The 112,573-nt window shown below is 73.1% G+C and carries 98 protein-coding genes, 2 pseudogenes and 1 riboswitch (2 of these 101 only partly in view); of the genes and pseudogenes, 49 read left to right on the forward strand and 51 right to left on the reverse strand.

Annotation, left to right across the window (positions count from 1 at the left end; translation table 11 throughout):
* From AC4BDD_RS03690 to AC4BDD_RS03725, 8 genes are all read left to right on the forward strand, one after another.
* On the forward strand, positions 1–112 hold the end of the coding sequence (locus AC4BDD_RS03690; RefSeq protein WP_490689521.1) for a DUF305 domain-containing protein. The gene continues 599 nt to the left of window position 1, outside the view; the window shows 112 of its 711 coding nt (coding positions 600–711); the start codon falls outside the window, past its left edge; the stop codon is at positions 110–112.
* A gap of 136 nt (positions 113–248) precedes the next feature.
* A complete protein-coding gene (locus AC4BDD_RS03695) occupies positions 249–479 on the forward strand; it encodes a hypothetical protein (protein WP_490689522.1) in 231 nt (76 codons plus the stop codon).
* 200 nt (positions 480–679) lie between these two features.
* Positions 680–1,768, forward strand: coding sequence for a WD40/YVTN/BNR-like repeat-containing protein (locus tag AC4BDD_RS03700; protein ID WP_490689523.1), 1,089 nt, complete (start codon positions 680–682; stop codon positions 1,766–1,768).
* A gap of 210 nt (positions 1,769–1,978) precedes the next feature.
* A complete protein-coding gene (locus tag AC4BDD_RS03705) occupies positions 1,979–2,191 on the forward strand; it encodes a hypothetical protein (protein WP_490689524.1) in 213 nt (70 codons plus the stop codon).
* 95 nt (positions 2,192–2,286) lie between these two features.
* Positions 2,287–2,949: a uracil-DNA glycosylase gene (locus AC4BDD_RS03710; protein ID WP_490691642.1), complete on the forward strand. Its 663-nt coding sequence runs from the start codon at positions 2,287–2,289 to the stop codon at positions 2,947–2,949.
* Positions 2,950–2,984: 35 nt separating this feature from the next.
* Positions 2,985–3,794: an LURP-one-related family protein gene (locus tag AC4BDD_RS03715; RefSeq protein WP_490689525.1), complete on the forward strand. Its 810-nt coding sequence runs from the start codon at positions 2,985–2,987 to the stop codon at positions 3,792–3,794.
* Positions 3,795–3,799: 5 nt separating this feature from the next.
* Positions 3,800–4,795: an N-acetylglucosamine kinase gene (locus AC4BDD_RS03720; protein WP_490689526.1), complete on the forward strand. Its 996-nt coding sequence runs from the start codon at positions 3,800–3,802 to the stop codon at positions 4,793–4,795.
* 120 nt (positions 4,796–4,915) lie between these two features.
* Positions 4,916–5,923 carry a sirohydrochlorin chelatase gene (locus AC4BDD_RS03725; protein ID WP_490689527.1) on the forward strand — a complete coding sequence of 336 codons (1,008 nt, stop codon included), beginning with the start codon at positions 4,916–4,918 and terminating at the stop codon, positions 5,921–5,923.
* Between the two features lie 138 nt (positions 5,924–6,061).
* Here the strand turns inward: AC4BDD_RS03725 and AC4BDD_RS03730 are convergent, their stop codons facing one another.
* Entirely contained in the window at positions 6,062–7,570 is a 1,509-nt protein-coding gene (locus AC4BDD_RS03730) for an FUSC family protein (protein WP_490689528.1), read from the reverse strand.
* Positions 7,571–7,817: 247 nt separating this feature from the next.
* A complete protein-coding gene (locus AC4BDD_RS03735) occupies positions 7,818–8,324 on the reverse strand; it encodes a MarR family winged helix-turn-helix transcriptional regulator (RefSeq protein ID WP_490689529.1) in 507 nt (168 codons plus the stop codon).
* A 201-nt stretch (positions 8,325–8,525) separates the two neighbouring features.
* Here AC4BDD_RS03735 and AC4BDD_RS03740 point away from each other — a divergent pair, with 201 nt between their 5' ends.
* The 5 genes from AC4BDD_RS03740 to AC4BDD_RS03760 all read left to right on the forward strand — a co-directional run bounded on the left by AC4BDD_RS03740 (position 8,526) and on the right by AC4BDD_RS03760 (position 14,227).
* The gene (locus AC4BDD_RS03740) at positions 8,526–9,806 is read left to right on the forward strand and encodes a multidrug effflux MFS transporter (RefSeq protein WP_490689530.1); all 1,281 of its coding nucleotides are present in this window, start codon (positions 8,526–8,528) and stop codon (positions 9,804–9,806) included.
* 145 nt (positions 9,807–9,951) lie between these two features.
* Positions 9,952–10,455, forward strand: coding sequence for an Lrp/AsnC family transcriptional regulator (locus tag AC4BDD_RS03745; RefSeq protein WP_490689531.1), 504 nt, complete (start codon positions 9,952–9,954; stop codon positions 10,453–10,455).
* A gap of 172 nt (positions 10,456–10,627) precedes the next feature.
* Positions 10,628–11,563 carry a D-alanyl-D-alanine carboxypeptidase family protein gene (locus AC4BDD_RS03750; protein WP_490689532.1) on the forward strand — a complete coding sequence of 312 codons (936 nt, stop codon included), beginning with the start codon at positions 10,628–10,630 and terminating at the stop codon, positions 11,561–11,563.
* A 239-nt stretch (positions 11,564–11,802) separates the two neighbouring features.
* Positions 11,803–12,837 carry a trypsin-like serine peptidase gene (locus AC4BDD_RS03755; protein WP_490689533.1) on the forward strand — a complete coding sequence of 345 codons (1,035 nt, stop codon included), beginning with the start codon at positions 11,803–11,805 and terminating at the stop codon, positions 12,835–12,837.
* Positions 12,838–12,997: 160 nt separating this feature from the next.
* Positions 12,998–14,227, forward strand: coding sequence for an MFS transporter (locus tag AC4BDD_RS03760; protein ID WP_490689534.1), 1,230 nt, complete (start codon positions 12,998–13,000; stop codon positions 14,225–14,227).
* Here AC4BDD_RS03760 and AC4BDD_RS03765 read toward each other — a convergent pair.
* Positions 14,224–15,135, reverse strand: coding sequence for a cupin domain-containing protein (locus AC4BDD_RS03765; protein ID WP_490689535.1), 912 nt, complete (start codon positions 15,133–15,135; stop codon positions 14,224–14,226). The genes AC4BDD_RS03760 and AC4BDD_RS03765 overlap by 4 nt on opposite strands.
* 457 nt (positions 15,136–15,592) lie before the next feature.
* Between AC4BDD_RS03765 and AC4BDD_RS03770 the strand changes: the two genes are divergently transcribed.
* From AC4BDD_RS03770 to AC4BDD_RS03780, 3 genes and pseudogenes are all read left to right on the forward strand, one after another.
* A complete protein-coding gene (locus AC4BDD_RS03770) occupies positions 15,593–16,531 on the forward strand; it encodes an ATP-binding cassette domain-containing protein (protein ID WP_490689536.1) in 939 nt (312 codons plus the stop codon).
* A complete protein-coding gene (locus AC4BDD_RS03775; protein ID WP_490689537.1) occupies positions 16,528–17,352 on the forward strand; it encodes an ABC transporter permease in 825 nt (274 codons plus the stop codon). The genes AC4BDD_RS03770 and AC4BDD_RS03775 overlap by 4 nt, the downstream gene beginning before the upstream one ends.
* Before the next feature lie 269 nt (positions 17,353–17,621).
* Positions 17,622–17,828: pseudogene (locus tag AC4BDD_RS03780) on the forward strand (transposase); the annotation flags it as partial.
* Between the two features lie 91 nt (positions 17,829–17,919).
* On the opposite strand, the gene AC4BDD_RS03785 reads toward AC4BDD_RS03780, so the two are convergent.
* Positions 17,920–18,342, reverse strand: coding sequence for a YjbQ family protein (locus AC4BDD_RS03785; protein WP_490689538.1), 423 nt, complete (start codon positions 18,340–18,342; stop codon positions 17,920–17,922).
* Positions 18,343–18,426: 84 nt separating this feature from the next.
* On the opposite strand from AC4BDD_RS03785, the gene AC4BDD_RS03790 reads away from it, so the two are divergent.
* The 5 genes from AC4BDD_RS03790 (at position 18,427) to AC4BDD_RS03810 (ending at position 26,157) form a co-directional block, all read left to right on the forward strand.
* A complete protein-coding gene (locus tag AC4BDD_RS03790) occupies positions 18,427–19,551 on the forward strand; it encodes an NAD(P)-binding domain-containing protein (RefSeq protein WP_490689539.1) in 1,125 nt (374 codons plus the stop codon).
* A gap of 207 nt (positions 19,552–19,758) precedes the next feature.
* Positions 19,759–20,520 (forward strand): (Fe-S)-binding protein, encoded by a 762-nt coding sequence (locus AC4BDD_RS03795; RefSeq protein WP_490689540.1) that lies wholly within the window; start codon positions 19,759–19,761, stop codon positions 20,518–20,520.
* A 92-nt stretch (positions 20,521–20,612) separates the two neighbouring features.
* A complete protein-coding gene (locus AC4BDD_RS03800; protein WP_490691643.1) occupies positions 20,613–22,250 on the forward strand; it encodes a lactate utilization protein B in 1,638 nt (545 codons plus the stop codon).
* Positions 22,247–22,930, forward strand: a complete 684-nt coding sequence (locus AC4BDD_RS03805; protein WP_490689541.1) for a LutC/YkgG family protein — start codon at positions 22,247–22,249, stop codon at positions 22,928–22,930. The genes AC4BDD_RS03800 and AC4BDD_RS03805 overlap by 4 nt, the downstream gene beginning before the upstream one ends.
* 191 nt (positions 22,931–23,121) lie before the next feature.
* Positions 23,122–26,157, forward strand: coding sequence for a glycoside hydrolase family 2 TIM barrel-domain containing protein (locus tag AC4BDD_RS03810; protein ID WP_490689542.1), 3,036 nt, complete (start codon positions 23,122–23,124; stop codon positions 26,155–26,157).
* Between the two features lie 62 nt (positions 26,158–26,219).
* Here AC4BDD_RS03810 and AC4BDD_RS03815 read toward each other — a convergent pair whose 3' ends face one another.
* Positions 26,220–26,678 (reverse strand): peroxiredoxin, encoded by a 459-nt coding sequence (locus AC4BDD_RS03815; RefSeq protein ID WP_490689543.1) that lies wholly within the window; start codon positions 26,676–26,678, stop codon positions 26,220–26,222.
* Between the two features lie 259 nt (positions 26,679–26,937).
* The gene (locus tag AC4BDD_RS03820; RefSeq protein WP_490689544.1) at positions 26,938–27,351 is read right to left on the reverse strand and encodes an ankyrin repeat domain-containing protein; all 414 of its coding nucleotides are present in this window, start codon (positions 27,349–27,351) and stop codon (positions 26,938–26,940) included.
* Positions 27,352–27,550: 199 nt separating this feature from the next.
* On the opposite strand from AC4BDD_RS03820, the gene AC4BDD_RS03825 reads away from it, so the two are divergent.
* Positions 27,551–27,745, forward strand: a complete 195-nt coding sequence (locus AC4BDD_RS03825) for a hypothetical protein (RefSeq protein WP_490689545.1) — start codon at positions 27,551–27,553, stop codon at positions 27,743–27,745.
* 1 nt (position 27,746) lies between these two features.
* Positions 27,747–29,348, forward strand: coding sequence for a hypothetical protein (locus tag AC4BDD_RS03830; protein WP_490689546.1), 1,602 nt, complete (start codon positions 27,747–27,749; stop codon positions 29,346–29,348).
* Here AC4BDD_RS03830 and AC4BDD_RS03835 read toward each other — a convergent pair.
* The gene (locus AC4BDD_RS03835) at positions 29,336–30,853 is read right to left on the reverse strand and encodes an SCO1417 family PLP biosynthesis transcription factor (RefSeq protein ID WP_490689547.1); all 1,518 of its coding nucleotides are present in this window, start codon (positions 30,851–30,853) and stop codon (positions 29,336–29,338) included. The two genes, AC4BDD_RS03830 and AC4BDD_RS03835, sit on opposite strands and share 13 nt — an antisense overlap.
* Positions 30,854–31,140: 287 nt before the next feature.
* On the opposite strand from AC4BDD_RS03835, the gene yczE reads away from it, so the two are divergent.
* A complete protein-coding gene (yczE, locus tag AC4BDD_RS03840; RefSeq protein ID WP_490691644.1) occupies positions 31,141–31,770 on the forward strand; it encodes a membrane protein YczE in 630 nt (209 codons plus the stop codon).
* A gap of 304 nt (positions 31,771–32,074) precedes the next feature.
* Positions 32,075–32,449, forward strand: a complete 375-nt coding sequence (locus tag AC4BDD_RS03845; protein WP_197992350.1) for an RNA polymerase-binding protein RbpA — start codon at positions 32,075–32,077, stop codon at positions 32,447–32,449.
* 221 nt (positions 32,450–32,670) lie between these two features.
* Here the strand turns inward: AC4BDD_RS03845 and fxsA are convergent, their stop codons facing one another.
* The 5 genes from fxsA to AC4BDD_RS03870 all read right to left on the reverse strand — a co-directional run bounded on the left by fxsA (position 32,671) and on the right by AC4BDD_RS03870 (position 38,801).
* Positions 32,671–33,252: an FxsA family membrane protein gene (gene fxsA / locus AC4BDD_RS03850; RefSeq protein WP_490689548.1), complete on the reverse strand. Its 582-nt coding sequence runs from the start codon at positions 33,250–33,252 to the stop codon at positions 32,671–32,673.
* Positions 33,253–33,322: 70 nt separating this feature from the next.
* Complete coding sequence (locus AC4BDD_RS03855) at positions 33,323–34,066, reverse strand: polyprenol monophosphomannose synthase (protein ID WP_490691645.1); 744 nt, start codon at positions 34,064–34,066, stop codon at positions 33,323–33,325.
* A 113-nt stretch (positions 34,067–34,179) separates the two neighbouring features.
* A complete protein-coding gene (gene lnt, locus AC4BDD_RS03860) occupies positions 34,180–36,030 on the reverse strand; it encodes an apolipoprotein N-acyltransferase (RefSeq protein ID WP_490689549.1) in 1,851 nt (616 codons plus the stop codon).
* 643 nt (positions 36,031–36,673) lie between these two features.
* On the reverse strand, positions 36,674–38,338 hold the full coding sequence (locus AC4BDD_RS03865) for an amidohydrolase (protein WP_490689550.1): 1,665 nt from the start codon (positions 38,336–38,338) through the stop codon (positions 36,674–36,676).
* Positions 38,339–38,360: 22 nt separating this feature from the next.
* The gene (locus AC4BDD_RS03870; protein ID WP_490689551.1) at positions 38,361–38,801 is read right to left on the reverse strand and encodes an Lrp/AsnC family transcriptional regulator; all 441 of its coding nucleotides are present in this window, start codon (positions 38,799–38,801) and stop codon (positions 38,361–38,363) included.
* A gap of 273 nt (positions 38,802–39,074) precedes the next feature.
* Here AC4BDD_RS03870 and AC4BDD_RS03875 point away from each other — a divergent pair, with 273 nt between their 5' ends.
* Complete coding sequence (locus tag AC4BDD_RS03875; RefSeq protein ID WP_490689552.1) at positions 39,075–39,455, forward strand: hypothetical protein; 381 nt, start codon at positions 39,075–39,077, stop codon at positions 39,453–39,455.
* Between the two features lie 124 nt (positions 39,456–39,579).
* Here AC4BDD_RS03875 and AC4BDD_RS03880 read toward each other — a convergent pair whose 3' ends face one another.
* Positions 39,580–40,752, reverse strand: coding sequence for an acyl-CoA dehydrogenase family protein (locus tag AC4BDD_RS03880; RefSeq protein ID WP_490689553.1), 1,173 nt, complete (start codon positions 40,750–40,752; stop codon positions 39,580–39,582).
* Positions 40,753–41,111: 359 nt separating this feature from the next.
* Here AC4BDD_RS03880 and AC4BDD_RS03885 point away from each other — a divergent pair, with 359 nt between their 5' ends.
* Positions 41,112–42,341, forward strand: coding sequence for a glycoside hydrolase family 18 protein (locus tag AC4BDD_RS03885; protein WP_490689554.1), 1,230 nt, complete (start codon positions 41,112–41,114; stop codon positions 42,339–42,341).
* A gap of 157 nt (positions 42,342–42,498) precedes the next feature.
* On the forward strand, positions 42,499–43,785 hold the full coding sequence (locus tag AC4BDD_RS03890; protein ID WP_490689555.1) for a PP2C family protein-serine/threonine phosphatase: 1,287 nt from the start codon (positions 42,499–42,501) through the stop codon (positions 43,783–43,785).
* Here the strand turns inward: AC4BDD_RS03890 and AC4BDD_RS03895 are convergent.
* On the reverse strand, positions 43,775–44,512 hold the full coding sequence (locus AC4BDD_RS03895) for a PIG-L deacetylase family protein (protein WP_490689556.1): 738 nt from the start codon (positions 44,510–44,512) through the stop codon (positions 43,775–43,777). The two genes, AC4BDD_RS03890 and AC4BDD_RS03895, sit on opposite strands and share 11 nt — an antisense overlap.
* A gap of 164 nt (positions 44,513–44,676) precedes the next feature.
* Here AC4BDD_RS03895 and AC4BDD_RS03900 point away from each other — a divergent pair, with 164 nt between their 5' ends.
* From AC4BDD_RS03900 to AC4BDD_RS03910, 3 genes are read left to right on the forward strand one after another with little or no spacing between them, the layout of a single operon-like run.
* Complete coding sequence (locus AC4BDD_RS03900) at positions 44,677–45,729, forward strand: ABC transporter substrate-binding protein (protein WP_490689557.1); 1,053 nt, start codon at positions 44,677–44,679, stop codon at positions 45,727–45,729.
* A gap of 51 nt (positions 45,730–45,780) precedes the next feature.
* Positions 45,781–46,824: a FecCD family ABC transporter permease gene (locus AC4BDD_RS03905; protein ID WP_490691646.1), complete on the forward strand. Its 1,044-nt coding sequence runs from the start codon at positions 45,781–45,783 to the stop codon at positions 46,822–46,824.
* Positions 46,821–47,696 carry an ABC transporter ATP-binding protein gene (locus tag AC4BDD_RS03910; protein WP_490689558.1) on the forward strand — a complete coding sequence of 292 codons (876 nt, stop codon included), beginning with the start codon at positions 46,821–46,823 and terminating at the stop codon, positions 47,694–47,696. Before AC4BDD_RS03905 ends, AC4BDD_RS03910 begins: the two co-directional genes overlap by 4 nt.
* Here the strand turns inward: AC4BDD_RS03910 and AC4BDD_RS03915 are convergent.
* Both AC4BDD_RS03915 and AC4BDD_RS03920 read right to left on the reverse strand, forming a co-directional pair.
* Positions 47,693–48,673 (reverse strand): L-tyrosine/L-tryptophan isonitrile synthase family protein, encoded by a 981-nt coding sequence (locus AC4BDD_RS03915; protein WP_490689559.1) that lies wholly within the window; start codon positions 48,671–48,673, stop codon positions 47,693–47,695. The genes AC4BDD_RS03910 and AC4BDD_RS03915 overlap by 4 nt on opposite strands.
* Positions 48,666–49,913 carry a cytochrome P450 family protein gene (locus AC4BDD_RS03920; protein ID WP_490689560.1) on the reverse strand — a complete coding sequence of 416 codons (1,248 nt, stop codon included), beginning with the start codon at positions 49,911–49,913 and terminating at the stop codon, positions 48,666–48,668. Before AC4BDD_RS03920 ends, AC4BDD_RS03915 begins: the two co-directional genes overlap by 8 nt.
* A 439-nt stretch (positions 49,914–50,352) precedes the next feature.
* Here AC4BDD_RS03920 and AC4BDD_RS03925 point away from each other — a divergent pair, with 439 nt between their 5' ends.
* From AC4BDD_RS03925 to AC4BDD_RS03935, 3 genes are read left to right on the forward strand one after another with little or no spacing between them, the layout of a single operon-like run.
* Complete coding sequence (locus AC4BDD_RS03925; RefSeq protein WP_490689561.1) at positions 50,353–50,556, forward strand: hypothetical protein; 204 nt, start codon at positions 50,353–50,355, stop codon at positions 50,554–50,556.
* A gap of 53 nt (positions 50,557–50,609) precedes the next feature.
* Positions 50,610–53,057 carry a heavy metal translocating P-type ATPase gene (locus AC4BDD_RS03930; RefSeq protein ID WP_490691647.1) on the forward strand — a complete coding sequence of 816 codons (2,448 nt, stop codon included), beginning with the start codon at positions 50,610–50,612 and terminating at the stop codon, positions 53,055–53,057.
* On the forward strand, positions 53,057–53,533 hold the full coding sequence (locus tag AC4BDD_RS03935; RefSeq protein ID WP_490689562.1) for a copper chaperone PCu(A)C: 477 nt from the start codon (positions 53,057–53,059) through the stop codon (positions 53,531–53,533). The genes AC4BDD_RS03930 and AC4BDD_RS03935 overlap by 1 nt, the downstream gene beginning before the upstream one ends.
* 304 nt (positions 53,534–53,837) lie before the next feature.
* Here the strand turns inward: AC4BDD_RS03935 and AC4BDD_RS03940 are convergent.
* Positions 53,838–54,536, reverse strand: a pseudogene (locus AC4BDD_RS03940) (sigma-70 family RNA polymerase sigma factor); the annotation flags it as partial.
* On the opposite strand from AC4BDD_RS03940, the gene AC4BDD_RS03945 reads away from it, so the two are divergent.
* On the forward strand, positions 54,508–54,684 hold the full coding sequence (locus AC4BDD_RS03945; RefSeq protein ID WP_490689563.1) for a zf-HC2 domain-containing protein: 177 nt from the start codon (positions 54,508–54,510) through the stop codon (positions 54,682–54,684). The pseudogene AC4BDD_RS03940 and the gene AC4BDD_RS03945 sit on opposite strands and share 29 nt — an antisense overlap.
* Before the next feature lie 173 nt (positions 54,685–54,857).
* Here the strand turns inward: AC4BDD_RS03945 and AC4BDD_RS03950 are convergent, their stop codons facing one another.
* Positions 54,858–55,649 (reverse strand): hypothetical protein, encoded by a 792-nt coding sequence (locus AC4BDD_RS03950; RefSeq protein ID WP_490689564.1) that lies wholly within the window; start codon positions 55,647–55,649, stop codon positions 54,858–54,860.
* A gap of 368 nt (positions 55,650–56,017) precedes the next feature.
* Here AC4BDD_RS03950 and AC4BDD_RS03955 point away from each other — a divergent pair, with 368 nt between their 5' ends.
* Both AC4BDD_RS03955 and exaC read left to right on the forward strand, forming a co-directional pair.
* Positions 56,018–57,319, forward strand: a complete 1,302-nt coding sequence (locus tag AC4BDD_RS03955; RefSeq protein ID WP_490689565.1) for a GAF domain-containing protein — start codon at positions 56,018–56,020, stop codon at positions 57,317–57,319.
* A 111-nt stretch (positions 57,320–57,430) separates the two neighbouring features.
* Positions 57,431–58,954: an acetaldehyde dehydrogenase ExaC gene (exaC, locus tag AC4BDD_RS03960; RefSeq protein WP_490689566.1), complete on the forward strand. Its 1,524-nt coding sequence runs from the start codon at positions 57,431–57,433 to the stop codon at positions 58,952–58,954.
* Positions 58,955–59,048: 94 nt separating this feature from the next.
* On the opposite strand, the gene AC4BDD_RS03965 is transcribed toward exaC, so the two are convergent.
* The gene (locus tag AC4BDD_RS03965) at positions 59,049–60,572 is read right to left on the reverse strand and encodes a hypothetical protein (RefSeq protein WP_490689567.1); all 1,524 of its coding nucleotides are present in this window, start codon (positions 60,570–60,572) and stop codon (positions 59,049–59,051) included.
* Between the two features lie 240 nt (positions 60,573–60,812).
* On the opposite strand from AC4BDD_RS03965, the gene AC4BDD_RS03970 reads away from it, so the two are divergent.
* The gene (locus AC4BDD_RS03970) at positions 60,813–60,956 is read left to right on the forward strand and encodes a hypothetical protein (RefSeq protein WP_490689568.1); all 144 of its coding nucleotides are present in this window, start codon (positions 60,813–60,815) and stop codon (positions 60,954–60,956) included.
* 184 nt (positions 60,957–61,140) lie between these two features.
* Positions 61,141–61,287 (forward strand): hypothetical protein, encoded by a 147-nt coding sequence (locus AC4BDD_RS03975; protein ID WP_490689569.1) that lies wholly within the window; start codon positions 61,141–61,143, stop codon positions 61,285–61,287.
* A 133-nt stretch (positions 61,288–61,420) separates the two neighbouring features.
* On the opposite strand, the gene AC4BDD_RS03980 is transcribed toward AC4BDD_RS03975, so the two are convergent.
* Together AC4BDD_RS03980 and AC4BDD_RS03985 are read right to left on the reverse strand one after the other, a co-directional pair.
* On the reverse strand, positions 61,421–63,595 hold the full coding sequence (locus tag AC4BDD_RS03980; protein ID WP_490689570.1) for a putative bifunctional diguanylate cyclase/phosphodiesterase: 2,175 nt from the start codon (positions 63,593–63,595) through the stop codon (positions 61,421–61,423).
* A 457-nt stretch (positions 63,596–64,052) separates the two neighbouring features.
* Positions 64,053–65,423 carry a C39 family peptidase gene (locus AC4BDD_RS03985; protein WP_490691648.1) on the reverse strand — a complete coding sequence of 457 codons (1,371 nt, stop codon included), beginning with the start codon at positions 65,421–65,423 and terminating at the stop codon, positions 64,053–64,055.
* Positions 65,424–65,681: 258 nt separating this feature from the next.
* Between AC4BDD_RS03985 and AC4BDD_RS03990 the strand changes: the two genes are divergently transcribed.
* On the forward strand, positions 65,682–66,281 hold the full coding sequence (locus AC4BDD_RS03990) for a uridine kinase family protein (protein ID WP_490689571.1): 600 nt from the start codon (positions 65,682–65,684) through the stop codon (positions 66,279–66,281).
* Positions 66,282–66,758: 477 nt separating this feature from the next.
* Entirely contained in the window at positions 66,759–68,675 is a 1,917-nt protein-coding gene (locus AC4BDD_RS03995) for an AAA family ATPase (RefSeq protein WP_490689572.1), read from the forward strand.
* Positions 68,676–68,762: 87 nt separating this feature from the next.
* On the opposite strand, the gene AC4BDD_RS04000 is transcribed toward AC4BDD_RS03995, so the two are convergent.
* From AC4BDD_RS04000 to ribD, 9 genes are all read right to left on the reverse strand, one after another.
* A complete protein-coding gene (locus AC4BDD_RS04000) occupies positions 68,763–69,887 on the reverse strand; it encodes a hemolysin family protein (RefSeq protein ID WP_490689573.1) in 1,125 nt (374 codons plus the stop codon).
* The gene (locus tag AC4BDD_RS04005; protein ID WP_490691649.1) at positions 69,884–71,227 is read right to left on the reverse strand and encodes a hemolysin family protein; all 1,344 of its coding nucleotides are present in this window, start codon (positions 71,225–71,227) and stop codon (positions 69,884–69,886) included. The genes AC4BDD_RS04000 and AC4BDD_RS04005 overlap by 4 nt, the downstream gene beginning before the upstream one ends.
* A gap of 148 nt (positions 71,228–71,375) precedes the next feature.
* A complete protein-coding gene (locus AC4BDD_RS04010) occupies positions 71,376–71,828 on the reverse strand; it encodes a PH domain-containing protein (protein WP_490689574.1) in 453 nt (150 codons plus the stop codon).
* 50 nt (positions 71,829–71,878) lie between these two features.
* Positions 71,879–72,727 (reverse strand): ATP phosphoribosyltransferase, encoded by an 849-nt coding sequence (gene hisG / locus AC4BDD_RS04015; protein WP_490689575.1) that lies wholly within the window; start codon positions 72,725–72,727, stop codon positions 71,879–71,881.
* Between the two features lie 78 nt (positions 72,728–72,805).
* On the reverse strand, positions 72,806–73,078 hold the full coding sequence (locus AC4BDD_RS04020) for a phosphoribosyl-ATP diphosphatase (RefSeq protein ID WP_398462219.1): 273 nt from the start codon (positions 73,076–73,078) through the stop codon (positions 72,806–72,808).
* Between the two features lie 33 nt (positions 73,079–73,111).
* Positions 73,112–73,597, reverse strand: a complete 486-nt coding sequence (ribH, locus tag AC4BDD_RS04025) for a 6,7-dimethyl-8-ribityllumazine synthase (RefSeq protein ID WP_490689576.1) — start codon at positions 73,595–73,597, stop codon at positions 73,112–73,114.
* Positions 73,598–73,693: 96 nt separating this feature from the next.
* On the reverse strand, positions 73,694–74,980 hold the full coding sequence (locus tag AC4BDD_RS04030; RefSeq protein WP_490689577.1) for a bifunctional 3,4-dihydroxy-2-butanone-4-phosphate synthase/GTP cyclohydrolase II: 1,287 nt from the start codon (positions 74,978–74,980) through the stop codon (positions 73,694–73,696).
* On the reverse strand, positions 74,977–75,615 hold the full coding sequence (locus tag AC4BDD_RS04035; RefSeq protein WP_490689578.1) for a riboflavin synthase: 639 nt from the start codon (positions 75,613–75,615) through the stop codon (positions 74,977–74,979). Before AC4BDD_RS04035 ends, AC4BDD_RS04030 begins: the two co-directional genes overlap by 4 nt.
* A 1-nt stretch (position 75,616) precedes the next feature.
* Positions 75,617–76,762: a bifunctional diaminohydroxyphosphoribosylaminopyrimidine deaminase/5-amino-6-(5-phosphoribosylamino)uracil reductase RibD gene (gene ribD / locus AC4BDD_RS04040; RefSeq protein ID WP_490689579.1), complete on the reverse strand. Its 1,146-nt coding sequence runs from the start codon at positions 76,760–76,762 to the stop codon at positions 75,617–75,619.
* 156 nt (positions 76,763–76,918) lie between these two features.
* Positions 76,919–77,049, reverse strand: a riboswitch (FMN riboswitch).
* 278 nt (positions 77,050–77,327) lie between these two features.
* Between ribD and AC4BDD_RS04045 the strand changes: the two genes are divergently transcribed.
* The 4 genes from AC4BDD_RS04045 to AC4BDD_RS04060 all read left to right on the forward strand — a co-directional run bounded on the left by AC4BDD_RS04045 (position 77,328) and on the right by AC4BDD_RS04060 (position 81,859).
* Positions 77,328–78,764, forward strand: a complete 1,437-nt coding sequence (locus AC4BDD_RS04045; protein WP_490689580.1) for an MFS transporter — start codon at positions 77,328–77,330, stop codon at positions 78,762–78,764.
* A gap of 7 nt (positions 78,765–78,771) precedes the next feature.
* Positions 78,772–79,482: an ArsR/SmtB family transcription factor gene (locus AC4BDD_RS04050; protein ID WP_490689581.1), complete on the forward strand. Its 711-nt coding sequence runs from the start codon at positions 78,772–78,774 to the stop codon at positions 79,480–79,482.
* A 178-nt stretch (positions 79,483–79,660) separates the two neighbouring features.
* Positions 79,661–81,040, forward strand: coding sequence for a uracil-xanthine permease family protein (locus tag AC4BDD_RS04055; protein ID WP_490689582.1), 1,380 nt, complete (start codon positions 79,661–79,663; stop codon positions 81,038–81,040).
* Positions 81,041–81,184: 144 nt separating this feature from the next.
* A complete protein-coding gene (locus tag AC4BDD_RS04060; RefSeq protein WP_490691650.1) occupies positions 81,185–81,859 on the forward strand; it encodes a DUF5995 family protein in 675 nt (224 codons plus the stop codon).
* 171 nt (positions 81,860–82,030) lie between these two features.
* Here the strand turns inward: AC4BDD_RS04060 and AC4BDD_RS04065 are convergent, their stop codons facing one another.
* The 5 genes from AC4BDD_RS04065 to AC4BDD_RS04085 all read right to left on the reverse strand — a co-directional run bounded on the left by AC4BDD_RS04065 (position 82,031) and on the right by AC4BDD_RS04085 (position 87,121).
* The gene (locus tag AC4BDD_RS04065; protein ID WP_490689583.1) at positions 82,031–83,743 is read right to left on the reverse strand and encodes a flavin monoamine oxidase family protein; all 1,713 of its coding nucleotides are present in this window, start codon (positions 83,741–83,743) and stop codon (positions 82,031–82,033) included.
* Between the two features lie 59 nt (positions 83,744–83,802).
* On the reverse strand, positions 83,803–84,600 hold the full coding sequence (locus AC4BDD_RS04070) for a carbon-nitrogen hydrolase family protein (RefSeq protein ID WP_490689584.1): 798 nt from the start codon (positions 84,598–84,600) through the stop codon (positions 83,803–83,805).
* A 133-nt stretch (positions 84,601–84,733) separates the two neighbouring features.
* On the reverse strand, positions 84,734–85,681 hold the full coding sequence (locus AC4BDD_RS04075) for a LysR family transcriptional regulator (protein ID WP_490689585.1): 948 nt from the start codon (positions 85,679–85,681) through the stop codon (positions 84,734–84,736).
* 232 nt (positions 85,682–85,913) lie between these two features.
* Positions 85,914–86,567: a PRC-barrel domain-containing protein gene (locus tag AC4BDD_RS04080; RefSeq protein ID WP_490689586.1), complete on the reverse strand. Its 654-nt coding sequence runs from the start codon at positions 86,565–86,567 to the stop codon at positions 85,914–85,916.
* Positions 86,568–86,665: 98 nt separating this feature from the next.
* A complete protein-coding gene (locus AC4BDD_RS04085; RefSeq protein WP_490689587.1) occupies positions 86,666–87,121 on the reverse strand; it encodes an Lrp/AsnC family transcriptional regulator in 456 nt (151 codons plus the stop codon).
* Between the two features lie 179 nt (positions 87,122–87,300).
* Here AC4BDD_RS04085 and AC4BDD_RS04090 point away from each other — a divergent pair, with 179 nt between their 5' ends.
* Positions 87,301–87,963 carry an HNH endonuclease family protein gene (locus tag AC4BDD_RS04090; protein WP_490689588.1) on the forward strand — a complete coding sequence of 221 codons (663 nt, stop codon included), beginning with the start codon at positions 87,301–87,303 and terminating at the stop codon, positions 87,961–87,963.
* A 70-nt stretch (positions 87,964–88,033) separates the two neighbouring features.
* Here AC4BDD_RS04090 and AC4BDD_RS04095 read toward each other — a convergent pair whose 3' ends face one another.
* Entirely contained in the window at positions 88,034–89,518 is a 1,485-nt protein-coding gene (locus tag AC4BDD_RS04095) for an amino acid permease (protein ID WP_490689589.1), read from the reverse strand.
* Between the two features lie 419 nt (positions 89,519–89,937).
* On the opposite strand from AC4BDD_RS04095, the gene AC4BDD_RS04100 reads away from it, so the two are divergent.
* Positions 89,938–90,657 (forward strand): DUF2637 domain-containing protein, encoded by a 720-nt coding sequence (locus AC4BDD_RS04100; RefSeq protein ID WP_490689590.1) that lies wholly within the window; start codon positions 89,938–89,940, stop codon positions 90,655–90,657.
* A 115-nt stretch (positions 90,658–90,772) separates the two neighbouring features.
* On the opposite strand, the gene AC4BDD_RS04105 is transcribed toward AC4BDD_RS04100, so the two are convergent.
* The 3 genes from AC4BDD_RS04105 to rpe all read right to left on the reverse strand — a co-directional run bounded on the left by AC4BDD_RS04105 (position 90,773) and on the right by rpe (position 94,336).
* A complete protein-coding gene (locus tag AC4BDD_RS04105; RefSeq protein ID WP_490689591.1) occupies positions 90,773–92,212 on the reverse strand; it encodes a GuaB1 family IMP dehydrogenase-related protein in 1,440 nt (479 codons plus the stop codon).
* A gap of 301 nt (positions 92,213–92,513) precedes the next feature.
* Positions 92,514–93,521, reverse strand: coding sequence for a sugar-binding transcriptional regulator (locus tag AC4BDD_RS04110; protein ID WP_490689592.1), 1,008 nt, complete (start codon positions 93,519–93,521; stop codon positions 92,514–92,516).
* Positions 93,522–93,649: 128 nt separating this feature from the next.
* A complete protein-coding gene (gene rpe, locus AC4BDD_RS04115) occupies positions 93,650–94,336 on the reverse strand; it encodes a ribulose-phosphate 3-epimerase (RefSeq protein ID WP_490689593.1) in 687 nt (228 codons plus the stop codon).
* A 149-nt stretch (positions 94,337–94,485) separates the two neighbouring features.
* On the opposite strand from rpe, the gene AC4BDD_RS04120 reads away from it, so the two are divergent.
* A complete protein-coding gene (locus tag AC4BDD_RS04120; RefSeq protein ID WP_490689594.1) occupies positions 94,486–96,603 on the forward strand; it encodes an MMPL family transporter in 2,118 nt (705 codons plus the stop codon).
* Positions 96,604–96,618: 15 nt separating this feature from the next.
* Here the strand turns inward: AC4BDD_RS04120 and AC4BDD_RS04125 are convergent, their stop codons facing one another.
* Together AC4BDD_RS04125 and fmt are read right to left on the reverse strand one after the other, a co-directional pair.
* Complete coding sequence (locus AC4BDD_RS04125; RefSeq protein ID WP_490689595.1) at positions 96,619–98,049, reverse strand: RsmB/NOP family class I SAM-dependent RNA methyltransferase; 1,431 nt, start codon at positions 98,047–98,049, stop codon at positions 96,619–96,621.
* 101 nt (positions 98,050–98,150) lie between these two features.
* Entirely contained in the window at positions 98,151–99,083 is a 933-nt protein-coding gene (fmt, locus tag AC4BDD_RS04130) for a methionyl-tRNA formyltransferase (protein ID WP_490689596.1), read from the reverse strand.
* Positions 99,084–99,560: 477 nt separating this feature from the next.
* On the opposite strand from fmt, the gene AC4BDD_RS04135 reads away from it, so the two are divergent.
* Positions 99,561–100,124: a hypothetical protein gene (locus AC4BDD_RS04135; RefSeq protein WP_490689597.1), complete on the forward strand. Its 564-nt coding sequence runs from the start codon at positions 99,561–99,563 to the stop codon at positions 100,122–100,124.
* 163 nt (positions 100,125–100,287) lie between these two features.
* Here the strand turns inward: AC4BDD_RS04135 and AC4BDD_RS04140 are convergent, their stop codons facing one another.
* The 10 genes from AC4BDD_RS04140 to carA form a co-directional block, all read right to left on the reverse strand.
* Entirely contained in the window at positions 100,288–102,441 is a 2,154-nt protein-coding gene (locus AC4BDD_RS04140; protein WP_490689598.1) for a primosomal protein N', read from the reverse strand.
* Positions 102,442–102,627: 186 nt separating this feature from the next.
* On the reverse strand, positions 102,628–103,836 hold the full coding sequence (gene metK / locus AC4BDD_RS04145; RefSeq protein WP_490689599.1) for a methionine adenosyltransferase: 1,209 nt from the start codon (positions 103,834–103,836) through the stop codon (positions 102,628–102,630).
* 259 nt (positions 103,837–104,095) lie between these two features.
* Positions 104,096–105,319, reverse strand: coding sequence for a bifunctional phosphopantothenoylcysteine decarboxylase/phosphopantothenate--cysteine ligase CoaBC (gene coaBC, locus AC4BDD_RS04150; protein ID WP_490691651.1), 1,224 nt, complete (start codon positions 105,317–105,319; stop codon positions 104,096–104,098).
* A 236-nt stretch (positions 105,320–105,555) separates the two neighbouring features.
* Positions 105,556–105,831 (reverse strand): DNA-directed RNA polymerase subunit omega, encoded by a 276-nt coding sequence (rpoZ, locus tag AC4BDD_RS04155; RefSeq protein ID WP_490689600.1) that lies wholly within the window; start codon positions 105,829–105,831, stop codon positions 105,556–105,558.
* A gap of 66 nt (positions 105,832–105,897) precedes the next feature.
* Positions 105,898–106,491: a guanylate kinase gene (gene gmk / locus AC4BDD_RS04160; protein ID WP_490689601.1), complete on the reverse strand. Its 594-nt coding sequence runs from the start codon at positions 106,489–106,491 to the stop codon at positions 105,898–105,900.
* Positions 106,492–106,529: 38 nt separating this feature from the next.
* Entirely contained in the window at positions 106,530–106,853 is a 324-nt protein-coding gene (locus tag AC4BDD_RS04165; protein ID WP_490689602.1) for an integration host factor, read from the reverse strand.
* A 204-nt stretch (positions 106,854–107,057) separates the two neighbouring features.
* A complete protein-coding gene (gene pyrF, locus AC4BDD_RS04170) occupies positions 107,058–107,855 on the reverse strand; it encodes an orotidine-5'-phosphate decarboxylase (protein ID WP_490691652.1) in 798 nt (265 codons plus the stop codon).
* Positions 107,856–108,017: 162 nt separating this feature from the next.
* Positions 108,018–109,118, reverse strand: a complete 1,101-nt coding sequence (locus AC4BDD_RS04175; RefSeq protein ID WP_490691653.1) for a quinone-dependent dihydroorotate dehydrogenase — start codon at positions 109,116–109,118, stop codon at positions 108,018–108,020.
* An 81-nt stretch (positions 109,119–109,199) separates the two neighbouring features.
* Positions 109,200–112,511, reverse strand: a complete 3,312-nt coding sequence (gene carB, locus AC4BDD_RS04180; RefSeq protein ID WP_490689603.1) for a carbamoyl-phosphate synthase large subunit — start codon at positions 112,509–112,511, stop codon at positions 109,200–109,202.
* Positions 112,504–112,573: the 3' portion of a glutamine-hydrolyzing carbamoyl-phosphate synthase small subunit gene (gene carA, locus AC4BDD_RS04185; RefSeq protein WP_490691654.1), read on the reverse strand. 1,088 nt of this gene lie beyond the right edge of the window; 70 of the gene's 1,158 nt are visible here — the last part of the coding sequence; the start codon falls outside the window, past its right edge; its stop codon occupies positions 112,504–112,506. The genes carB and carA overlap by 8 nt, the downstream gene beginning before the upstream one ends.

A 112,573-nucleotide genomic window follows, 5' to 3' on the forward strand; every position in this document is an offset into this window, starting at 1 on the left:
GATGGCCACCGATGTCCTCCGACACGGCAACAACGTCAAGGTGGAGGAGATGGCCAACGAGGTCGTCGCCCAGCAGAGCAGCGAGATCCAGCGGATGCGGAAGCTCGGCTGAGGGGTGCCCGAGGGGCCGCCGGGGGGCCGTCGCACCCTCCGCGGCAGGCGACTCTTCCGGGTGAAACCGGGCATATCGCTCACATGATCAGGGGAAATGACTATCTGATTTATCCGTCGACCGTTTTGGAGACGTCATGCGTCGTCATCTCGCGGCCGGGCTGCTCACCGCCGCCATGGCCGGTGCCACCCTGATGCTCGCGGCCCCCGCCCAGGCCGCCCCCGAACCCCTCCCCGCGCACGACTCCTCGACCCCGGCATTCGGATTCGACAGCTGGAGAATGCGGCTGAACGACGCCTTCAACACCGAACGTCCCGTCATCGCCTCGGGCAACATCATCGGCAACACCCTGCCCAGCCCGAAGTAGCCGGTCTCCGGTCCGGCCCCGCGTCCGGAACTCCGCGGGGCCGGACCGGCCGCGGGCGGACCCCGCTCGGGGGCGGGCCGCCCGCGGCGCGTTGCCGCGTGGAGAGGCCGTTGTCAGTGCGGCGGGCCGAGGCCGTTGTCAGTGCGGGGGTGCAGACTTCAGGTGGGCTCGGACATCCGCGATCTCGGAGGTGATGTGCCATGGCGGAGGTGCTGCTCGCGGTGGGCACGCGCAAGGGCCTCTTCCTGGGGCGCCGTAGCCACGGCGCCGACTGGGGCTTCACCGGTCCGCACTTCCCCATGCAGGCGGTGTACTCCATCGGCATCGACACCCGCCGGCCGGTGCCCCGGCTGCTGGCCGGGGCGGACAGCTCGCACTGGGGACCGTCCGTCTTCCGCTCCGACGACCTGGGGATCTCCTGGCAGGAGCCGCCGAAGCCCGCGGTGAAGTTCCCCGCGGACACCGGCACCTCACTGGAGCGAGTCTGGCAGTTGCAGCCCGCCGGCCCCGCGGAGCCGGACGTCGTCTACGCCGGCACCCAGCCCGGCGCCCTCTTCCGCTCCGACGACGGCGGAGAGACCTTTCGCTTCGTGCGCGGCCTGTGGGAGCACCCGCAGCGCGCCCAGTGGGGTGAGGGATTCGGCGGCCAGGCCGTGCACACCGTGCTGCCCGACCCGGGTGACCCCGGTTCGGTGCTGGTGGCCGTGTCCGCCGGCGGGGTGTACCGGACCCGGGACGGCGGCGCGAGCTGGGAGCCGTCCAACGCGGGCCTGAAGGCGGAGTTCCTGCCCGATACCTATCCCGAGTTCGGCCAGTGCGTGCACAAGATCGCACCCGACCCGGCCACGCCCGACCGGCTCTACCTGCAGAACCACGGCGGGGTGTACCGCAGCGACGACGCCGGGGCGAGCTGGGCCGAGATCGGCGCCGGGCTCCCGGCGGACTTCGGATTCGCGGTCGCCACCCATCCGCGGCGCGGCGGCGTCGCCTACGTCTTCCCGGTCATCGACGGCAGCGACCGCTTCCCGCCCGACCACCGCTGCCGGATCTACCGCACCGAGGACGCCGGCGCCTCATGGTCGGCGCTGACCGTCGGCCTCCCCGCCGAGGACCACTACGGCGTGGTGCTTCGGGACGCACTGCGCACCGATGACGCCGACCCGGCGGGGGTGTATTTCGGCAACCGCAACGGAGAGGTGTTCGCCAGCGCCGACGAAGGCGACAGCTGGCGGATGATCGCGTCCCATCTCCCCGATGTGCTGTGCGTCCGGGCGGCGGTGATCGGCTGAACCATCCGAATTCACCGATCCGGCTCGATTCACCGATCCGGCTCGCCACTCGGGTTCACTTCCTCCGGTTCGCTGCTCCGGGCGCATCATCAGCTGCGCCACGCGCGTGAACCGAAGCTGCGCCATGCGTATTAATCGGGGAATATCCGGCCGCGGGGTGGGGCATTCCTGTGCTTGCTTTCCCCACCCGCACCTCACAAGGAGGACCGCATGCGCAAGGCCGTGGTTGTCACCCTCGGAATTCCCGCATTCATGTTCGCGCTCGCCGCCCCCGCGTCAGCGAATGACGCCAAGGGCAGCGACAGCGTAGGGAAATACGTCCTGACCAGCCTCTCCGACGGACTGGAGCAGGGCCTGGGCTTCCACGTGGATCCCCGGGAGGCCGATCACATCCGCGTCACCCAGACGTCCACCAGCTTCTGATATCCGCCCACTGGCCCCGGCCCGGGCCGTGGTGATCGGTGAGGGCCTCACGCGCTGAGCCGATAGAGTGACGCATCGTGGCTGCTGCACGAGCGTTGAACGAGATCGTAGAACCGGGCTGGGCCAAGGCGCTGGAGCCGGTCGCCGGACGCGTCGCCGCGATGGGCGACTTCCTGCGCGCCGAGATCGCCGCGGGCCGTACCTACCTCCCTTCGGGGGCGAATGTGCTGCGCGCCTTCCAGCAGCCCTTCGACGAGGTACGGGTACTGATCGTCGGACAGGACCCGTACCCCACCCCCGGCCACGCGGTCGGGCTGAGCTTCTCGGTCGCCCCGGAGGTGCGGCCGCTGCCCGGGAGCCTGGAGAACATCTTCCGCGAGCTGTACGACGACCTCGGGCATCCGCGCCCGTCGAACGGAGACCTGACCCCGTGGACCCGGCAGGGCGTGCTGCTGCTCAACCGCGCGCTCACCACCGCCCCGCGCCGGCCCGCCGCGCACCGCGGCAAGGGCTGGGAAGAGGTCACCGAGCAGGCCATCCGCGCTCTGGTGTCACGCGGCCGCCCGATGGTGTCCATCCTGTGGGGGCGCGACGCCCGGAATCTGCGCCCGCTGCTGGGCGGCCTGCCGTGTGTGGAGTCCGCGCACCCCTCCCCCATGTCCGCCGACCGCGGCTTCTTCGGGTCCCGCCCGTTCAGCCGCGCCAACGACCTGCTCGTCCAGCAGGGAGCCCAGCCGGTGGAGTGGCGTCTTCCCTGAGGGCGCCGCGGGCCGCGGGCGGTAGTCTGCCCGGCATGACCACGCATCCGAACACTCCTGCGGGCTGGTACGCCGACCCGCAGGGCACTCCCAATCTGCTGCGCTGGTGGGACGGCTCCCAGTGGACCACGCACACCCACCCGGGCCAGCCCGGCCAGGTTCCGCAGCAGCCCAGCACCGACCCGGCGAAGATCCAGCGCCAGGTGCAGCAGCAGGCGGGCCTCGCTCCGGCCGGGGTGGGCGGTGGCACGCTCTTCAGCGAGCCGGTCCTGGTGGTGAACCAGAAGGCCAAGCTGATCGAGCTCACCAACGAGTACAGCGTCTTCGACCAGCACGGCCGCACCATCGGCTCGGTGGTCCAGGTCGGCCAGAGCACGCTGAAGAAGGTCGCGCGCTTCGTCTCCAGCCTCGACCAGTTCATGACGCACCGGTTGGAGATCCGGGACGCCAGCGGCCAGCCGCACCTGGTCCTCACCCGCCCGGCGAAGTTCATGAAGTCCCGGGTGGTCGTGGAGCGCCCGGACGGTCAGCCGGTCGGCCAGATCGTCCAGCAGAACATGATCGGCAAGATCAATTTCTCCATCGAGGCCAACGGCCAGCAGATCGGCGCCATCAAGGCCGAGAACTGGCGTGCCTGGAACTTCGCCATCGTGGACCACACGGACACCGAGATCGCCCGGATCACCAAGACCTGGGAGGGCCTCGCGAAGACCATGTTCACCACCGCGGACAACTACGTCCTGCAGATCCACCGACAGCTGCCCGACCCGCTGCTGAGCCTGGTCGTGGCGACCGCGCTGACGGTCGACACGGCGCTCAAGCAGGACGCGCGCGGGTTCGGCTGAGCCCGATGGGCGCCCCCAGGGACACGGCGCGGGCCGCGGACTCCGGTCATGTCCTCGGCATCGACTCCGGCGGCTCCGGGGTGCGGGTCGCGGTCGCCCACGCCGGCGCCCCGGAGCAGCCCCTGGTGTGGACCTCGCCCGATCCGGCCGTGATCGGCGAGGCGGGCATCGACGCCCGGAGCCTGCTGGCCCGCACGCTCCCGGCCGCCCGGGCCCTGCTGCGACAGGCCGGGGCGCGACGGCCGGCGGCCGCGTGCGTCGGCGCCGCGGGCATGGCCACGCTCGGCGACGATCTGCGCGCCACCCTCCCGGCCGCGCTGGCCGACGCCTTCGGGATCCGGCGGCTCGCGCTGGCCGCCGACGGAGTGACCGCCTACACCGGGGCACTGGGCCAGCGTCCCGGAGCCGTGGTCGCCGCGGGCACCGGGCTGATCGCCCTGGGCACCGGGCTGCACGACGGCTGGCGCCGGGCCGACGGCTGGGGCCATCTGCTCGGCGACTGCGGCAGTGGGGCCTGGATCGGGCGTGCCGGGCTGGAGGCGGCGATGCGCGCCCACGACGGACGGGACGGCGGCTCCCCCGCGCTGCTGGCGCGCGCGGAGGCGGTCCTGGGTCCGGCGGGCGGGCTGCCCGGAATGATCTATCCCCGCGCCGACCGCCCCGCGGTGCTGGCCTCCTTCGCGCCCGAGGTGGGGCGCTGCGCGGACGACGATCCGGTGGCGGCCGCCATCCTGCGCGCCGCGGCCCGGCACATCGCCGAGGCCGCCGAGGCGGTCTGCCCGCGCGACCCCGGTTGCGCGGTGGCGCTCACCGGGGGCCTGTTCCGGATGGGCGAGCCGCTGCTCGGCCCGGTACGCGCCGAGCTGGCCGCCCGCATCCCGTACACCGAGCTCACCGAGCCCGCCGGCGACCCGCTGTCCGGGGCACTGCGCATCGCGGCCGCCCTCGCCACGGACACCCTTCGGCTGCCGCACGACCCGGCGCTGCTGCGCGTGCTGTGACGTAGCCGCCGCACCGGATCGTCGCAGGTGGGGCGGTGGATCCGACATAGCGGGACGTACGCCTCGAGCTGGTACCCCTCCTCGACGTCAAGGCGGGTCGAGCGACTAACATGCGGCGCCATGAGCTCCCCCACCGGGCCCGCCCCCGGCCTGCCCGTACGTAACCCGCGTCCCCGTCAGACCACCGGTCGGCACCGCCGACCGGAGCCCGCGGCCGCACCGGTCGGCGCGCCCCCGCTGGTGCTGGCCGTCCCGGGCGCACCCACCGCGGCCGCGCGCGGCCTGGCGGAGGAGCTGCTGAGCATCGCCCGGTCCGAGCTGCCGGGTCTGGACGCCCGCATCGGCTACCTGGAAGGGACCGGCGAGGAGTTCCCGCGGCTGGCGGACGTGCTGCGGCAGGCCGGTGCGGAGCGGGCGGACCGGGTCCGCCGCGCCGAGGAGGCCGCCCAGGCAGCCGCCGAGGAGCTGCGCGCCATCGCCGAGGCCGAGGGTGTCGACCCCTCGGAGATCCCGTTCGACGACTCCCGTATCCGGGCCGCCGCCGAGGGCCCGGACGCCGTCGCGGTGCCGCTGCTGCTCGGCCCGGACGCCGTGCTGCTCGGCGCCATACGCGAGGCGGCCGCGGTCGGCGACGGCACCGTCACGGTCACCGATGTGCTCGGCCCGCACCCGCTGCTCGCCGAGGCCCTGCACGTGCGTCTGTCGGAGGCTGGGCTGGCCCGCGCCGACCGGGCCCGGCTGTTCGCCGTGGCGACCGCCACGGACGGCATCGTCCTGGCCACGACCGGTGGGCCGGAGGCCGCGCAGGCCGCGGGTATCACCGGCATGCTGCTCTCCGCGCGCCTGGCGGTGCCGGTGATGGCCGCCGCGCTGGACGAGCCCGGTGCCGTGCAGCGCGTCGCCGACCAGCTGCGCGGCTCCGGCTCGGCCCGGCTGGCGCTGGCCCCGTACCTGGTCGGTCCGGAGGTCGCGGACGAGCTGCCCGCCGAGGCCGCGGAACAGGCCGGATGCGCCGCCGCGGAGCCGCTGGGCGCCTACCCGACGCTGGGCAAGCTGGTGCTGTCGCAGTACGCGGCGGCGCTCGGCATCACACTGCAGCCGGGCAGGCAGGGCACGCCCGTCGCCTAACGCCCGCCTCCACTGACATGACGATGGGGTCCCCCGTGATCTGGGGGACCCCATCGCCATGTCGCGCCGCCTCGCCCGCCCCGGCACGCCCGAGCCCGCCGGCCCGCCCGGTGGCCTGGACGAGTGGCCGGACGCCCCCTAGACGAGGACGTCGGTCCGGGCGTGGGGGGCGGTGCGGAGCGGGGCGGCGAGGTCGGCGAGGGCCGCTTCCAGCCCGTGCAGATGGGCCAGCGCGCGCTCGGCGCCGGCGTGGTGCTGCGGGGCGGCCGCGGCGAGTGCCGCCGGCCGGGTCTCGGGCTCGGTGTCCGGTGCGACCAGGCGCTGGACCGCGGCCTCGACGCGCCGGCATGCCGCGGTCAGGCGGGCGTCGTGCGAGGCGTCCGGGTCGGCGGCTGTCGCGGCGAGGCCGCGCACCTCCCGGGCACAGTCGTCGAGCAGCACCATCACCTGCCGGGCGCGGGCCTTGCGGGCGCGCCGCGGGTTCAGCGGGTGCAGCAGCGGTGCGAGGGAGAGCCGCACCCGGCCGAGCAGCAGTTCCAGTTCGGCGACCGCGGGCCCGGGGTCGGCGGTCTCGTCGCCGGCCAGCCGCCGGGCGGCCTCCGCGGTGCAGCGCCGCACGCAGTGCAGGGCCCGCTCGATCCAGGCGTCGGTGGCGGCATGGGTGGTGATGGGCAGGACCGCCGCGACGGCGAGCACGGCGCCGAGCGCCCCGACCGCGGTCTCGGCGAAGCGGAGCCCCAGGAGCCCGGGGTGCAGCACGCCGAGGAGTCCGTAGAGCAGGGACGCCATGACGGTCACGAAGAACATCATCCAGCTGTACGACGGCGCCGCGGTGTAGAAGATGCCGAAGACGCAGACCGCGACGAGCGCGGCGGTGGGGGCGGGGGCGCCGTGCAGCGGTACGGCGACGACGAGGCCGGCGGCGATACCGCAGACGGTGCCGACCACCCGGCGGAAGCCGCGTACCAGGGTCTCGCCCCGGGAGGCGGTGTTGACGAAGATCCACCAGGCCGCGCCGACGGCCCAGTACCAGCGCTCACCGGAGAGCACCGGGCCGATGGCCAGGGCGAAGGCGCAGGCCGCGGCCGCCTGGAACGCCTGCCTCGTCGCGGGATGAGCCAGCCCGCGGCCACCCGGCGGGGCGGGGACGGCGGGTGGCGGGGTACGGCGCTCGACACACCACAGCCCGAAGCGGACGGTGCTGGTGGCCGCCAGCGCGAGCACCACCGCCGCGCACAGCTCCGGCAGCTCGCCGGGGACGGCGTGCAGGAACTGCGTGGCGAAGAACATCATGAACGCGAAGATGCCCAGCGCGTTGCCGCGCGGCCCCCAGCGCCGCGCCGCGACCCCGCAGAAGACCACGGCGAGGAAGACGGCGTCGCGCAGCAGCGGCTGCCCGTGCAGCATGGTGGCGGCCGCGAGGACCGGGAAGCCGACGGCCGGGAGCAGCGCGGTGGTGACGGCCTGCCGGCCGACCGTGGGGTCGGTGACGGTGAAGAGAGCGAGCATCGCGGCGAGGCCGGCGGTGATCGAGGCGGGCAGCGGCAGGCCGCACAGTTCCGCGGCGGTGACCGCGAGGCTGACGCCGAGTACGGCGCGCAGCGAGACCCGCAGCCGCAGCAGTCCCGGGTCCGGACAAACGAACATCCTCTTCAACGCGGTGCGACGCCCCCTTCTCGGCTGCTCCGGACATGGCAAAGGCGCTGCGGGGCTCCCGCAACGCCATTGATGGGGCAAGGAAAACATCTGCCGGGACAGTGGCTCAACTGGAGTCCGTATGACTGAGCCATTGGCACAGTGAAAAGTGATCGGACTGCCCACGGGGGAGGCCATCGGACCATGGTCCGCGCCGCCGGGGCACGCCGGCACGGAAGGGCGCCCTCCGGTAAGCGGTTCAGCCGTTCCCGGGCGCGTCCCGCAGCGCTGCCGTGATCCGGCCCAGCGCATGGGTGAGCCGGGCGTAGTCCTGGGGCTCGACCGGCGTGACGAAGAACCGCTCGACGAGGCGCCCGTGCACCTCGGCGGCGCGGAGGAAGGCCGCCCGCCCGGCAGCGGTGGGCTCCACCAGGGTGCTTCTGCGGTCGGTCGGCGAGGGCTCGCGGCGGACCAGACCGAGCGATTCCATGCGGTCGATCAGACGCGTGGTGCCGCCACTGGTGAGGGTCAGATCCTCCCCCAGGGCGCGCTGCGGGATCCGCTCGCCGGGCTCCCGGCAGAGGCGGATGAGCAGCTCGAACATGGTGTGACTGATCCCGCACTCCTCGCGGAGCGCGCTGTCGATGCGCTGTTCCAGGCGGGAGGCGGCTCTGATCAGCAGCCCGAAGTCGCGCACCCGCGCGCCGGTCGCGACATCAGCCGCCCGGGCGGTGGCCTTCTCGTCCTCGTCCTGCGCGGCGGCCATGCCCTTCCCCTTCCACCGGCTGCTACCGGCCCTCGCCTGCCACGGGCTGCTTCCGGCCTTCGCCGGCTCACCGCCGATCCGCTCTTCCGGCGTGGATTCCCTGCGCCGGGGCGGATTCCCGACCCGCCCGGCGAGTCTACTGAGCCCGAAGTCACTGACTCCTCACTTGCTGACTGCTCAGCAAAATTTTACGGTGAACGGGTGACCCCCTCCGATGCCTCCGCCCCCGCAGCGGTCCGCGCCGACCGACCCACGACCGACGCCGACGCCACCCCGCCCCGCCACCTGCGCCTCATCGTGGTCCTCGGCGCGATATCGGCCTTCGGCCCCCTGTCGCTGGACATGTACCTCCCGGCCTTCCCCTCCCTCGCCGACGACTTCTCGGCGAGCGAGGCCGACGTCCAGACGACGCTGACCGCCTGCCTGATCGGCCTCGCCCTCGGACAGCTGTTCGCCGGATCCGTCAGCGACGCCCGTGGGCGCAGGAAGCCGCTGATCATCGGCCTGGCCGCGTACGCGGTGGCCTCGCTGCTGTGCGCTTTCGCGCCGTCGATCCCCGCCCTCGGCGCGCTCCGGCTGGTCCAGGGCCTGGCGGGCGGCGCGGGCATCGTGATCGCCCGCGCCGTCGTCCGCGACCTGTACAGCCCCGCGGCCGCGGCCCGCGTCTTCTCCTCGCTCATGCTGGTCAACGGGCTCGCTCCGATCCTGGCGCCGGTCCTCGGCGGCCAGCTGCTGCGGTGGACCGACTGGCGCGGGGTCTTCACCGCCCTCGCCGTCATCGGCACCGTGCTGCTCGCGGTCGGTGTGCTCGCGCTGCCCGAATCGCTGCCCCGGGAGCGCCGCCGGAGCAGCGGGTTCCGCGAGGCCGTGGGGTCCTTCCGCGTGCTGCTGACCGACCGGCTGTTCCTTGGCCACGCCCTCACCGGGGGCTGCGCCTTCGCCGCCCTGTTCGCGTACATCTCCGGCTCCTCCTTCGCCCTTCAGGAGGTGTACGGGCTGGACGCGCAAGCCTTCAGCCTGGTCTTCGGCGGCAACTCGGTGGGCATCATGGTGCTCGGCCAGTGCAACCTGAGACTGTTGCGGCGCCACCCTCCGCAGGTGCTCCTGCGCTGCGGCCTGGCGCTGTGCGCCACCGGCGGCGTGGGGCTGCTGGTCGCGGTCGCCTGCGGCGCGGGGCTGCCGGCGGTCCTGGTCGCCCTCTTCCTGCTGGTCGCCAGCATCGGCCTGATCCTGCCGAACACCACCGCGCTGTCCATGGCCGGCCACCCGGAGGCCGCCGGTACCGCCTCGGCCCTGCTCGGCCTGCTCCAGTACGCCCTCGGCGGCCTGGCCGCGCCCCTGGTGGGGCTGGGCCACTCCGGCTCCGCCATGCCCATGGCCCTCGCCGTCGCGAGCTGCGCGACCGCTTCGGTCGCGGTGTACGTGCTGTGCGTACCCCGCCGGGGCACCGACGCGAAGCTGACCGGGGCGCAGGCGGCCTGACGAGGGTGCGTCCGGTGGCCGCCGTGGACGCCACGGCGACCACCGGCACCCTCAAGCCCCCGGTAGCCATGGCCATCGGTGGCCATCGGGCGCCATCGGTACAGTGACGGGCGGATCACCAGGACCAGGGAAAGGCCGTTGGCTCATGGCGGTGGTGGACGTGCTGGACGCGCGGATCCTGCGGCTGCTGCTGGAGCAGCCGCGTACCAGCGTGCGTGAGTACGCGCGACTGCTGGGCATCGCCCGCGGCACGCTCCAGGCACGGCTGGACCGGCTGGAGCGCGAGGGGGTGATCACCGGGACCGGACCGCACCTGTCCCCCGCGGCGCTCGGCCACCCGGTGCTGGCCTTCGTCCACATCGAGGTCACCCAGGGACACCTGGAGGACGTCGGCGACGCGCTCGCCGCGGTCCCGGAGATCATCGAGGCGTTCTCCATCACCGGCGGCGGAGACCTGCTGACCCGGGTCGTGGCGCGGGACAACGAGCATCTGGAGGACGTGATCCAGCAGCTCATCCGGGTGCCCGGGGTGGTGCGCACCCGGACCGAGATGGCGCTGCGCGAGCGCGTGGGGTACCGGGTCCTGCCGCTGGTGGACGCGGTCGGCCGGGCCGCCGCGGCGTCCGAGACCGCCCGACGGCGTTCCTGAGCGCCCCAGTCGGCCGCCCGGAGGGGCAATCTCCCGCCAGTCGGTCGCTGTTCGGCGCCCGCACCGCCTGCGCCCGGATCACGCGGGTCCGTTGACGCCCCGACGATGTGCCTGATTTGACCGGATGAGAATATGCGCTCGCTCGAAACCGATCATCGAGGACGGAGCTCATATGGAACGATCACGTGGGGGCAGGGCGATGCGGCGCTGGGGAGCGGCGGCCATCGCCTCCACCGCGGCGCTCACGGTGGTGCTGCCGACCGCCACCGCGCAGGCGACCACCGGCCCGTCCGGCGTCCAGGCCAGGGGCGCCTACCTGCTGGACAGCGGGGCCAACCGGCAGCTGTGGGCCAGGGGCGCGGACACCAAGCGCCAGATGGCCAGCACCACCAAGATCATGACCGCGATGGTGGTGCTCGACACCCGGGGCGTGAACCTGGACCGGAAGGTCACGGTCAAGCAGATCTACCGTGACTACGTCACCCGTGAGGGTGCCAGCACGGCCGACCTGCGGACCGGCGACCGGCTCACCGTCCGTCAGCTGCTCTACGCGCTGATGCTGCCGTCCGGCTGCGACGCCGCGTACGCGCTCGCCGACACCTTCGGCAAGGGCGACACCCCGGCCAAGCGAACCAGGTCGTTCATCTCGCAGATGAACAAGAAGGCCGACGACCTGGGCATGGAGCGGACCCAGTACGACTCCTTCGACGGCATCTCGCCGAGCAGCGCCAACTACACAACCCCGCGCGACATGGCGAAGCTGGCCCGGCACGCCATCGGGGACAAGACCTTCGGCACCGTGGTGAAGACGACCTTCACCCGCCAGAAGGCCCCCGCGGCCAACGGCCGGTACCGGATCTACTCCTGGGAGAACACCAACAAGCTGCTCGGGTCGTACCACGGTGCCCTCGGCATCAAGACCGGCACCGGCACCGCGGCCGGCCGATGCCTGGTCTTCGCCGCCAAGCGCGGCGACCGCACGGTGGTCGGTGTCGTCCTCAACGACGCCAACCGCTACGTGGACGCGAAGAAGATGCTCGACTGGGCGTTCCGCACCAACACCACGGTGAAGTGGCGTCAGCTCTCCAAGGACGCACAGCACGACTAGCCGCGCGGTGCGGTGGCGCGGTGCGGCGGCGGCGCGGGTGTCCCGGGCGACGCGGGTATCCCGGAGAAGCGGGTGTCCCGGGCGACGCCCCGCCTCAGCCCCGGCCGGATCAGCCCGGCCGGGGCCCCGCCGCCAAGGATCGATCGGCTAGGGCCAAGATCACTTCGTGCGCGTCCCGCCCGGTACCGGCGCGGATGAGATCGTTTACCCGATGACATCATCGGCAAACAGGGGGTCTCATGGGTTTCGCCCGTCTACGGCGAGCCACAACGGCGCTGGTCGCCATCACCGCCACCGGGCTGCTGGTCGGCGGGACACCAGCCGCCTTCGCCGGCCCGCCACCCAGCCGGCCGCAGCCGCCCCTGGGATCGGCCCAGCGGCCGGCCGGACCGCTGACCTCGGCCGGCACCACCGGCTCGAAGACCGGGCGGACGCAGACCTGGACCAGCGAGGCCGCGGCGGAGTACTGGACCGCCGAGCGCATGGCCGCGGCGACGCCGGAAGGACCCAAGGGAGCGGTCCCGGCGCCCGGGAAGGCGACCCCGGCGCCGGAGGGCGGTGGCAGCCCGCGGACGGCGGCCGGGAAGACCGGGAAGTGGTTCGACGGTGTTCCGGCGGTGGGGGTCCTGTTCACCAAGGGCTCGGACGCGAAACTGCACTACTGCACGGCCAGCGTCGTCACCAGCCCCGGGCGCAATGTCATCCTCACCGCCGCGCACTGCACCTTCGGGCGGAACGCGATGTTCATCCCGCAATACCAGAAGGGCGTGCAGCCGGAGCGGCAGCCCTTCGGTGTTTTCGCGGTGCAGAAGTGGTTCCGTGACGCGCGTTATGTGAGGAACACCAAGGGCCCATACTCCGATCTGGATTTCGCCTTCGGCAGGGTCTCGCCGAACGCCAAGCGGAAGAACGTGCAGGACGCGACCGGAGCCGCCTACACGCCGGGGCGGATCAACGGCAATTACCGCAACACCGTCACCGTCATCGGATACCCCCATCAACGACACGTGGGTGCCAACAAGCCCGCGATCAGGTGCGATGACGTGAAGACCACCCGCCTGACCGGTTACCAGCAGATGCGGATGGAATGCGCCCGCTTCTACGGCGGCACCTCGGGCAGCCCCTGGGTGAAGAAGGGAACCAACACGGTCATCGGCAACCTCGGCGGATGGAACGGCGGCGGCCCGGAGAACAACAGCGACCGCATCTCGTTCAGCACGACCTTCGGCGACCGGGCCTTCGAACTCTACGAAGAAGCGAAGCGGAGCCACTGATCCAGGGAGCACAAAGCACCCCGCACGCCGCACGCCGCTCCACCGCCTGGGCTCGTGAGCGGGAGCCCTGTCGGTGCGCCGGCGCCCGCGCGAAGTGGCCCATGAACACAGCGTCTTATTGTCCTGTCGAGCCAAGCCACTGGCTGTGTAGCGTCGAGCCATGTCCCCCCTGCTGCCGCCGGCCGGCCCTCCACGCACGCTCGCGCTCGCCCAGTTGAGCAATTCCGTGGGTGACGGCGCGTACTACGTCACCTCGGCCCTCTACTTCGCTCACGTCGTCGGTCTCGCACCCGCCAGGATCGGCCTCGGTCTCACCGTGGCCTGGGCGGTCGGCTCGGTCGCCGGGGTACCGCTCGGCCGCGTCGCGGACCGGCGCGGCCCACGCGGCACGGCGGTGCTGCTCGCCCTCGCGACCAGCGCCGCCGTCGCGTCCTTCCTGGTCGTACGGGACTTCCTGCCGTTCCTCGCGGCCGCCTGCGTCTACGCCACCGCCCAGTCGGGCCTCGCTGCCGCCCGGCAGGCGCTGCTCGCGGGCCTGGTGTCCGCGGCAGAGCGCACCCGTACGCTCGCCCATCTGCAGTCGACGCTCAACGGCGGCCTCGCGGTGGGGGCCGCGCTCGGCGGGCTCGCACTGTCCGCGGGGACCAGGCCGGCCTATCTCGCGGTCTTCGCGATGGACGCGCTGACCTTTCTGTGCTGCGCGTTCCTGCTCTCGCGGCTGCCGGCCGTCCCGCCCGCTCCCCTGGTCCGGGGCGCGAAGCTCGAGGTCCTGCGGGACCGGCCGTACGCCGTCGTGACGCTCCTCAACACGGTGCTGCTGCTGCGGATGCCGCTGCTCAGCCTGGGCCTGCCGCTGTGGATCACCGAGCGCACCGACGCCCCCGAGTGGCTGGTCTCCGCGCTCTTCATCCTCAACACCGGTGGGGTGATGCTCTTCCAGGTCCGTGCCGCCCGCTCCGTCACCGGACTGCCCACGGCGGCCCGCGCCATCCGCCGATCCGGCACACTCGCGCTCCTGACCTGCGGGGTCTTCGCGCTCTCGGCCGTACGTTCGCCCTGGCTCGCGGTCACCGCCCTGGTCGGCGGCTCGGTGCTGCTGGTCGCCGCCGAGATACTCCAGTCGGCCGGTTCCTGGCAGATCGGTTTCGATCTGGCGCCGGCCGGGCGCATCGGTGAGTACCAGGGCTTCTTCGGCACCGGCACCACGATCGCCCGCACCCTCGGGCCGCTGCTGCTCACCGGGCTGCTCATGGGGCTGGGCGCGGCGGGCTGGCTGCTGCTCGGCGGGCTGCTCCTGGCGGCGTCGTACGCGGTGGGGCCGGTGGCGCGGTGGGCGGCGGGGACCCGCGGCGAGCAGGCCCTCGCACCCGCGACCACTCAGGTCGCCTAAACGAGCTCGGTGTTGTCCAGGACTCGGCGCAGGACGTTCCAGGAGAGGTCGGAGTAGGTCTCGAAGTAGTCCTCCTTCTTCGTGAGTTCGTGGATGTACTTGAACCTGTCGCGCGAAGGGGTGCCGTCGTCGGCGAGGGCGGTCTCCCACTCGTTGAGGTAGACGTGGAAGCTCGCGGCGAACTCACCGGTGTCACTCATGAAGGTGGGGCCTGTTCGGCCGTCCCCGCCGTCCATGGGGCAGTACACCTTGTGGACCGCGTAGGTGTCGCCGTCCAGCCAGGCGCACTGGCCGGGGGTGAGGGTGACCAGGCCGCGCCGGGGGGCACTCCACGCCAGGTCCTCGTAGGACATGACCTCCAGCTGTCCGGCGAGGCAGTAGATGATGCCCGTGGTGTTGCCGTGGGAGTGGATCGGCGAGTAGTGCTGGGCGGGCCAGATCTCCAGGACCACGGGAGAGCCGATGTCGCCCTCGATCTCGTCGTCCGCGTCCAGGTAGCCGTACTTGGTGGCCCAGTGGTCGAAGGTGCCCCGGCCGGTGCACGCCACCCGGATGTACGGCGGATGGGACTGGTCCTTCTCGGCCTTCCGCTCCATGATCCGGCGCAGCAGACCCGGCCCCTGGGCGTCGTCGGTGAGCCGCGGGGCGATGTGCCGGCGCAGCGCCTCGACCTCCCAGGCGGAGAGGCGGATATCGGCCGCCTTCCGGAACAGCTCCATGACCTGGGGCGGCACCATGAGCTGGCGCACGTACTCGTCGAACGAGGCCGGCTGCGAGATCAGCAGCGAGGGGGCGATGGTCGCCGCGGCCAGGCGCAGCCGGCGCTCCTCGTCCTTGTCGATATGGAAGGGGTGGTTCCCGTCGCCGGAGGCGGCAGTGGTGCGTGAGAGGACCTCGGTGGTGCTCATGGCGTGTCCGATCCGGGTGCTGGTGGCGAGCGGTGGCCAGTAGAACACCGGGTCCGCGCGGTTGCCGTGCAGACACTCCGACCTCGGACGGCCCGTGCACGATCAGCCCAGGAAGCTCAGCCGCACCTGGCGGCGCGGGTTGTCCTTGTTGGTCTCCGCCAATCCCCGCTAAGGCAACCCACACGATAGCCAACGCTCCGGCCGGATCGGCTCCGGCCAAGCGTCATGCCACCAGAGCGGAGCGGCCCGCTCGCGGGGAGGAGCACCGGCGCCCCATGTAGGTAGGTCAAGTGCCCTTCTTCAGGAAGCCTGTCTCGTCGACGATCAGCAGCCGGATCGCTGACATGCGCACCTCTCTCTCCACCAGTGGGCACTATACAAGTTTGACTAGCCAGCGCGAGGTGTCGTACCTTGCAAATCTCTAGTCAAGTTTGACCACCGCCTGAAGGAGTGTGTTTTGCCTGACTACGACCTGGCGATCGTCGTCGAAGGCCTGCGGAAGAGGTACGGGGACAAGCAGGCCCTCGACGGCCTCGATCTCACGGTCCGAGCCGGGACCGTCCAGGGGATTCTCGGCCCGAACGGCGCCGGCAAGACCACGGCCGTACGCATCATGTCCACGCTGCTGCGCCCCGAGGAGGGACGTGTCGAGGTGGCGGGAGTCGACGTGAGGACCCGGGCCGACGAGGTGCGCTCACGGATCGGGCTGCTCGGCCAGAACGCCGCCGTCGACGAAGAGCTCAGTGGCCGTCAGAATCTGGAGATGTTCGGCCGCCTCTACCATCTCGGCGCACGCCGCGCCGGCACGCGGGCCGATGAGCTCCTGGCCCGGTTCGGGCTCGCGGACACCGGCAACAAGGCCATCAAGCAGTACAGCGGCGGTATGCGGCGGCGGCTCGACCTGGCGGCATCTCTCATTTCGCGGCCGCAGGTGCTCTTCCTGGACGAGCCCACGACCGGGCTCGACCCCCGCGGCCGCACGGAGGTGTGGAACGCGGTGCGCTCACTGGTGGGCGGCGGCACGACCGTCCTGCTGACCACGCAGTATCTGGAGGAGGCCGACCAGTTGGCCGACCAGATCGCGGTGATCAACCACGGAAAGGTCATCGCCGAGGGCACGGCGGACGAGCTGAAGTCCAAGACCGGCGGTGACCGCATCGACGTGGTCCTGCACGACACGGCCCAGCTGGCCCGCGCGGCCTCTCTCCTCCCCGGTGACGTGGTGGTGGACGAGGACCGGCGGATGGTCAGTGCCTCGGTCACCGACCGGATGGCCGCGCTGACCGAGACCGTGCGGGCGCTGGAGGCGGCCGGCATCGAGGCGGAGGACATCGTGGTACGTCGGCCGACGCTCGACGAAGTCTTCATGCACCTGACGAAGGAGGACGCCGCATGAGCGCGACCCACGGTGTGAGCACGGCGCACGGCACGGGTTCGAAGCTGAGTTGGGCGGCCGCCGACTCCTGGACGATGACCAGGCGCGAGCTGGCCCACTGGGCGCGCCAACCCGTACAGGTGGTCGTCGGCCTGGTCTTCCCGGTGATGATGCTGCTGATGTTCAGCTACCTGATCGGCGGCGGACAGGGCATCGCCGGGGACTTCAAGGCATACCTGGTGCCCGGCATGCTCACCATGACCATGGCCTTCGGCCTTGAGGCGACGATGCTCTCGGTCACCCAGGACCTCGGCAAGGGCGTCATCGACCGGTTCCGCTCGATGCCCATGAACTCCGGCGCGGTCCTGGTCGGACGGAGCGTCGCCGACATGCTGCAGTCGACGGTCGGCCTGACCGTGATGATCGCGGTCGGATACGCGATCGGCTGGCGCTGGCACGAGGGATTCGCCTCCTTCCTGGGTGCGGTGGGACTGCTGTTGCTCCTGCGGTTCGCGATGCTGTGGATCGGTATCCACCTGGCGATGGTCGCGGGCAAGCCGGAACTGGTGCAGGCGGTGCAGATCCTGGTCTGGCCGGTCAGCTTCCTCTCCAACGCCATCGCGTCGCCCGAATCGATGCCGTCCTGGCTGGGCGCGATCGTGGAGTGGAACCCGATGTCGGCGACGGCCACCGCGGTACGCGGCCTGTTCGGCAACCCGGGAGCGGGTGGCGACTCCTGGGCCGCGACCCACGCGGAACTCCTCGCGGTGGCCTGGCCGGTGGCCCTGATCGCGGTGTTCTTCCCGCTGGCAGTGAAGCGGTTCCGGGACCTGAGCCGCTGACGAATCCCGCCCCCGGCCCCCGGTCGGGTTCGCCGGGTCGGAGGCCGGGGCCCTGGCGCGGTCCGCGGTGCAACCGAGGTGTCGGCTGCACCGCGGACCGCAATCGAGGCGGACGACGCCGACCGACCACGCGACAGCGGTTCCGCGAAACCAGTGACGGCCACGGATCCGCACAGCCGCTTCGGCGCCACCGACGCCCCGGCCGAACCCCTCACCGCCATCACCCGCCGCCAGCACGAGCACCGCGAACGCACCGCCCAGCGCCTCAACGGCCTTGGCGGGATCACCGCCAGGTGGTCAACGGGGTGTTGTGGCGGTTGCGGACCGGTGCACCGTGGCGGGACCTGCCCGAGCGCTATGGCCCCTGACAGACGGTCCATGAGCGCTTCGCCCGCTGGGAGGCGGACGGGACCTGGGCGAGGCTGTGGAGCCGTCCAGGTGGTGACGACTCGATCGGCGCGGTGGAGTGGACGGTGCCGCCTGCCGGCCCAGCCGATGATGTGTCCGCCGACGGGCAGCGACGGCCGACAGCATGTCCGGCTGGCCGCTCCGGGGATACGATCTTGCTCAGCCCAGGAAGCTCAGCCGCACCTGGCGATGGGGATTATCGACGTTCGTGTCGACCAGACACACCGACTGCCAGGTGCCGAGCGCGAGGCGGCCGGCGATCACCGGGAGCGTGGCGTGCGGCGGGACGAAGGCGGGCAGGACGTGGTCGCGGCCGTGGCCGGGGCTGCCGTGCCGGTGCCGCCAGCGGTCGTCGGCGGGGAGCAGGTCGCGGAGGGCGGCGAGCAGGTCGGTGTCGCTGCCGGAGCCGGTCTCGATGACGGCCAGGCCGGCGGTGGCGTGCGGGACGAAGAGGTTGAGGAGCCCGTCGCGGCCGCCAGCCGCTTCGCGCAGAAACGCCTCGCACTCGGCGGTGAGGTCGGTGACGGTCTCGGTGGAGCCGGTGGTGATCTCCAGAACATGGGTGCGGAAGGTGTCGCTCATGGCCCCCATCCTCGTACAGGTGGGTGAGGGCAGGGGGGCGAGCGCGGCGGGAAGAACCGCGCATCCCTCCGGGTTAGTAGAAACATGAACTACGACGGGGTGCGTGAGGTCGAGGTCGCGGTGGTCGGCGCGGGGCAGGGCGGGCTCTCCGCCGCCTTCCACCTGCGGCGGGTGGGCTACGAACCGGACCGCGACTTCGTCGTGCTGGACCACTCCCCGCGCCCCGGCGGCGCCTGGCAGTTCCGCTGGCCCACCCTCACCTACGGCAAGGTGCACGGCATGCACGCCCTGCCGGGTATGGAGCTCGGCGGCGCGGATCCCGACCGCCCCTCCGCCGAGGTGATCGGCGCGTACTTCGACGCGTACGAGCGCACCTTCGACCTGCGAGTGCACCGGCCGGTGGACGTGGCGGCGGTACGGGAGGGCCACGACCGCCGGCTGCTGGTGGAGACCTCGGAGGGGACGTACGCCGTCCGGGCGCTGATCAACGCCACCGGCACCTGGGACCGGCCGTTCTGGCCGCGCTTCCCCGGTCAGGAGACCTTCCGCGGCCGCCTGCTGCACACCGCGGACTACCCGGGCCCGGACGCCTTCGCCGGGGTGGGGACCGCCCCGGCCGGAGGCTGGGGGAGGGTGGTGGTGGTCGGCGGGGGCACCTCTGCCGTGCAGCACCTGATGGAGCTCTCGAAGGTCGCCGCGTCGACGACCTGGGTGACCCGGCGCCCGCCGGTGTTCCGGGACGGCTCCTTCGGCGAGGCGGAGGGCCGGGCCGCCGTGGCGCTGGTCGAGGCGCGGGTGCGCCAGGGCCTGCCCCCGCAGAGCGTGGTGTCGGTGACCGGTCTGCCGTGGACCGAGGAGATCCGGCGGGCCCGGGAGCGGGGCGTCCTGGACCGGCTCCCGCTCTTCGACCGGATCACCCCCGACGGCGTGGCGTGGGCGGACGGAGAAGGGGGGTGGCGAGAGGCGCCGGCCGACACGATCCTTTACGCGACCGGCTTCCGGGCCGCCATCGACCATCTGGCGCCGCTGCGGCTGCGCGAACCGGGCGGCGGCATCCGGCTGGAGGGCACCCGCACGCTGCGCGATCCCCGGGTGCACCTCATCGGGTACGGGCCGTCCGCGAGCACCATCGGCGCCAACCGGGCAGGGCGTGCCGCGGTGCGCGAGGTCCGCCGGCTCCTGAGCACCCCGGTGGCCGTGACCGCCTGAGCCCCTGCCGGGCGAGAGGAGGCTACGGCTGCTTCACAGCGATCTTCGCCTGCGGCAGGATGGCGACGGATGATCAGGCCGCGCCGGATGCTCGGGCCGTCGGGCCGCCGGATGCTCGGGCCGCCGGTCGCCCGGACCGCCGGTCGCGGGCGTTCCGGGGTCCGCGGGGGCGGCCGGAGCACGGTGCCGCCGGCAGGAGGAGGACTTGTGCGTGCAGCGCTCTTCGTCACCTGTGTCAACGACACCCTCTATCCCCGCACCGGGCAGGCAGTGGTGACCCTGCTGGAGCGGCTCGGGGTCGAGGTGGGGTTTCCGCAGGCGCAGAGCTGCTGCGGCCAGCCGCAGTTCAACACCGGCTACCGCCATGAGACCGAGCCGCTGGCCCGCCGGTACGCGGCCGCCTTCCGCGACTACGACTACGTGGTCACCCCGTCCGGTTCGTGTGCCGCCATGGTGCGCGACAACTATCCGCGGCTCGCGGCCCGGGCGGCCGCCGAGGGGCGGGGTCGCGCCGCCCGGGAGCTGGCCGAGGCCGCGGAGGTCGCCGTTCCGCGGACGTACGAGCTGACCGAGTTCCTCGTCGACGTGCTGCGGGTCACCGACGTGGGTGCGTACTTCCCGCACACCGTCACCTACCACCCCACCTGCCACGGACTGCGCATGCTGGGGCTGGGTGACCGGCCGCGCCGGCTGCTGGCCGCGGTCAGGGGGCTCGATCTGCGGGAGCTACCGGGGGCGGAGGAGTGCTGCGGTTTCGGCGGCACCTTCGCGGTGAAGAACGCGGCGGTGTCCGCGGCGATGGGCGCGGACAAGGTGCGCGGCATCACCGCGACCGGCGCGGAGACGGTCTGCACCGTCGACAACTCCTGCCTGCTGCACATCGGCGGCATGCTGACCCGGCAGGGCTCCGCCGTCCGGCCGGTCCACCTCGCCGAGATCCTGGCGAGCACGGAAGGAGACGTGTGGTGAGCGGCAGCAGGGAGAGGAGTGACGCCGGCGGCACCGGCAGCAGCACCGGAGGCATCGGCGGCACCGGCGGCACGCACGGCACCTACCTCGGCATGCCCGCCTTCCCGGACGCCGCCGCGGCGGCCGTCCAGGACACCCGGCTGCGCGCCAACCTCCGGCACGCCACCCACACCATCCGGGCCAAGCGCGCGGCGGCCGTCGCGGAGCTGGCCGACTGGGCCGAGCTGCGCTCCGCGGGCGCCGCCATCAAGGACCGGACGCTCCGTCACCTCGATCGCCATCTGGAGCGGTTGGAGGAGGCGGTGACCGCCGCGGGCGGCCGGGTGCACTGGGCAGCGGACGCGGCCGAGGCCAACCGCATCGTCACCGAACTGGTCCGGGCGACCGGCGAGCGGGAGGTGGTCAAGGTCAAGTCGATGGCCACCCAGGAGATCGGGCTCAACGCGGCGCTGGCCGAGGCCGGGATCACCGCGTACGAGACGGACCTCGCCGAGCTGATCGTCCAGCTCGGCGACGACCTGCCGTCCCACATCCTGGTCCCGGCGATCCACCGCAACCGGGGCGAGATCCGCGACATCTTCCGGCGGCGGATGGCCGACTGGGGACTCGCGGCACCCGACGGGCTCACCGACTCCCCCGCCCAGCTCGCCGAGGCCGCCCGGCTCCATCTGCGGGAGAAGTTCCTGCGGGCCAGGGTCGGCATCTCGGGGGCGAACTTCATGGTCGCCGAGACCGGCACCCTGGTGGTCGTCGAGTCCGAGGGCAACGGCCGGATGTGCCTGACGCTGCCGCAGACCCTGATCTCGGTCGTCGGCATCGAGAAGACCGTGCCCACCTGGCGCGACCTGGAGGTCTTCCTCCAGTTGCTGCCGCGCTCCTCGACCGCCGAGCGGATGAACCCGTACACCTCGATGTGGACCGGCACCACCGAGGAGGACGGGCCCCGGGAGTTCCACCTGGTGCTGCTGGACAACGGACGCACCGACATCCTGGCGGACACCGTCGGCCGGCAGGCGCTGCGCTGCATCCGCTGCTCGGCCTGTCTGAACGTCTGCCCGGTGTACGAGCGGGCCGGCGGGCACGCCTACGGCTCGGCCTATCCCGGGCCCATCGGCGCCATCCTCACCCCCCAGCTGCGGGGCACCGGCAGCGCCCTGGACGCCTCGCTGCCGTACGCGTCCTCGCTCTGCGGCGCCTGTTACGAGGTGTGCCCGGTCGCCATCGACATCCCGGAGGTCCTGGTGCACCTGCGGGAGCGCGTGGTGCAGGGCGGGCCGGCTTCGGTCCGTGGCACCCGAGCGGTCGTCAGGCCGGCCCGGGGGCACGCCGCCGAGCGGGCCGCGATGCGCGCCGCGCGCTGGGCCTTCGACCATCCGGGGGTACTCCGGGCCGGGCAGCGGCTCGCCTCCCGGACTGTTCGCTTCCACCCGCGCCGGCTGCCCGGTCCCGGCCGGGCCTGGACCGACACCCGTGCGTTGCCGACCGTGCCGGCCGAGTCATTCCGGGACTGGTGGGCACGGACCCGCGGCGGATCGGGAAGCACCGGCGGGAGCGGCGACACGGGCAGTCCCGGAGGCACCGGCGGCCCCAGAGGCACGGGCGGGGCCGGCGGCACAGCCCGCCCCGGAGGCACAGGCGCGGGCGGCGACGACACCGGCCGGCAGGCAGGCGGGGGCGGGACCGGCCAGGGTCGCGGCGCCGGCGGATCGAGTGGCAAGGAGCCGGCATGACCTCCCGCACGCTCATCCTGGCGCGGATCCGGCGCGCGCTCGCCGATGTGCCGCGTTCCGAGGACCCGGCCTCGCCCCCGGTGGACCGCGGCTATCTGCGCGTGCACGGCGATCGCACCGCGGACGCGACGGTGGACCTGCTGGCCCGGAACCTCGCCGACTACCGGGCCCTGGTGCACCGCTGCGACGCGGCGGGGCTGCCCGGGCTGATCGGCCGGCTGCTCGCCGAGCGCGGCGCGCGGACCGTACTCGTCCCGGCCGGTCTGCCCGCGCGGTGGCTGTCCGATCCCGCGGCGGCGCGGGTCACCCAGGTCGCGGACCGGGCCGGGCACACCGCTCGCGAACTGGACGCCTTCGACAGTGTGGTCACCGGCTGCGCGCTGGCCATCGCCGAGACCGGCACCCTGGTCCTGGACGCGGGGCCCGGCCAGGGGCGCCGCCGGATCACCCTCGTGCCCGACCACCACATCTGCGTGGTCCGGGTGCCGGACCAGGTCGTCGACTCGGTGCCGCAGGCGCTGGAACGGCTCGACCCGGCCCGCCCGCTGACCTGGATCTCCGGGCCCTCGGCGACCAGCGACATCGAACTCGACCGGGTCGAGGGGGTGCACGGTCCACGCCGGCTCGAGGTGGTCCTCGTGACGGGGGAACCGGCGGCGGACGGACCAGCCACGGGCTGACCGGCAGCGGACGGACCAGCTACGGGCGAACAGGCAGCCGGTCAACCGGCGACGGCGAACAGGCAGCGGGTCAACCGGCCGCACCGCGCTGTTGACGTCCGGCCCGGCGGGGAACGCTCGTCTCGGCGGCTCACGAGCGGCGCCGCGCCGCCGCACCGCCGGATGGATCCCTGGCTGATTCGAGGAGACCGATGACCAGCAGCTCCCACGACAGTCCGCTCCCCCACGACAAGTACGACGAGTGGCGCGGGCACGGCGAGTCCCACGGGCACGGCGAGTCCCACGAGTACTACGAGGACAGATCGCCCGGCGAGGGGGTGCTGCCGCCGCGTGCCTGGACCCCGGCGTCCGACGCCGCCCGGCTGGACCTGGGCGGACGCTGGGCGTTCCGGTTGTCGCCGACCGCCACCGCCCACGACGCGTCCTTCGCGCGCCCGGACTTCGACGCCTCCGGCTGGGACCTGATCCCGGTCCCCGCGCACTGGGTGCTGCACGGCCACGGCGCGCCCGCGTACACCAACACCGCCTACCCCTTCCCGATCGATCCGCCCCGGGTGCCGGTGGAGAATCCGACCGGCGACCACCGGCGCGTCTTCGACCTGCCCGACGGCTGGCCGCGGCCCGGCGCGGACGCCGGGGAGGCGGTGCTGCGCTTCGAGGGCGTCGAGTCCTGCGCGAGGGTGTGGCTCAACGGGCAGGAGCTGGGAAGCTTCAAGGGCAGCCGGCTGCCGCACGAGTTCGCGGTCGGCCATCTCCTGCGGCCGCGCGGCAACGTGCTGGCGGTCCGCGTCCACCAGTGGTCCTCGGGCAGCTATCTGGAGGACCAGGACCAGTGGTGGCTGCCGGGCATCTTCCGCGAGGTGGCCCTGCTGCACCGTCCGGCCGGCGCGGTGCGGGACGTCTTCGTACACGCCGGTTACGACCACACCGACGGCACCGGCACGCTGCGGGTCGACGCCGACCCCGCCGGCCGGGTCACCGTCCCCGAGCTGGGCCTGGAGCTGGCCACCGGGGAGAGCGCGACCGTTCCGGTGGAGCCGTGGACCGCCGAGACGCCCCGGCTGTACGCGGCCGAGCTGGTGACCGAGGGCGAGCGGGTGCCGCTGAACATCGGATTCCGCACGGTCACGGTGGCGGACGGGGTGCTCAGGGTCAACGGGCGGCGGGTGCTGTTCCGGGGCGTGAACCGCCATGAGTTCCATCCCGAGAGCGGCCGGGCCCTGGACCGGGAGACGATGCGGCGCGATGTGCTGCTGATGAAGCGGCACAACATCAACGCGGTGCGCACCAGCCACTATCCGCCGCACCCGGCTTTCCTGGAGCTCTGCGACGAGCTGGGGCTGTGGGTCATCGACGAATGCGACCTGGAGACCCACGGCTTCCACGCGGTGGGCTGGCGGGGCAATCCGGTGGACGACGAGCGCTGGTTGCCGGCGCTGCTGGACCGGGCCGCCCGGCTGGTCGAGCGGGACAAGAACCACCCTTCGGTCATCATGTGGTCGCTGGGCAACGAGTGCGGCACCGGCCGGGGGCTTGGCGCCATGGCCGACTGGATCCGGGACCGCGATCCCTCCCGCCCGCTGCACTACGAGGGTGACCTGTCGTGCGCCGACACCGATGTGTACTCCCGGATGTACGCGCCGCATGACGAGGTGGACCGGATCGGGCGGCGGGTGGAGGACCCTCCCCCAGCTACCGCTGGGGGTGCCCTCAGGGGCGATCCGGAGCTGGACGCCAGGCGCCGGGCGCTGCCGTTCCTGCTGTGCGAGTACGCGCACGCGATGGGGAACGGGCCGGGCGGACTCAGCGAGTACCAGCGGCTGTTCGAGGCCCACGAGCGCTGTCAGGGCGGCTTCGTCTGGGAGTGGATCGACCACGGCCTGGCCCGCCGGACGGCCGACGGCCGCCGCTTCTTCGCCTACGGCGGGGACTTCGGCGAGGAGCTGCACGACGGCAACTTCGTCTGCGACGGGCTGCTCTTCCCCGACCGTACGCCGTCCCCGGGGCTGGTGGAGTACGCGAAGGTCATCGAGCCGGTGCGGATCGAGGGGGACGGCGGAACGGGCGCGCTGCGCGTGACCAACACCCATGACTTCACCGACCTGTCGCATCTCGCCTTCTCCTGGAGCCATGCCGTCGACGGCACGGTGGTCGGTTCCGGCCCGCTGGCGGTGCCGCCGCTGGGCCCCGGCGAATCCGCCGACCTCAAGCTCCCGGAACCGCCGGGGACGGCATCCGGCGAGGCGCTGTGGACCGTGGAGGCGCGGCTGGCCGCCGACACCGCGTGGGCGGAGGCGGGGCACCGGGTCGCCTGGGCCCAGCTGGTCCACTCCGGTCGGCCCCGTCCGGTGCGTACCGGAGTGCCGGTCTCGCCGCGCCGGGCCGCCACACCGGAGGCGGGGACGGGCACGGTCGTGCTGGGCCCCGGCGTCTTCGACGCCCGCTCGGGCGTGCTGACGTCGCTGGCCGGCATCGCGCTGAGCGGCCCCCGGCTGGACGTCTGGCGGGCGCCGACCGACAACGACAACGGCGCCCCCTGGCAGCCCGACGAACAGTACGGCCTGATCTGGCGGAGCCTGGGGCTGCACCGGATGCGGCACCGCACCGACCGGGTCGCCGTGCAGGGGGAGGCCGTGACGGTGTCCGCCCGGGTCGCGCCGGCCGCCACCGACCTGGCGCTGCTGGTGGAGTACGGCTGGACCGCGGCCGAGGACCGGCTGCGGCTGGATGTCGCGGTCACCCCCGAGGGCGACTGGGGCTGCCCGCTGCCCCGGCTGGGGGTGCGGTTGGGGGTACCGGCCGCGTTCGGCGAAGCCCAGTGGTACGGCGGCGGGCCGGGCGAGGCGTATCCCGACACCCGCGCCGCGGCGCAGGTCGGCCGCTGGACGCTGCCGGTGGACGCGCTGCAGACGCCGTATGTGCGCCCGCAGGAGAACGGCGCGCGGGCGGACGTGCGCTGGGTCCGGCTGACCGCTCCGGACGGCAGCGGGCTGCGGATCGCGGGCAGTCCGCACTTCTGGTTCACCGCCCGCCGCTGGACGACCGAGCAGCTGGACGCGGCCGGGCACACCCACGAACTGGTGCCGTCGGCCGACACCGTCTGGGTCAACCTCGACCATCGCCAGCACGGCATCGGCAGTCAGTCCTGCGGCCCGGGGGTGCTGCCGCCGCACCGCCTGGCGGCCGAGCCCGCCGCCTTCTCCTTCACCTTCTCCGCCATGCGGTGAGCAGATCGGTCGTGGTGGCCGCCTGGGCTCAAGGCTGCCACCACGGCCGGTGGTTCTCGCGGTCAGGCCGACCGGATGGCGCGCAGCGCGGCGAGCGCCTTGTCGGCGTGGACGCTCATCCGGATCTCGCTCTTCACGATCTCCACCACCCGCCGGTCGGTGCCTATGACGAAGGTGACGCGCTTGGTGGGGAGCGCCGCGAGCTGCCGGGCGACGCCGAAGCGCCCGCGTACGGTCCCCTCGGGGTCGGAGAGCAGCGGATAGCCCAAGCCGTGCCGTCCGGCGAACTCCGCCTGCTTGGCCACCGGGTCCCCGCTGATCCCGACCGGCAGCGCGCCCAGCGCGCGGAACTCCCCGGCGATGTCCCGGAAGTGGCATGCCTCCTTGGTACAGCCGGGCGTCATGGCCGCGGGGTAGAAGAAGAGCACCACCGGGCCTTGCTCCAGAAACCCGCTGAGCGTGCGCTGGGTGCCCGTCTCATCCGGCAGGGAGAAGTCGTCGACCAGATCACCGATGTTCATGGCCGCCAACGTACCGGGCGTCAGCGTGGCACGGTCGCCGGGGCGGAGAGGGCGGCGGCGACGCCGGGCGCCAGGCCGGCAGCGCTCGTCGGCGCCAGGCCGGACCACGCACTGCGGGCCCAGCGGCAGCCCGTTCGGCGCCGCCCGGCCGCGGGCGCAGCCGCGCGCGGAATCCCGCGCGCTCGCGCAGGGCCCGCGCGCAGGCGGCGGGGTCGACGGCCTGGCCTTGCCGGATCGCCGTGGCGGTACGGGCCCCGGCTCACTTGCCGGCGAAGAGGTCCAGCAGGTCCTGGCGGCCGAACATGCCTGCCGTCTCGATCGCGGTCGGCGTGCCGGCGCTCGGGTCGGCGCCGTGCTCGACCAGCAGCCGGACCACCTCGTCCTCGGCCTTGAACACCGCGCCGGCGAGCGGCGTCTGGCCCCGGTCGTTGGCCCGGTCGGGATCGGCGCCGCGGTCCAGCAGCGCCGCCACGGTGGCGGCATGCCCGTGGTAGGCGGCGAGCATGATCAGTGAATCGCCCCTGTCGTTGGTGAGGTTCGCCGGCACGCCGGCGTCCACATAGGCGGCCAGGGTGTCGGTGTCGCCATGCCGGGCGAGATCGAAGACCTTCGCGGCCAGCTGGAGCACCTCGGGGTCGTGCGCGGGCTCGGTCTCGGCGTTCGCATCGTTCATGGCCCCACCCTACGTATCCGGGCGGCCGCGGGGAGGCCCTCGACCGCTATGTGACGACCCGGGCTCGGCACCCGGCGGCGCGGAAGCCGAATTCCGAACAAAGCCGACCATTTGCGACTTCGCCCAGATGGATACATGCTGTGATCGTGATACCACTGCTGGTAACTGGCAGCCATCTCGACCAGCCAGGAGAACCGACATGATCCTTTCCATCTCAGGAGTCGTCCTGCTCGGCGTGATCGTCTTCCTCTTCTTCCGCAAGGACGGGCTGAAACCGTCCCACCTGATCGTCTGCGCCCTGTTCGGCTTCTACCTGGCCAACACCGCCATCGCACCGAGCATCAAGGCCGGCGGCGCCAGCCTGGCCACCATGCTGGGCGGGATCAAGATCTGACGTGCTCCGCCGACCACTCCCGCGCACCCTGACCGACGGTGCCACCGATGTGCTGCATCCGCTGATGACCGTCTCCCGGGGTTTACGGCAGCTGGCGACGAGGGCGCGGCGCGGCTGGGCGCGCGCCCCGAAGGAGCACCGCGGCCGCCTGCTGTTCCTGGTCACGGCGGGCGTGTTCGCCCTCGCCGTCATCCCCTACGGGCCGCTGCTCGCGCTGATCGGCCTGATGGGCGCGGCCGGCTGGGCGGGGCGGGCCCGGCCGGCCACCGCCCCGGGTCCGGCTCCGGCCGAGGCGACGCGGCTGCAGGCGCTCTACGACGCGCTGGTGCCGTACTTCCGGGCGCCGGAAGACGCCGGCGCGCTCTACCGGTTCGGCGGCGAGTGGTCGGAGGTCTTCGACGGTTACGCCTTCGACGAGCAGGGCCGGCCGACCCTGCTGCGGCTGCGCTACCCGGCGTACTTCACCGACGGCGAGCCGGAGTCCCGGGCGCGTGTCGAGCAGTTGCTGTACGCGAAGTCGGGGCGCGGCCGGGAGTACCTCTTCGAGTGGGACGAGGAGGGGAACCGGCTGACGGTGAGCGTGCTGCCGCCGCTGCCCACCGACATCGGGGCGCAGCGCTTCGTCACCGCGCCGGGCGAGACGGTGCTCGGCTTCACCGACCCGGGCGAGGTGGACCGCACCCTGCCGGTCAGCGCGGCGGACGGCCAGGGCGGGATGGTGATCCGGGACGCGCCGCCGGTGGTCTGGCGCACCGGGCCGCGCTCCGGCGAGCCGCATCTGCTGGTACTCGGGCCGTCCGGCAGCGGGACGACGACCCTGCTGCGGTCCATCACCCTCCAGGCCCTGCACTCCGGCGAGGTGCTGCTGGTGGACGGCGGCGGGACGGGCGACTACGACTTCCTGGCCGGGCGCTGCGGGGTACTGGCGGTGGAGAGCGGTCCGGCCGGCACCCGGGCTGCCCTGGAGTGGGCCGCGCACGAGACCGAACGCCGGCTGATCGCGGCCCAGCGCGCCCGGCAGCTCGGTCAGACGCCGCCGGAGGAGGTGCACCGCCCGCTGTGGATCGTGGTGGACCGGCCCTCGGTGCTCAGCCAGCTCGCCGCGGCCGGCGCCGCAGGCCAGGGGGGAGAGCCCGTCGATCCACAGGAGTTGCTGGTGGTGCCGCTGCGGCACGGCCGGGCGGCGAACGTCTCGGTGGTGGTGGCCGACCAGTGCGACAGCGCCGAGGCGCTCGCCGATCAGGTGCTGTCCCACACCCGGGCCCGGGTGGTGCTCGGCGCCGCCGGACACGAGCTGGTCACCGCGGTGCTGGGCGCCCCGCCGCACACCACCCCGACGCACCAGGTGCCGCCGGGGCGCGGCTATGTCCGGCTGGGCAACGGTCCGGTGCACCGGCTCCAGGTCCCGGCGACCCCCGATCCGTACGACCCGGCGATCGAGGAGCCGCTCCGGCAGGCCGTGCTGGAGCTGCTCCCGGACCCGCTGGGTCCGGCGGCGCCGGTCACGGACCCGGCCGGGCCGGGCGTGGAGCGCCGCGCGCCCGGGCCACCCGGGGAGGCGACAGAGGGCCCGGGCCTGACCAAGCCCGTTCAGGCGACGTAGCTGCGTGGCAGGTCGACCTCGGCGGTGACGCCGGTCGCCACCAGGCGGGCGGCCTCCGCGAGGCGGCCGGCGGCCTCCTCGGCCAGGGTGCCGCCGACGGTGAACGGCAGCCGTACGAAACCCTCGAAGGCGCCGTCCACACCGAACCGCGGCCCGGAGGGCACGCGCACGCCCAGCCGCTCCCCCGCCTCCGCGATGCGCGAGCCGGAGAGCCCGCCGGTGCGCGCCCACAGGGTCAGTCCGCCGCGCGGGATGGTGAACTCCCACTCGGGCAGGTGTCGTTGGACGGCGCGGACGAGCGCGTCCCGGTTCTCCCGGGCCTGCCCGCGACGCAGTTCGACGGCGGCGTCCCAGCCGCCGGTGTTCAACAGCCAGGTGACGGCGAGCTGTTCGAGGACCGGAGTGCCCAGGTCCACGTAGGCGCGGGCGGCGACCAGGCTGCGGATGACCTCGGGGGCGGCGCGCACCCAGCCGATCCGCAGCCCCGCCCAGAAGGACTTGCTGGCCGATCCGACGGTGACCACGGTGCTGCCGGCCGGATCGAAGGAGCTGACCGGACGCGGCATCCCGGCACCGGCCCGCTCGTCGGCGTCCAGCCACAGCTCGGACATGGTCTCGTCGGCGACCAGGACGGTGCCGGCCGAGCGCGCCGCGTCCACCAGCTCGCGCCGCTGCTCGTCGTCGGCGAGCGCGCCGGTGGGGTTGTGGAAGTCGGCGATGACGTACGCCATGCGGGGCGCGGCGTCCCGCAGCACCTGCCGCCAGGCCGGCAGGTCCCAGCCCTTCAGGCGCGGGGCCATGGCGACGGGGACCAGTCGCACCCCGGCCTCGCGCATCAGCTGCAGGACGTTGGCGTAGGAGGGGGACTCGACGGCGACCCGCTCGCCGGGGCGCACGAACATCCGGCAGGTGGCGGCGACGGCTCCCATCCCGCCGGTGGTGACCATGATCTGCTCGGGCATGGTGGGGACGCCGCGCGCGGTGTACCGGTCGGCGATGGCCTGCCGGAGCGCGGGCAGCCCGGCCGGGTAGTCGCCGTGGGTGCGGGCGTAGGGGGGAAGTTCCTCCATGGCGCCGCCGACCGCGCGGCTCAGCCACGGCTCGGGGGCGGGCAGCGCCGCGCATCCCAGGTCGATGATGGAGCCGGCCGCCTCGGGCGGCAGCGGGTCCAGGCCGCGCGCCGGCAGCGGACGGCCGGCCGGCACCGAGGTCCAACTCCCCGCCCCGCGCCGGGACTCCAGGAATCCCTCGCCGCGCAGCGCCTCGTAGGCGGCGGCGACGGTGGTGCGGCTGACCTTCAGGGCCGCGGCCAGCTCGCGCTCCGCCGGGAGCCGGGCCGCGACGGGCACCCGGCCCTCCAGCACCAGGAGCCGCACACCGTCCGCGAGCGCGCGGTAGGCCGGGAGCCGACGGCCGCCGGCCGGGGCGGTGGCTTCGCGGGTGTGCTGCGACTGCAACAGGCGAGCGAGCTGGGGGGCGCCCACCGCAGAGGTCCACGGACTCATCAGTTGCGGTCCACCTTCCTGGAATTGGCCATGGAACTGGACTGGTCTTGTGGTCCAGAGTGACATGCTGCAGGCCACTGCCACCAGTCACCCCCCTCGGACACCGTGCCACCCGAGCACGTCGCGAGCATCAAAGGAGCGTTCTTTTGTCCGATTCCCCGGCGCCCCCGGCGTCTCCGGCGTCTCCAGCAAGCCCGGCGGCCCTGGCGTCCCCGGCGCCCGGCAGGCGGCATCTCACCCGGCGCGTCGTCCAGCTCTACGCGGGCCTCGTCCTCTACGGGGTAAGCATGGCGATGCAGCTGCGCGCCGCGCTGGGCCTGGACCCGTGGGACGTCTTCCACCAGGGGATCACCGAGCACACCTCGCTGTCGTTCGGTACCGTGACGATCGTGGTGGGCGCGGCGGTACTGCTGCTGTGGATCCCGATACGGCAGCGGCCCGGCCTGGGCACCGTGTCCAATGTGGTGGTGATCGGCCTGGTGGTGGACGGCACCCTGTGGCTGATGCCGGAGATCGAGGCGCTGGCCGTCCGGATTCCGCTGCTGGCCGCGGCCATCGTGCTCAACGGCGCGGCGACCGGGCTGTACATCTCGGCGCGTTTCGGCCCCGGACCACGGGACGGGCTGATGACCGGGCTGCACCGCCGCACCGGCAGGTCGATCCGGCTGGTGCGGACCGGCATCGAGATCACGGTCCTGGCGACCGGCTTCCTGCTCGGCGGCTCGGTCGGGGTGGGCACGGTGGTGTACGCCGCGACCATCGGACCGCTGGCACAGTTCTTCCTGCGGTTCTTCGAGATTCCCACCCCGCAGGGCACGCCGTCGCCGGTGGTGGCACGCGGCGAGACAGAGCCGGAGAGCGCCTCGCCCGCGGCCTCGGAGGCGGCCCCGGAGAGCTCCACGAAGGACAGGATTTAGAGCTTGCGCATGCGGGGCGGTAGTGTACGCCCTTGACCCGCCAGGCGGACCGTTACTGCGCGCTAAAGCGCCGGAAACGCTGGGTGACATCTGCTGCCAGATGTGACAAACCGGGCGCCTGTGGGTAGAACAACGGGGCGGCACGTAGGTAGGCACGGCGCGCAGCGCCTCCGACTAGGGCGGTGGTGGGCGACGGGTGGGCGCATGTCCCAGTACGGGAATCTTCACCGCCGACCGGACGTTGACCGGATGACGACGACAGCGACACCTGTCCTGTGGGCGACAAGCCCGGGAGGCACGAAGCATGAGTGAGCGAGCTCTTCGCGGCACGCGACTCGTGGTGACCAGCTACGAGACCGACCGCGGCATCGATCTGGCCCCGCGCCAGGCGGTGGAGTACGCATGCCCGAACGGCCATCGATTCGAGATGCCGTTCTCGGTAGAGGCGGAGATTCCGCCGGAGTGGGAGTGCAAGGCCTGCGGCGCCACGGCGCTCCTGGTGGACGGCGATGGCCCCGAGGAGAAGAAGGGCAAGCCCGCGCGTACGCACTGGGACATGCTCATGGAGCGGCGCACCCGCGAGGAGCTGGAGGAGGTGCTGGCCGAGAGGCTGGCCGTCCTGCGCTCCGGTGCCATGAACATCGCCGTGCACCCGCGAGACAACCGCAAGTCTGCCTGACCGGCAGACCGATTTCACGAGGGCCGGGGCCGCTGCACCGCAGCGGCCCCGGCCCTCGTCTGCCTTCTCTCCGCCCTGGTCGGACTCGGCCGCCGCCGGCTCGGCTGTCCGCTCCGGCGCGGCTGCCGCCCCTCGCCCGCGTGGCTCGCCGTCCCGGCTCGGCCGGGCCCGGCGCCAGCGCGCGCTTCGCCCGGGCACCGGCGTACCCGGGCGAAGGCGGATCAGCGCGGCAGCGGGGGGTCCTCCCGGCGCGGCCGGTCCTCGCCGCGCGGCTCGTCGTCCCGGATGACCTCGCCCTGGACGACCCTGCCGTCCGGCCGGTGCATCCGTGCCTGCTGGAACGCCTCGCCCACGCTGCCCGGCGCCGCGGACCGCATCCGGCGCTCCAGCGACCGCTCCGCCCACCGGTGCAGCAGCGCCCGGGTCGGCGGGAAGAGGCACAGCAGCGCCACCGCGTCGGAGACCAGCCCCGGCATCATCAGCAGCAGCCCGCCGAGCATCGGCAGGGTGTTCCCCCGGCCCGGCTCGTCCCGGCCGGGGCCCTCGGGGCGGGCCGCTCCGGCCTGCAGCGACCCGGTCAGCGACTGCCAGGCGCGCCGCCCGGCCCGCTTGATCACGACCGCGCCGAGCACCACGCCCGCGACCAGCAGCAGGAAGACCGTCAGCCCGCCGGCCGCGTCCGCCACCACGGTCAGCAGCCAGATCTCCAGCACCAGCCAGGCCGCGATGCCCAGGGGCACCAGGGTGCGGGCGCGGGAGCGCCGGGGACGGGGGTACCTCTGCTGTGATGCGCCGGTCGTCATGTCCCCAGTGTGCCTGGGCCGGTGACCGGGCCGCGCCCCAGGGCCGGTCACCCGTTCCGCGCCCAGGCCGCTAGCGCGGAGGCTCGGGCTTGCGGCCCATCACCTTGCCGACCCGGGAGCCCACGCCCCAGGAGGTGACCCGCCACAGCGCCTCGGCGACGATGTCCCGGCTCATCTTGCTGTCCCCGCGCTCCCGCTCCACGAAGGTGATGGGCACCTCCACGACGTGGAAGCCCGCCTTGATCGCGCGCCAGGCGAGGTCGACCTGGAAGCAGTAGCCCTGGGAGGCGACCTCGTCCATGCCGAGCCCTTCCAGGGTCTCCTTGCGGAACGCCCGGAAGCCGCCGGTGACGTCCCGGATCGGCACGTCCAGCATCAGCCGCGAATAGGTGCTGCCGCCGCGGGAGAGGAACTCCCGGGACTTGGGCCAGTTGACCACCCGGCCGCCGGGCACCCAGCGCGAGCCGAGCACCAGGTCGGCGTTCTTCAGGGCGGTGAGCAGCCGGGGCAGCTCCTCGGGCTGGTGCGAGCCGTCGGCGTCCATCTCGACCAGGACCCCGTAGCCGTTGTCGATGCCCCAGTGGAATCCGGCCAGGTAGGCGGCGCCGAGGCCCTCCTTGCCCTTGCGGTGGAGCACGTGGACCTGGTCGTCCCCCGCCGCGAGCTCGTCGGCGATCTTGCCGGTGCCGTCCGGGCTGTTGTCGTCGGCGACGAGGACGTGCGCCTCGGGCACGGCGGACCGCACCCGGGACACGATCGGCTCGATGTTCTCCGCCTCGTTGTAGGTCGGAATGATCACCAAGGTGGTGCCCAGCGGGCCGTACTTCCGCCCCTGGGTCTCCGCCTTCGGCTGGTCGCCGCCTCGCCCCTGTGGCGATTCGTCGCGGTTCGTGCTGCGGCGCGGCCCGTCGGCCTCGCGTGCGTCGCTCACGGATGCTGCCCCTTCTCGTCCGTTCGTCCTCGACGGCCGATCATGATCGCGGCCGCGCAGGACAGAACGCCCACCATAGCGAGCACCCACTCGGGTGTGGCGCCGACTCGGTCGGCCACGGTGCGGTCGTCGCGCAGCGGGATGCTCGCGGTGAGGACGTCCTGCGTGAATTCCTCGGTGCGCTGGAGCACGGTGCCGTCCGGCGCGACCACCGCGCTGATACCGCTGGGCGCCGCGGTGACCACGGCCCGCCCGTGCTCGATGGCCCGCAGCTTGGACATCACCAGCTGCTGCTCGGGCTGGCCGGTGCGGCCGTAGGTGGCGTTGTTGGTCTGGATGACCAGGGCACGGGCCCCGGCCTTGACGGTGTCCCGGACGATCCCGTCGTACGCGACCTCGAAGCAGATCACGTCGCCGAGCCGCGCCGGGCCGACCTGGAGCACGCCGGTGTGGTCGCCGGGGTAGAAGTCCCGGGGCACCCGATCGAGGCGGCTGATCACCTTGCTCAGCTGCGCGCGGAAGGGCACGTACTCGCCGAAGGGCACCGGGTGCTGCTTGGTGTACGAGGCGCCGGGGCCGGACTTCGGATCCCACACGATGCCCTGGTTCTCGACGTAGCCCTCCTTGGTGGGGTGATCGACGAGCGCGCCCACCAGGACCGGCACGCCGATCGCCCGGACCGCCTTGTCGATCCGGTCGTACGCCTCGCTGAACTTGTAGGGGTCCAGGTCGGAGGCGTTCTCCGGCCAGATGACCAGGTCGGGCTTGGGCTTGCGGCCCTCCTCGACGTCCTTCGCCAGCCGCAGGGTGGCCTCGACATGGTTGTTGAGGATCTTCAACGGGCGGCCGAGGAAGTCCATCCCGGGCTTTTGCACATTGCCCTGGATCACCGCGATGTCGACGGTGTCATCGGCGTCGGTGGGCACCGGCACGGCGTATCCCGCTGCCGTCACGGCGGCGGCCAGGGCGAGTGCCCCCACGGCCGGCAGCGCCACCGGGCGGCGCGGGCCGACCGGCTCGGCCCGCGGCTCCGAGCGGGCCCGGCGGACCCGCCACGCGGCGAGCGCGGCGGCGGCCAGCAGGGTGCCGGTCAGCGCGGCGGCGAAGGTGACCAGCGGAGCGCCCCCCAGCGCGGCCAGCGGGGTGTACGGCGACCCGGTGTTGGCGAAGGCCAGCCGGCCCCAGGGGAAGCCGCCGAACGGTGTCCGGTCGCGGGCGCACTCCTGCGCGACCCACAGGCAGGCACCCCACAGCGGCCAGCCGGGCAGCCGGGAGGTGAGCGCGAGGGCGGCGCCCATCGGCACCAGGAAGAGGGCCTGGATCAGCGAGAGGCCGATCACCGCGTCCCAGCCGACGACATGCAGCCACTTCAGCAGCACCACGAAGAACGGCACCCCGAACATGAAGCCCGTCCACGCGCCCTGCCGTCCGGTGCGGTCCCGGGTCAGCAGGCTCAGCGCCGCGACCGCGACCAGCGACAGCGGCCACAGTCCGTACGGCGGGAAGGCGAGGCCCAGCAAGACGCCGCTGAGTGCGGCCAGCGCGCTGCGCCGCCACTCCCGGCGCGCGAAGCCCGCGAGCCGCTCCCGCCGGGTCGGCCGTGCGGCGCCCTGGCCGGCCGCCAGCGGCGCGTCCGACGCCGCGGGCACGTCGGCTGCCTCCGGTGCCTCAGCGGCCTCCTGTGCCCCTGCCGCCTCTGTCCCGGCCGTGGACGCCGTCGACGCGGCCGGGGCGCCCGGGGCGTCGGCCGCCGGGCTGTCCGGCTCCGCGGCCCGGGACGGGTCGGCGGGCGGGTCGGCCGGGCCTCCGGGCGCTGCCTCGGCGGTGGTATCGGGTCCCGATGGCACGGTCGCGGCCTTCCTCAGGTCATGGGCTGGTGAGGTGACGGTACAACGCGGCGCGCCGGATGTGTCCCCGAGGTGGCCGAAGCGTGCCCGGAGGGGACGGGTTCTGTGACCGGGCGAGAACGGATCCCCCGGAACCGGCGAGAGCGGATACCCCGGGACCGACGACAGCGGATACCCCGGGACTGCGGATCGGGGCCCGGCGCTCTTCGGGCCGACCTGGGGCCCGCTGGCTGCGGGTCGACCGAAAGCCGTTGTCTACTGAGCGTCCGGGCCCGACCCGGGTCGCACCTGCCGGCCTGGCGAGCCCTCCCTCGCCCCCGTGCGCTGGACCTGGCTCCCAGCGGCGGCGCACCTGCGCGGCACGCCACCCCGTGGCCCAGCGGCGTTCGACGACTGCGTGGAGACTGCCCGGCCGGACGTCATTGGTGGTGGACCCGGCCGAACCTACCGGCCGTCGCCCGCTTGCTGTCAACACCCGCATGACCTGCGCCGTTTCCTCAAACGAGCAGGTCAGTACGGACGGTGTTCAGCTGCCACGCCGGGCGTCCAAGGCATCGTTCGGCGGTACCGCGAGCCACCCTCCTCACCCGTTCGGCTGAGGAGGGTGCCCGCCGGAGAGGGCCGGGTCACCGGAGATGCCTGGTCAGCCGAAGACGGTGCGGCCGGCCACCACCGTGCGCAGGCAGACCGGCAGCGGGGCGCCCGGGGTGAGATCGGGCAGCCCGGGGGTGCCCGAGCGCGGATCGGTGGACCAGTTGGCGACCCGGCTGTCCGGGACCTGGACCACCAGGTCGCCGGTCTGCCAGATCGCGTAGTCGGCGGGTGCGCCGGGCACCAGGACGCCCGCGTCGTCCCGGCCGATCGCGCGCCAGCCACCGCGGGTGTGGGCGGTGAAGGCGGCGCGCACCGAGATCCGGTGCTCGGGGGTCCGGTGGAAGGCGGCGGCGCGGACCGTGCCCCAGGGGTCGAGGGGGGTGACCGGGCTGTCGGAGCCGAGGGCCAGCGGGACGCCGGCGCGCAGCAGGGCCGCGTACGGGTTGAGGGTGCGGGCCCGCTCCCGGCCCAGCCGCTGCGCGTACATCCCCTCCTCGCCGCCCCACTCGGCGTCGAAGGCGGGCTGCACGGAGGCGGTGAGGCCGAGTTCGGCGAAGGCGGCGATGGCCTCGGGGCTGAGCATCTCCGCGTGCTCCACCCGGTGCCGGGCGGCCCGGACCCGGGCGAGGCCGAGCCGGTCGGCGGCGGCCCGGACGCCCTCGATCACCGCGCTGACGGCGGCGTCGCCGATGGCGTGGAAGCCGGCCTGGAGGCCGGCCTCGGTGCAGGCGGTGACATGGGCGCCGACGGCGGCCGCGTCCAGGTAGGCGGTGCCGGTGTGGGTGGCGTCGGCGTACGGCTCGTGCAGGCAGGCGGTGTGCGAGCCGAGCGCGCCGTCCACGAACAGATCGCCCGCGGCGCCCAGCGCGCCGAGGTCGCGCACCCGGTCGAGGTCGGCGGCGCAGGTGGCGGCCTCCGCCCAGTAGCCCACCACCCGGGGGCCGGGGGCGCTCGCGGCGAGCTCCAGCAGGCCGGTGAAGTCGTCCTCGCTGGAGATCTCCGGGCCGGCGCACTCGTGGAGGGAGCCGATGCCCAGCGAGGCGGCGCGGTCCAGCGCGGCACGCTGCGCGGCGGCGCGCTGGGCCGGGCTGATCCCGGCGAACGCCACGGCCCGCACCGCGTGATGCGCGGCGGTGGTCAGCGGGGCGTCGGGGTGGAAGCCGGGCCGGTCGAGGATGCCGGGCACCAGGTCGAGCAGCGCGGTGGTGGCGACGGCGGAGTGCACGTCGATGCGGGAGAGGTAGAGGGGGCGACCGCCGGTGGCCTGGTCCAGCTCCGCGCGGGAGGGGGGCCGCCGCTCGGGCCAGCGGGTGGCGTCCCAGCCGTGGCCGAGAAGCACCGGTTCGTCGGGCCGGGCGGCGGCGTGGGCGCGGACCAGTTCCAGTGCCTCGGGCAGGGTGCGGGCCCGGGTGAGGTCCAGACCGGTAAGGGCGAGGCCGGTGGAGGTGGCGTGCACATGGGCGTCGGTGAACGCCGGGGTGACCAGCGCACCGCCGAGGTCGAGAACCTCGTCGACGCCGTCGGCGAAGCTGTCCGCCGCGCCCTCGGATCCCACCCAGGCGACGGTGCCTCCTTCGACCACCATGGCGGTGGCGAAGGGGTCGGCGGGGCTGTGCACCTCGCCGCCGCGCAGCAGCACGGAGCGGGGGCTCTCCTCGCCCGGGGCCGGGGCGCCGGGGGCGCCGTGGGCAGGGGGGATGGTCCGATCGGTCATGGATCCAGTGTCGTCTGGGAGGTCACACCCGCGGGGGGCGGGCCTCGTACGGAGTGGACAGCACCACGGTGGTGCGGGTGGAGACCCCGGCCTGGGAGCGGATCCGGGTCAGCAGGTGCTCCAGCTCCAGCGGGGTGGCGACGCGCACCTTGAGGATGTAGTTCTCGTCGCCCGCCACGCTGTGGCACGCCTCGATCTCCGGGACGTCGGCGAGCCGGTCCGAGATGTCGTCGGGCGCGCTGGGGTCGAAGGGTTTGACCGAGATGAACGCGGTGAGGGGCAGGCCGACGGCCTCCGGGTCCACCACGGCGGCGTAACCGCGGATGACTCCTCGCTGTTCGAGACGGCGGACGCGCTGATGCACCGCCGAGGTGGACAGGCCGGTGGCCTTGCCCAGGTCGGTGTAGCTCATCCGCCCGTCCTTGACGAGCAGTTCCACGATCTGTCTGTCGAGCTCCTCCACAGCGGATCACCTTATGGGGTCGGGGCCGGTCCGGCACAGCCGGAAAAGCGTCGCCGGGGTGCGCCCCGGCGACGACCCGCACCGCCCGGCCCGCCGCGCGTGAGACGGCGCTGGGGCCGCTTCCCCCGCACCTGCACCAGGCATGTGACGAACGACACATTCCCCGTGACCAGTGTCCTGCGGAGCGCCGCGATTACCCACACGGCGCGGCGGGAAATGCTTGCTGTGGTCGAGGCGGCAGCGCCTCCCGGCCCACCCGAGGGGGAGAACGACATGCCCATTCCTGAGCGCCTCGAACTCGACGAAGGCGACAGCGATACCTACGAGACCTACGAGATGTTCCGGGTCACCTGCCCGGACTGCGCACGGCCGATCGCGCTGCTGGCGGACGAGGACGTCCTGCCGGAGCACGCGCTGTGCCCCTCCCCGTGGAACCCCTTCGGGCTCACGGTCTGCCCCGGCACGGGGCGGGCGGCGGCGGAGGCCGCGGCCGCGGACGACACCCCCGGCGCCCAGGAGCAGGACGCCGCGCTGCTGCTGACCCTGCCGGAGAGCCTGGACTGGCGGACCCAGCCCTTCTCGCACATCGGCGGCCCCGGCTCGCGGCCGATGCGCGTGCCGGCCATGCGCCGCGCCGGCCGCAGCGACTCCTAGACGGCGGCCGCCGCACCGAACCCGAACGTCCCCGGCGGCGTCTTCGGCAGCGGGTCCGGCGCCCGGGTTCGGCGACCGGATCCGGGCACGGTCACGGGGGCCGTGCCCGGCCGGGGGCCCTGAATCAGCGGCTTTCCGGTCCTGCGATCTGGCGGGCGATGACGACCCGCTGGATCTGGTTGGTGCCCTCGACGATCTGCAGCACCTTGGCCTCGCGCATCAGGCGCTCGGCCGGGAAGTCGGCGGTGTAGCCGTATCCGCCGAGCAGTTGCACGGCGTCGGTGGTGACGCGCATCGCGGCGTCGGTGCAGAACAGCTTGGCCATCGCGGCCTGCTTGGAGTAGGCCAGCCCCGCGTCGCGGCGGCGCGCGGCCTCCAGGTAGAGGGCGCGGCCCGCCTCGATCTGGGTGGCCATGTCGGCCAGCATGAAGCGCAGGCCCTGGAAGTCGGCGATCGGCCGGCCGAACTGGCGGCGCTCGGCGGTGTAGGCGAGCGCCTCGTCCAGGGCGGCCTGGGCGACGCCGATGGCACAGGCGGCGATGCCCAGCCGGCCGGCGTCGAGCGCGGAGAGGGCGACGGTGAAGCCCTGGCCCTCGTCGCCGAGGCGGCGGGCGTCGGGGATCCGCACGCCGTCGAAGTTGAGCTGCGCGGTGGGCGAGCCGTTCATCCCCATCTTGCGTTCAGGGGCCGCGGCGGAGAGACCGGGCGCGTCGCCGGGCACCAGGAAGGCGGTGATGCCGCGCGGGCCCTCGCCGCCGGTGCGGGCGATGACGGTGTAGAAGTCCGCGATGCCGCCGTGGGTGATCCACGACTTGGTGCCGTTCAGCACCCAGTCGTCGCCGTCCCGCACGGCGCGGGTGCGCAGGCTGGCGGCGTCGGAGCCGGAGGACGGCTCGGAGAGGCAGTAGGCGCCGAGCAGACCGCCGCCCAGCATGGCCGGCAGGTGTTCGGCCCGCTGCTCCTTGCTGCCGAAGTTGGCCAGTCCGTGGCAGGCCAGGGTGTGCACGCTCACGCCCAGCCCCACGGTGAGGCGGGCCGCGGCGAGCTCTTCGAGGACCTGGAGGTAGACCTCGTACGGCTGCTCGCCGCCGCCGAACTCCTCCGGGTAGACCAGGCCGAGCAGGCCGGATTCGGAGAGCAGCTTGAACAGGGGGCGCGGGAAATGCCCGGCGGCCTCTTCCTCGGCGGCCCTCGGCCTGATCTCCCGGTCGGCCACCTCGCGTACGAGTGCGATGAGGTCGCGGGCTTCCTCGGTGGGCAGCTGACGCTCCACCGGCTCTCGGCCGTGCTCGGACATAACGACGCTCTCCTCCCTGTCGGGCGCTGGACGGCGCGGTCCTGGGTGTGGCGGCGCCGCCGGTCGACTGCTGGCCCAGCCGATCATCTCCGGCCGGGTCTCGGTCGGCGACGTCTTGTGGCTGTGGCGGTTGGAGTATGCCCGATCAGCGGCGTCCCGTCACCGGCCTGATGATCTTGCTGTCGGCGGCCGGCCGGGACTGCGGGGGCGGCGCACTGCCGGATTGGTTCGAACCATTGACCGTACTGGTCTAGTCCTTCTACGGTTTCCCGCAACGCTCCTCGCGTTCATGTCAACTCCCGGCGCGGGCGGCGTCCCCCCACGTCTCTCCACTCTCCCACCCCCACGAGGAGACTGAAATGATCGGACCACGCCGGGTGCTCGCCGCCCTCGCGGCCCTGTGTACGGCGGTGCTGGCCGCCGTACTGCTCACCGGCCCCGCCTCGGCCGGCCAGTCGGCCGCGCCGGCGGGCGAAGACACCGCCGCGGCCGGGGAGAAGGTCGTCGGATACTTCACCAACTGGGGTGTCTACCAGCGGAATTACCACGTCAGGAACATCGAGACCTCCGGCTCGGCGGACCGGCTCACCCACATCAACTACGCCTTCGGAAACGTCCAGGGCGGCAAGTGCACCATCGGCGACTCCTACGCCGACCACGAGAAGGCGTACACCGCGGACCAGAGCGTCGACGGCGTGGCCGACAACTGGGACCAGCCGCTGCGCGGCAACTTCAACCAGCTGCGCAAGCTCAAGAAGCTGCACCCGGGCCTGAAGGTGATCTGGTCCTTCGGCGGCTGGACCTGGTCGTCCGGGTTCGGCGAGGCCGCGAAGAACCCGGCCGCCTTCGCCCAGTCCTGCCGCGACCTGGTGGAGGACCCGCGCTGGGCCGATGTCTTCGACGGCATCGACATCGACTGGGAGTACCCCAACGCCTGCGGCAGCACCTGCGACACCAGCGGCAAGGACGCCTACCGGAATCTGCTGGCGGCGCTGCGCGAGAAGTTCGGTTCCGATCTCGTCACCTCGGCCATCACGGCGGACGCCTCGGACGGCGGCAAGATCGACGCGGCCGACTACGCGGGCGCGGCTCGTTACGTCGACTGGTACAACCCGATGACGTACGACTTCTTCGGCGCCTGGGAGGCGAAGGGCCCCACCGCCCCGCACTCCCCGCTCACCTCCTACGACGGCATCCCGCGGCAGGGCTTCACCTCCGACGCCGCCATCAGCAAGCTCAAGTCCCTGGGCGTCCCCGCGGAGAAGCTGCTGCTGGGCATCGGCTTCTACGGCCGGGGCTGGAGCGGGGTGACGCAGGCGGCGCCGGGCGGAACCGCGACCGGCGCGGCGCCCGGCAGCTATGAGGCCGGCATCGAGGACTACAAGGTCCTCAAGACCCGCTGCCCTGCCACCGGGACGGTCGCGGGCACGGCCTACGCCCTCTGCGGCGACCAGTGGTGGAGCTACGACACCCCGCAGACCATCGCCGGGAAGATGAGCTACAGGGAGCGGCAGGGCCTGGGCGGCACCTTCTTCTGGGAGCTCAGCGGCGACACCGCGGACGGTGAACTGATCAAGGCGATCCGGTAGGGGTTTCCGCCCCGGACAGGGCCGCGGCGAGCCGGGGGGCCGGACTCCCCGCGGCGCCGTGTGGCGGTCCCGCGGTCGCCGGCAGCCCGGTCGCCGGGCGGCGGCGGGCGTGCGAGCCTGAAGGTGACCCGTCCCCGGACGCGGAGGTTCCACCGCGGTGCCGTCCAGGGTTCGCGCCCGCCCCTTCTCGAACAGCATCTTCGTGGCGCTGCTCGCGTACATCGCCCTGATCACCACCATCGACCGGCTCACCCCGCAGGCGTTCCGGCTCGACGTGTACGCCGCGGTCGCCCCGCTGGTGGCCGCGGCGCTGTGCAGCTACCGGCAGGCGATCGTGGTCGCCGCCATCGACTTCGCGGCCATGGCCGGGCTGGTCGCGGCGGCGCCGGACGACCCGCGCGCCCTGAACAAGGTCTCCGCCGTCCTCGGCAATCTCATGCTGACCGGGGTGAGCGTCATCGTCGCCCGGCTGCTGCGGGATCGGGACGCACTGCTGGAGCGGCTGCGGGTCACCGGCGAGGCGTCGCAACGCGCCCTGCTGCGCGGGCTGCCGCTGCGCAGCAGGGAGGTGACGGTGGACGGCTTCTACGTCTCCTCGCAGGAGGACGCGCTGGTCGGCGGGGACATCTACGAGGTCCTGGAGACCCCGTGGGGAACCCGGGTGCTGATCGGCGACGTGCAGGGCAAGGGGCTGCGCACGCTGGGCGCCGGGGCCGCCGTGCTCACCGCCTTCCGCGAGGCCGCGTACTACCGGCGCGACCTTCAGGACGGGGTGGCCGCGATGGAGCACGGGCTGCGCCGCTACGCCTCCTCGGCGGCCGCCGAGGACGGTCTGGCGGCGGAGGGCGACGGCGGGCCGGCCGAGGAGCGGTTCGTGACCGCGACGGTCTTCGCGGTGGACGACCGGGCGCCGCCGCCCGGCGGGCGGAGCGTGCCGCTGGCCTTCGTGGACTGCGGGCACCTCGCCCCGTATCTCATCGAGGCGGACGGGACCGTCACCGAGCTGGACCCGGCCGAACGCGGGCTGCCGCTGGGCCTGGGCGAGCTGGCGGAGCGGCCCCGCACCGTGCAGCGGGTCACGCTCCCGGCCGACGCACGGCTGTTCACCTGCACCGACGGGGTGACCGAGGCCCGGGCGCCGGACGGCTCCTTCTATCCGCTGGCGGACCGGCTCAGCGGCTGGTCCGCACTGCCGACCCCGGAGCTGCTGGCCCGGCTGCGGGCCGACCTGGACGCCCACACCGGGGGCCGGCTCCAGGACGACGCCGCCGCGCTGATCATGGAGCGCACCCGCCCGGACGCGGACAGGACCGGCGCCCAGGACAGCGAGCGGGACACCGCCCGGGCCGGCGAAGGAGGCGCCACCCGGGCCGGCGCCACCCGGGCCCGCGGAGGGACCACGGGCCCCGGCGCCGGGGTCGCCGGCCGTACGGTCAGCGGCTGAACACCTCGAAGGCCACCGCCGGACGCCCGCCGAACCGCTCCGCGGCGGCCCGCATGGTGCCGCTGAGGAAGGTGCGGCAGTACGCCTCCGGCTCCTCGTCGGTGAGCGCCTCGATGTAGGTGCGGTGGGCCAGCAGCGAGCGCACCGCACGCTCGGTGCCGGCGCTCGCGTCGACCGCGTGGGTGGGCCGCGGGGAGCCGGCGATCGCGACGTGCCGCACCCCGTTCCACGGCTGAAGCCCCTCCTCGGTGAGGAGTTCGGGGAAGATCCAGCGGTTGCCGGCGTCGCCGACCGCGTCCAGCACCGCCCGGCCCACCGCCCGGTGGTCCGGGGTGTTCCAGGCGACACCGCCCCAGGTGTCGTGGTGGTTGAGGGTGATCACCAGCTCCGGCCGGTGGCGGCGGATCGCGGCGGCGAAGTCACGGCGCAGCGCCGTGCCGTACTCGATCACTCCGTCGCGGTGCCCGAGGAACTCCACCGAGGTGACCCCGACCTCCGCAGCGCTGGCCAGCTGCTCTCGGGTGCGCAGGGGTCCGCACTCCTCCGGGGCGATGCCGTCGATCCCCGCCTCGCCGACCGTGGCCAGCAGGTAGGCGATCTCGCGGCCCTCGTCGGTCCAGCCGGCGATCGCCGCGGACGCGCCGTACTCCAGGTCGTCCGGGTGCGCGACGATCGCCAGGGCGCGCTGCCAGTCGGTGGGCATCGGGGCGAGTTGCTCGGTGCTCATCGGTCCTCCTCCATGATCATGATCCGCACGCGTGCAGCGTAAGCGGTCCGGCGCGGCATTCGGCGGGAAGTCGCGGGAACCGGACGGGGTCTTGGCCCGACTACCTGAGCCCGGGCCCGCGCAGGCCGGCCCGCGGGTTCGACGAGTTCCCCAGGAGAAGTCCCATGCGCTCATCCGTGTTGTGCGGTGTCCTCGCCGCCGTCGCCCTGTCCGCCACCGCCTGCGGCGGGGACAAAGACTCGTCCGACGACGCGTCGGGCAAGGCCGGTCACGGCTTCCCGGTCACGGTCAGCGACTGCGACGGGAAGGAGACGACCTTCCGCAAGGCCCCGGAGAAGATCGTCACCAGCAACGCCTCCAGCCTGGAGATGCTGATGTGGCTCGGCGCGGGCGACAAGGTGATCGGCACCGGCTTCCCGCCCGGCAAGGGCACCATGCCCGCCCAGTTCGCGGACCGTGCCGCCGAGGTCCCGGTGCTGGGGCGCACGATGATTCCCAAGGAGCGCCTGCTCGGCTCCGGTGCGGACGTGTACATCGACACCTTCGCCTCGATGAAGAACATGGGCGGCGCCGCCGAGGGCCCCCGCGCCGAGGAGTTCGAGGCGGCCGGGATCAACCACGTCTACCTGCGCTCCACCGCCTGCGCCGAGAAGACCAAGGGGCCGCGCGTGGACCTGTCCGGCGTGGAGGAGGACATCGAGCAGCTCGGCAAGCTCACCGGCACCTCCGAGCGCGCCCGCGAACTCGTCGCCGGAATGCGGAAGAAGACCGACGCGGTGCGGTCGGCGCTCGCGGACGTGCCCGCCTCGAAGCGGCCGACGTACTTCTTCTTCGACTACGACGCGGGCACCCGGCAGCCGATCGCGGTGTGCGGCAAGCAGGTCGCCAACGCGGTCGTCACCATGGCCGGGGCGCGCAATGTGTTCGCCGGCTGCGACGGCGACTTCAAGCCGGTGGGCTGGGAGGACGTGGTGGCGAAGAACCCGGACTGGATCCAGCTCGGGGTCCGGGACCGGGGCAGCGAGGCGGCGAACGCCAAGGCGTTCGACGAGGCCGCCGGGTTCCTGCGGGACAACCCCGCCACCAGGGGCCTGAAGGCGGTCAAGGAGGGCCACCTGCTGCGCGTCACCTCCCAGCGCACCACCATCGGCGGGGTGCGCAGCGCCGACACGGTGCGCGACATCGCCCACGCGCTCTACCCGGACCGGGTGAAGTAGGTGGCCGAGGTCGATCACCGGGAAGCGGCCGCCGGGGAGGGGCCGGCGGATGTGCCGCGGGAGGCCCGCGCCCGCGAGGCGCGGCCGGGGCTGGTCGCCGCGGTACTGGGTGTGGCGCTCGTCGCCGCCCTGGTGGCCGCGGTCTCCCTCGGCTCCACCGACGTCCCCCTGCGGGACGTGTGGTCGGCCGTCGCCCGCGGGGTCACCGGACGCGAACCGGCCCCCGGCACCATGGACCTGATCGTCTGGCAGCTGCGGCTGCCGCGCGCCCTGCTGGCCGCGGTGGTCGGCGCCGGGCTCGGTCTGGTCGGCACCGCCGTGCAGGCGCTGGTCCGCAACCCGCTGGCCGACCCGTATCTGCTCGGGGTCTCCTCGGGGGCCTCGCTGGGCGCGGTCGCGGCGATCGTGCTCGGCGCCGGAGCGGGCGGGGTGCTGGGGCTCGGGCTGTCGGCGGCCGCGTTCGCGGGCGCGCTGGCGTCCTTCGCCCTGGTGTGGGCGATCGCCCGGCGGGGCGGGGGGTTCTCCCCGCTGCGCCTGGTGCTCGCGGGGGTGGGCATCGGCCAGTTCCTCTCCGGCTTCACCCACTACCTGGTGCTCCAGGCCGGGGACGAGCAGCAGACCCACGGTGCGCTGTTCTGGCTGATGGGCAACCTGGGCGGCGCGCAGTGGGAGACCCTGGCGGTGCCCACCGCGGCGGTGGCGGCGGGCCTGCTCGCGCTCCAGGCCCGGGCCCGCGCGCTCAACGCCCTGCTGATGGGCGACGAGACCGCGGCGGGCCTGGGGGTGCGCGTCGCCCGGCTGCGCCGGGAGCTGTTCGTGGTGACCAGCGTGCTGACCGGAGTGCTGGTCTCGGTCTCCGGGTCGATCGGCTTCGTCGGACTGATGGTGCCGCACGCCTGCCGGCTGGTGGTCGGCGGCGACATGCGCCGCCTGCTGCCCGTCTCCGCGCTCGCCGGATCGGTGCTGCTGGTGGTGGTCGACCTGGTGGCCCGGACGGCGCTGGACGACCAGGAGTTGCCGGTGGGCGTGGTCACCTCGCTGATCGGCGCCCCCGCCCTGCTGTATCTGCTCGACCGGCGTCTGGAGCGGCCATGAGGATCGACATCGAGGACCTGGCCGTGGCGCTGTCCGGGCGGACCGTGGTCAGCGGGGTGCGGCTGATCGCCAGGGAGGGCGAGATCGCGGGGCTCGTCGGGCCCAACGGCAGCGGCAAGTCCAGCGTGCTGCGCACCGTCTACCGCCATCTCGCGCCGCACGCCGGCCGGGTGCTGGTGGGCGGCACGGACCTGCGGGAGCTGTCCGCGGTGGAATCCGCCCGGCGCGTCGCCGCGCTGCCTCAGGAGCGCGGCAGCGACTTCGAGCTGACGGTACGCGATGTGGTGACGATGGGCCGTACGCCCCACAAGCGGGCGTTCGCCGGCGACGACGAGGGCGACCGGGCGGTGATCGGCCGGGCGCTGGCCCAGGTCGGCATGGACGGCGACCGGCAGTGGCGGCGGTTCTCGGCGCTCTCCGGCGGGGAGCGGCAGCGGGTGCTGCTGGCCCGCGCGCTCGCCCAGGACCCCCAGGTGCTGGTGCTGGACGAACCCACCAACCACCTGGACGTGCTCCATCAGGTGGAGCTGCTGACGCTGCTGCGCCGGCAGCGCCGTACGACGCTGCTGGCGCTGCACGATCTCAACGCGGCCGCCTCGGTGTGCGACCGGCTGCATGTGCTGCACGGGGGCACGGTGGTGGCCTCCGGGACCCCCCGTGAGGTGCTCACTCCCCCGCTGATCGCCGAGGTCTTCGGGGTGCGGGCGGCCGTCGTGGAACACCCGCTGACCGGTGACCCGCTGATCGCCTTCGACCACCGGGCCACCGCCAGGGACCCGGAGCCGGAGCCGGGGCTGGGGCCGGGGCCAGTGCCCGAGCCAGGGCCGGTGGCCTCGGCCGCTCAGGCACCGGCGGGACGGGACCGGGCCTAGCGTTCCTCGAAGTGGCTCGGACGGCCGGCCCGGTGCACCAGCCGCCCGAGCCGCTCCGCGTCCGCGCGCCGCATCAGCCGGGTGGAGCCGTCGGCTCCGCGCAGCACCGCGGAGTGCCAGGGGGTGGCCCAGACGTCGGCCGAGTCCAGCAGCCGTATGCCGAACTTCGCCGAGCCGGGCCGCTGCGGGTGGATCGACAGCCGTACCGATCGTGGGCGGTGCGCGGCGATCAGCGCGCCCCAGGCACGGCTGCGCGCGATGACCTCGTAGGCGCGGGCCCGGCATTCACGCTGGAGCGCCGAACGGGTGCCGGTGAATCCGGCGGAGTCCTCGACCAGGAAGCGGGTGATGCCGCGGTACAGCCGCAGGGTGTCCTCGTCGGTACGGACCTGGGCGCGCAGGGCCTCGACGGAGGGGGCGTATCCGACGTCGACCAGGGCGCGCTTCTCGTCGTACCCCAGGTCGCCGAAGATGTCGCGCAGGTCGAGGGTGGTCAGGTGGTCGAAGCCCTCCTGTCGGATCATGGCGCGCAGCTCGTCGCCGTAGGCGTCGATATGCGCGTCGGGGACCCGGATGAGGTCGCCGAAGACATGGCCGTCGGAGCAGATGACCATGCGGGCGCCGGGCGCGTGGAACGTGCCGATCCGGGCGCACAGCTCGTCGAGGAAGGCCAGGGAGAGGCGTTCGCCCTCGTCCGGCAGATGGCCCAGCACCTTGGCGGGGTTGGGCGATTTGCAGGGGAAGCCGGGGAGGGTGAACACGATCGGCTCCCCGGCGCGCACGAAGCGGCCGATCTGGCGGAGCTGTTCGGGGTGGTCCGCGCGGAGGTCCGGGTGGTGGTCCAGATGGTGGCCGGGGCCGCCGGGGGTCGCCGAGCGGCGGTGCGGCAGCAGCAGCTCCAGGACGCGGGCGGTGACTTGCTCCGCGGCACCGCCGGTCGCAGGGGAGGTCGCGGTGGAGGTCATGGTGTCAGTCATCGGCACGGGCCGTCCGGTCGTAGTGGACGGGCAGCTGGTTGGTGCCCCGGCCCAGGACCGCGGGGATCCACTCGATCTCCTCGGCGGGCACGGCGAGCCGCAGCGCGGGAAGGCGCGCGATCAACGTCCCGATGGCGATCTGGAGTTCGATCCGGGCGAGCGCGGCGCCGGGGCAGAAGTGGATGCCGTGTCCGAAGGCGAGGTGGGAGCCCTCGGCGCGGTCGAAGTCGAGGGTGTCCGGCTCGGTGAAGCGCGCCGGGTCGCGGTTGGCCGCGCACAGCGAGACGATCACCGAGTCACCGGCCGGGACCCGGGTGCCGTGCAGTTCGTCGTCCTCGGCGAGGAAGCGCCAGGTGGTGAGCTCGAACGCGGAGTCGTACCGCAGCAGTTCCTCGACCGCCCGCGGCAGCACCTCCGGGTCGGTGCGCAGCCGGTCCAGCGCGCCTGGGTGGCGGAAGAGCGTCAGCAGCGCGGTGGTGATCTGGTTGGTGACCGGCTCCTGCCCGGCGACCAGCAGCTGGAAGACCATGGAATCCCGCTCCTGCGGGGTCAGCTCGCCCGCGTCGCAGCCGGCGACCAGCCTGCCGAGCAGGTCGTCCGCCGGCTCCTCGCGCTTGGCCGCGACCACCTCGGCGATGTAGCCCTGGAGTCCGCGCAGCAGCGCCTCGTACTCCGCGCGCCGCGGATCGTGCGGGCCGACCGGCTGGACGACCTTGCCCCACTCGCGGCGGAAGGCGGCTGCCAGCCGCGGCGGCACTCCGATGACCTCGGCGAGCACCTGGAAGGGGAAGCGGGCGGCGAAGCACCGCACCAGGTCGGTGCCGGCCGCCTCGCCGACGGCGGGCATGGAGTCCACCAGCGCGTCGGCGATCTCCTGGAAGCGGGGGCGCAGCGCTTCGACGCGGCGCGCGGCGAAGGCGTCGAGGACCAGGCGGCGCATCATGGTGTGCCGGGGCGGGTCCTGGTGCAGCAGATGGACCTGGAGCTGGGAGTGCTGGGGCTCGGGCATGATCGAGGCGTGTTCGCGCCAGCGATCGTTGCCCAGGTCGTGGTTCTTGCCCAGCCGGGGGTCGGCGAGGGTCTTCACGGCGGCCTGGTGGCCGGTGACCAGCCAGGCGTCGACACCGCTGGGGAAGCGCACCCGGTGGATGGGACCGGCGGCGCGCAGCCGCTCGTACAGCGGGTAGGGATCGCGTTTGTACGCGCGGCCGGACAACGGGATCGGGTCGGGCTGGGACACGGCGTGCAGTCTCCTCGGGGTCGTGGTCCGCACAAGGAGTCGGATGGCGGCGCGGCTGAGTTCCCGGGCGTCCGCACCGGTGTTCGTCACCGGCGCGCGCGGGATCCGGGCGTGGCCGGGCGATGGGCGCGCCGGGCCGTGGGCTTAGGCGATGGGCGCGCCGGGCCATGGGCCGGGGCGGTGTGCGCGGCGAGCCGTGGGCCGTGGCGGTGCGGCGCGCGAGCCGTGGGTCCGGGGCGGCATGCGCGGCGGCCCGGTGCGGCTGTGGCACACGGCCCGCGCATCGTAGGGAAGTCGGTTGCGCGGGCGGCCTGGTTCCCGGCCGTGAACAGGAGAATCCTCACGTGCGATGCCGGCCCCGAGCGCCGGTGACCAGGCGCCGGGGCGTGCCAGGATGAGCGTTCCTCCCCTTCCCCGCCGACTGCTTCGTGGAGCGGTGATGACCTCACGTCAGCACGGTCCGGCCCTGGTTCTGACCGGATTCCTTCTCCTTCTGGCCGCGATGTTCGGCCTCGCCTACGCGGTCGGCTCGGCCGTCGGACCGGTCGCCCCCGGCCTGCACCGGGAGGACGGCCCGGGCGGCGGCTCCGGCGGCGGCTCCGGGGACATGGGCGGTATGCACGGCATGGGCGGTGCCCGGTGAGCGCCCCGGCCGCCGAGGCCCCGCCCATCACCACCGAACTGCTGGTGGGCGGGATGACCTGCGCCGCCTGTGTGGGCCGGGTCGAGAAGCGGCTGGGCCGGATCGAGGGGGTCAGCGCCACCGTCAATCTGGCCACCGGCCGCGCCCGGGTGGACCACCCGGCTCAGGTCGCGGTGGACGAACTGATGGCCGTGGTGGAGGGGGCCGGCTTCACCGCCGCGCTGCCGCCGGCCGACACCCGGTCCGCGGACGACGGCGTGCCGACGGACGCGGCTCCGGCAGGGGCCGCCCGGCTGCTGATCACCGCGCTGCTCTCGGTGCCGGTGCTGGTGCTCTCCATGGCCCCGGCGCTGCAGTTCCGCAACTGGCAGTGGCTGTGCTTCATCCTCGCCACGCCGGTCGCCGTCTGGAGCGCCTGGCCCTTCCACTCCCGCGCCCTGCGCGGGGTGCGGCACGGCGGGGCGACCATGGACACCCTGGTCTCGCTGGGCGTGATCGCGTCCTTCGGCTGGTCGGCGTACGCGCTCTTCCTCGGCGGGGCGGGCGAGGTGGGCATGCGGATGCCGTTCTCGCTGCTGCCCTCGGCCTCCGGCGACACCGCGCACGTCTATCTGGAGGCCGCCGTCGGCGTCCCGCTGTTCGTGCTGACCGGACGGCTGCTGGAGGCCCGCGCCCGGCACGGCACCGGATCCGCGCTGCGCGCGCTGGCCTCGCTGGCCGCCAAGGACGTGGTGGTACGCGACGCCGACGGCACCGAACGCCGGGTGCCGGTCGAGCGGTTGCGCGTCGGGGACCGCTTCGTGGTGCGCCCCGGGGAGCGGGTGGCGACCGACGGGGTGGTCACCGACGGCAGCTCGGCCCTGGACCTGTCGCTGGTCACCGGTGAGAGCGCGCCGGTCGAGGTGGCCCCCGGCTCGCCGGTGGTCGGCGGTGCCGTCAACTCCGGCGGCCTGCTGGAGGTCCGGGCCGAGGCGGTCGGCGCCGACACCCAACTGGCCCGGATCACCCGGCTGGTGTCGGAGGCGCAGGCCGGGAAGGCGAAGGCCCAGCGGCTGGCCGACGCGGTGGCCGCGGTCTTCGTGCCCGCGGTGCTCTCCGTCGCGGTCACCGTGCTCGGCTTCTGGCTCGGCGCGGGCGCCGACCCGCAGGCGGCGGTGACCGCGGCGGTGGCCGTCCTCGTCGTCGCCTGCCCCTGCGCGCTCGGCCTGGCCACCCCCACCGCGCTGCTGGCCGCCACCGGCCGCGGAGCCCAGCTGGGCATCCTGGTCCGCGGCCCGCAGGCGCTGGAGGGGCTGCGCCGCGTGGACACCGTGGTGCTGGACAAGACGGGCACGCTGACGCACGGCGTGATGGACGTGCTGACCGTCACCACGCGCCCGGACGGGCTCGCTCCGGCGGCGGCGATCCGGCTGGCGGGCGCGGTCGAGCAGGGCTCCGAACATCCGGTGGGACGCGCGGTGACGGCGTACGCCCGCAAGGCCGCGGCGGAAGCGGAGCCGGACGCCGGGGCCGGAGCCGAGTCGGGAGCCGCGGCCGAGGCGGAGCCGGACCTGAAGACCGGGAAGGGGGTCGGAGCCGGGGCGGACGCGTCGGCCGAGGCGGAGCCGGACTCGCAAGCCGGGGACGGAGCCGGGGATGGCGCCGGGGCCGGGCTGCCACCGGTGCGGGACTTCATGGCGACCGCGGGCCTGGGGGTCAGCGGCCGGGTGGACGGACACCGGGTGGCCATGGGACGCCCGGACCTGCCGCAGCCGCCGACGGGCGAGGCCGAGGCGGACGGCCAGGGCTCGGCGCTGCCGGGCGAGCTGGCGGCCGCCGTCACGGCGGCAGAGGACGCCGGGCACACCGCCGTGGTGCTGTGGGTGGACGGCCGTGCCGAAGCGGTCTTCGCGCTCGGCGACACCATCCGCTCCGGGAGCTACCGCGCCGTGGACCACCTCAAGCGGCTCGGTCTGCGGCCGGTGCTGGCCACCGGGGACAGCGAGTCCGCCGCCCGTGCCGTGGCGACGCGCCTGGGCATCACCGAGGTACACGCCCGGCTGACCCCGGAGGGCAAGGCGGAGCTCGTCCGCGACTTGCGCGGGCGCGGCCACCGGGTCGCCGTCATCGGTGACGGCGTCAACGACGCCGCAGCCCTGGCCGGCGCCGACCTCGGCATCGCCATGGGCGGTGGCACCGACGCGGCCATCGGAGCCGCCGATGTGACCCTGGTGCGCGAGGACATGGCGGCGGTGGCCGACGCGGTGCGGCTGGCGCGCCGCACCCTGGGCACCGTACGGACCAATCTCGTCTGGGCCTTCGGCTACAACCTGGTGACCATCCCGCCGGCGGCCGTCGGCTGGCTCAATCCGATGGTGGCCGCAGCGGCGATGTCCGTCAGCTCGGTCGTGGTGGTCCTCAACAGCCTGCGGCTGCGCGGCTGGCAGCCGTCCCCGTCCCGTGGCCCGGCGGGCCGCGACCGTCGTCCGCGCGTACGCGCCGAAGCCGTCTGGGAGCGATGATGCCCGACCTGACCGCGGCCCGGGCCGCCCTCGTACCTGTCGCCGCCTGCGCGCTCACCCTGGCCGGGCTCGGCGTCTGGGCCGCCTCCGGGGCGGCCGGCACTCCCGCCGCGCCCGAGGTGACCTCCGCCCGGCTGCTGTTGCCCGCCAACCCTGAGATCACGGCCGCGTTCTTCGACGTACGCAACCGGGGCGGCGCGGACGACGTGCTCCTCCGCGTCACCTCACCCGCCACCGGACGCGCCATGCTCAGCCGCACGGTGGTCCGGAACGGGGCGGGCACCATGGCCATGGAGCCCTCGGTACGGCTGCCGGCCGGCGGGACGCTGCGGATGTCCACCTCCGGGGTGGACGTCATGGTCGACGACCCGCCGGCGGTGCGGGTGGGCGACCGGGTGCCGTTCGTCCTGCACTTCCGGGACAGCGGGCAGGTGCGGGTCAACGCGGTGGTGGTCCGCGCGGACAACCTCTTCTGACACCCTCTTCTGACCGCCTCTTCCTGACCGCTACGGCCCGAAGCGTGCGGGTGCCCGCGGCGCTGCCGCCCGTGGTGCTCTCGCACCGCGGGCGGCAGGGCCGTGACCTGCGGTATCAGGCCGGCGGGGTCAGCAGGGATCAGGCCAGCGCCGGAACCCGGTGGCCGGGGAGCGGCGGTGCGGCAGCCGGCACGGCGAGGCCGCGGTCCGGTCGCGATCCGCCCGGTGCGGCTCCCCCGCCCCGACGCTGGGCGGCCTCGCGGTGCGCCGCGTCGTATGCGGTGGCGTCGCCTCCGCTCGCGTCGCGCTCGGTGGCGTCGCGCTCGGCGGTGGCCAGCTGCCGGATCAGCGCCTCCCGGGCCCGGGCCACCCGGGACCGGACCGTGCCCACCGGGCAGCCGGCGACCACCGCGGCCTCCGCGTACGGCAGACCCAGCAGCTGGGTGAGCACGAACGCCTCACGCCGCTCGTACGGCAGCGCCGCCAGCAGCTCGGAGAGCGCCACCCCGTCGTCGAAGCCGATGTCCGGCCGGGCGCGGGCCTGGGTGCGTTCGGCCACGGTCTGCCAGTCGTCGGTGTCCGACAGCCGGGGCCGGGCCGCGTTGAAACGCAACCGGTCCACCACGGCGCGCCGGGCGATGGAGAGCAGCCAGGTGCGCGCCGAGGACCGGCCCTCGAAGCGCGGCAGCCCGCGCAGGGCCCGCAGATAGGTCTCCTGGACCAGGTCGTCGGCCGCCTGCGGGTCGGCGCTCAGCCGGGAGACATAGCGCCACACGTCGGTACGCGTGGCCCGGATGAAGCGGTCCACCGCCTCGGCGTCGCCGCTCCGGGCGGCCAGCGCCCAGGCGGTCAGCGTCTCGTCGTCGCGCTCAGACACCGGCACCTCCGCGCGGGTCGGCGAGGCGGGTCCGGGTGGCGCGGGCGGCGGGGTTCGCGGCCGGGTCGGCGATCGGTGGATCGGCGACGATGGAGACGTGGACTGCTCTGATTTTCGTATCGCCATCTCCGCGCGGGTCGACGGCGAGGAGCTGCCGCCGGACATCTCCGAAGGCGTCCTCGACGCGCATCTGCGGGAGTGCGCCGACTGCCGGGAGTGGGCCGAGCGGGCGCGGAGACTTCGGGAACTGACCCGTCGGATGAGCCAGGAGTGAACCCGGAGGAGGGCCGGGAGGAGAGCCGGGGAAAGAGTCGGGGAGTGGGCCGGGGGCCGGGCATCGTGCCGGCCGGAACCGGTTTCGGGCAGGGGTCATCGCCTGCGGTCCTTCGCTGGGCCGGACGCCGCGTGGCGGCGGTCCGGTGAGGTGATCGGTGGCTCAGAGCGCCGTCACAGGACGGCGGACCCCAGCGGCGGACCCCGGGTGGCGAGGACGTGGGTGAGCAGCAGCCGGCGCAGCCGCTGTCCGTCGCGGCGGCGGGCGCCGCGGACGCGCGGCGGTTGGGCGGCCGTCGGCCGGGCGCGGAAGAGGCGGATGAGCGGTGCGAACAGCCGGACGGCCAGGGTGCGGCCGAGCCGGTAGGCGGCCTGCTCGCCGCCGGACAGCCAGATTCCGCAGACCAGGGCGACCAGGACGTGCGCGGACCACATGGCGAGCGCGCCATGGCCGTGGTGCATGCCGGCCATGTCCATCCCGGGCATGGCCGCCCCGGGCAGGTCCGTCGCCGACGGATCCATCCCCGGCATCGTCATGTGGTGGCCCGGCATGGCGGCGTGCGCGGTGTGCTGGGCGTGGCCGCCCGGATGCCCGCCCGTGAGCCCGCCGGGCGAATCCGCCGCCGGGGAGGCGGAGAGCAGTGAGCCGCATCGGTGCCCCGTGCCGCCGTGCGTCGCGGGGTGGCCGCCGTGGGCGGCCACACCGGCGCCGGCCGCCGCGCGCTGGGCGAAGCTGAAGGCGGTGTGCAGCGCCGCCTGCGCGCCGACCGTGGCAGCGGTCACCAGCAGCGGACCGCGCTCGCGGCCCGCCAGGCACCAGGCCGCGCCGCCGGTGACGAGCAGCGCCGACGCGATCGTCCACCACGGGACGGCGGAGCCGGACATCATGGCGTGGCCCAGAGCCGCGAGCAGCACACAGACCGCTGCGAACACCGCGGCCCGCAGCGCCCGCAGTATGTGCCCCATATGCCGCGCCTCCATGACGCCCTCATGGTTGCACCCGCCCCGCGCGCCCCGACGCCGGGGGCCCGATGACGCGCGAATCCGCACAATCCGCGCGCGGATTCCTTGACAACCTGATCCGGCCGCCCACCAGACCCGGCGCCGCTCGGCCGGCGCCATGGTCCGGCTCGAGCGACGGCCCCGGGGTGCCGCGCACGACCGGCGCGGGGCGTCGCGAACGCGCCGGAATGGGCTTGTTCCCACCGTTGCGGGGCATCCGCCCGGCGGGGGAACGTGGACGGCACCGGCGTCCGGTGCCCCGCGGCACCGGACGGGCGGCCGGCCCGCCGGACCGTCAGGTCCGCCGATCCCGTCCCAGGAAGCGAGGCCGTGTGGTCGATCCATGGCTGGCGATGACGCCCGGCACGGACCCGGCGGAGCGCTGCCGTGCTGTCCGCCGTGCTCATGAGGCGTTTCTCACCGACGGGACGGTGGGGACCGCGGTACGTCCGGTCGTCGCGGAGTCCTGGCGGCGTTCGGCGAGCGCGCGGGTGCCCCTGGAGGCGCTGGCGCCGATCGACCTGATGGACGGGGAGCTGGAGGCGTACCGCAGCGGGCATCCGCTGGCACGCGTCTTGCCGGTCTTCCGCGAGCTGCTGGGCAGCATCGCCGAGGACGGCGCGCACCTGATGGCGGTCTGCGACGAGCAGGGCCGGCTGCTGTGGGTGGAGGGTCACCCCGGGATCCGGCGGCGGGCGGAGCGGATGAACTTCGTGGCCGGTGCCCGCTGGGACGAGCGGCATGCCGGCACCAACGCGCCGGGCACCTCGCTCGCCCTCGGCCAGGCGGTGCAGATCTTCGCCACCGAGCACTACAACCGCCGGGTGCAGCAGTGGAGCTGTGCCGCCGCGCCGGTGCGCGACCCGCACAGCGGGCGGCTGCTGGGCGCGATCGACATCACCGGCGGCGATCATCTGGCCACCCCGCACAGCCTGGCCCTGGTGCGGGCCACCGCCCGCGCCGCGGAGGCGCAGCTGGCCCTCATGTCGGCGCACACCACCGGTCCGCGGGTCACGCTGGCCGCGCTGGGCCGGGACGAGGCCCTGCTGATCACCGACGGGAAGCGGCTGCGGCTCGGCCGCCGGCACAGCGAGATCATGGTGCTGCTGGCCGGGCATCCGGACGGCCTGAGCGGCGCCGGACTGGCCCTGGAGCTGTACGGCGACCGGGCCGACCGGCAGGCCCCGGTCACGCTGCGGGCCGAACTCTCCCGGTTGCGCCGCATGGTGGGGCCGCTGGTGGCCTCCCGTCCGTACCGGCTCTGCGCGCCGGTGACCGCCGACGCGCAACTGGTCGCCGAGGAGTTGGCGGTCGGGAACGTGCCCGGCGCGGTGCGCGCCTACCGGGGGCCGCTGCTGCCGCTGTCGGAGTCGCCGGGTGTGGTCCGGATGCGGCGGACGCTGGAGGACCGGCTGCGCCGCGCGCTGCTGCTGTGCCGGGACGCCGAGCCGCTGCGCCGCTGGACGGAGTCCCCGTGGGGGGAGCACGACCTGGAGGTGCGGGAGGCGCTGCTGGCCGCGCTGCCCCGGGGCGCCCCCGGCCGGGCCTCGCTGATCGATCGCACCGAGCGGCTGCGCGCCGCGTACGCGGTGGGGCGCCGCGGCGCAACGTCCGCGCAACGTCGGGGTCATTAGCCTCGCGCCGATGCCGCCCGCGACGGCGCGGGCGGCGCGAAAAGGCACCGCGCCCGCGGGGCCGCGCGCCGATGCGCGGCGCCGCGCTTCGACGAGCACGGGAGGTCTTCCATGAGCCGTTACGCGAACCCGGGAACCGACGGGTCGATCGTCAGATTCCAGCCGCGTTACGACCATTGGATCGGCGGCGAGTACGTGCCGCCGAAGCAGGGCCGGTACTTCGAGAACCCGACGCCCGTCACCGGGCAGCCGTTCACCGAGGTCGCCCGCGGCACCGCCGAGGACGTCGAGCGCGCCCTGGACGCCGCGCACGCGGCGGCGCCCGCCTGGGGCCGGACCCCGGTCGCCGAGCGGGCGGACATCCTGTGCCGGATCGCGGACCGGATGGCCGAGCGTCTGGAGGAGCTCGCCGTCGCCGAGTCCTGGGAGAACGGCAAGCCGGTGCGGGAGACGCTGGCCGCCGACATCCCGCTCGCCATCGACCACTTCCGCTACTTCGCGGGGGCGATCCGGGCGCAGGAGGGCGGCCTCTCCGAGATCGACGAGGACACCGTCGCGTACCACTTCGCCGAGCCGCTGGGTGTCGTGGGGCAGATCATCCCGTGGAACTTCCCGATCCTGCTGGCCGCCTGGAAGCTGGCGCCGGCCCTGGCGGCCGGGAACACGGTCGTCCTCAAGCCCGCCGAGCAGACCCCGGCCTCCCTCCATGTCTGGCTGGAACTCGTCGCCGATCTGCTGCCGCCGGGCGTGGTCAACATCGTCAACGGCTTCGGGGTGGAGGCCGGAAAGCCGCTGGCTTCCAGCCCTCGGGTGGCGAAGATCTCGTTCACCGGGGAGACCAGCACCGGGCGCCTGATCATGCGGTACGCCGCCGAGACACTGACGCCGGTGACGTTGGAGCTCGGCGGCAAGAGCCCGAACATCTTCTTCGACGACGTCTCGGCCACCGACGACGACTTCCTCGACAAGGCGCTGGAGGGCTTCACCATGTTCGCCCTGAACCAGGGCGAGGTGTGCACCTGTCCGTCCCGCGCGCTGATCCAGCACGGGCACTACGCGGACTTCATGGACGCGGCGGTGGCCCGCACGGAGAAGATCGTGCAGGGGCATCCGCTGGACACCGACACCATGATCGGTGCCCAGGCCTCCGACGAGCAGCTGCTGAAGATCCTGTCGTACCTGGACATCGGCCGGCAGGAAGGCGCCAGGATCCGCACCGGCGGCACCCGCGCCGAACTCCCCGGGGAACTGGCGGGCGGTTACTACGTCCAGCCCACGATCTTCGAGGGGGACAACCGGATGCGGATCTTCCAGGAGGAGATCTTCGGCCCGGTGGTCGCCGTGACCGGCTTCCGCGACTTCGCCGAGGCGATCGGGATCGCCAACGACACGGTGTACGGCCTCGGCGCGGGCGTGTGGACCCGCGACGGCGCCACCGCCTACCGGGCGGGCCGCGCCATCCAGGCGGGCCGGATCTGGACGAACTGCTACCACGCCTACCCGGCGCACGCCGCCTTCGGCGGCTACAAGCAGTCCGGCATCGGCCGCGAGAACCACAAGATGGTGCTGGACCACTACCAGCAGACCAAGAGCCTGCTGGTCAACTACTCCCCCAAGAGGGTCGGCCTCTTCTAGCCGCGCATGTTCCAGCCGCGCGAGCAACGCGCATTTTCCCGCCGCGCAAGCGAAAGGTGCCTGGCCCGGGCCGATGCCCGGGCCAGGCACCTGATCAGCGACCGCGCTTGGCCGGCCCGGTGCGGACCGAGCCGCTGCCCTCCGCGAGCTTCCACTCCCGGTTCCAGGCACCCAGCGGAATCCGCTTCTCGAAGACCGGCGTACCGAAGATCTTCAGCTGGAACTGGAGGGCTCCGGAGAGGTCGACGCCGCCGGCGACCAGCCAGTGGCCCACGGCCGATGCGCTGCCGTCACTGGACCCGGTGGCGCTTGCCTCGCCCTCGCCGCGCAGATACGGGGCGACTTCGGCGGTCACGCCCACCGCGCCGTAGAGGCCGACGCTGGCCTCGGCGCCGAGCGTGGCCTTGACCTTGCCCGCCGCCGCCACCGTGGCCGTGACCGGGCTGGCCTTGATGTCGGACTCCCTGACGGTGTTCCAGCCCTTGGCCCGGCTGTAGCTGCCACCGACCCGGAAGTCGCCCTTGAGGTCCTCCTTCACCTCCACGCTGACCCGGCCGTCGGCGTCGATCTGGACGAAGCAGGTCAGGTCGAGGTTGACCACGACCGGGACCGGGCCGACCTGGATGACCGGGTCGGCGTGCAGCTTGGCGAACGGGATGCGCAGCGGCTTCCCGTCCGGGGTGTGGGCGGCCGCCTGGCCCTTCAACTGCCACTGCGAGGCCCAGTCGCCGGACAGGCCGAGGTAGGCGCCACCGGGTGAGCCCGCGCCGCCCGAGCCGGATCCGTCGTAGGAGAACTCGACTTCCGGGGCGAGCTGGACGAAGCCCGCGACCGACGCCGCGGCGGACGCCGGGGCGTCCTCGGCGGTGGCGATCTCAGCGCCGACGTCCAGGCGCAGGTTGCCCAGCGGCACCTTCGTGCCCTGCGGCCCGGAGTGCACGCCCCCGGCCTTGGACCAGGAGACCTTGACGCCCTTGACCAGCGGTTCGACCGTCACGGAGGCCGGGTCGACCGGCACCTGACCGTCGGCCTTGGCGGCGCCCAGCAGGGCGTTGAGGTTGGCCGGGGAGGTCTTGACCTCGGTGCCCCGCTCGGTGGTGCCGACCACCTCGGTGACCTCGGCGAGCAGGCCGTCGGGGGCGCCGGGCGCGGGCGCGCTGGCGACGACGTCGCCGACGGCCACGGTGGACTGGTCATCCGCTCCGCTGCCCGGCTCGGAGCTGTGGCCGGGACGTGCGGATGGCGTGTGGCTGGTCCCGGCGGTGGGCGTGTGGCCGGGCCGGGACTTGGGAGCGTCCTCGGCGGGGCGCCGGGACGCGGAGATGACGGCCCGTCCGCTGCTCCGGTCGAACGAGGCGATCTTCAGCGACGACTTCTCGGCCGGACGGCCCTCGCCCGAGGGGTGGGCGATGGCGGTCGGAGTGGCCGAGGCGGGGGGCGCCTTGGCGACGGCCAACTGCCCGTCGGCGGGGGCCGCGTGCACGGTGGACGTGGGCCGCGCACCGGCGGGCTTGCCGGCGCCCGGCGAGTCGGACGCTCCGGTGGCCGAGCATCCGACGGCGAGCAGTGCGAGGGCACTGAGCGCGGGCAGTAAGGCGGATCTGGATATCTTGCGCACGGTTGGACCTCGGGGGTGTGAGGTGGGGGCGAACCCCAAGGAGCCACGCAGAGGGCTGCCTTGGGGCTGCGTCACACACAGGGGATGAAGGATGACCGCTCGGGGCGGTTCGCCCGGGAACGGTCAGTTGCGTGATCATGCCATGTCCTCGGCAGTACCGAGAAACCCCGGCGGTGCGCTACCGCGGGCCGGGCACCTGCCAGCGAGTCGCCGAGAAGGTGAGGGCGACGGGTCGGTGGCGTGCCGGACCACCTCCGGCCCGCGCGGCGCGCCGGGGCGAACACCGGCACCACCCGCCTGGGCAGTGGCAGCGCGTCGATCCCGCCGGACGGCGCCCTGGCGATGCGAGCGGACGGGCGGCGGCTCGCCACCACCCACGGGTGAGCTTCGCCCCGCCGTGGCAGCGCGAGGGCGGGGACGGCACCGGGCGGACCGATGCCCACGCGCTCGCCCGCAGCCCCGGCGGCGAACGGCTGGCCGTCGGGGAGAACTCCGGACGGGTGACCGTCTACGACGCCGATGGGACGCGGCGTATGGCGGCGCTCGCCGGGATGGCCGGACCCTGCTCGTGGCCGGTGAGCACATTCCGTGGCGGACGTACGCCGTCGACGCCGACCGGGCCACCGCCACCGTCTGCGAACGTGCGGACGGCGGCCTGGCCCGGGCCGACTGGGAGACGTACATCCCGCAGGTGCCCTACCGCGACATCTGCTGAGGACACCTGGCCCGCACCGCGTAGCCGCCGGCCGTCAGCCGGCGCGGACGCACCCGCTCGCTTGCGGTACGCGCCGGGAGCGCACCCGGTACGCCCGCGTGCGGGTGCGGCTGAAAACGGCCGCGGCGATCCGTCAGCTGGCGTCGGCGAGTGCCAGGGTGTGCAGGCGCTCCGGCGGGCCGGGGCGGGCGTAGTACCAGCCCTGGGCGGTGTCGCAGCCGAGCATCCGCAGGTGTTCGGCCTGCACGCCGGTCTCCACGCCCTCCACGGTGACCGCCAGGTCGAGGGTGTGGGCCAGCGAGACGATGCCCTCGACGATCTTGACGTCGACCGGGTCGGCCGGGGCGCGCTGCATCCCGCGGGTGAAGGACCGGTCGAGCTTGAGCGTGCTGACCGGGAGTCTTCGCAGGTAGGAGAGGTTGGAGTAGCCGGTGCCGAAGTCGTCCAGGGCGATGTCCACGCCCAAGTCGGCGAGCTGGCGCAGCGGTCGCAGGGCGTCTTCGTCGGCGCCGATGAGGTCGGTCTCGGTCACCTCCAGGCACAGGGCCGTGGGGCACAGGCCGACTTCCTTCAGCACTGCCATGATGTCGGCGACCAGCGTCTTGTGGTGCAGCTGGCAGGGCGAGAGGTTGACGTTGACCCGCAGCTCCCGGCCGCCGGCGTGACAGGCGCTGTTCTCGCGCCAGGCGCGGGCCTGCCGGGCGGCCTCCTGGAGCACCCAGTGGCCGAGCGGGACGATCAGGCCGGTGGACTCGGCGAGCGGGATGAACTGGTCGGGGCCGAGCACGCCGTGCACCGGGTGCAGCCAGCGGACCAGCGCCTCGGCGCCTCGTACGCTGCCGTCGTCGAGCCGGACCAGCGGCTGGTACTCGATGAAGAACTCGCCGTTCTCCAGGGCCGAGGGCAGCCGGTTGGTGAGGCCGTGCCGGGCGATGACGCGCGCGTCCGAGTCGGCGTCGGCACGCACGTACTGGTTGCCCCCGGCCGCCTTGGCCCGGTACATGGTGATGTCGGCGCTGCGCAGCACCTCCGCGCGGTCCATCTCCCCCGCGTGGCCGTCGACCACGCCGATGCTCACCCGCACCAGGAGTTCGCGGCCGTCCACCCGGACCGGCTCGGCGAGCGCGGCGAGCATCCGGTCGGCCATCGCCGCGACCTCGCTGTGCGCGTCCGGCCCGGCGACCAGCGCCACGAACTCGTCGCCGCCGGCCCGGGCGACCAGTTCGGCCGGTGAGGTCACGCACTCCTGGAGCCGCTTGGCGACGCCCACCAGCAGTTCGTCCCCGACGGCGTGCCCGAGGCTGTCGTTGACGGCCTTGAAGCCGTCCAGGTCCAGGAAGCAGACACCGAACCGCTCGGATTCGGCGCCCGCGGCGACGGCCTGGTCGAGCCGCTCCAGGAAGAGGGTGCGGTTGGGCAGCCCGGTCAGCAGGTCGTGGGTGGCCTCGTAGCGCAGCCGCTCCTCCAGCTGCCGCTGCTCGGTGATGTCCTCCATCAGCGCCAGCTGGTACTGCGGGTTGCCGTCGGCGTCGCGGAGCAGGGAGACCGTCAGGTTGGTCCAGAAGACGCTGCCGTCGGGGTGCGGGTGCGGCTTCTGGATGCGGAAGAAGTCGCGCTTGCCGCCGACCAGCTCCCAGTAGAGGTCCATGATGCCGGGCGCGTCCTCGGGGTGCACCCACTCCAGGACGTTGCGTTCGGTCTCGAAGTACTCCCGGCCGCCGAACATCCGTGCCACGGCGTCGTTGACCACCAGTACCCGGCCGTCGAGGTCGGCGATGCCGACCCCGATGACGGCGCCCTCGAACACGGCCTGGAACTTCGCCTCGCTGGCGTGCAGCGCCATCTCGGCCTCGTTCCGCGCGGCCACCAGCGCGGCGCGGGAGGCGGCCTCCTGCTCCCTGCGGGTGCGCTCGCGCAGCTCCCGGACGAAGCCGGCGGCCAGCGCGTGCTGCAGCCGGGTGCAGCGGGTCCGGCCGGCCTCCGCGGTCATCGGCTCCCGGGGCGGGAGGTACTCCACCAGGTGCGCGTCGACCACCGCGAGGATCTGCGGCAGCGCGTCGGGGTCGGTGCACTGGGCGTCCACCAGCGCCGCTCCGACCTCGTACGCCGACTGGGTGTCGAAGGCCGGGGCGCCCAGCGCCTCGCCGAGTCGGCGCGCCAGGGGTACGAGGTACTGCTCGAACTCGGAGAGGGTCATCGAGGTCGCGGTGGCGGGGTGGACAGCGCGGCTCCAGATGGCCGCGAATCGCTGGAGCCGCCACCCGTGGGAGTCCTGTCTCCCGCCCGTGCCGCCTGTGCCCGCACTCATATTTTCCGTCCTACGCCCGGGGATCCGTCGAAGTACCGTGCCGCTCGGCGATGTGACCGCGTCAGCCGCGGCGCACCCTGCCGCCGGTGCCCGTCCTGCACTCCCCCGGGGAAGTGCAGCATGCCGACTACCGGCAGGGCAACCGGCTGATGCGGATCTAGATGGCATTCGACCTGCGCACTACCGATGCCGTGGTGCGAGTGAAAGTAGTGGCACTTTCGGGACACGGGTGGCAACAGGTCGATGCCTCGGGGGACCCCGGTGGGACGCTCCATCAGTCAGTGTCTCCAGCTCATCGGATGCGCTCGCGCCGGCGGCGGTAGCCGGTGATGAGGCGAGGTTACTGATCGTTCGTTCGAAATGGCAGCAGCAAACGGAAATCAAGAGTCCGCAATCGGCCAAGAGTCACGAAACGACAGCCTCCGATTACGTTACGTACCGTGTTTGCCCTGCCCTGTCAGCAGACTCCGACGGAGGCGAGCGCCCGCTTCTGAGTGACCGTGAGCTTCGCGGGAAAATACAGATAGCAAACGCCACCGGTACCGGAGACGACCTTTCCGGTGGCGTTGTACCGCTTCGTCCGAAGCCAGATGTTCTCGAACTGGCGGCGCTTGTACACACGTCGGACGGAGGCGTTGTCCGGGCTCGCCGGGTCGCCTGCGATGACGTCGCCGTCCGGCGTGAAACCGACCACGGTCATCAGGTGGCCCGCGGTGCCGTATCCAGCCCCGTCCAGCTCGGTCTTGAGGAAGGATTGAGAAGTGATCAGCGGGATGCCCGCGTCGATCAGGCACTCGGCGTGGTTCAGCGAACCGAGACGGGTGACCACGCCCCGCAGGCCGTGGTAGGTGGCGGCGTAGGCGGCGTTGAAGGGCCAGTTGCCGCAGCCCTCGTACTGGTAGTCGTAGGTGAAGCGGGCGGCGTGGCAGACCTGCGGATCGGCGAAGTCGGGGTTGACCCAGGCCAGGTCCTCGACGGTGGGCCGGCAGCCCCAGTACTCGATGATCATCTGCGAGGAGGTCGGGCTGCACCACGCCTCACCGCCGTTGTCGTACTCCGGGTACTGCCCGATGTGGATGTTCTGCGAGTAGCACGGCACCCGCAGTTCGCGGCCACCGCCGAGCCCGGGCACCGAGGCGGGCACCTCGAAGCGGTCCGGGACGTCCGAGCCCATGGCGCCCACGCGCCAGACCTTGGGGGTGAGCCCGCTGCCCGGCCGCCGGTAGAGCGTCAGCCGCAGCCGGTAGCAGGCCACCCGCAGCCCGCTTGAGGTGTCGTCGATGGCGAGGGTGTCGGTCCACACCGAGCTCTTGTCATCCGATTGGCCGTCCACCGATGTCCGCCGGATGGAGGCGTCACCGTCGTCGGAGGCCCAGCGGCCCATCACGTACCAGGGCGTGGCCGTGCCGTCGGTGTAGGTGCCCTGGAGTTCCACCTGAAGCCAGGTGCCGGCCGGGGTGCGGGCGTTCCAGGAGGCGATGACCTCGCTCGCCGGAGTGGCCAGAGTGACGACCGGTGAGGTCCAGGTGGCGTACTCCCAGCGGGTGGTGGCGCCGGTGTGCGGGTCGGTGTAGTCCGTCGTGCCGATCGGACAGGCCATCACCAGACCGGGGCAGGAACCGGCGATGGCCCGGGTGCCGGCGGCGGAGCCGCACCGCCAGTCGGAGTAACTGGTCCAGGCGCGGTACTCCACCGGTCCGTCGGGCGTCGTCGTGCGGGCCGACGCGGCGGCGCCCTGCGGAACCGCCGCGGTGAGCGAGGCGGCGGCGCCCAGGGCGGCGGCGATCACGGTGCGGCGGGGCGTACGTGCGGGTCCGTTTCCGGTCATCTCGGGGGTCCCCCAGTCGTGGTCCGGCGAGGCAGCGTGCGTGAGGGGCGGCGGGTGGGCGGCGTCGGCGCGGAGCGCCGTCAGTGAGGGGTGGTGGTCGGGTGACGGGTGGGCGGTCGGGTGACGGGCGGTCGGTGACGGCGACATGTGCGACAGTCGCACAACTATGGACGCTGTGAGCGGTTCCAGGCCAGCGATTGCGAGCCGTGGCGCGCGACAATATTGGTCTCAACCAGCGACGGACGAAGGCCGGTACCGATGGACACCCTCAGCGCGCTCGCCGCGCGGCTCACTGCACTGCCCGCGTCCGTAGGACCGGTGCGACTGGTCGCGGTGGACGGGCACGCCGGATCCGGCAAGTCCACCTTCGCCGCGCGGCTGGCGGCCGCGCTCGGCTCCGCGCCCGTGGTGCACACCGACGACCTCGCCACCCATGAGGAGCTCTTCGCCTGGACGGACCGGCTCCGCTCCCAGCTCCTGCTTCCGCTCAGCGAGGGCGCCACCGCGAGGTACGCGGTCTACGACTGGGTGGTCGGCCGTTTCGGGGGGCCCACCAAGGAGGTGCCTCCCGCGCCGGTCGTGCTGATCGAGGGGGTGGGCAGCGGCCGCCGGGCGGTGCGGCCGTATCTCGCCTGCCTGCTCTGGATGGACCTGCCGGAACAGGCCGCCTGGGCGCGCGGGCAACTCCGGGACGGGCCCGGTCAGTCCGCCTTCTGGGACGGCTGGCGCCCCGCCGAGCAGGCGCATTTCGCCACGGATCCCACCCGCCCGTTCGCCGACGCGCTGGTGCGGCAGGGTCCCACGGGATACGAGGTACTGCCCGGCCCCGCCACCGGGCAGACCCCGGACGTCCCCTAGATCACTGTGCGTGATGTCCATGGCCGAGGTGACCCCCTTGAGGTGTCCGACGCGCCGTCAGTGCCTCAACTCGGCTTGACCTGGGGGCCATCCAGGTCTTACGTTCTCAATGTGCGGCTCGCAGAAGTCGCCCGAGAGCACGAAGCCCCCGGTCGTTCCCCCGTGACCGGGGGCTTCGTTCTGTCACCCATGAGCGATTTAGCCGCTTTGCGCACACCTGATCTTTACGGAGAGTCACCATCATCGGGGTGGCGCCTCTCCCGCACCCGTCCGCGGGGCGAACAGGTGTCCTGGGCCCTCGGCGCGCCCCGCCTGCGCAGGTACGATGCGAATCGGTGCGGCCTCGCGGCCCGGTGCCCGGGACGCGCCGGCACAGGGACACTGGCCACCTTCGGCCACAGCACGGCGGTCAGCAGGACGGCGGCCAGGCACTCGCCCGGCGGCTCACCACGGGGGCACGGTTTGTGGGGGGACGTGATGGATCTCGGCGCGCAGGGCTCGCACGCCCCGGCCGATCTCGCCTGGCTGCGCGGCGTCGACGCCTACACCGTGGGCGCCTACGCGCAGGCCGAGGAGGAGTTCCGGACCGCGGTGCGGCACGACCCCGGGATGGCCGACGCCTGGCTGGGACTGCACGCGCTGCGCGCCGACACCGCGACCGCGCTGCTGCGCATGTACCGCCACCGCGACCGCTTCGGGGAGCAGCGCGCCCGTCACCGGCGCACCCTCAATTCCTGGTACTGGCTGGGCTGGTGGGTGCAGCCGGTACTGGAGAGCGGCCGTGATCTGCTGCTCGCGCACGCCTCGCACTGGCTCGACGGCCGCCATGTGCCCGAGCTGGACCGGGCGCTGGCCGGCTGCCCCCCGGTCGAGGCGGATCCCCAGGTCCGCTTCCTGCACGCCTGCCGCGCGTATCTGGTCAAGGACTGGGAGCAGTTGGTCCGGCACACCGAGCCGCTCCTGGACGACCCGCTGCTGGGCATCGAGGCCGGCCTCTTCGGCGGCATGGCCCGGGTGCGGCTGGAGATGTTCAGCCAGGCCGAACCGCTGCTGGCCACCGCGCTGATGCGCTGCCGCAGCGAGCAGCCGCAGCGCAAGGAGTTGCGCTACTGGCTCGCGCGCGCCCATGAGGGCACCGGACGGTCGGCTGCCGCGCTGCCGCTGTACCGGGCCGTGCACCGGATCGACTCCGGGTTCATGGACACCGCGGCGCGGCTGGCCGCGATCGCGGAGGACGGGCTGGACGAGCCCGCCGACCTGGCCACCGTCCCGTCGGTGGCCGGAATCGGCCAGGACGCCCCGGAGGGCCGGGAGAGCTCCGGACCGGCCGTCGACACCGACCCCCCGGGGGGCGCCCCGGAGCCTTCGGACGGCCGCGAGCCGCGGATCGGCGTCGGCCCCGAACCGGACGGGCCGATCCTGACGGGTGCCACCACCGGCGGCGCCGGGGGCCTGCGCGACGCCGCCGAGGGCCGGGAGAAGGCAAAGGGCCCGGTCCAGCCCGGGCCTTCCGACCCGGCGCTCCTGGAGAGCGCGCTGCGGGAGCTTGAGCGCATGGTCGGCCTGGAACCGGTCAAGCGTCAGGTACGGGCGCTCTCCGCGCAGTTGCACATGTCACGGCTGCGCGCCGAGGAGGGCCTGCCGGTGCAGCCGCCCAAGCGCCACTTCGTCTTCTCCGGGCCGTCCGGGACCGGCAAGACCACCGTCGCCCGGATCCTGGGCCGGGTCTTCTACGCCCTCGGGCTGCTCACCGGCGACCACCTGGTGGAGGCGGGGCGGGCCGACCTGGTCGGCGAGTACCTGGGCCAGACCGCGGTGAAGGCCAATGAGCTGATCGACTCGGCGCTCGGCGGAGTGCTCTTCGTCGACGAGGCGTACAGCCTGTCCAACTCCGGCTACAGCAAGGGCGACGCGTACGGCGACGAGGCGCTCCAGGTGCTGCTCAAGCGGGCCGAGGACAACCGCGACCGGCTGGTGGTGATCCTCGCCGGATACCCCGAGGGCATGGACCGGCTGCTGGCCGCCAACCCCGGTCTCGGTTCGCGTTTCACCACGCGCGTCGACTTCCCCAGCTACCGGCCGCTGGAGCTGACCCGCATCGGCGAGGTGCTCGCCGCGGAGAACGGCGACCACTGGGACGAGGAGGCGGTCGAGGAACTCCGCAGCATCAGCGGACACGTGGTGGACCAGGGCTGGATCGACGAGCTGGGCAACGGCCGCTTTCTGCGCACGCTGTACGAGAAGAGCTGCGCCTACCGGGACCTGCGGCTGTCCGGCTGGACGGGGGTACCGAGCCGGGAGGACCTGGCGACCCTGCGGCTGCCGGACCTGATGCAGGCGTACGGCGAAGTCCTCTCCGGCCGCGGCCCGAAAACCAGCCCCTCCGGCGATTGAGGAGTGGGGGTACCCCCGGACGGAGTCTGGGGGAGGGTCCGGGGCGGAGCCCCGGCAAGAACCCGAGCCCCCGCCCTCCCCCTCCGCTCAGCCGACCATCTCCCGCTCGTCGGCAGACGCCGCCACCCCCGTCCGCTGCCCCGTCACCCGGCCATCGGCCGGAACAGGCGCCGCGGTCCGGCGCCCGGGCCGGTGCGCCGGGTCGCGGACCTCACCGACCAGCATCTCCAGCACGTCCTCCAGCGCCACCAGCCCCAGCACCTTCCCCGAGGCGTCGGTGACGGCGGCCAGATGGGACGCCGCCCTGCGCATCACGGTGAGCACGTCGTCCAGCGGCAGTTCGGCCCGCAGGGTCTCGATCGGCCGCCAGAGGTGCTGGGGCACGGCACGCTCCCCGTCCTCCTGGTCCAGCACGTCCTTGACGTGGAGGTAGCCCATGAAGGCGCCGCCGGGCCCGCGCACCGGGAAGCGCGAGTAGCCGGTGCGCACCGCCAGCTCCTCGATCTGCCGCGGGGTCACGGACGGGTCGACGGTGACCAGCCCGGCCGGGTCCAGCAGCACGTCGGTGACCGGGCGGCTGCCCAGCTCCAGGGCGTCCGCGAGCCGCTCGTGCTCGTCCGGGTCGAGCAGCCCGGCCTGCCGGGAGTCGGCCACCAGATGGGTGAGCTGCTCGCTGGTGAAGACCGCCTCCACCTCGTCCTTGGGCTCGACCCGGAACAGCCGCAGCACCCAGCGCGCGCAGGCACCGAGGGCCACCGTGACCGGGCGGCACACCCGGGCGAAGGCGACCAGGCCGGGCGCCAGCCACAACGCGGTCTTCTCCGGCGCGGCCATGGCCAGGTTCTTGGGCAGCATCTCGCCGATGACCAGGTGCAGGCAGACCACGGCGGCCAGCGCGATGGCGTAGCCGAGCGGGTGCACCAGCTGTCCGGGGAGGTGGACGGCGTGGAAGACCGGCTCCAGCAGCTGGGCGACGGTCGGCTCGGCGACCGCGCCGAGGGTCAGCGAGCAGATGGTGATGCCGAACTGGGCCGCCGCCATCATCTGCGGCAGGCTCTCCAGCCCGGTCAGCACGGTGCGGGCACGCGCCGAGTCCGCCGCGAGCGGCTCGATCTGGCTGCGGCGTACCGAGACCAGCGCGAACTCCGCGCCGACGAAGAATCCGTTGGCCAGCACCAGCAGCGCGGCGAACAGGAGTTGCACGGCGGTCATCGGTCCGCTCCCACAGGAGCCGGGGCGGTGCTGGCGCGGACGATCCGCACCCGCTCCGCCCGGTGGTGGCCGACCTGCCGGACGGCCAGCTTCCAGCCGGGCAGTTCAGCGACGTCGCCGGGCGCCGGGATCCGGGCCAGCAGGTCGGCGACGAGTCCGGCGAGCGTCTCGTAGGGCCCGTCGGGGGCCTGGAGCCCGATGCGGGCCAGGGTGTCGACGCGGCAGCTGCCATCGGCCTCCCAGACGGGCCGGCCGTCCTCGGTCGTCGACAGCTGGGTCAGGTCGGGGCTGTCGGCGGCTTCGTCGTCGTGCTCGTCGCGTACCTCGCCGACGAGTTCCTCCACGATGTCCTCCAGGGTGACCACGCCTGCCGTGCCGCCGTACTCGTCGACGACCACGGCTATCGGCTGCTCGCTGCGCAGCCGCTCCAGCAGCGGCTGGACCGGCAGCGTCTCGGGCACCAGCAGCGGGGGCTTGGCGATGCGTCCGGCGGGGGTGCGCAGCCGCATCGGCGCGGGCACCGCGAGCGCGTCCTTGAGGTGGACCATGCCGATCACCTCGTCCAGCCGCTCCCGGTAGACCGGGAAGCGGGACAGGCCGGTGGCCCGGGTGAGGTTGAGCACGTCCTCGGCGGTGGCGGTGGACTGCAGGGCGCTGACGCGCACGCGCGGGGTCATCACGTGCTGGGCGGTCAGCTCGCCGAGCGACAGGGTGCGGACGAACAGGTCCGCGGTGTCCTGCTCGATGGCTCCGGCCTGGGCCGAGTGGCGGGCGAGCGAGACGAGTTCGCCGGGGGTGCGGGCGGAGGCCAGCTCCTCGGTCGGCTCCACGCCCAGGCTCCGCACCAGCCGGTTGGCGACGGTGTTGAGCAGGGCGATCAGCGGCCGGAAGAAGCGGGCGAAGGCGTACTGCGGGCCGGCGACGAAGCGGGCCACCTGCATCGGCCGGGAGACCGCCCAGTTCTTCGGCACGAGCTCGCCGATGACCATCTGGACGGCGGAGGCCACCAGCATGCCCAGGACCACGGCGACACCGGGCACCGCGCCGTGCGGCAGCCCGGTGGCGGTGACCGGGGTGGTCAGCAGCCGGCCGAGCGCGGGCTCGGCGAGCATGCCGACGACCAGGGAGGTGATGGTGATGCCGAGTTGGGTGCCGGAGAGCTGGAAGGACAGCTCGCGCAGCGACCGGGCGACGGTGTCGGCCCGGCGGTCGCCTTCGGCCGCGGCGCGCTCGGCGTCCGCGCGCTCGACGGTCACCAGGCCGAACTCGGCGGCGACGAAGAAGCCGTTGGCCAGGATCAGGACGAGTGCCGCGGCGAGCAGCAGAAGAGAGAGTGTGATGCTCATGCCGCCGCCTTCTGAGAGGGGGCGGCGCAGGTACTACAGGACGATCCGTCCATCGCTGGAGGGAGTCACTCCTCGGGTCGCAGGAGCCCGGTTTCCGGGGCGGGGCGCAGGGTGCGCCTTGGGAACAGAGTAAACACGACGATCAATCGCGCGAAGATGTGCCGTACGTCTCGGCGAGGGCGCGCAGCGTCCGGGCGTCCTCGATCGCCTGTGCCTTGGCGATGCCGGGCTGGATGCCCATGGCCGGCAGGCTGGTGCCGTCGGCCAGGTCCAGGTAGACCCAGGGGTCGCCGGACCGGAGGTTGACGCGGAGCACCTCCGGCCAGGCCAGACGGCGGCTGTTGAGCAGATTGACGACGGTGACGCCGTCCTGGTCGGCGATGACCTTGGGACGGCTGAACCGCAGCAGGGCCAGGAAGAACAGCAGCCCGGTGACGATGAAGGAGACCTTCTCCCCCGGGCTCAGCCGGGTCAGCAGCAGCGCGACGGCGGTGAGGACGGCGAACAGTGCGGCCCCGATGGTCAGCAGGACGATCCGGGTGCGGGTCGGCCGGAAGGTGACCGGGAGCTCGGGCAGGGGTGCGGGGGCGGACACGGCGTTCGGTCCTTCGTCGTCAGGCGGGGTTCGGCGGCGGGCGGGACGCCCTACAGGCGGCAGGCGTGGATGCCGGTGGTGAGGATGGCCCGCGCGCCCAGTTCGTACAGCTCGTCCATGATCCGCTGGGCCTCCTTGGCCGGGACCATGGAGCGGACCGCGACCCAGCCCTCGTGGTGCAGGGGGGAGACGGTGGGCGACTCCAGGCCGGGGGTGAGCGCCACCGCGCGCTCCACCTGCTCGACCCGGATGTCGTAGTCCATCATCACGTAGCGGCGGGCGACCAGGACGCCCTGCATGCGGCGGAGGAACTGCTGGACCTTGGGGTCGTCGGCGGGGGCGCCGGTGCGCCGGATGACGACGGCCTCGGACTCCAGGATGGGCTCGCCGATGATCTCCAGACCTGCGTTGCGCAGGGTGGTGCCGGTTTCGACGACATCGGCGATGATCTCCGCGACGCCGAGCTGGATGGCGGTCTCGACGGCGCCGTCGAGGCGGACGACGGAGGCGTCCACGCCGTGGTCGGCGAGGTGCTTGGAGACCAGGCCCGAGAAGGAGGTGGCCACGGTCATGCCGCCGAACTCGCTGACGTCCTTGGCGGTGCCGGGGCGGGTGGCGTAGCGGAAGGTGGACCCGGCGAATCCGAGCTGCATGATCTCCTCGGCCTGGGAGCCGGAGTCGAGCAGCAGGTCGCGGCCGGTGATGCCGATGTCCAGGCGGCCGGAGCCGACGTAGACGGCGATGTCGCGCGGGCGGAGGAAGAAGAACTCGACCTCGTTGTCCGAGTCCACGAGCACGAGTTCCCTGCGGTCCTTGCGCTGCCGGTAGCCCGCCTCATGGAGCATCGCCGACGCAGGCTCGGACAGTGAACCCTTGTTGGGGACGGCGATGCGCAGCATGAGAGCGACTTCCTTCGTACGTCGGGGCGTTCGGGAGGGGGCGGTGCGTTTCGGGCAGGTTGCCGGAGGGCGCGGAGATCAGAGGTGAGCGTATACGTCGTCGAGCGAGATCCCCCGGGCGACCATCATCACCTGAAGGTGGTACAGCAGCTGGGAGATCTCTTCGGCGGTGCGGTCCGCGCCCTCGTGCTCGGCGGCCATCCACACCTCGGCGGCCTCTTCGACGACCTTCTTGCCGATCGCGTGCACGCCCTTGCCCACCAGCTCGGCGGTGCGGGAGGTGCTGGGGTCGCCGGTGGCGGCCTTCTGCTGGAGCTCGGTGAAGAGCTCCTCGAATGTCTTGTTGGCCATGGTGCCCTTAGCCTACTTCGGTCCCCGGCCGGATCAGCGCCAGGGCTCGGAGACCGAGCGGAGGGTGGCCGCGGTGGCGACGGCCGCGGTGACCGCTTCGTGCCCCTTGTCCTCCGTGGAGCCCGGCAGGCCGGCCCGGTCCAGCGCCTGCTCCTCGTTGTCACAGGTCAGTACGCCGAAGCCGATCGGGACCCCGGTGTCGATGCTGACCTGGGTCAGGCCCTGGGTGACGCCCTGGCAGACGTACTCGAAGTGCGGGGTGCCGCCGCGGATGACGACGCCGAGGGCGACGACCGCGTCGTAGCCGCGGCCGGCCAGCACCTTGGCGACGACCGGCAGCTCGAAGCTGCCGGGCACGCGCAGCAGGGTCGGCTCGTCGATGCCCAGCTCGTGGAGGGCGCGCAGCGCGCCGTCCACCAGGCCGTCCATCACCTGGGTGTGCCACTGCGCGGCCACCACGGCCACGCGCAGGTCGCCGCAGTTCTTCACGGTCAGCTCGGGGGCGCCCTTACCGCTCATGTCTCTCCTCGGTGCTTCTCGGTGCTGTGCTGCTGTGCTGTCTGGTGCTGTGCTGTCTGGTGCTGAATGCCGGTGTGCCGATGCGGGCGGCCGGGGTCACTGGCTGCCGCAGGCGGACACCGGCTCACTGCTGTCCAGCCACGGCAGATCGTGGCCCATCCTGTCCCGCTTCGTCCGCAGATAGCGGTAATTGTGCTCGCCGGCCTGCACCGGCATCGGCTCCCGGCCGGTGACCCGCAGCCCGTACCGGACCATCGCGTCGGTCTTGTCGGGGTTGTTGGTCATCAGGCGCAGCGAACGCACGCCCAGGTCGGCGAGGATCTGGGCGCCGGCCGCGTAGTCGCGGGCGTCGGCGGGGAGGCCGAGCTCCAGGTTGGCGTCCAGGGTGTCGTGGCCCAGCTCCTGCAGCTCGTAGGCGCGCAGCTTGGACAGCAGCCCGATGCCGCGGCCCTCGTGTCCGCGCAGGTAGAGCACCACGCCGCGGCCCTCGGTGGCGACCCGCTCCAGGGCGGTGTGCAGCTGCGGGCCGCAGTCGCAGCGCAGCGAGCCGAAGATGTCGCCGGTCAGGCACTCGGAGTGGACCCGAACCAGCACGTCCTCGCCGTCGCCGAGCTCGCCCGCGACCAGTGCGACGTGCTCGACGCCGTCGGTGGTGGAGCGGTAGCCGTACGCCCGGAACTCACCGGAGGCGGTGGGCAGCCGGGTCTCGGCCTCGCGCCGCACGGTCGGCTCGTCGGACCTGCGGTACGCGATCAGGTCCTCGATGGAGATGATCGCCAGGCCGTGCTTGCGGGCGAAGGCGACCAGCTCCGGCAGGCGCAACATGACGCCGTCCTCGCCGGCGATCTCCACGATCGCGGCGGCCGGGCGCAGTCCGGCCAGCCGGGCGAGGTCCACACCGGCCTCGGTGTGGCCGTCGCGCACGAGCACGCCACCGGGCCGGGCGCGCAGCGGGAAGATGTGGCCGGGGCGGGCGAAGTCGCCGGGGACGCTGTGCGGATCGGCGAGCAGGCGCAGGGTGGTGGCCCGGTCGGCCGCGGAGATGCCGGTGCTCACGCCGTGCTCGGCGGTGGCGTCGACGGAGACGGTGAAGGCGGTCCGCATCGACTCGGTGTTCTGCTGGACCATCTGCGGCAGGTCCAGCCGGTCCAGGTCGGCGCCCTCGAGCGTGGCGCAGATCAGGCCGCGGCACTCGCTCATCATGAAGGCGACGATCTCCGGGGTCACCTTCTCGGCGGCCACGATGAGGTCGCCCTCGTTCTCGCGGTTCTCGTCGTCGACGACGACCACCGGCCGGCCGGCGGCGATCTCGGCGATCGCCCGTTCGACGGGGTCGAGGACCAGGTCGTCGGTCCAGCTCCGCACACTCTGCAGGACGGTCATGCCCGGCCTCCTTCTTCGCTTTCCTGCCCGTGACGGGCGTGCCGCGCCTCGTGGCCCATCAGCCGCTCGACGTACTTCGCGACCACGTCGACCTCGAGGTTGACCGGGTCGCCGGCCTGCTTGATGCCCAGGGTGGTGAGGGCGAGGGTGGTCGGGATGAGGCTGACGGTGAAGTGGTCGTCGGCGGCGTCGACGACGGTGAGGCTGATGCCGTCGACCGTGATGGAGCCCTTCTCCACGACATAACGGGCGAGGTCGTCCGGCAGCGAGATCTCGACGATCTCCCAGTGCTCGCCGGGGGTCCGCCCGAGGATGGTGCCGGTGCCGTCGACGTGTCCCTGGACGAGGTGGCCGCCGAGCCGGCCGCCGAGCTCCATGGGCCGCTCCAGGTTGATCCGGGAGCCGGGCGCCAGGACGCCGAGGCTGGAGCGCTTCAGGGTCTCGGCCATCACATCGGCGGTGAACTCGCCGTCCGCGGTGTCCACGACGGTCAGACAGACGCCGTTGACCGCGATGGAGTCGCCGTGCTTGGCGCCCTGGGTGACGAGCGGGCCGCGCAGCCGGAAGCGCGAGGAGTCGCCGAGGTTCTCGACGGCGACAACCTCACCCAGTTCTTCAACGATTCCCGTGAACACGTCAGTTCTCCTCGGAGTCGGTCGCAGTGGCGGTGGCTGGTGGTGCTGCGGGTGGTTCTGCGGGTGGTGCCGGTGGTGCGGGCACGGCGGTGACGCGCAGGTCGGGGCCGAGCCGGGTGGCGTCGGTCATCTCGAGGCGCAACGCCTGCGTGATGGTGGTGATTCCGGCGTCGCCGAGCGCGGCCGGGCCGTCGCCGAGCAGCGCCGGGGCGAGGTAGCCGACGACCTGGTCGACGGCGCCGGCGGCGATGAAGGACCCGGCGAGGGTCGGCCCGCCCTCCAGCAGCACCGAGCGCACCCCGCGCTGGTGGAGGGCGGTGAGCAGGGCGTGGATGCCGAGTCCGGTGTCGTCGCCCGGCAGCCGCAGGACCTCGACGCCGGGCAGGTGCCGGGTGTCGGCCTCCTCGGAGACGGCGATCAGGGTCGGTGCCGCGTCGTCCAGGACGCGGGCGCTCGGCAGGATCATCGCGTGGGTGTCGACGACCACCCGCAGCGGCTGGGTCACGTCGTCCCGGCCGCGCACGGCCAGATGCGGGTCGTCGGTCCGCAGGGTGCCGGATCCGACGACGACCGCGTCGGCCTCGGCGCGCAGCCGGTGCACATCGGCGCGGGAGTCCGGCGAGGTGATCCAGCGGCTGCTGCCGTCGGCGGCGGCGATGCGGCCGTCCAGGGTCGCGGCGTACTTCCACACCACGAAGGGGCGGCCGAGCCGGACGGCGGTCAGCCAGGCGATGTTGCCGGCCTCGGCCTCCTCGGCCAGCAGCCCGGCCTCGACCTCGATGCCGGCGGCGGCGAGGGTGGCGGCGCCGGCGCCCGCCGCCGGGGTGGGGTCGGCGACGGCGTAGACGACGCGGGCGACTCCGGCGGCGATCAGGGCCTGGGCGCACGGACCGGTGCGTCCGGTGTGGTTGCAGGGTTCCAGGGTGACGACGGCGGTTCCGCCGCGGGCCCGGTCGCCGGCCGCGCGGAGTGCGTTCACCTCGGCGTGCGGGCCGCCCGCGCGCCGGTGCCAGCCTTCTCCGACCGGCTCGCCGTGGGCGTCGAGGACGACGCAGCCGACGACCGGATTGGGGCTGGTGTGGCCGAGGCCGTGGGCGGCGAGCGCGATGGCGCGGCGCATCGCGCGGGTTTCGGCTGCGGTGGCCACCGGGTCCTCCTGCCTGCTGGGCACGGACTCCGGGGCTGTCTGAGTCGACAGAAGCGGGAAGGTAGCACCGCTAAGACGCCGACGCCGGGAAACGGGCCGTCCCCCCATCACGGGAACGAACGGACCGCCGGCAGCGGCGCACCGGTGCTTCGCCCGCCGCGCACTGCCTCCCATCCGGACTTTAACCGTCGGTCCAGGAATTTCACCTGGTCAACCGGCCGCTGGCTGCGGACGGGTCGCGGACTGTAACCGCCGGTTCGGATTTTCACCGACCCCGGAGTGCGCTGACGTCACTGGTACGCCACCAGTGTGCCATGCGCGATCGCGCCGACTGGAGGCGGCTTCTCTGTGGCTTCCCTCACCTGCCGCGCGCCCGCGGGCCCGGCGATGCGGGGCCGGCGGCACCGGGCGGTGCGGGCCGTCGCCCGGGCCTGATGGCTGACCACACGTCAGCGGGCGGTTACGCGGGGAGGCTCGAACCGTTCGGGCGGGGCTGGCGAAAACGCGTTCGCCGGGCAGGCTTGCCCAGCGGGCCGGTACCGGCCGGTGCGGGAGGGGACGGCGGATGGACACCAGTGCGACCGGGTCCGCGGGCGGGCCGGGGGTGCCCGAGGTGCGGCGGGCGCGCCTCGCCGTCGCGGCGGTCTTCGCGGTGCATGGCACCGTCACCGGCAACTTCGCCACCCGCGTCCCCTGGCTCCAGGAGCACTTGGACATCAGCGCGGGCGCGCTCGGCCTGGCACTCGCCTTCCCCGCGATCGGCTCCTCGGTCGCGATGCCCCTGGCCGGCCGGATCAGCCACCGCTTCGGCGCGCGGGCCGCACTGCGCGGACTGCTCGCCCTGTGGTGCGCGTCACTGGCGCTGCCCCCGCTCTCCCCTGGCCTGGTGTGGCTGTGCGGCGCGCTGTTCGTCTACGGCGCGGCCTCCGGCATGGCGGATGTGGCGATGAACGCGCTGGGCGTGGAGATCGAGGAGCGCCTGGGCAGGTCCATCATGTCCGGCCTGCACGGCATGTGGAGCGTGGGGGCGCTGCTCGGCTCGGCGGCGGGCACCGTCGCCGCGCACACCGGCACGGACGCGCGGCTGCACCTGGGGGCCGCGGCCGCCGCGCTCACCGCCCTCGGGATGGTCGTCTGCCGCTGGGTGCCGGACCTGCGCAGTCCTCCGGACGAGCACCCGCCACCGCGCTTCGCCCTGCCGCCGCGCTCCGCGCTGGCCATCGGGGCGGTCGGCTTCTGCGCGGTCTTCGCGGAGGGGGCGAGTCTGGACTGGTCGGCGGTCTATCTGCGCGAGGTGCTGGGCTCCTCCCCCGGCGTCGCGGCCGCCTGTACCACCGCGTTCGCCTGCACCATGGCCGCCGCCCGGCTGGCCGGGGACGCGGTGGTGGGCCGGCTCGGCCCGGTACGTACCGTGCGGGCCGGCGGTGTCCTCGCCACCCTGGGCGGGCTGGTGGTGGTGACGGCACCGGGGGCGGCGGTCGCGGTCGGCGGCTTCGCCTTCATCGGCCTGGGCATCGCCGTGGTGGTGCCGCTCGCCTTCGCCGCCGCCGGGCGAGCGAAGCGAGATGGGGGCACCCCCGGCCGAAGGCTGGGGAAGCAGCGAGATGGGGGCACCCCCGGCCGAAGGCTGGGGGAGGAGCGAGATGGGGGCACCCCCGGCCGAAGGCTGGGGGAGGAGCGAGATGGGGGCACCCCCGGCCGAAGGCTGGGGAAGCAGCGGGACGGGGAGCCCCGCGGCTCCGCTGGGGGGCCGGCGCCCAGCCAGTCGATAGCCGGGGTCGCCACCATCACCTACACCTCGGGGCTGATCGCCCCGGCGGCGATGGGCTCCCTCGCCGACCTCACCTCGCTGACGGTCTCCTTCGTCCTGGTCACCGGGCTGGCCCTGGGGCTGGTGCCGGGCGCCGCCGTGCTGCGCCGCGGCACCGGGCCGCGCGGGCGAGGCGACCGGAGCGAGGAGGCGGGAGATTTCGGCGGTCGCCGAAGTGTCCCGCGGGCATGATGAGGGCATGACGCACCCCGAGCTCTCCTCCGGTGGCCCACGGCTGGCCCGGTTCGCCGCGCTGCTGGCGGACGAGACGCGGGCCGCCTTCCTGCTCGCCCTGCTCGACGGCCGGGCCTGGACCGCCGGTGAGCTGGCCCGCCACGCGGGCGTCGCCGCCTCCACGGCCAGCGAGCACCTCAGCCGTCTGGTCGAGGGCGGGCTGCTCGCGCAGGAGCGGCAGGGGCGCCACCGGTACGTACGGCTGGCCGATGCGGAGGTGGCGCAGCTCATCGAGGACCTGTCGGCGCACGCCGCGCCCGGAGCCGCCCCGCGCACCCTGCGGGCGGCCGGTGCGAGCAGTGCCATGGCGCGGGCCCGTACCTGCTACGACCACCTCGCCGGCCGGCTCGGCACCGGCATCACCGAGGCGATGGTCGAGCGCGGCCTGGTGCAGCAGACGACCGGGTTCGCGCTGACCGACGCGGGCCTGGCGTGGTTCCGGGAGCTGGGTGTGGACCTGGCGGCTGCCCCGCGTGGCCGCCGGCCGCTGGCCCGAGGCTGTCTGGACTGGACGGAACGCAAGCCCCATCTGGCGGGTGTGGCCGGGGCGGCGCTGTGCCGTCATGCGCTGGACGCCGGCTGGTGCGTGCGGATCGGAAGCGCGCGGGCGCTGCGGGTGAGCGCCGAGGGGGAGCGGGCGCTGGAGCGCCTGCTCGGCCTGCGGCTCGCCGTCTGACCCGGGCATTTCCCGCCACCGAAACTCCGCACCGAAGCTCATTCTCAAGGAAACCCAGCTCCTGGCCTGCGATTTCCAGGGATCGAGCAGGTTGCGCCTATCCATCGCAGGCAGCGGCTCACTTACTGGCCACTAACATAGGTCCGATCATCTGAAGAGCAGCAGAAGTGGAGCAGTCATGGGCCTGGGCGTGCGCTGGACCCTGCACGGCGACGGGCGCACCCCCGCCCCGGGAGCCGTGGTCAGACCGGACGAGCGGCTGTCGTGGCCGAGGACGGCCGGGCTGGGCGCCCAGCATGTGGTGGCCATGTTCGGGGCGTCGTTCGTCGCACCCGTTCTGATGGGACTCGACCCGAATCTCGCCATCATGATGTCGGGTGTCGCCACCATGCTCTTCCTGCTGGCCACCCGCGGCCGGGTGCCCAGCTACCTCGGGTGCAGCCTGTCGTTCGTCGGAGTGGCCGCGGTCATCCGCGCCCAGGGCGGCGGGACCGCGGCGGTGACGGGCGCGATCCTGGTGGTCGGCGCGGTGCTGTTCCTCAGCGGGCTGGCGGTGCGGCGCTTCGGCGCGCGGATCATCCACGCGACGATGCCGCCGGTCGTCACCGGTGCCGTGGTGATGCTGATCGGCTTCAACCTGGCGCCGGTCACCGCCCGCGTCTACTGGCCGGCCGACCAGTGGACCGCGCTGCTGACCATGCTGTTCACCGGGCTCGCCGTGGTCTGCCTGCGCGGCTTCTGGTCCCGCGTCGCGATCTTCCTCGGACTGGTCTTCGGCTACGTCCTCTCCTGGTCGCTGGACCGGATCTTCGGCAAGATCCACTCGGTGAACGGCGGCGCGGAGGCCGTGGACCACTGGCGGCTGGACCTGTCCGCGGTGGGCAAGGCGGACTGGATCGGGCTGCCCTCGCTGCACGCGCCGAGCTTCTCCTGGTCGGCGATCCTGGTGGCGCTGCCGGTGGTGATCGCGCTGATCGCGGAGAACGCGGGGCATGTGAAGGCGGTCGGCGAGATGATCGACGACCCGCTGGACGACACGCTGGGCACGGCCATCGCGGCGGACGGCGCGGCCACCATGCTCTCCACCGCGGTGGGCGGCCCGGCCACCACCACGTACTCCGAGAACATCGGCGTCATGGCGGCCACCCGCGTCTACTCCACGGCCGCGTACTGGGCCGCCGCCTGCTTCGCGCTGCTCTTCGGCCTCTGCCCCAAGTTCGGCGCGGTCGTGGCGGCGATCCCCGGGGGCGTGCTCGGCGGGATCACCGTGATCCTCTACGGCATGATCGGGCTGCTCGGCGCGCAGATCTGGGTGCACAACGCGGTGGACCTGCGCAATCCGCTGAACCTGGTGCCGGTGGCGGCGGGGGTCATCATCGGCGTCGGGGGCGTCGGCCTGAAGATCAGCGACAACTTCGAGCTCAGCGGGATCGCGCTCGGCACGATCGTCGTCATCACCGGCTACCACGTGCTGCGCGCGCTGGCCCCGGCCCATCTGAAGCAGCAGGAACCCCTGCTGGACGGGGGCACCAGCGCGTACGACCGCGAAACGGCCTGACGCAGAGGGACGTTAGTCCGTTCCGGGGAAGCGGGGCCGCATCGCGGCCCGGGGCGGACCGCCGCTGGGACGCTGGGTGCCATGAACCCGGCCGAGGAGCACACTCTTCCGCAGATCCCCCGCATCCCCGCGCAGCCAGAACCGATGCCCCGCACCGCGGACAGCGTGGACGCGGTGGTCGCGCGCATGCGCGAGCTCGATTCCGCACTGCCGCCCCGGGACGGAGTGGCGGTCTTCAACCAGGTGTATCTGTCGGTCACGGACGAGGTCGGCCGCCGGCTGGGAGAGGGGTACTTCCCGGATCCGGGGCGCGCGGAGGACCTCGCCGTCCGGTTCGCCGCCCGTTATCTGGTCGCGGTGGACGCCGCCGCGACCGGGCGGCGGCCGCCGGCCTGCTGGCGCCCGCTCTTCCAAGCGCGCGCCCATCCGGCCGTCCGGCCGGTGCAGTTCGCCCTGGCGGGCATCAACGCGCATATCGGGCACGATCTGGCGCTGGCCCTGGTCGACACCTGCCGGGCGCGGGGACTCGAACCGCACGCCCTGGAGGGCGACTTCGACCGGGTCGGCGATCTGCTGGTCGCCATGGAGGAGCGGATCAGGGAGGAGCTGATGCCCGGCCCGGATCTGCTGGACGTGGCCGATCCGCTCACCCATGTGGTGGGCTCCTGGAGCCTGGAGCGCGCCCGGGACGCGGCCTGGGCGTCGTTCCGGGGCATGTGGGGGCTGCGGAAGCTCCCCGAACTGGCCGCGGAGTTCGCCGAGCGCATCGACACCGGCGTCGGCATGATCGGCCGCTTCCTGCTCACCCCGCTGCGCTGAACACACGGGCCGCGTGGCGCACCGGAAGCCGGGTGGGCCGGTGGCCGGTGGCCGGTGGCCGGTGGCCGGTGGCCGGTGGCCGGTGGCCGGTGGCGGATTGGATGCGGGCCGCTGCCAAACGTCAAGCGCCTGGCAGCGGCCCGGGTTCATGGGTGGGGTGGGACGCGGAGGTCAGTCCTCCGGCAGCTCCACCGGCGCGATCTCGTCGTAGACGTCGCCGGGGCCGGGGTTGGTGGCGTCCGTGGCCCCGCCGAGGTGGTGCATCACGCCCCACACGGCGTTGAGCGCGGTCGTCACGGCGCCCTCGGCCCAGCCCGCCGTCCAGGAGATGTCGTCACCGGCGAGGAAGATGCCGCGCTTGTCCTCCGGCAGCCGGTCCTGCATGAAGTGGGTGAACAGGCGGCGCTGGTAGCGGTAGTGGCCGGGCAGGTTGGCCTTGAACGCGCCCATGAAGTAGGGCTCGTTCTCCCAGGAGACGGTCACCGGGTTGCCGATGATGTGCTTGCGGATGTCGACCTTCGGATAGATCTCCGACAGCGACTTCAGCATGACCTCCATCCGCTCGTTCGCGGAGAGCGGCAGCCACTTGAGGCTGTCGTCGCACCAGGTGTACGAGAGGCAGATGACGGCGGGCCGGTCCGGGCCGTTGTCCAGCAGGTAGGTGCCGCGGGTCATCCGGTCGGTGAGCGTCATCGACATCACGTCACGGCCGGTCTCCTCGTCCTTGTCCAGCCAGAACGGGCGGTCCACCGGGACGAAGAGCTTGGAGGACTCCATGTAGTGGGTGCGCTCCATCGCCGTCCAGTGGTCGATGGGGAAGAGCGAGTCATCGCACTCGATCTTCGACAGCAGCATCCAGGACTGGGCGGTGAAGACGGCCGCCCGGTAGGTGCGGATGTCGCCGGAGGCGTCGGTCACGGTGATCCGGTTGCCCGCGGTGCGGTGCAGCCGGGTGACGGCCGGGCGCGGCTCGCCGCCGTGCAGCTTCGCCAGCGAGGTGCCCTGCTCCCAGTGCGTGATCTTGCCGGGCTCGCGCTCCCACAGCCGCAGCGGAAGCTGCTGGCTGCCGCCGACGATGCCGCGGTGGTGGTCGTCGGCCTCGGTGTAGACGACGCGCAGGATCTCCAGGATGGAGTTGGGGAAGTCGGTGTCCCAGCCGCCGGTGCCGAAGCCGACCTGGCCGAAGATCTCGCGGTGCCGGAAGGACTTGAACGCCTCGGAGTCGCAGAGGTAGCCGTAGAAGGTCTGGTTGTCGAGCTTCTCGACGAGCTTGGCCCAGATCTCGCGGATCCGCGGGACGTCGCGCTCGCGCATGGCGCGGTTCATGTCGGAGAAGTCCGCGCCCTCCTCCAGACAGGCGTTCCAGGCGTCCATCACATCGCGGTACACCTGCGGCAGGTCGTCGATGCTCTCCGCGTAGTGCGACTCGCCCTTGAGGTCGACGACGGTCGAGGGGGTGTCCGGGGCCAGCGGGTTGGGGAACGGCGCCGTCTTGAGGTCCACCAGGTCGATGTAGTGCTGGAGGGCGGTGGAGCTCGGCGGGAAGCGCATCGCGCCCATCTCCGCGGTCAGACCCTCGGTCTGCGGGCCCTCGAAGCCGACGGTGCGCAGCCGTCCGCCGATCTGGTCGGCCTCGTAGACGACGGGCTTGCAGCCCATCTTCATCAGCTCGTACGCCGCGACGATGCCGGACAGGCCACCGCCGATGATGGCGACCTCGGTGCCGTGCTCGGTGGCCGGCACCTGGCCGAGACCGGCCGGGTGGGCCAGGAAGTCGTCATAGGCGTAGGGGAAGTCCGGGCCGAACATGGTGATCGGCGGCAGAGCGGACTCCTGCTGCCGCTCGTGGTCGTCGTGGACGGCCGTGGGCACCGTGGACGTCATCGGGTACGGACTCCTTGCGCGGTCGAACTGGGGAGGGGACGGGGCCGGAAGGATCCGGTTCAGATGAGCGACGCGTACAGCCCGGGGCGGCGGTCGCGCAGATAGGGGTTGTTCTCGCGGGAGGCGGCGAGCAGCTCGGGGTCGACCTCGCCGACCACCGTCTCCTCGCCGCGGCCGGCGCGGGTGCGGGTGGCGCCGTCAGGGCTCGCCAGGCAGCTCAGTCCGACGAACTCGAACTCGCCCTCCGGGCCGGTGCGGTTGACGTACGCGATGTACATCTGGTTCTCGAAGGCCCGGACCGGCACGAGTTGTTCGGCGACGAACTGGAAGGGGTGCATCTGGGCGGTGGGCACCAGCAGCAGATCGGTGCCGGCCAGTGCGTGGGCGCGGACGTTCTCCGGGAACTCCACGTCGTAGCAGATCATGATGCCGATCCGCAGCCCGTCGAGCTCGGCCTGGACGACCGGGGTGTCACCGGGGGTGAACTGCTCGTTCTCGAAGCAGCCGAAGAGATGGGTCTTGCGGTAGTTCGCCAGCGCCGTGCCGTCGCGGCCGATCAGCCGCGCCGAGTTGTGGACGACCTCGCCGGCCCGCTCGGGGTAGCCGTACAGGACGGCGACGCCGTGGCGGCGGGCGATCTCGGCGATGGCCTGGCCGGACGGTCCGTCGGCGGGCTCGGCCAGCCGCTGCACGTCGTCGCCTATGGCGTAGCCGGTGAGGAACATCTCGGAGGTCACCAGCAGCCGGGCGCCGGCCTCGGCCGCCTCGGCCACTGCCTGGTCCAGGGCCTTGAGGTTGTGGGCGACGTCGCCGGGGTGACCGGAGCTCTGGAGCAGGGCGGTGCGCAGCGGCGGCATGGCAGACCTCGGGCGGGACACGGGCCGTCAGGGGGACGTAAAGACGGTACGGTCCGCGTCGATTTCCGGACAAGGCGCGACCATTGCGGACTGGCTGTCGATTCGTTTCGCGTACCGGCCGATGGGCGGCGATTCATTGCGTGGAGCCTCCGAGAGTGTCGTGGACCACATCGCGGACCAGCCCGCGCAGCCACTGGTGGCCGCCGTCCGCGTCCTGCCGTGGGTGCCAGGCCATGGCGATCGGCAGCGGCGGCAGCTCCAGCGGGACCTCGAAGGTGACCAGCCCCAGCGCGGCGATCGCGGCCGCGTCGATCCGCTCGGCGGCGAACCCGACCACGTCGCCGCGGAGCAGCATGAAGAGCGAGGCGGCGAAGGTGGGTGCGGTGCCGACGACCCGGCGGCGCAGGCCGCGTGCGGCCAGCGCCGCGTCGACCGGGCCGGAGAGCCGCCCGCGCCGGGAGACGGCCAGGTGCTGGGCGGCCGCGAAGCGCTGCACGGTCACCCGGCCCTGGCTGAGCGGGTGGCCGGGGCGGACGAGCCCGACCATCCGGTCCTCGAGCAGCGATTCGATGCGGATCTCCGGCTCGTTGCGGTCGATGACCCCGATCTCCAGGTCGACGGTGCCGTCGCGGAGGGAGGGCACCGCGTCCGAGCCCTCGGCGAGGAAGCGCAGCGCGACCCCGGGGGCGGTGCGGGCGGTGCGCTCCAGGAGACCGGGGCCGAAGGCCACCACATGTCCGTCGTAGGCGCTGAGGGTGAAGGCCCGGGTGAGAGTGGCGGGGTTCGCGGGCGATCCGGCGGCGAACAGCGACCGGGCGTCCTCGACCAGCCGGCCGACCTCGGCGCGGATGGCCAGCGCGCGGGGGGTGGGGACCATGTGGCGGCCGGCCCGCACCAGGACCGGGTCGCCTAGGGCGCGCCGGATGCGGCCGAGGGTGCGGCTCATCGCCGGGCCGGAGAGACCGAGGCGGTCGGCGGCACCGGTGACGCTCTCCTCGGCGAGCAGCGCGTCCAGCGCGATCAGCAGATTCAGATCCAGGGGTTGTCTCTGGGGGGTGCTCCCACCAGCTTCATTGCGCATGACGCAAGTATCCGTGGGGGTGTTGCGGTGAGAGCAATACTCCCGGTGGGTCGGGGGCCCACCGGGGCACCTCTCCCCCAGACTCCGTCCGGGGGTGCCCCCACAGACGGCGAACCTGACTGCTCGCTCGGGAAGTGGACTCGATTGGTTCGCCGTCCTGCGGGGGGGGGTGCCCCGGTATGCCCCCTTCCGCCGTCGTACGACCGCTAGCCTCCGGCGGGAGGGGCAGGCGTTACGGCATGGGCCTGGGGCCGCCCTCGCCTTCGTCGGTTTCGTCCGGCCGTTTGCGGGTGCCACCCATCGACTCACCGGGCGTCTCGGGGGTGTCTCCGGCGCCCATGCCGCGGCCTGGGCTCATGCCGGTACCGGTGCCTTCGGCCGCGCCGGGAGAGCCCATGCCCGCGCCGGGGTACGGCTCGGTCATCTTGGCTCGTTCCGGCTGCGGGCCACGGCCCATGGTCTGGTCGGGGGGCGGGGCAGTGGCCGCCCGGCCGGTGCCGCCCGTCTCTGGGCCGCCGCCCATCCCGCCCATGCCGGGGCCGCCGGCCTCGGGGCCGGTGGTGGTTGCCCACTCCAGGCCGTAGTGGCGGTACAGCTTCCGTTCCTCATCCACCGACAGGTGGCCGCCGGAGTCGACGTCGACATGCGGAGCGCCCTTCACCTTGCTCTTGGTGAAGGGCACTTCGAGGTGATCCTGGACCAGCCGCGCTTCCTGGATGGGCACGAACGACTCGCTCATGCCGAACAGCCCGGTCCGCACGCTGACCCAGTCCGGCTTGCCGGTGACGTCGTCGAGGAAGACGTGCTTGGCGTTCCCGATCTTGGTGCCCTCCGTGTCGTAGACGGGGTGATCGAGCACCGCCGGGATCTGCTCCCTGGTGATCACTGCGTCCTCCTTCGGTCGGTTGTCACCCCACCGACCGGGTTACCCCTGCCCCGGTGACAAAACGGCGGGATGGTGATCCCGAGAGGAGAAGACGCCGTCTACCCGGGAGCCCCCGAGCTGAACCGGCGCAGCAGCGGTGAGAGGACCAGCACCGACTTGGTGCGCTCCACGAACGGCTCCCCCGCGATCCGCTCCAGGACCCGCTCGAAGTGCCGCATGTCCGAGGCGAACACCGACACGATCGCGTCCGCGTCGCCGGTGACGGTCGACGCCGACACCACCTCCGGGTAGCGGGACAGCCCGCGCCGGATGTCCTCGGGCGAGGTGTTGTGCCGGCAGTAGAGCTCCACCATGCCCTCGGTCTCCCAGCCGAGCGCCGCCGGGTCCACCCGCACGGTGAAGCCGGTGATGGCGCCCTCGGCGCGCAGCCGGTCCACCCGCCGCTTCACCGCGGGCGCGGAGAGCCCGACCTCGGCGCCGATGTCGGCGTAACTGCGCCGCGCATCCTCGGCGAGGGCATGGACGATGCGTTCATCGAGTTCGTTCAGTCGCACTGCGGGTGGATCACTTCTCGTTCGAATGACGTCTTGCGGGGGCCGGTCGGGACCGTCGCGTCCCGTATCGGAAGTAGAACACATTGGTACGCACGAGCGATCTCCGCTCGCGTGTGGCTGGATGACGACGCCCGCCCGGTATGCCTCTTTTGTCAGTAAATATGACAGGAGGTGCATGGATGGGCATGGCCAGGACGCTGACCATCGGTGGCGTCGTCACCGCGGCGGTCGTCGGAGCGGCGGCTCCCGCGGGTGCCGCTCCCGGCGACACGGTGACCACCACGGTCCAGCAGGCCATCGCGGACCTGCCGGTGGAGCCGGAAGGGAACGACGGGTACGCGCGCAGCAAGTTCACCCACTGGATCGACCAGGACCGCGACGGCTGCGACACCCGCGCCGAGGTGCTGCTGGAGGAGGCGGTCGAGGCGCCCACGGTGACCGGGCGGTGCAGCATCGAAGGCGGCCAGTGGTACTCGTACTACGACGGCCAGGTCGTCAGGGACGCCAGTGGGCTGGACATCGACCACATGGTGCCGCTGAAGGAGGCGTGGGGCAGCGGCGCCCGGTACTGGTCCGCGGAAGAGCGCAAGGCGTACGCCAACGACCTGGACCAGTCCAGTTCGCTGGTGGCGGTGACGGCCCAGCAGAACAGGCAGAAGGCCGACAAGGACCCGGCCGACTGGAAGCCCGCGCTGGCCGGCGCCCACTGTCACTATCTGCGGGACTGGCTGCGGACCAAGGCCCGCTGGGGGCTGTCGGCCGATCAGCGCGAGGTGACCGAGCTGCGCGCCATGGCGCGGGGCTGCGATGACTCCGAGATCACCTACACGCTCGCGCGCTGACGCCGAAAGCCCCCTCGCCGGGACCCAGGAGGATCCGGCGAGGGGGCTTCGCGTCACACCGGGCGGACCGCTACGCGGCGTCGGCCGGGCTGTCGGGGACCGACAGCCGGGAGTGGCGCATCCCGTAGCCGAAGTAGACGACCAGACCGACGGCCATCCAGCCCCCGAAGACCATCCAGGTGATGGTGTCCAGGCCGTTCATCATCCACACGCACAGCCCGAAGCCGATGATGGGGAAGAGCGGGGACATCGGCACCCGGAAGGTGCGCTTCATCATCGGGCGGGTGCGGCGCAGCACGATCACCGCGACGTTGACCAGGGCGAAGGCGAAGAGGGTGCCGATGCTGGTGGCGTCCGCCAGCTGGGCCAGCGGGACCGCCGCGGCGAGCACGCCGCAGAACACCGAAACGATCACCGTGTTGGCGCGCGGGGTGCCGGTGCGCGGGTGGACCTTGGAGAAGATCGTCGGCATCAGACCGTCCCGGGACATCGCGAAGAGGATGCGGGTCTGGCCGTAGAGCACGGTCAGCACGACGGACGCGATGGCGACGACCGCTCCGGCGGCCAGCAGGACGGCCCAGAAGCCCTGCCCGGTGACGTCCTCCATGATCCCGGCGAGGGTGGCCTCGGTGCCGTCGAACTGGCGCCACGGCAGGGCGCCCACAGCGACGGCGGCGACCAGGCAGTACAGCGCGGTGACGATGACGAGGGAGAGCATGATCGCGCGCGGCAGGTCCCGCTGCGGGTTCTTGGCCTCCTCGCCCGCGGTGGAGGCGGCGTCGAATCCGATGTACGAGAAGAACAGCGTGGCACCGGCGGCGCTGACGCCCGCCATGCCCATGGGCATGAACGGCGTGTAGTTCCCGGCCCGGATGCCGGTGTAGGCGACGCCGCAGAAGAGCAGCAGTGCCGCGATCTTCACCCCGACCATGATCGTGTTGGCGCGGGCGGACTCCTTGGCCCCGCCCAGCAGGAAGGCCATGGCCAGCAGCACCACGAGCAGCGCGGGCAGGTTGAAGATGCCGCCGTCCTCGCCCGGCGGGTTGGCCAGGGCGTCGGGGATGGTGAAACCGAGGGTGCCGTCGAGCAGTTCGTTGAGGTACTGGCCCCAGCCGACGGCCACCGCCGCCACGGACACGCCGTACTCGAGGATCAGGCACCAGCCGCAGATCCAGGCGACCAGCTCGCCCAGGGTGGCGTAGGTGTAGGAGTAGGAGGATCCGGCGACCGGGATGGTGCCCGCCAGCTCGGCGTAGGACAGCGCGGAGAACAGCGCGGTCAGGCCGGCGATCACGAAGGAGACGACGACCGCGGGCCCGGCGTCCGGGACGGCCTCGCCGAGCACCACGAAGATGCCGGTGCCCAGCGTCGCGCCTATGCTGATCATGGTCAGCTGCCACACGCCGAGCGAGCGCCGCAGCGTGCCGCCCTCACCCTGGCCGCCTTCGGCGACCAGCCGCTCGACGGGCTTGCGACGCAGCAGCCGGGCACCCAGCCCCTGGGGCTCGGGGGTACGCCGACCGCCGGTGGGCGCGGCTACACCGTGGTCCAACACTTGAGTGGCTCCTTCATCGCTGCCGGTCGGGGGGTCGGCACGGCGGCGACCCACGGCGGACGCCCGGGCGTGGGCTTGGATCAAGGAACCACGCTGGTGGGGACCGCCGAGCTGACGGTCTCCGCCACTACTCCACGTACAGCGCAAGACCCTACGAGTTGGGTTGCGCGCTCGTAATGCATCATTATTGCGCATACGTATACGAACGTTGCGTGCAGGGGTCGCGCGCGAGGATTCGTTGCAAGCCCCCCGCACACCCGACTGGGTGCGTTATTTCACCCGAATGCAGCGATACGCCACCATTTTGGCCGTCGTTGGTGGGACGTGACGACGAGAGAGAGCCAGCGGATCGCGGACCACCACCCCATCGGCACCGGCGTCACCCGGTGCCGTACGACGACCGAACCGGGCGTATAACCATGACGTACCCCCCTCCGGGACAGACCGGCTACGGGTCCCAACCCGCCGGCCATGGGCCCCCTGAAGAGCGGCTGGACTTCGCCGCCGAGTACGACATCCACAGCCTGCCGCTGCCGGACCCGGAGACGCTGGACAGCCGGTGGGATCTCGAAGGAGACCTGGCGCGGCTGCTGCGGAGCTCCACCGAGGAGCACACGCAAGCCGCCGAACCGATCCGCCGGCACCATGCCGCCACGGTCAAGGGGCGCGGGCGGCGGCGTCGGGTCCGCTTCCGGCTGCCGGTGATGCCCTGGCTCCAGCTGGCCAGTCTGATCTTCGCCGCGATCACCGCGGCGATCGTCGCCATGCTGAGCGTGCTCAGCGGGATGATCTCCTACGGTCCGCTGCGCTTCCTGGCCGTGCCGAGCACCACCGAATCGCTGGCCGACTGGTGGCCGCTGCTGGTCTACGGGCCGTGGCTGGTCGCCTCGCTGTCGGTGCTGCGGGCCGCGCTGCACCACCGCGGGGCCGGGCACTCCTGGGCCGTGGTGGTGCTCTTCTCCGCGATCGCGGTGCTGCTGTGCGTCGCCCACGCGCCCAAGACGCTGCCCGGGGTGTCGGTCGCCGCGCTTCCGCCGCTGGCGGCGCTGGTCTCCTTCCACCAGCTGGTCCGGCAGATCACGCTCAACAACCCGCCCCGGCACGCGCTGCCCCGCCAGCGCGGCCCGGAGCGGAGCTGAAGCCGCGCCGTACCGGCGAACGGCGAACGCCGGGTGGTCCGGCCCCGCACCCTCGCGGAGCCGGACCACCCGGCGTTCTTCGCTTGTGCCGTCCGCCCGGGACGGCGCCCGCGGATCAGGTCCAGCTGGCGTGCAGCGGCTTGCCCTCGGCGTAGCCGGCCGCGCTCTGCACCCCGACGACGGCCCGCTCGTGGAACTCCTCCAGCGAGCCGGCTCCGGCGTAGGTGCAGGAGCTGCGCACCCCGGCGATGATCGAGTCGATCAGGTCCTCGACACCCGGCCGGGCCGGGTCCAGGAACATCCGGGAGGTGGAGATGCCCTCCTCGAACAGCGCCTTGCGCGCCCGGTCGTAGGCCGACTCCTCGGCGGTGCGGTTGCGCACCGCGCGCGCGGAGGCCATGCCGAAGCTCTCCTTGTACGGGCGCCCGTCCGCGGCGTGCTGGAGGTCGCCCGGCGACTCGTAGGTGCCCGCGAACCAGGAACCGACCATGACGTTGGAGGCACCGGCGGCGAGCGCCATCGCCACGTCACGCGGGTGCCGGACGCCGCCGTCCGCCCACACGTGCTTGCCGAACTTGCGCGCCTCGGCGGCGCACTCCAGCACCGCGGAGAACTGCGGCCGGCCCACGCCGGTCATCATCCGGGTGGTGCACATGGCGCCGGGGCCCACGCCGACCTTGATGATGTCGGCGCCGGCCTCGATGAGGTCCCGCACACCCTCGGCGGCGACCACGTTGCCCGCCACGATCGGCACCTGCGGGTCGAGGCCGCGCACCGCCTTCAGCGCGCTGATCATCGACTCCTGGTGCCCGTGGGCGGTGTCCACCACCAGGGTGTCCACCCCGGCCTCCAGCAGCGCCTTGGCGCGCCCGGCGACATCGCCGTTGATCCCGACGGCGGCCGCGATCCGCAGCCGGCCGGCGGCGTCGACCGCGGGGGTGTAGAGGGTGGCGCGCAGCGCGCCCTTGCGGGTGAGGATGCCGACGAGCTTGCCGTCCTTGTCGACCGCGGGGGCGAGCTTGCGGTGGGCGGCGTCGAGCTGGTTGAACGCCTCGCGCGGGTCGAGGTCCGCGTCGAGCAGCAGCAGGTCCTTGGACATGACCTCGGTCAGCTGGGTGAAGCGGTCCACCCCGGTCAGGTCCGACTCGGTCACCACGCCGACCGGCCGGCCGTCCTCGACCACCACGCCGGCGCCGTGCGCCCGCTTCGGCAGCAGGGACAGCGCGTCGGCCACGGTGGCGGTCGGGGAGAGGACGATGGGGGTGTCGAGCACCAGGTGGCGGCTCTTGACCCAGCCGATGACCTCGGTGACGACATCGATCGGGATGTCCTGCGGGATGACGACCAGGCCACCGCGGCGGGCGACCGTCTCGGCCATCCGGCGACCGGCGATCGCGGTCATGTTGGCGACGACCAGCGGGATGGTGGTGCCGGTGCCGTCCTGCGCGGACAGGTCGACACCCTGCCGCGAGCCGACCGCGGAGCGGCTCGGCACCATGAACACATCGTCGTACGTCAGGTCGTACGAGGGCTTGGAGTCGTTCAGAAAACGCATGCTAACTCTCTCACCTGCGATTTTGCTGGGCAGCGGGCGGGAAGTCAGCTCAGAACCGGCATCGGATCAGGCTGCGGCTCCTGGACCAATCATCCATGATTCCGCCAGGATTCCGAGACTTCGGACGGCATTTCCATGGCTTCGTCCGAACGGCGGCGGCCCTCGTCTGTAGCTTCGCCCAAGGCTTCCCAAGGCTTCACAAGGTGAACGCATGCGTCCGTCGGAGCCGGGGACGCGAGCGCCCGGCCCGCGGTACGGGCCGGGCGGCGTACACCCCTCAAGCCGGGACTCGAGGCGTCTGTCAGGAGCCGTCCGGGTCGGCCCGGTCCAGCGCGGGCCGCGGCCCCGGGCCCGTCTCGGTCAGCAGGAAGTCGGCGGCCGCGGTGTCCGTCACCAGGCTGGTCACCAGCCCGGACCGGAGCACCGCGCCGATCGCCGCGGCCTTGCGGCGGCCGCCCGCGATGGCGACGACCTCCGGGATGCGGCGCAGCCGGTCGGCCTCCACCGTGATGCACCGCTCGCCCAGGTCGCGGCCGATCCGGCGGCCCTCGGTGTCGAAGAGGTGGGCGGACATCTCGGCGGCGGCGCCGAGGGAGGCGTAGTGCGCCCGCTCCTCCTCGCTGAGCATGTCGTACACCGTGGAGATGCCCGCCTCCCAGGAGCCGATGGACACGGCGGCGACGGTGACCTTGTCGAAGTACTCGAAGGCTCGGGCGATCCCGGTCTGCCCGCGCAGCGCGGCAGCGGTCGCGGAGTCCGGCAGCAGCATCGGGGCGTAGATCGGGTGCGCCTCGCCGCCGGCGACCTGGGCGGCCCGGCGCACCGCCTCGACCGAGCCGCGCTCGGCCGTGCCCGCGTCGTAGACGCCGGTGAGCTGGACGACGGTGCACGGCGGCAGCCGGTGCAGCGCCGCGGCCATGTGGATGGTGGACCGGCCCCAGGCCAGCCCGAGCACATCGCCCTCGGCGACCAGCTCGCCGAGCAGGTCGGCGGCGACCTCTCCGAGGTTCTCCGGGTCCGTGGAGGTGCCCCCGCCGGCGGCGGTGTCCTCGGCGTCGGCCGGGGACTCCACGACGACGGCGTGCCGCAGGCCGTAGCGGGCGCGCAGCGCGTCGGAGCGCTCCGCGTCCAGCTCGGCGGGCACGCGGATCTCGATGCGCACCAGATCGCGCTCGAGCGCCGTCTCGAGCACCCGAGCGACCTTGAAGCGGCTGACGCCGAACTCCTCGGCGATCTGGATCTTGGACTTGCCCTCAAGGTAGAAGCGGCGCGCCATGGCGGCCGCCTGCACCAGTTCGGCGGGTCCCATCCGCGTGGCTGAACGGCCGCCCGTCGACACCGCGGTCTCCTCACTGTTCACGTTCTGGACTCACCGTCATCCTGTCAGAAACGGCGGTTCCAAGATGCCCTTCACCCTTGCGTTCATCTGGCGGTGGCTCAATGGCCGCACGCCCAGGCGGCGCCGGCCGTCGCCGCCTTCGCCTGTTCACGCAGGCCACGAACGGCTTCCGCCGGGTCCTGCGCCCCGTACACCGCGGATCCGGCCACGAAGACATCGGCGCCCGCCTCGGCGCAGCGCTCGATGGTGGACGCGGAGACCCCGCCGTCCACCTGCAGCCACAGCTCCAGGCCGTGCTTGGAGATCAGCTCCCGGGTGCGGCGGATCTTGGGCAGCATGATGTCGAGGAACGCCTGACCGCCGAATCCGGGCTCGACCGTCATCACCAGCAGCATGTCCAGCTCGGGCAGCAGGTCCTCGTACGGCTCGATGGGCGTGGCCGGCTTGAGCGCCATGGACGCCCGCGCACCCTTGGCCCGGATCTCCCGCGCCAGCCGCACCGGGGCGGCGGCCGCCTCCGCGTGGAAGGTGACCGAGCCGGCGCCCGCCTCGACGTAGGCCGGGGCCCAGCGGTCCGGGTCCTCGATCATCAGGTGGCAGTCGAGCGGCGTGCTGGTGGCCCGGCTCAGCGACTCCACGATCGGCACACCGAGCGTGAGGTTGGGGACGAAGTGGTTGTCCATCACGTCGACGTGCAGCCAGTCGGCGCCGTGGACGGCTGCTGCCTCCTCCGCCAGGCGCGAGAAGTCGGCGGAGAGGATACTGGGGTTGATCTGAACGGCCATGGCGCCAAGGGTGCCACGGCCGTCGGCCTGCTGTGGCAGCGGGAGTACCGCCTCCCGCGTTCCGGCGGTCGCCGCAGCGCAGTCTCGGGGACCACTGTGGGCTTGGCACGGCCCTCTCGGGCCGGCGTCCACCGGCTCGAGGGATGGTCATGGCGGACGGACGGCAACGCGGAGTGGGCTGGCTGGTCTGCGGCCGGCGCACCAAATGGCTGACGGTGGCGCTGTGGCTGATCGCGATCGTCGCCCTGGCGCCCCTGGCCCAGAAGCTCAGCGACGCCGAGGACAACGACGCCAGCTCCTGGCTGCCCGGCAGCGCCGAGTCCACCCAGGTGCTGAACGCCTCCGAGGACTTCCGTCCGGAGGTCATCCACGCCGTGGTGATCTACGCGCGGGACAGCGGGCTGACCGCGTCGGACCAGTACCGCATCACCCGGGCCGCGGTCGAGGTGCGGCAGCTGCGGGACCACGGGATCCGGGGCTGGGAGACCCGCGGTCCGGTGCCCGACCGGGAGCGGGCCCCGCGGGCCGTCCAGATGTTCGTCCCGATCACCATGGACGAGGAGGGGTGGGAGCGCATCTCGCCGGCCGTCGACTCCATCCGGGAGGTCACCGGCCGCAGCGGGGACGGGCTGGAGGTGCACATCACCGGCCCGGGCGGCACCGCCGCCGACACCGCCAAGGCGTTCGAGGGCATCGACTCCACCCTGCTGGTCGCCGCGCTGGGAGTGGTGGTCGTGGCCCTGTTGATCACCTATCGCAGCCCGTCGCTGCTGCTGATACCGGTGATCTCGGTCGTCGGAGCGCTGCTGACCGCCCAGGCGATCATCTATCTGCTCGCCGAGCACGCCGGGCTGACGGTCAACGGGCAGAGCGCCGGCATCCTGACCGTACTGGTATTCGGCGCCGGCACGGACTACGCGCTGCTGCTGGTCGCCCGCTACCGCGAGGAGCTGCGCCGCCACCACGACCGGCACGAGGCGATGGCCCTGGGCCTGCACCGGGCGGGCCCCGCGGTGCTGGCCAGCGGCTCGACGGTCGGTATCAGCATGCTGGTGCTGCTCGTGGCGGAGATGAACTCCACCCGCGGCCTGGGCCCGGTCTGCGCGATCGGCGTGGCCGTCGCACTGCTGGCGATGCTGACCCTCTTCCCCGCCCTGCTGGTGATCTTCGGGCGGTGGATCTTCTGGCCGGCGGTGCCGCACGAGGGGTCGCCGGAACCGACCGAGCACGGCATGTGGGCCCGGATCGGGTCCCGCATCGAACACCGCCCGCGCACGGTGTGGCTGGTGACGGCGGTGGTGCTGGCCGGTCTGTCGTGCGGCATCCTCGCGCTGCGGGCGTCGGGCATCAGCAACGCCGACGCGTTCACCGAGACCCAGGACTCCATCACCGGCCAGCAGGTGTCGGCCAGGTACTTCCCCGCGGGCAGCGGCGATCCGCTGGTCATCGTGGCCCGGGCGGACCGGGTGGGGGCGGTGCAGCGCGCGGTGGCCGGCACCGACGGCGTCGAGCCGCGATCGGTCGGCCGTCCGCCCGGGGTCGCCACCGAGCACGACGGCCGGGCCCTGTTCGAGGCGACCGCGACCGATCCGGCGGACAGCTCCGCGGCCAAGGACACCGTCGAACGGGTACGGGAGGCGGCGCACGCCGTCCCGGGTGCCGAGGCCAAGGTGGGCGGCGGCACCGCCGCCCAGCTGGACGCCGACGACGCCTCCGCGCGCGACAACGTGGTGATCATCCCGCTGGTGCTGCTGGTGGTCCTGGCCGTCCTCGCCGTGCTGCTGCGCGCCCTGATCGCCCCGCTGCTGCTGATCGCCACCGTGGTGCTCTCCTACGCGGCGGCGCTCGGCATCAGCGCCCTGGCGTTCCGCTACGCCTTCGACTTCGCCGGCGAGGACACCGCCTTCCCGCTGTTCGCCTTCGTCTTCCTGGTCGCCCTGGGTATCGACTACAACATCTTCCTGACCACCCGGATCCGGGAGGAGACCCGCGGCCAGGGCACCCGGCCGGGCACCCTCACCGCACTCGCCGCGACCGGCGCGGTCATCACCTCGGCCGGGCTCGTCCTGGCCGGCACCTTCGCCGCGCTGGCCACCCTGCCCATCACCGGATTCGCCGAGATCGGCTTCGCGGTCGCGGTGGGCGTGCTGCTGGACACCTTCATCGTGCGTTCGGTGCTGGTCACCGCGCTGTTCCTGGACATCGGCCCCCGGATGTGGTGGCCGCACGCCCTGGCCCGGGAGCACGCCGGGAAACCGGGCGGCTGACCAGAGGATGTCCGGTCAGCCCGTACGCCGCAGCAACGCCAGATACATCGCGTCGGTGCCGTGCAGGTGCGGCCACAGCTGGACGTCCGGGCCGTCCCCGAGCGCGGGCACGCCCGGCATCAGCGGCCGCGCGTCGATCCACTCGGCCGCCACCGGCGCCCCACCGCGCCCCTTGAGCACGTCCTCGACCACCACGCGGGTCTCCGCCAGATGCGGCGAGCAGGTCGCGTAACCCACCACTCCCCCGACCCGCACCGAATCCAGTGCCTGCCGCAGCAGCCCACGCTGGAGCGGGGCGAAGCCGTCCAGATCCTCCGGCCGCCGCCGCCAGCGGGCCTCGGGCCGCCGCCGCAGCGCGCCCAGGCCGCTGCACGGCACGTCGACCAGGACCCGGTCGAAGGTGCCCGGCAGCCAGGCGGGCCGCGTCCCGTCCGCCGCGATCACCTGGTACGGGCCGGGGTTGCCGTCCAGCGCGCGGGCCACCAGCCGGGCCCGGTGCGGCTGCTTCTCCGAGGCGACCAGCACCGCTCCGCGCTGCGCGGCCAGTGCGGCCAGCAGGGCGGCCTTGCCGCCCGGCCCGGCGCAGCCGTCGAGCCAGCGGGCGTCCGGCCCGTCCAGCGGCGCGTTCGCCAGGGCGATGGCGACCAGCTGGCTGCCCTCGTCCTGCACCCCCACGCGTCCCTCACGCACCGGGTCCAGCGCGCCGGGCTCGCCGCCCTCGGCCAGCCGCACCGCGTACGGCGACCAGCGACCGGGAACACCTCGATCCGGGCCCAGCGTGTCAAGCAGTTCCTCGGCGGTCGCCCGGCCGGGCCGGGCCACCAGCGTCACCTCGGGCCGCTCGTTGTCGGCCTCCAGCAGGTCCTCGATCCCGGCCCGCCCGCCGCCGAGGGCGTCCCACAGCGCGGAGACAACCCAGCGCGGATGCGAGTGGACCACGCCCAGGTGGTCCTCGGGGTCCTCGTCGTAGTCCGGGGCGACCCGCGCCAGCCAGCCGTCCAGATCCTCGGCGGCGATCTTCCGCAGCACCGCGTTGACGAACTTCGCGCGCCCGTCGCCCAGCACCACCCGGGCCAGCTCCACGCTCGCGCTCACCGCGGCGTGGGTCGGGATCCGGGTACCCAGCAACTGGTGCGCGCCCAGGCTGAGCACATCGAGCACCGGCGGATCGACCTCGCGCAGCGGCCGGTCCACACAGGCCGCGATGATCGCGTCATAGGTGCCCTGGCGGCGCAGCGTGCCGTAGACCAGCTCGGTGGCGAGCGCCGCGTCCCGCCCGTCGAAGTCGCCTCGCTCGCGCGCCTGCCGCAGCAGCGGGGGCAGCACCAGGTTGGCGTACGCGTCCCGCTCGTCGACCGCCCGCAGGGCCTCGAAGGCGAGGATGCGTACGGGGTCCTTCTTGGGCCTGCGGTAGGACTTCTGGGGGCGGCGAGGCGGCTGGCTCACGAAAAGGTGCTCCGGATCGATGGTGACGTGTACGGCCAGCGTACGTCGCAGCGGTTGCCTCCCCTCCCCCGGACTCGGTCCGGGGGAGGGCCGGGGCCCGGTCAGTCGCCCAGGCGCTCCGCGGCGGCGATCCGCACCCCGCGCGCCCAATCGGCCGCCGCCATCGGCTTCTTGCCCTGCGGCTGCACCCACAGCAGCTCGACGGCGTGGCTGCCGGTGCCCACGAAGACGGCGTTCTTGGTGGTGGCGAGCTCTCCGGGCGACAGCTCGCCGCGGTCCGGCAGCAGCCGCACCGACATCACCTTCAGCCGCTCGCCGCGGAAGGCGGTCCACGCCCCCGGCGCGGGCGCGCAGCCGCGCACCACCCGGTCGACGCGCAGCGCCGGCGCCGCCCAGTCGATCCGCGCGTCCTCGACGCTGATCTTCGGCGCCAGGGAGACGCCTTCCGCGGGCTGCGGCACGGCCTTCAGCGAGCCGTCCTCGATGCCGTCCATCGTCGCCGCCAGCAGCCCCGCACCGGCGAACGCCAGCCGGGTCAGCAGGTCGCCGCTGGTGTCGGTCGGCCGGATCTCCTCGGTCAGCACGCCGTAGACCGGGCCCGAGTCCAGGCCCTCCTCGATGAGGAAGGTGGACGCCCCGGTCACCTCGTCACCGGCGAGCACCGCGTGCTGCACGGGGGCCGCGCCGCGCCATGCGGGCAGCAGCGAGAAGTGCAGGTTCACCCATCCGCGGGCGGGGATCTCCAGCGCGGCCTTGGGCAGCAGCGCCCCGTAGGCGACGACCGGGCAGCAGTCCGGGGCGATCTCGCGCAGCCGGGCCAGGAAGTCCGGATCACGCGGCTTGGCCGGCTTGAGGACCTCGATCCCGGCCTCCGCCGCGCGCTCGGCGACCGGGCTGGCCACCAGCCGCCGTCCGCGCCCGGCCGGCGCGTCGGGCCGGGTCACGACGGCCACCACCTCGTGCCGGTCCGAGGCGAGCAGGGCGTCCAGGGCGGGTACGGCGACCTCGGGGGTACCGGCGAAGACGAGCCTCATGGGTGGCGAACTACCTCTCGACGCAACGGAAGGACACATCAGTCTAGGGGGTGTCCGATGGGTCGCCGTGGAGAGAGGAGCGGCGTCTGGTGCCTGCGATCGCCAGGCGGAGGATGGGGGTCCCCCGGACGGAGTCTGGGGGAGAGTCCATGCGGAGCGGTGGGGGTACCTCCCTGCTCGAGCGAAGCCGAGAGCTTGGGGGAGACCGACGACAACGCCGCGGGCGTAGGTGCCTGGGGGCACCTCCCAGCGTTAGCCGGGGGAGCGTCGCGACGCCGCGGAGACCCGTCGGGCACCCCCTAGGGCGCGCGGCGCCCGGCGCCCGGATGGCGGGGGCGTACGCGCGGGCCCGCGCACGCCCCGGACCGTGACCAAGAGCTGGATACGGCGTTGGTCAAGAGAGATTGACCTGCTCGGGCCGCTACAGCGGCCCGATCCTTTTCCGTCCCTTGCAACGCCGGTTCGAGAGGCTTGTTCATGGCCGACCACGCAACTCATGACGCCCAGGCACGGGCCAGTCTGCACCTCCTGGTCCGGGACATCGAGCGGGTCCGACGGCAGGTGGACGCGCTGCGCACGCTCACCGCCCAGCTCGGCAACGTCTACCGCCCGCGCCGCACCGGCCCGTCCACGGGCTTCGTCGTCTACGGGCGGGCTCCGGCGCCCACCGTGCGCCTCGCGCAGGAGCTGCGGGACAGCGTCGAGACGCTGGTGACCGCGGCGGTGGACTTCGACCGTTCGCTCGGCTTCTCCTGGGACGCCGTGGGTTCGGCGCTCGGGGTGACCAAGCAGGCGGTGCACCGCCGTTACGGCGCCCGCCGGTCCACCGCGCAGAGCGGCGCCGAGAGCGGCGCGGAGCCGGCGGCCGCGCGGGCCGGTACGGCCACCGCGGTGCCCGCGGTGCCGGTCGTCCCCTCGGTGCCCGCCGCCCGCTCGGTCTCCTCGGTCTCTTCGGTCTCGTCCGCGCTGCCGGGGCCGGCCACGCCGGCCCGTCGGGAAGAAGCGCGCCACGGCGCCCTCCCCGGTCCACGCAACGGCTGACACCCCCTCGGGCCGAGTCCGGGTGTGGCCGGACGGGGGTCGCGCCTCGGTGGACCGTCGGACAGCCCCTCGCAGCTGAACGAGCGCCCGCCGCCCGCCTCTTGGCGCGGCAGCGGACGGCAGGGCGAGGGCCGGCGGCCGGGCGGTCTCAGCCGACGCCCCCTCAGCCGATGTCCGGCGGGTCGACGCGGACCCGGACCGGCGCGCCCTCGCGGCGTATCAGCCGGGCCGCCTGGGCGCTCTTGAGCGCGGCGGCCAGCGCGGCTCCGCTACCGGGCCGGACCCGGAGCAACACCCGCTCCCAGCTCTCCCCCGGTGCCGGATCGCCGGCCCTGCGGGGGCGGCCCGCGGGTACGTCCGGTACCGGGACCGGGCCCAGCACCTCCGTGTCCGGGGGGAGTTCCGCCGTGTTCAGCAGATCGGCGACGGCCTCCGGGAGCCCGGTGACCGATGCCATGCGGGAGACCGGCGGGAAGCCCAACTGCGCCCGCTCCGCCAGCTCGCGGGCGGCGTGCCCGGCCGGGTCCCAGCGCACCAGCGCCTGCACCGGCCGCAGCGTCGGCTCAGCCATGATCACTACCGTGCCGCCCTCGCCGTGCCCGCGCACCAGCGACGCCGCGTCCAGCCAGCGCCGCAGCGCTTCCTCGCCGGCGCGCAGGTCGGGACGGCCGAGCAGCGCCCAGCCGTCGAGCAGCAGCGCGGCCGCGTAGCCGCCCTCGGCGACCGGCTCGGCGCCGGGCGTGCTGACCACCAGCGCGGGCTGATCGGGCACGGTGTCCAGGACGTGATCACGGCCGGAGGTGCGCACCGGCACGGCGGGGAAGGCCCGGCCGAGCTCCTCGGCGGTGCGCCGGGCGCCCACGATCCGGGCCCGCAGCCGGGTGCCACCGCAAGCCACGCAGTGCCAGCCTTCCTGCCCCCGGCCGCACCAACCGCAGTGCAGCGCGTCGGCGTCGGTGGCCTCCAGCGGGCCGGAGCAGTGCGCGCAGCGCGCGGGCTCCCGGCAGCGCTCGCAGGCCAGCCGGGGCACATAGCCACGCCGCGGCACCTGGACCAGCACCGGTCCGCGCCGCAGTCCCTCGCGGACCGTCTGCCAGGCGATCGACGGCAGCCGGGCGGCGCGGGCCGCCGGGTCGCGGGCCTGCTCGCTGTCCGAGACGGTGCGGATCAGCGGCGCCGCGGTCCGCAGCTGCTCGCGGCCGGCCTCCAGCGGCAACGCCCAGCCGTTGTCCAGCAGTTGCGCGGCCTCGACGGTGCGGCTGAGGTCACCCGCCAGGAAACCGGTCTTCTCCTGCACCGCGCGGAGCAGCAGGACGTCCCGGGCGTGCGGCTGGGGCGCGTGCTCGTCGCTGTGGCTGGAGTCCCCGTCGTCCCAGATCGCGACCAGCCCGAGCTCCCGTACCGGCGCGAACATCGCGGCCCGGGTGCCGACCACGGCCCGCACCGAGCCGCGGCTGATCGCCAGCCAGCGGCGGTAGCGCTCCTGCGGGCCGGACCCGGCGGCCAGCAGCGTGTGCCGTCCGCTGCCGAGCAGCGCGGTGAGCGCCGCGTCGACCCGGGCGGCCGACCGCCCGTCCGGCAGCACGGCCAGCGCGCCGCGCCCGGAGGCCAGGGTGGCCGCGATCGCGCGGGCCAGCTCGTCCGGCCAGTGCGGCCCGGGCAGGGCGGTCCACACCGCGCGCGGCGCGCCGCCGCCCGCCAGCGCGTCGAGGAATCCCGGCCCGGCCGGATAGCGCGCCCAGCTCCCTGGTTCGGGGCGGGGCGGCGGGGGCAGTGGCGGGGGCGAGGGCTCGGCCTCGGCGCGGGCGTTCCGCGGCGGCACGGCCAGCTGGAGCACGTCCGCCAGGGATCCCGCGTACCGGTCGGCGACCGCCCGGCACAGCCCGAGCAGCGAGGGGTCCAGCACCGGCTCCGGGGAGAGCACCTGCGCGATCGCGGCCAGCGGGCCCCGGTAGTCCGATTCGGCGACGCGCTCGATGATGAACCCGTCGAGCAGGCCGCCGCCCTCCCGGCGCCCCGCGCGCACCTGGCCGGTTCCGGCGCCGAAGCGCACGCGCACCCGCACGCCCGGCTGGGCCTGCGCGTCCAGCTCGGCCGGCACCGCGTAGTCCCAGAGCTTGTCCAGATGCACCGGCCCCTTGTCGACCAGCACCCGCGCCACCGGCAGTCCGTCCGCGAGCGCCGCCCCCCGCCAGGTCCGCGGCTTGGCCTTGGGCACCTTGGCCTTGCGCACCGTCTCCCGGATGAGCGCGAGCTGCTCGCCCGCCGGCGGCGTCCCGCCCCCGGCGGCCTCTTCGCGCTCGTTCTCGCTGCTCACAGCTCCAGTCCTACCAGAGGCCACCGACAGGCCCGCCCCGGCCGCGGCCTGGAGGCGGCCGGTGAGCGGCGCCCTCGTCCGTGCCGCGACCGGCGCCCGGGCCCTGCCCGGCATGACGCGTACGGCCCCGGACCATGGCGGTCCGGGGCCGTACTGACGCGGTTGTCGCGGTTGACGCGGCGGTGGCTACAGACCCACGGCCTTGCGCAGCGCCTCCACGCGGTCCGTGCGCTCCCAGGTGAAGTCGGGAAGCTCACGGCCGAAGTGGCCGTACGCGGCGGTCTGGGCGTAGATCGGGCGCAGCAGGTCCAGGTCGCGGATGATCGCGGCCGGGCGGAGGTCGAAGACCTCGGAGATGGCCTGCTCGATCTTCTCGGCCTCGACGGTGGCGGTGCCGAAGGTCTCCACGAAGAGACCGACCGGCTCGGCCTTGCCGATGGCGTAGGCGACCTGGACCTCGCAGCGCGAGGCGAGGCCGGCGGCGACCACGTTCTTCGCGACCCAGCGCATCGCGTACGCGGCGGAGCGGTCGACCTTGGACGGGTCCTTGCCGGAGAAGGCGCCGCCACCGTGGCGGGCCATGCCGCCGTAGGTGTCGATGATGATCTTGCGGCCGGTGAGGCCGGCGTCACCCATCGGGCCGCCGATCTCGAAGCGGCCGGTCGGGTTCACCAGCAGGCGGTAGCCCTCGGTGTCCAGCTTGGTGCCGTCCTCGACGAGCTCCTTGAGCACGTGCTCGACGACGAACTCACGGATGTCGGGGGCGAGCAGCGAGTCCAGGTCGATGTCGGAGGCGTGCTGCGAGGAGACCACGACGGTGTCGAGGCGGACGGCCTTGGCGCCGTCGTACTCGATGGTGACCTGGGTCTTGCCGTCGGGGCGGAGGTAGGGGATGGTGCCGTTCTTCCGGACCTCGGTCAGACGGCGGGAGAGACGGTGCGCCAGGCTGATCGGGAGCGGCATGAGCTCGGGCGTCTCGTCGCAGGCGTACCCGAACATCAGGCCCTGGTCACCGGCGCCCTGGCGGTCCAGCTCGTCGTCGTCGCCCTCGACGCGGTTCTCGTAGGCGGTGTCGACGCCCTGGGCGATGTCCGGGGACTGCGCGCCGATGGACACCGACACGCCGCAGGAGGCGCCGTCGAAGCCCTTCTTCGACGAGTCGTAGCCGATCTCGAGGATCTTGTTGCGCACGAGGGTGGCGATCGGAGCGTATGCCTTGGTCGTGACCTCGCCGGCCACATGCACCAGGCCGGTGGTGATCAGCGTCTCGACGGCGACCCGGGAGGTCGGGTCCTCCTTCAGGAGGGCGTCGAGAATGGTGTCGCTGATCTGGTCAGCGATCTTGTCGGGGTGGCCCTCGGTGACAGATTCCGAGGTGAACAGGCGGCGGGACACATCGCTCCCTGGGGTTGCAGCGGCTGCTGGCTGATCATTGGCGGAACCGCCCCGGGGGCTGCGCCCGGCTCGGTTCCTGGGCCAGTTTATCCGGCGTTTCCGCCGGTCGGACATCCCGTCCCGAAGGACGAGCGTGGCCTGACTGGGAACATACCTTCCCCGGTGGGGAAATTCAGCTCGGGTCGACCGTCAGGAAGATGCCACACGCAGTTATTCGCGTCGGCGCGCGGCGGGGACCGCGGGCCCGGCGGCGGAACGTTCAGGCGAGCCGCTGGACGACCAGATCCCAGACGGTGTCCGCGAGGGCTTCCTTGGGGCCGTACGGCACGGGCGTCTCGCTGCCGTCGGCGGCCAGCACCACCGCTTCGTTCTCCTCCGAGCCGAAGGTCTTGTGCTCCCCCACCTCGTTGACCACGAGCAGGTCGCAGCCCTTGCGCGCGAGCTTGGCGCGACCGTTGGCGAGGACGTCGTCGGTCTCGGCGGCGAAGCCCACGACGAGCTGGCCGGGGTGCGGCCGATCGGCTGACAGCTCGGCGAGGATGTCCGGATTCCGCACCAGCGCGACGGGCTCGGGCTCCTGGCCGTCCCGCTTCTTGATCTTGCCCTGGGCGTAGTGGGCGGGGCGGAAGTCGGCGACGGCGGCGGCCATCACCACCACGTCGGCGTCCGCGGCGGCCTTGAGCGCGGCCTCCCGCAGCTGCACCGCGGTGCCCACCCGCACCACGTCGGCGCCGGCCGGATCGGGCAGCTCGGTGTTGGCCGACAGCAGCGTGACCCGGGCGCCGCGGGCCACGGCCGCGCGCGCGAGGGCGTAGCCCTGCTTGCCGGAGGAGCGGTTGCCGAGGTAGCGGACCGGGTCGAGGGGCTCACGGGTGCCGCCCGCGCTGACCACGACATGGCGGCCGGCCAGGTCGGGGGTGACGGCCCCGGTGCCGCCGGCGAGGCCGCTCCGGCGCAGGACGTGGCGGCAGACCTCGAAGATCTCGGCGGGGTCGGGGAGGCGGCCCTTGCCGGTGTCCGCGCCGGTGAGCCGCCCGACGGCGGGCTCGATGACGACGGCGCCGCGGCGGCGCAGGGTCGCCACGTTCTCCTGGGTGGCGGGGTGCTCCCACATCTCGGTGTGCATCGCGGGCGCGAAGACCACCGGACACCGGGCGGTGAGGAGAGTGTTGGTGAGCAGATCGTCGGCGAGGCCGTGGGCGGCCTTGGCCAGCATGTCGGCGGTGGCGGGGGCCACCACGACCAGGTCGGCGGCCTGGCCGATACGGACGTGCGGGACCTCGTGGACGGTCTCCCACACCTCGGTGGACGCCGGGTTGCCGGAGAGCGCGGACCAGGTCGCCTCGCCCACGAAGTGCAGCGCGGACGCGGTCGGGACCACCCGCACGTCATGGCCGGACTCGGTCAGCCGGCGCAGCAGCTCGCACGCCTTGTAGGCGGCGATCCCGCCGCTGACTCCCAGGACGACCCGTCGCTTGTCCATCGTTCGCTCTCCCATGCCGTCGCTCTCCCATGCCGTCGGGTGCACGACTCGACGACTCCATGCTGCGTCATGCGATCCGCCCGGTGACGCGGGGGCCGGGAAACCGTCTGCCGCGGCCCGCCCGCACACCACGGGCCCGGCAGGCGCTCCCCCGGCTCACGCTGGGGATGCCCCAGCGGTAGCCGCCAGGAGTGCCTGCCGGGCCCGGATGAAGAGACCTGACGCCTGTGTGGTCCCTACTGGCCGGCCGGGGCCTCGATGGCCTCGGACGTCAGCAGACCCGCGTTGATCTCGCGGAGCGCGATGGAGAGCGGCTTCTCGTGGACGTGGGTGTCCACCAGCGGCCCGACGTACTCCAGCAGGCCCTCGCCGAGCTGCGAGTAGTACGCGTTGATCTGGCGCGCGCGCTTGGCGGCGTAGATCACGAGGCTGTACTTCGAGTCGGTGGCCTCGAGCAGCTCATCGATCGGCGGGTTGATGATGCCCTCGGGCGCGGTGATGGAAGAGGACACTCTCTGGCCTTCCGAAGGGGGTGGACGTTTCCGGAGTTTTCTTGCAGCCAGGGGGTAAATCCCAGCTCAGCACAGCAAGGCTAGCAGCTCACGCGCGACGTCCTCGACCGAGGTGTTGACCAAGGTCACATCGAACTCCGGCTCCGCGGCCAGTTCGATCTTGGCCGCTTCCAGCCGTCGCTCGATGACCTCCGGCGACTCGGTACCGCGGCCGGTGAGCCGGCGGACCAGCTCCTCCCAGCTCGGCGGGGCGAGGAAGACCAGCTGGGCGTCGGGCATCGTCTCCCGGACCTGCCGAGCGCCCTGGAGGTCGATCTCCAGCAGCACCGGCTCGCCCTTCTCCAGGCGGCTGAGCACCGCCTCCCGCGGGGTGCCGTAGCGGTTGCCCGCGAACTCGGCCCACTCCAGCAGCTCGCCGTTGGCGATGAGCTTGTCGAAGACCTCGTCGTCGACGAAGTGGTACTGGACACCGTCACGCTCGCCGGGTCGCGGCTTGCGGGTGGTGGCCGACACCGAGAGCCATACCTCGGGGTGTGCCTTGCGCAGATGCGCGACGACCGTGCTCTTGCCGACCCCGGAGGGGCCGGAGAGCACGGTCAGCCGCGGGCGTCTGGCCGGGGGGACGGGGGTGGCCGTCCCCCGGGAGACCGTAGTACTCATGCAGCGATTATCCAGGTTCCCGGGAGTGCCTGGGAACGTCAGGCGGCGCCGCCGCCGAACTCGCGCTCCAGCGAGGCGATCTGGTTGGAGCCGAGCCCGCGCACGCGGCGGCTCTCGGAGATCCCGAGCCGCTCCATGATCTGCTTGGCGCGGACCTTGCCCACGCCCGGAAGGGATTCGAGCAGGGCGCTCACCTTCATCTTGCCGATGACCTCGTTCTCCTGGCCCTGCTTGATGACCTCGTGCAGCGAAGCGCCGGAGTGCTTGAGCCGATTCTTGACCTCGGCGCGCTCCCGGCGAGCCGCGGCGGCCTTTTCGAGCGCGGCTGCGCGCTGTTCAGGGGTAAGGGGCGGAAGAGCCACGCCTACGTCACCTCGGATGTCGAACTGTCGGATATGGACCGGTGAGGAACCTAGTCGCCCCTCACCTGGGGAGCAACGCGCAACGCGCTTGCACGACCGCTCGTCACGGAGACTAGCGGCAGCGGCCGCTCCAGTCAGCGAGAACAGACGAAAAGTCCTGGTCAGCCTTGCTCGACCAGGACTTTTCGGTACAAAGCGACCGGGTTATCCGGCCACAGCGCGCACTTCGTCGGCGAATCGCTCCGCCGCGGCGACCAGTGCGGCCGCGTCCGGGCCGTGCCGCAGCACTCCCCGGCTGACGCTCGGGACGACATCGCGGACCGCCGCGCCGAAGACCGCCGGAAGATCGGCGGGCGTCGCGCCCTGGGCGCCGATGCCGGGCGCCAGCAGCGGCCCGTTGATCGCCAGGTCGTAGGAGGACAGCTCGCCCAGGGTCGCGCCGACCACGGCCCCGAAACTGCCCAGCGGCGCCGCGTCGGCGTTCTCCGCCCGCAGGTGGTCCAGCATGGTCGCGGCCACGGTGGCGCCGTCGGCTCGCACCGCGTGCTGCACCTCGGCGCCCTCCGGGTTGGAGGTCAGGGCGAGGACGAAGACACCGGCGCCGTTCTCCCGCGCCAGCTCCAGGGCCGGGCGCAGCGAGCCGAAGCCCAGATACGGGCTGACGGTGACGGCGTCGGAGAACAGCGGGCTCGCCGGATCCAGGTAGGTCGCGGCGTACGCGGCCATGGTGGAGCCGATGTCGCCGCGCTTGGCGTCCATCAGGACCAGCGCGCCGGCCGCGCGGGCGTCGGCCACGGCGCGCTCCAGCACCGCGATACCGCGCGAGCCGAAGCGCTCGAAGAACGCGGACTGCGGCTTGAGGACGGCGACGCGCTCGGCCAGTGCGTCGACCACGGTGCGGGTGAAGCGCTCCAGGCCGTCGATGTCGTCGTCGAGCCCCCAGTCGGTCAGCAGCGAGGCGTGCGGGTCGATGCCGACGCACAGCGGTCCGCGCTCGTCCATGGCGCGGCGCAGCCGGGCGCCGAAGGGTTGGATATCAGTCACGGGAAGGTCCTCCAAGCTGTGGGAGATCGTCGCGCTTGGGGTACCCCCTGCACGGAGTGCTTGGGGGAGGGACGGGCTGGCACAGCGCAGTGCCACCGGGGTGCGGTCACCAACGAGACATCAGCCACGATGCGCCGCCCCCACCGCTTCCGCGAGGGTGGCGTACGGGCTCGCGGCCAGCCGCTCGGCAAGCCCACGGTGGATCTTGCGGCACCAGAAGGGGCCCTGGTAGATGAAGGCGCTGTACCCCTGGATCAGAGTGGCGCCGGCCAGGATGCGCTCCCAGGCGTCGTCGGCGGTCTCGATGCCGCCGACGCCGACCAGCGTGATGCGGTCGCCGACCCGGGCGTACAGCCGGCGCAGCACCTCAAGCGATCGGGCCTTCAGCGGCGCGCCGGACAGGCCGCCGGTCTCGGCGATGATCGCCGGGTCGGAGCGCAGTCCCAGGCCCTCGCGGGCGATGGTGGTGTTGGTGGCGATGATGCCGTCCAGCCGCAGCTCCACGGCGAGGTCGGCGACGGCGTCCACGTCCTCGTCGGCGAGGTCCGGGGCGATCTTCACCAGCAGCGGCACGCGCCGGTCGGACACCGAGCGGTCGGCGGCCTCCCGGACGGCGGTGAGCAGCGGGCGCAGCGCCTCGGTGGCCTGGAGGTTGCGCAGCCCGGGGGTGTTCGGGGAGGAGACGTTGACGACGAGGTAGTCGGCGTGGCGGGCCAGTCGCTCGGTGGAGGCGACGTAGTCGGCCACGGCCTCCTCCTCCGGGACGACCTTGGTCTTGCCGATGTTGACGCCGAGGGTGGTCCGGAAGATGGCCTTGCGGGCCGCCAGGCGCTCGGCGACGGCCGCCGAGCCGTCGTTGTTGAAGCCCATGCGGTTGATCAGCGCCCGGTCCTGGACGAGCCGGAAGAGCCGCTTCTTGGGGTTGCCGGGCTGCGGCTCGGCGGTGACCGTGCCGATCTCGACGTGGTCGAAGCCGAGCATGGCCAGCCCGTCGATGCCGGCGGCGTTCTTGTCGAAGCCGGCGGCCAGGCCGAAGGGCCCGTGCATCCGCAGGCCGAGGGCCTCGGTGCGCAGCGCCTTGTGGCGGGGGGCGAGCACGGCTGCCACGAAGGTGCGCAGCACCGGGATGCGGGCGGCCAGCCGGATCCAGCCGAACGCCAGGTGGTGGGCGCGCTCGGCGTCCATGCGCCGGAAGAGGAGTCGGAAGAAGAGGGGGTACACGGTGGGGGCCTTCCGCGGCGGGGGTTGCAGGGGGCTGACACGCACCCGCCCTCCCCTGGTCGGGGAGGGCGGGTGGCGGGATCACTCCTCGCGGAGGGCGATCAGCTGCTCCGCGTGTTCCTGGAGCGACCGGACGCCGATGTCGCCGCGGCTCAGCGCTTCGATGCCCTGTACGGCGGCGGCGAGCGCCTGCACGGTGGTCAGGCAGGGCACGCCGCGGGCGACCGCGGCGGTGCGGATGTCGTAGCCGTCCAGACGGCCGCCGGTGCCGTAGGGGGTGTTGACGATCAGGTCGACCTGGCCCTCGTGGATGAGCTGGACGATGGTCTTCTCACCGTTCGGCCCCGGGCCCTCGCTCTGCTTGCGGACCACGGTGGCGTTGATGCCGTTGCGCCGCAGCACCTCGGCGGTGCCGGAGGTGGCCAGCAGCTCGAAGCCGTGGGTCACCAGCTCGCGGGCCGGGAAGATCATCGAGCGCTTGTCGCGGTTGGCGACCGAGACGAAGGCCCGGCCCTTGGTGGGCAGCGCGCCGTACGCCCCGGCCTGCGACTTGGCGTAGGCGGTGCCGAAGACCGAGTCGATGCCCATGACCTCGCCGGTGGAGCGCATCTCCGGGCCGAGCACGGTGTCCACGCCGGCGCCGGTGCGGTCCCGGAAGCGGGACCAGGGCATCACGGCCTCCTTGACGGAGATCGGCGCGTCCATCGGGAGGGTGCCGCCGTCGCCGGTGGCGGGCAGCAGGCCCTCGGCGCGCAGCTCGGCGATGGTGGCGCCCAGCGAGATGCGGGCGGCGGCCTTGGCCAGCGGCACGGCGGTGGCCTTGGAGGTGAACGGGACGGTGCGGGAGGCGCGCGGGTTGGCCTCCAGCACGTAGAGGATGTCACCGGCCATCGCGAACTGGATGTTGATCAGGCCGCGGACGCCGACGCCCTTGGCGATCGCCTCGGTGGAGGTGCGCAGCCGCTTGATGTCGAAGCCGCCGAGGGTGATCGGGGGCAGCGCGCAGGCGGAGTCGCCGGAGTGGATACCGGCCTCCTCGATGTGCTCCATGACGCCGCCGAGGTAGAGCTCGGTGCCGTCGTAGAGGGCGTCGACGTCGATCTCGATGGCGTCGTCGAGGAAGCGGTCGATGAGGACGGGGTGCTCGGAGATCAGCCCCGCGTGCCGCTCCAGGTACTCGCCCAGCGACGGCTCGTCGTAGACGATCTCCATGCCGCGGCCGCCGAGCACGTAGGACGGGCGGACCATGACCGGGTAGCCGATCTCGGCGGCGATGGTCTTGGCCTCCTCGAAGGAGAAGGCGGTGCCGTACTTCGGGGCGGGCAGGCCGGCGTCGGTGAGGACCTTGCCGAATGCGCCGCGGTCCTCGGCGGCGTGGATGGCCTCCGGCGGGGTGCCGACCACGGCGACGCCGTTGTCCTTGAGCGCCTGGGCCAGGCCCAGCGGCGTCTGGCCGCCGAGCTGGACGACGACGCCGGCGACCGGGCCCGCCTGGGTCTCGGCGTGCACGATCTCCAGGACGTCCTCCAGGGTGAGCGGCTCGAAGTAGAGCCGGTCGGAGGTGTCGTAGTCGGTGGAGACGGTCTCCGGGTTGCAGTTGACCATCACGGTCTCGTAGCCCGCGTCGCTCAGCGCGAAGGAGGCGTGGACGCAGGAGTAGTCGAACTCGATGCCCTGGCCGATGCGGTTGGGGCCGGAGCCGAGGATGATCACGGCCGGCTTCTCGCGCCGGGCGACCTCGGTCTCCTCGTCGTAGGAGGAGTAGAAGTACGGGGTCCGCGCGGCGAACTCGGCGGCGCAGGTGTCGACCGTCTTGTAGACCGGGCGGATGCCGAGGGCGTGCCGGACCTGGCGGACGACCTCCTCGCCCAGGCCGCGGATGCCGGCGATCTGGGCGTCGGAGAAGCCGTGCCGCTTGGCCTCGGCCAGCAGCTCGGGGTCGAGCTCGGCGGCGTCGGCCAGTTCGTCGGCGATCTCCTTGATCAGGAAGAGCTGGTCGACGAACCACGGGTCGATCCTGGTGTGGTCGAAGATCTCCTGCGGGGTGGCGCCGGCCCGGATGGCCTGCATGACGGTGTTGATCCGGCCGTCGGTGGGGACCTGGGCCTTGACCAGCAGTTCCGCCTTGTCGCCCGGCTCGCCGGTGAAGGCGAACTGGCTGCCCTTCTTCTCCAGCGAGCGCAGCGCCTTCTGCAGCGCCTCGGTGAAGTTCCGGCCGATGGCCATGGCCTCGCCGACCGACTTCATGGTCGTGGTGAGGGTGGCGTCCGCGGCCGGGAACTTCTCGAACGCGAAGCGCGGCACCTTGACCACGACGTAGTCGAGGGTGGGCTCGAAGGAGGCCGGGGTCTCGCGGGTGATGTCGTTGGGGATCTCGTCCAGGCTGTAGCCGACGGCAAGCTTGGCCGCGATCTTCGCGATCGGGAAGCCGGTGGCCTTGGAAGCCAGCGCGGAGGAGCGGGAGACGCGCGGGTTCATCTCGATGACGATGACCCGGCCGTCGTCGGGGTTGACCGCGAACTGGATGTTGCAGCCGCCGGTGTCCACGCCGACCTCGCGGATGACGGCGATGCCGATGTCGCGGAGGATCTGGTACTCGCGGTCGGTGAGCGTCATCGCCGGGGCGACGGTGATGGAGTCACCGGTGTGCACGCCCATCGGGTCGAAGTTCTCGATGGAGCAGACGACCACGACGTTGTCGTGCTTGTCGCGCATCAGCTCCAGCTCGTACTCCTTCCAGCCGAGGATGGACTCCTCGAGGAGCACCTCGGTGGTCGGGGAGAGCGTCAGGCCCTGGCCGGCGATGCGGCGCAGCTCCTCCTCGTCGTGGGCGAAGCCGGAGCCGGCGCCGCCCATGGTGAAGGAGGGGCGGACGACGACCGGGTAGCCGCCGAGCGTCTCGACACCCGCGAGGACGTCCTCCATGGAGTGGCAGATGACCGAGCGGGCCGACTCGCCGTGGCCGATCTTGGCGTTGACCGCCTCGACGACCAGCTTGAACTGGTCGCGGTCCTCGCCCTTGTGGATGGCCTCGACGTTGGCGCCGATCAGCTCGACGCCGTAACGGTCCAGGACGCCGTTGTCGTGGAGGGAGATCGCGGTGTTGAGCGCGGTCTGGCCGCCCAGGGTGGGCAGCAGCGCGTCCGGGCGCTCCTTGGCGATGATCTTCTCGACGAACTCCGGGGTGATCGGCTCGACGTAGGTCGCGTCGGCGATCTCCGGGTCGGTCATGATCGTGGCGGGGTTGGAGTTGACCAGGATGACCCGCAGGCCCTCGGCCTTGAGGACCCGGCACGCCTGGGTGCCGGAGTAGTCGAACTCGGCGGCCTGGCCGATGACGATCGGGCCGGAGCCGATGACCAGGACGGACTGGATGTCGGTGCGCTTAGGCACGCTGGCCCTCCATCAGGGAGACGAAGCGGTCGAACAGGTACGCGGCGTCGTGCGGTCCTGCG

This window comes from Streptomyces sp. JLBT605, assembly GCF_058215555.1.

What these genes read in the sequence shown, in the direction of transcription:
- AC4BDD_RS03695 (WP_490689522.1), top strand. Translation starts at nt 249, where the DNA reads ATGCGTCGTCATCTCGCGGCCGGGCTGCTCACCGCCGCCATGGCCGGT.
- AC4BDD_RS03700 (WP_490689523.1), top strand. Translation starts at nt 680, where the DNA reads ATGGCGGAGGTGCTGCTCGCGGTGGGCACGCGCAAGGGCCTCTTCCTG.
- AC4BDD_RS03705 (WP_490689524.1), top strand. Translation starts at nt 1,979, where the DNA reads ATGCGCAAGGCCGTGGTTGTCACCCTCGGAATTCCCGCATTCATGTTC.
- AC4BDD_RS03715 (WP_490689525.1), top strand. Translation starts at nt 2,985, where the DNA reads ATGACCACGCATCCGAACACTCCTGCGGGCTGGTACGCCGACCCGCAG.
- AC4BDD_RS03720 (WP_490689526.1), top strand. Translation starts at nt 3,800, where the DNA reads ATGGGCGCCCCCAGGGACACGGCGCGGGCCGCGGACTCCGGTCATGTC.
- AC4BDD_RS03725 (WP_490689527.1), top strand. Translation starts at nt 4,916, where the DNA reads ATGAGCTCCCCCACCGGGCCCGCCCCCGGCCTGCCCGTACGTAACCCG.
- AC4BDD_RS03730 (WP_490689528.1), bottom strand. Translation starts at nt 7,570, where the DNA reads ATGTTCGTTTGTCCGGACCCGGGACTGCTGCGGCTGCGGGTCTCGCTG.
- AC4BDD_RS03735 (WP_490689529.1), bottom strand. Translation starts at nt 8,324, where the DNA reads ATGGCCGCCGCGCAGGACGAGGACGAGAAGGCCACCGCCCGGGCGGCT.
- AC4BDD_RS03745 (WP_490689531.1), top strand. Translation starts at nt 9,952, where the DNA reads ATGGCGGTGGTGGACGTGCTGGACGCGCGGATCCTGCGGCTGCTGCTG.
- AC4BDD_RS03750 (WP_490689532.1), top strand. Translation starts at nt 10,628, where the DNA reads ATGGAACGATCACGTGGGGGCAGGGCGATGCGGCGCTGGGGAGCGGCG.
- AC4BDD_RS03755 (WP_490689533.1), top strand. Translation starts at nt 11,803, where the DNA reads ATGGGTTTCGCCCGTCTACGGCGAGCCACAACGGCGCTGGTCGCCATC.
- AC4BDD_RS03760 (WP_490689534.1), top strand. Translation starts at nt 12,998, where the DNA reads ATGTCCCCCCTGCTGCCGCCGGCCGGCCCTCCACGCACGCTCGCGCTC.
- AC4BDD_RS03765 (WP_490689535.1), bottom strand. Translation starts at nt 15,135, where the DNA reads ATGAGCACCACCGAGGTCCTCTCACGCACCACTGCCGCCTCCGGCGAC.
- AC4BDD_RS03775 (WP_490689537.1), top strand. Translation starts at nt 16,528, where the DNA reads ATGAGCGCGACCCACGGTGTGAGCACGGCGCACGGCACGGGTTCGAAG.
- AC4BDD_RS03785 (WP_490689538.1), bottom strand. Translation starts at nt 18,342, where the DNA reads ATGAGCGACACCTTCCGCACCCATGTTCTGGAGATCACCACCGGCTCC.
- AC4BDD_RS03790 (WP_490689539.1), top strand. Translation starts at nt 18,427, where the DNA reads ATGAACTACGACGGGGTGCGTGAGGTCGAGGTCGCGGTGGTCGGCGCG.
- AC4BDD_RS03800 (WP_490691643.1), top strand. Translation starts at nt 20,613, where the DNA reads ATGCCCGCCTTCCCGGACGCCGCCGCGGCGGCCGTCCAGGACACCCGG.
- AC4BDD_RS03805 (WP_490689541.1), top strand. Translation starts at nt 22,247, where the DNA reads ATGACCTCCCGCACGCTCATCCTGGCGCGGATCCGGCGCGCGCTCGCC.
- AC4BDD_RS03810 (WP_490689542.1), top strand. Translation starts at nt 23,122, where the DNA reads ATGACCAGCAGCTCCCACGACAGTCCGCTCCCCCACGACAAGTACGAC.
- AC4BDD_RS03815 (WP_490689543.1), bottom strand. Translation starts at nt 26,678, where the DNA reads ATGAACATCGGTGATCTGGTCGACGACTTCTCCCTGCCGGATGAGACG.
- AC4BDD_RS03820 (WP_490689544.1), bottom strand. Translation starts at nt 27,351, where the DNA reads ATGAACGATGCGAACGCCGAGACCGAGCCCGCGCACGACCCCGAGGTG.
- AC4BDD_RS03825 (WP_490689545.1), top strand. Translation starts at nt 27,551, where the DNA reads ATGATCCTTTCCATCTCAGGAGTCGTCCTGCTCGGCGTGATCGTCTTC.
- AC4BDD_RS03835 (WP_490689547.1), bottom strand. Translation starts at nt 30,853, where the DNA reads ATGAGTCCGTGGACCTCTGCGGTGGGCGCCCCCCAGCTCGCTCGCCTG.
- yczE (WP_490691644.1), top strand. Translation starts at nt 31,141, where the DNA reads ATGGCGATGCAGCTGCGCGCCGCGCTGGGCCTGGACCCGTGGGACGTC.
- AC4BDD_RS03845 (WP_197992350.1), top strand. Translation starts at nt 32,075, where the DNA reads ATGAGTGAGCGAGCTCTTCGCGGCACGCGACTCGTGGTGACCAGCTAC.
- fxsA (WP_490689548.1), bottom strand. Translation starts at nt 33,252, where the DNA reads ATGACGACCGGCGCATCACAGCAGAGGTACCCCCGTCCCCGGCGCTCC.
- AC4BDD_RS03865 (WP_490689550.1), bottom strand. Translation starts at nt 38,338, where the DNA reads ATGACCGATCGGACCATCCCCCCTGCCCACGGCGCCCCCGGCGCCCCG.
- AC4BDD_RS03875 (WP_490689552.1), top strand. Translation starts at nt 39,075, where the DNA reads ATGCCCATTCCTGAGCGCCTCGAACTCGACGAAGGCGACAGCGATACC.
- AC4BDD_RS03880 (WP_490689553.1), bottom strand. Translation starts at nt 40,752, where the DNA reads ATGTCCGAGCACGGCCGAGAGCCGGTGGAGCGTCAGCTGCCCACCGAG.
- AC4BDD_RS03885 (WP_490689554.1), top strand. Translation starts at nt 41,112, where the DNA reads ATGATCGGACCACGCCGGGTGCTCGCCGCCCTCGCGGCCCTGTGTACG.
- AC4BDD_RS03895 (WP_490689556.1), bottom strand. Translation starts at nt 44,512, where the DNA reads ATGAGCACCGAGCAACTCGCCCCGATGCCCACCGACTGGCAGCGCGCC.
- AC4BDD_RS03900 (WP_490689557.1), top strand. Translation starts at nt 44,677, where the DNA reads ATGCGCTCATCCGTGTTGTGCGGTGTCCTCGCCGCCGTCGCCCTGTCC.
- AC4BDD_RS03910 (WP_490689558.1), top strand. Translation starts at nt 46,821, where the DNA reads ATGAGGATCGACATCGAGGACCTGGCCGTGGCGCTGTCCGGGCGGACC.
- AC4BDD_RS03915 (WP_490689559.1), bottom strand. Translation starts at nt 48,673, where the DNA reads ATGACTGACACCATGACCTCCACCGCGACCTCCCCTGCGACCGGCGGT.
- AC4BDD_RS03925 (WP_490689561.1), top strand. Translation starts at nt 50,353, where the DNA reads ATGACCTCACGTCAGCACGGTCCGGCCCTGGTTCTGACCGGATTCCTT.
- AC4BDD_RS03930 (WP_490691647.1), top strand. Translation starts at nt 50,610, where the DNA reads ATGACCTGCGCCGCCTGTGTGGGCCGGGTCGAGAAGCGGCTGGGCCGG.
- AC4BDD_RS03935 (WP_490689562.1), top strand. Translation starts at nt 53,057, where the DNA reads ATGCCCGACCTGACCGCGGCCCGGGCCGCCCTCGTACCTGTCGCCGCC.
- AC4BDD_RS03950 (WP_490689564.1), bottom strand. Translation starts at nt 55,649, where the DNA reads ATGGGGCACATACTGCGGGCGCTGCGGGCCGCGGTGTTCGCAGCGGTC.
- exaC (WP_490689566.1), top strand. Translation starts at nt 57,431, where the DNA reads ATGAGCCGTTACGCGAACCCGGGAACCGACGGGTCGATCGTCAGATTC.
- AC4BDD_RS03980 (WP_490689570.1), bottom strand. Translation starts at nt 63,595, where the DNA reads ATGAGTGCGGGCACAGGCGGCACGGGCGGGAGACAGGACTCCCACGGG.
- AC4BDD_RS03985 (WP_490691648.1), bottom strand. Translation starts at nt 65,423, where the DNA reads ATGACCGGAAACGGACCCGCACGTACGCCCCGCCGCACCGTGATCGCC.
- AC4BDD_RS03990 (WP_490689571.1), top strand. Translation starts at nt 65,682, where the DNA reads ATGGACACCCTCAGCGCGCTCGCCGCGCGGCTCACTGCACTGCCCGCG.
- AC4BDD_RS03995 (WP_490689572.1), top strand. Translation starts at nt 66,759, where the DNA reads ATGGATCTCGGCGCGCAGGGCTCGCACGCCCCGGCCGATCTCGCCTGG.
- AC4BDD_RS04000 (WP_490689573.1), bottom strand. Translation starts at nt 69,887, where the DNA reads ATGACCGCCGTGCAACTCCTGTTCGCCGCGCTGCTGGTGCTGGCCAAC.
- hisG (WP_490689575.1), bottom strand. Translation starts at nt 72,727, where the DNA reads ATGCTGCGCATCGCCGTCCCCAACAAGGGTTCACTGTCCGAGCCTGCG.
- AC4BDD_RS04020 (WP_398462219.1), bottom strand. Translation starts at nt 73,078, where the DNA reads ATGGCCAACAAGACATTCGAGGAGCTCTTCACCGAGCTCCAGCAGAAG.
- ribH (WP_490689576.1), bottom strand. Translation starts at nt 73,597, where the DNA reads ATGAGCGGTAAGGGCGCCCCCGAGCTGACCGTGAAGAACTGCGGCGAC.
- AC4BDD_RS04030 (WP_490689577.1), bottom strand. Translation starts at nt 74,980, where the DNA reads ATGACCGTCCTGCAGAGTGTGCGGAGCTGGACCGACGACCTGGTCCTC.
- AC4BDD_RS04045 (WP_490689580.1), top strand. Translation starts at nt 77,328, where the DNA reads ATGGACACCAGTGCGACCGGGTCCGCGGGCGGGCCGGGGGTGCCCGAG.
- AC4BDD_RS04050 (WP_490689581.1), top strand. Translation starts at nt 78,772, where the DNA reads ATGACGCACCCCGAGCTCTCCTCCGGTGGCCCACGGCTGGCCCGGTTC.
- AC4BDD_RS04055 (WP_490689582.1), top strand. Translation starts at nt 79,661, where the DNA reads ATGGGCCTGGGCGTGCGCTGGACCCTGCACGGCGACGGGCGCACCCCC.
- AC4BDD_RS04060 (WP_490691650.1), top strand. Translation starts at nt 81,185, where the DNA reads ATGCCCCGCACCGCGGACAGCGTGGACGCGGTGGTCGCGCGCATGCGC.
- AC4BDD_RS04065 (WP_490689583.1), bottom strand. Translation starts at nt 83,743, where the DNA reads ATGACGTCCACGGTGCCCACGGCCGTCCACGACGACCACGAGCGGCAG.
- AC4BDD_RS04070 (WP_490689584.1), bottom strand. Translation starts at nt 84,600, where the DNA reads ATGCCGCCGCTGCGCACCGCCCTGCTCCAGAGCTCCGGTCACCCCGGC.
- AC4BDD_RS04075 (WP_490689585.1), bottom strand. Translation starts at nt 85,681, where the DNA reads ATGCGCAATGAAGCTGGTGGGAGCACCCCCCAGAGACAACCCCTGGAT.
- AC4BDD_RS04090 (WP_490689588.1), top strand. Translation starts at nt 87,301, where the DNA reads ATGGGCATGGCCAGGACGCTGACCATCGGTGGCGTCGTCACCGCGGCG.
- AC4BDD_RS04100 (WP_490689590.1), top strand. Translation starts at nt 89,938, where the DNA reads ATGACGTACCCCCCTCCGGGACAGACCGGCTACGGGTCCCAACCCGCC.
- AC4BDD_RS04105 (WP_490689591.1), bottom strand. Translation starts at nt 92,212, where the DNA reads ATGCGTTTTCTGAACGACTCCAAGCCCTCGTACGACCTGACGTACGAC.
- AC4BDD_RS04110 (WP_490689592.1), bottom strand. Translation starts at nt 93,521, where the DNA reads ATGGGACCCGCCGAACTGGTGCAGGCGGCCGCCATGGCGCGCCGCTTC.
- rpe (WP_490689593.1), bottom strand. Translation starts at nt 94,336, where the DNA reads ATGGCCGTTCAGATCAACCCCAGTATCCTCTCCGCCGACTTCTCGCGC.
- AC4BDD_RS04120 (WP_490689594.1), top strand. Translation starts at nt 94,486, where the DNA reads ATGGCGGACGGACGGCAACGCGGAGTGGGCTGGCTGGTCTGCGGCCGG.
- fmt (WP_490689596.1), bottom strand. Translation starts at nt 99,083, where the DNA reads ATGAGGCTCGTCTTCGCCGGTACCCCCGAGGTCGCCGTACCCGCCCTG.
- AC4BDD_RS04135 (WP_490689597.1), top strand. Translation starts at nt 99,561, where the DNA reads ATGGCCGACCACGCAACTCATGACGCCCAGGCACGGGCCAGTCTGCAC.
- coaBC (WP_490691651.1), bottom strand. Translation starts at nt 105,319, where the DNA reads ATGGACAAGCGACGGGTCGTCCTGGGAGTCAGCGGCGGGATCGCCGCC.
- gmk (WP_490689601.1), bottom strand. Translation starts at nt 106,491, where the DNA reads ATGAGTACTACGGTCTCCCGGGGGACGGCCACCCCCGTCCCCCCGGCC.
- pyrF (WP_490691652.1), bottom strand. Translation starts at nt 107,855, where the DNA reads ATGGACGAGCGCGGACCGCTGTGCGTCGGCATCGACCCGCACGCCTCG.